Source organism: uncultured Algoriphagus sp., assembly GCF_963974835.1.
Taxonomy (GTDB): domain Bacteria; phylum Bacteroidota; class Bacteroidia; order Cytophagales; family Cyclobacteriaceae; genus Algoriphagus.
On record NZ_CAXBET010000010.1, the window covers coordinates 1 to 115343 of the forward strand.

Here is a 115343-nt window from a genome sequence, read left to right on the forward strand (position 1 = left end):
TGAAACCTAAGAAGGGAGATTGCTGTGTTTATTGCTCCTATGGAACAGTGCCTTGCCCTCCTATTCAAGAGAACAAGCCTTGTTGTTCTTAAACATTGAAAAAAATTAAATATTGACATCCTCTATTGATCTTCACAGAGTAATATCTGGCGTTACAAAATTTTTAATTCATTAGGGTTTGCAATTCTAAATCATTCTTAGCCATAAATTGCAAGTAGTCATATTTTCCTTTATCCAGTTTTTTTGTCACTGCACTGTGTTGTAAGAGCAGTTTTATGCAATCGACTTGGTGGAATTTATTTACTGTATCATTTGATTGCAATGAATGGATTGCCCAGCCAAGTGGGGTGCTATTATAAGTTTTGTCTTGTCCATCAATTTCGGCCCCAGACCTTATTAGTCGGTCGACTAATTTATCCCTACCACAAAATGATGCCCAGTGTAATGCAGTTTCACCATTGTCCTGATATGTATAATGAATGTCGGCACCACTTTCAATATAAAATATTCCGAGTTTTTCAGCGTGAAGACTAGCTGCAGCAAGAATGGGAGTTCCACCACCATTAATTTTGTCGCCATTTATTTTTGCTCCATTTTCCAAGAAAATCTTTGCAAATATAATTCCTTCATCATCCGAAATTTTTCTCGCAAAAATAGCATCGCAAATCCGATGAAGTGGATGTTTTTTTTGTCTACAAAAAAAATCGAAAGGAATTGTAATTCCTTTGTTGGCAAGATTCGGATTTTCTGAAAGTAATTTAGTCAGCACTTGAAAATCCTTTCTCTCAATCAATTTTTTGACCTTTTGAGTAAATATTTTCATTTAAAAACAGGTTTTGGCTTCATATCAAAGTCTTGAAAAATCGGTTCCATTTTCATTTTCAGCAAGAAGTCAATCATTTTCAATACTTCCAACTCCAACTTTTTTTGGGTTAATTTGAAATTACTACTTTTCTGAAGATGGACTATGCCCTATTAGAGCTTGTCTCGATTTTGATGAAGAAAGAATTTTTTTGGAGGAAAAGAACAAGAGGCTTCACAAATTAAATATGGCATATTTTGCCAGTACCAGTTACCCAGATTCAATAAATCATAAAAGTCTCAATAAACGACCGTTTTATGAGACAGATTTTGGTAAGGGTACTTCCGCTGAAAAGACCGAATTTTAGTCTTATAATCTCATCTCTTTAATCAAGGTCTCAAATATCCATTTGCTCACTTTTTATGAGACGGTACTAGCCAAAATTTAGATGGTCATAAATTGGTTTTCATCCCGTTGGATTCTCGTGCATTCGTAGGGTTGGAAAAGTAAAAACCACCCAAAGCTGTTTTGCTTATTTATTTTTTATGTATTACAGATGAGATACAAAATGTGCTTTTGTCTCATCTGACTTGCTTTATGAGACGCAAATGATTTTGTGCATATTTCATGATACACAAGTTTCCTATTGGTTTACAATATCAAGCAATGGTTCAAAAATGTAAAGAGATGCTCTTCTGCCAGATCCCTTCTCAATACATTTGATTATCTGATTTGCTTCCATTGCGTTAAGTAACCGAGAGGCAGATGCCCTAGGCACTCCAGACTCTTCATAAAATCTTCCACTATTGAAAACTGGAAGATTAAAAATAAAGTCCAGGCAATTTACAGCAAATTGAGAATGAGTTGCCGCTACTATGCGCTCTTTCATAGATTCGTAAAGTGCCACTATTTGGCGGGTTTGATCATTATTTTTCTTTGCCTGGCTAATAATCGCTCCCAGAAAAAATCTAATCCAATTTGTCCAGCTTCCTGTATCAGTGATGTCCTTTAGCGCGTCATAGTAATCCCGGCGATGATTCTCCAAATAGTCTGAAAGATAAAATACAGGTTCTCTGATAATATCTTTATCAAATAAAAACAGAGGAATCAGAATTCTTCCTATCCGACCATTTCCATCCAAGAATGGATGTAATATTTCAAACTGGGCATGGATAATTGCCAATTGTACAAGCGGGTCTTTTTCTTCAAAATGAATGTACTTCTCCCAATCATCCAATCCCTGAAGCATATCCTGAACTGTGGGAGGAACAAATCTGGCGGTATCCATAGTGCTTCCCGGAGCTCCTATCCAATTTTGGATTTTCCGAAATTCACCTGGAGCTTTATTCTCTCCACGAACATCTTGCATTAACACAGCATGCATTTCACGGATCAATCGAAGAGACAAGGGTAGTGAGTTAAGTCTTGATTTTGCAGCAAATAAGGCTTTCCTATAATTGATAATCTCTTTAATGTCCCCTTGTTTTTCTGAAGATTGGACTTTTTCAGCTTCATATTCTAACACTTCTTTTAGTGTAGCCTGTGTACCTTCTATTTTGGAAGACAGCACGGCTTCCTGAGTGCGAAGAGGTGATAGCAAGACTTCTGGATTGATGATTGACTGAAGTAGTCCGTCATATCGGGCGAGCTGGCGGTTGGCAGTACTCAGTAAATCAACAATGGCTGCCCAGTCTAAGTTGGTCGAAAGAAGTTCTTGTGGTTTGTAAGGTTTCATTTGTATCTCATCTATGCACCACAAGATAGTGTTGTGTCTCATTATTTCAAAAATATGAGATACAAATTGTTTTGTATCTCATCTATGAGACGCTACCCATAGCCTCTTCACTGGGATTGCTGGCTTCGTAATTGGCAATATTTTAAATGAGCGATTATCTGAAGTTTATCTAAGCCTCGTCTAAGTTTATCTAAATTTAATCTCATAAAAACCTTAAAGTCAGACAGATGTAATTTGATCTTGTCTAAAATTTATCTAAAACTCTTTTGAATGATTTGAACTAAACAGTAAATTAGATATACTTTTGATCCATCGCTAGTTTATGTTTTTCCACTTTCCATCACATAACTGTGATATAAAAAATGGCTGATAATCAAGGGATTGAAAATTTAAATCAATTTGTTATCACATGACCATCACATAAGAACTTTACCTTGACTCTTTTTAGCATTCAGCTTTATTCTCTGATTTTTATTTTCATTTGTTTTTTACAGCAAAAATAAAAAAGTGGCTTGGTTGAATTCTGAGGAGCTTTTTATAAAGTTTATTTTCACTTTATTTTTTTTTAGCCAATTCATCAATTGCTGTTTTTAATCTCAAGTGGTTCCCTGTTCGTCCCATTATCTTCAATGAGATTTTCCTAAATAGAGAGTTGCTTGAATTTCTGATTTCTTCGCGAAGGTCTAGAAAAGTTATTTTGGGATTTTCAGGCCACTCAAAAGGCCAATGAAAATTACGGAAATAACTTTTTGGGTTACCTTAATTTCAAATTTCTGTGGTAGTTTTTCCTGAGTTTATCCGCTGACGATTTTTAACTGCGTGAAAGAAGGTTTGGCCAGTGTCCACCTAATCTCAGTGAAAGGGGTTAAATATATATGCGTATATATCTATATATACAGATATACGGATATATCAAAAACAGCCTGATTAGCGCCCTAAGCCTATATTTTTGTCTTTCTTCTTCTTTTTCCTTTTGCTGTCGTCATCTACATTCCCAGTAGTCGAAGCAGCAGCAAGCAACTCACCAAGGCTAGCAATGGCACTATGAGCGTGAAAAATGCTATTCGTATCCCTGTGATCAGCTGTCTGTAGGTTTTCCGGTTGTCGGTCATACTCGAAAGCAGCTTCTCGATCCTGGGATTCTGTTTCGAGATCAGTGTTTGATGATTGGAATAGATTTGATCCTGAAGGATTTTTTGATTCTTCCTGATCTGCTGCTGATTGTTTCGAAGTTCCATCAGGCATTCGATCAGCTGTTGGTTTTCCAGTTTTATAGTCATTTCCTCCCTGCGGATATGCTGCTCTTGTTCGATTGTTTGCTTCGTCAATTGATTGAAAGTCTTTAGTTTGCTCATAGTGTAATGATTTGGATATCTGTCCCCATTTGAATTGATTTCCCAATGCCTGGCCTTTAGCTATAAATCCTCCATAGCAATAAGAAATCCCCGAAACTCTACCTGTACTGGCTTGATTGAAAAGCAGGTTGACCCCGTTATTTTCCAAGTTTTTGATAAATGAAGAAACACTGTTGGTTTCTTTCAAAGCATTGCCCACCAATTCCTGAAGCATCATTCTTTTAGAAGCTTTTCCTGTTCTCAACGACATTTCTATTTCGTCTTTGTTGGGTGCCTTTACCTGTGATTCTAAGCTGGACTTCACCTGTTCCAAACCATGTTTAATTTCCAACTCTCTGGCAACCTTGTCGCTTCGCTGGTAATTATTGCTGTCAGATACCACTGAGCCATCAAATCGATTCCGAAGTGCCAGTATATGGCAATGTGGATGGTCGGTGTCATGGTGGCGAAATATGAAATAGGCGTTGTTGTCAAAGCCCATTTTCTTCATGTAGTCTTCAGCAATGGTCAGCATCTTTTCATTGGAAATGGATTCATCTTTGCCAAAATTCAGACTGGTATGAAAGGTGTTCCGCTTCAGCCTTGGGTTTATGCTTTGAATCAAGCGTAATTCGTTTTTGATAGCCTGCTGTTTAAGGCTTGCAAAATTTGTCACAAGCAATTCAGCTTTTTGTGATTCATCCTTTGAGTAGAGCTTTTTCAAGTTGTAATTCAGTGCTCCCATGAATGATGTTCCAATGGATACCTTAGTGATCATTGACTAGAAGTTTGATTAGAAGATTTAGTTTTTCTTGTAAAGCCTGGAAAGCTGTGAGCTTGTCAGAGGATACGGGTTTGTTAGAATTGTAGTGTTTGGCGATTTGATTGATATTGGTTCCGATTTTTCTCAGCTCTATATAGGTTTGCTTTTCCAGAATCGGAATACGTGCTTTCGGCAGCCTATTTTTAAACACACAGGATCGGATTACTTCGGAAGCACTTAGGTCTGAGTATTCACAAAGTTTTGCCAATTGCTCAAATTCCCCTTCATCCATTTTGAAGGAGAACTTAATGCTCTTTTTTTCTTTTTTCGGTAGCTTAGGTCTGGCCATATCGGTAAATGAACGGAGTGAGTTTTTGATTTCTGAGTGAAGCGAAGCAAGCGTTTCGGTATGACCGAAACATAGCTTGCTTCGCAAAGCGACCCTTATCTGGAGTACCTATGAGAATTCTCATTCACGAGCATTTCATTCAAATCTTTGAATGGAGAATAAAGCGAAGTTTTGTCGGTGAAATTATGGTTGCTCATGAGTAGATCTGCGGTTAATGTCTTACCCGCTTCATCATGATCCAGAAACAGATTGACATTATCATATAGTTGATAGAAGTCCTTTAGCTCTTTGATATTTACTAGAGAATTGAGAACAACAAACCCACTTGATTTTAGATTGAATTGATCCATTTGAATGAAGCTCATTAAATCAAATATTCCCTCAAATACGGCTAGGTTTGAAAACTCCCTAGTGTTAAAATAGACACTGCTACCTTGTCCTGTGCATCCCTTCCAGTACTTGTTTCTTATTGACCAGCCATTCGAGTTTTCATTTCCTACCCCGAAGTATCTTTTGCCATCCACCGAGTAATAAACCTCTTTACAGTATTTCTCAGCGATTTCAGGTTGGATTTCTCTAGAGATTAAATAGTCTGTGATCGCCTGATTTGTCCCAATGGGTTTAGTGCTTAATACTTTAATTTTAGAGTTTTCATGATCTGAGATCTTATCTTTTTGCTGATGAAAAGAAAAAGAGTCAATTCCCAAATTTCCCACATGAGTTAACGCATCCTGTATTGAATAGGTGGGATTCAGCTTTATCACTAAATCAATCAAAGTCCCTCCTGAATTACATTCACCATAATCTACCCATAGATTTAAATTGTGATCAACCTTGAATGATGGTGTTTTTTCCATCCTTAATGGAGAGAGAAAGAATGAATAATCTGCCTTTGTGCTTTTTGGTGATATGCCTATTTGTGAAAGATATTCTATGATGCTGATTTGATTAGCTTGTTTACAGTTCATGATTTCTATGGTTTGTTTGTTAAAATTGCCTGAGGTGCTTACTACGTTACTACATCACTTTAAAGTGTTTGACAATCAATCAGATATGTGTAGTCACCTTCCTCTTTTTTCGGGTTTTTATGGTTACTACGCTTACTACAAAATCGATAATGTAGTAACCGTAGTAACCTTTATCAATTTAACCTTACTACATTTAAGTGATAGATTATCAGTATTATATACTCATTGTAGTAAGGTAGTAAGTGGATTTGCTATTTTTATGTAATAGCCCTTGACAGGGTAGGACTTGTCGCTATAGCCTCTTTTTACAAATCGCTCAAATCCAAGTCGCTTAAGAGCTTTGCCGATTTCTTCTCTGCTGATCTTGAGTTGTGATCCTTCTGCTTTATTCAGGTATTGGAAGATATCTGAGGGAGTCATGAATTTATCCTCCTTATTTCCTGGCTCAAAGTATTTTTGGACTAGCTCAAACTCCATTGTGATGGTGCTGAATTGGGCATTGGCCAACTCATTTTCCTGAATTTCTTCAGTTGTCATGTTGTATTCAAAATCACTTTTGTAGAGGCTGTAGGCCTGAGCCCAAACGCGATTGATATCTATTTCTTTTTTGTAAGACCAATTGATTCCGATTAGCGTAAAGCATAGCCAACGGACACTGCCGGTATCGTCTGTAAGGAATTCGGCCTTATTAGTAGAGCCAATGATAGATGCTCTTCGTGGCTCCATTGTTGGCTTTCTGTCATAAGGGTGTCTCACTTTTATATAGGATCGACTCATCAAGCTTTTTTGAGCATTGATTTCCTGTTTGTTCAGGGTTGACAATTCGTCCTGGATAATCAGAAAGTTTTGACAGAGCGCAATCAAACTGTCTTTATCTATAGAGATGTTCTCGGTCTGGTATTCTGTAAGATCCGATGGTGTCAAAAACCTCGTCAGCGTTGACTTTCCACTGTTTTGTTTGTCCTGAACTAGAATCAGTGCCTGCTTATTAAAGTATTGGTCATCTAGACTACATGCAACACATCGGACTAGCCATTTTTTGAATTGGACTTTAAATCTATCGGGATCCAGAACTTGGATGTAATTGGCAAATCGCTCTATATAATCTCCATGCTCTTCCTGATTCCAGTGTTGTTCCTGTTTTTCAAAATAGACCTCCAATGGATTAACCTTTGGGATGAAGTCACTGCTTAGAAAAGAATTGATGTCTGCAAGTGAAGTGTTATGTCCTGCTGATTTCGCCTCTATTAATAAGGTGTGGGGATTGACCCGTAGGTAGTTGTTTTTTTCTTTTTCACTGGCAAAGACTTCATAGACCACCACATTATTAATAAAGTCATATTTACTTATTAAATAGCGAATCATCTTTACCATGGGAGAATTGGAGTCATCATCCAATCGCTTGAAAGGATTTCTGTTTTTCATGATGCTGCATTAAGAGTTTGAAAATGAATGCAGAACCAGTATCTTTACGCTGTCAGACGGAGATTCTGTTTCCACAAGAAAAAAGGCGAATTCGAAAGGATTCGCTTTATTTTTTTCTCCGCTGCCTGCCAGCATTCATGACTTCTGATTTTTTGAAATAGACGCTACTATTTATAAGGTGCTCTTTTAGAAATCCCTCCTTTCTCCAATTATTTATGGTAGTGCGAGATTTTCCTAAGAGCTTCATCACTTCGGGGATGTTAATGAATTCTTCTTCTGGAGTAGAAGGTGTAGAAATGGTGGACAGCTTGAAGACGATAGCCTCTGCTATTTCATTGATGAGTTGCCCTTTGTCGATGGGACTTAGAATTAGATTGTTCATAATCGGCTTAAGTTTTGTTTCTGGCCGAATCTGCACATAAATGTTCTTGGATAGTTAGTGGGATACTATCCAAAAAGAATATACTAGTTTACTTACCTGCTCTATTTAGTATGAAATCATCAATTAAAGCTGCTTTTCTTTTTAGTCCAGCTGAAATAAATATGCCCCTAACTTTAAAAAGTTGGTCTTTCCTTTGTGAACTCAAAGTTTTTGAAAGAATTAATTCTTCGGAGATTTTTGAAAAATAAGCTCTGACACCTCTGTCAGTTCCACCCACGACGCTTGAAATAACTTTGTCAAATCCTCCGCTCGACAAATCATGATCATTTTGCAATGCTTTTTGTTTGACTTCATTAAAAGCACCCAAGTTTCCTATCAAGAAATCAATGGTAAGGAGTGAAATGGTTTTGTCAAATTCGACTACCTCGATTGACTCTTTGACATAATCTTTTCCCTTTCTCAAATTGGAATAGAATTCTTTAGCTTCTGAATGGTCATCGAGTTCTAAGTTTAAAAATGCTTGATGATTTTCAGGTTTGTCAATTGGGTCTATGTATTTAAAAAATCGTATTGTTTCACGTAAGTTTTTTCTTGCTTTGCCTATTATCACTATGAATGTCATAATTGATCCCGCCAATACGAAAATGCCGAAAGCATATTTTATGACAGATGGATGAGCGAGGAGAATGAAAAATACTGTCAGGAAAAGTATAGTGCCAATTAAATATCCGAGACTTTGAAGTATTAATCCTTTTCTCTTATGAAAGGAGGAGAAATCTTCAAAGAACATTTTGTTCAGATCAAAAATATTCCAACCTAGTCTGTAGGCTAAAATTCTTTCCTCCTCAGAGAGCTCATCAAAATACCAGAATGATTCTTTTGCTTTGTATTGACCGAGTGAAAGTTTGGAGTCAAATTTTCTCATTTTTAAAATTGGTTTAATCCCATGCTCTATTCATTTCATTTTTTTTCCGCTCTTCATCAACTGAAATGTAGCGCTTGAAGCTTTTGTAATCAGAATGACCAGTGACTTTCATCACGACCTCAGCGGGAATGCCCTTGTCGAGGGAGATGGTGACAAATGTTTTTCTGCCTGTATGTGCACTTACTAGGTCATGTTTTGGGTATATATTGGCTATTCTTACCGATCCCCGGTATCGAATAATCTCTACAGGATCATTGATTTCAGCTAGTTTGCAAAGCTCCTTCACATATTTATTAAACTTCTGATTTGATATCATAGGGAGTGGAGAAATTCTTTCTTCATACTTTTTTAGAATTTGTCGGGAAATGCGAGTGAGGGGTACTATTGAAGGCTCTTTAGTTTTAGTGATGGTCATTCGGATTTCATCATCCTTAATATGTTCTCGTTTTAGCTGACACAAATCTGAAAATCTATATCCCGTAACACAGCTGAATAGGAAAACATCTCTCACTTGATCCAACCTGGAGTTGGAAGTTAAATCAAGAGCGTAAAGACTATCGAATTCTTTTTTGTTTAGCGCGATTACTTCAAGCTTGTCTTTTTTGACCGTGAACTCTTTGTGGCCGTCAGCGACTTTAATTCCCTTTCTTCTGGCATACCCTAAAAAGGTTTTTAACGTGCTGAGTTGCTTTGCTATTGTAATATTATTAAGAGTGTTCACTGTTCCTGTGGTAGGATGAATCTCTTTATGATTAATCAGAAAGTTTTGAAAGGCTTGCATAAACGCATAGTCCATGTTCTCAAATTTCACATTTGCATTTCTAGTGTCTTGGAATTTTTTTAGGTATCTCTTAAGGGATTTATATACAATCATACTGCCTTTAACTCTGGTCAACTCATTTTCCTGGATGTACTGATCAATGAAATCGTAAACCAAGTGAGTTGGCTCACTTCTCTTAATCTTAGGCTTTTTGGAATCCTTTAGTTTTGAAATCAGCATATCCAAATCATATGGCAAGTTTTTAGCTCTAAATGATTCTTCTATGTGGCGGATGTTTTTCCGGATTTCCAGTAGGTCATCTTGATATTGGAGGAGATGGCTCTTTGGAGGTACTACAGACCCAAACTTCTTTTCAAGCTGAGTTTTTTGTTTTGCCGTCATGTCAACAATTTCTTGTTTTTCGGCGGACCATAATTCAGGAATTAGTCTTATTCCTGTAGAAATCAATTTCCTTTGTCCTGCCAAATGGACAACCAACATCAAAGGCTGCTCACCTTTCTTGTTCTCCAAATCATGCCTTAAAACAAACTTAAATGTCGCTTCCATTGTCCTATCGTCTATTTTCGAAAGATACTCAATGAAATTTTCAGTAGCGAATTCAGTAGCGAATTTGTCGCTCAAAAGTGGTTAAAGGTTGTCAGTTCTTGACATGGAGTTTACAAAAAAGCCCTTTAATGATAGTATAGGCCTACTTTTGATAAGTTGTGTAAGAAAGGTTCGAATCCCTTCCTCTCTACACATTAAAACCCTAACTGTCAGATATGTTGATGGTTAGGGTTTTTGTTTTTTTAAAAGATGCTGGATTATGTTTCCCAACATTATAAATCTCCTCACTATAACTTGTTACTGTTTGCATCATTAGCCTCTGATGGTAAGTAGCCGTATTGTTCTTTAAAAAGCTTTCGGAAGTGCTTGGGGCTAGAAAAACCAACTTCATAAGCAGCCTGGGCTACACCAAGGTTTTCTTCACGTATAAGATAAGCTGCTTTCTGCACTTTTACTGTTCGGATGTATTGGTTGATGTTTTGGCCGGTGAGTGCCTTTAATTTTCTGAACAAGGATGTTCTACTCATTCCCATCGCCTGAGAGATTGTGTCCACGTCAGTGGTTTGTTGAGAAATCCCAGCAAGTATATGGCTTTGCAGCTCCTTTAAAAATGACTTTTCTTTATCGATAGCACTTTTTTCCGTGGAGGTCAACTCGTTTGATTGGATATCTTTCCCAAGGTAGTAGGATCGCATTCGTATTTTCGAGTCCAGAAGATTTCTTATTCTTGATTTAAGAATTGGACTTTTGAATGGCTTAGTGATGTAGTCATCTGCTCCTTTACTAAATCCTGAGGTAATGCTTTCGATACTATCTTTGGCAGAAAGCAAGATCACAGGAATGTGAGTGGTTCCATGGTTTTGTTTTAACATCCCACATAAATCAATGCCATTCTTCTCCGGCATCATAACGTCAGAAATGATTAGATCAGGGATGTACTTCGTTGCTTTTAGAAATCCTTCCTGTCCATTCTTGGCAAATAGTAGATCGTAATCCTCGCTCAGCGAATTATCTAGATATTCTAGGATCTGTGCATTATCATCAATTATTAATAGCACCTCTCGGTTTTCTTTCAAATCCAAGTTTATGCTGCGTTCTAATTGTATAGGCTGATGGTCAGGAATCCATTCCTTGTTGATTTTTTCCGGTAAAAAGGAAGAAAAAACACTCGCTTTTTTGGGAATTAAAATTGAAAAAGTGCTGCCATTTCCAGGACTGCTAAGTACGTGAATGGTGCCCTTATGATCCTCGACCAGCCTTTTGGTCAATGCCAATCCAATACCGGCACCTTGAGCTTTAGCATTTTCTCCACTTTGATAGTACCAGTTGAATATATGACTTTGATCTTCATAGGGAATTCCCGGACCATTGTCACTCACGATCAGCTCAAATTCATCCTGCTTTTCTTCAAGGGAGACAGTGATTTGATCTTTGGCGCGACAATATTTTAATGCGTTTGATAGTAAGTTGTTGAAAATAATGTGAAACTTCTGTAGATCGATTTCTGCACTAAAATCGGATTTTGGTAAATCACTTTTCAGCTTTATTCCCCTGTGTTTTGCCAGAGGCTGATATTGCTCTACCCACTGCTTGATAGGCGATACGATGGTTCGTGATTCTAAATTCAGTTCATTAACATTCAATTCGGCGTTTCTAAACTCCAGAAGTTTGGATATCATCTCGTGCAGATATTTTGCATTTTTCTGCACCATTTTAATTCCTTTCAGATGTTTTGAATTGGTGATTTCCCGTAATAAGTCATCCAAAGGAGCCATGATGAGTGTCAAGGGAGTTTTGAGCTCATGGGAAAACCCGGTGAAAAACTGGACCCGCTCTTCATTAAGCTCATGCTCTAATACCCGTTGTTTTTTTTCAAACAAAAGCGAATTTTTCAACTTTAGCCTTTCCGCATAATAGCGCATACCAAGAACTGTTAAAGTAACAATCAGAACAAAGTAGAACAGGTACGCTGGCCACGTTTTCCAAAATGGTGGAGAGATAATTATGTCCAATTGATTTTCGGAGATGGCTTGGGCGCCGGAACTGGCTTTCACTTTCAAGGTGTAATTTCCCGGGGGAATATTACTTAGATTGGCCGTGCCAGTCTCATTAGTTTCGATCCACTGGCTGTGAAAAGGTTCTAACTTATAAGCATAGTGCACATCTTTTCCTCTGGGGAATTTTAGCGCTACAAAGTCTATAGAAATCAAACTCTGATCGTGATCCAGTTTAAGTTCCCTGAGGTAGGGGAGGCTGCTTTTTAAGTGGATGTCGTCAGAAGCTGCCACGGTAATCTTCCTATTCATTAGTCTCAAATCGGTGAAGATCAGCGGATAGGTGGTAGTAAGGTTTTCTAAAGTCTCAGGATTGAACACATTGATGCCTTTATTTCCGCCCAGATAAACTTCTCCCGCGTCTGTCACCAGTGAGGCTCCTATATTAAATTCACTTAGCTGAATATTGTTTATGGAATTGAGATTGCCTACCGTATTGGTATTGGAGTCGAAATAGCTGATTCCGCGGTAAGTTCCTAGCCAGATTTTTCCATTCTTTCCCTTTGCAAGACTGTTGATGGAATTATTGCTGAGCCCGTTTTCATTTGTAAATAGCGTAAACTTTTTATTTTCAGGATTTAGCCTGATTAAGCCTTCATATCTGCTTCCTGCCAAAATATCTCCGTTCTCCAGAATTTCTATTCCAAAGACTACTTCGACTGGAAAGCCGGGAATAGTACTTTCATTAAAAAGTTCTTGTTCTCCAGTGAGGTAATTGTATCTAATTATTCCATCCCCAAATGTAGCCAGCCACAGGTTTCCCAAATCATCTTCGGCTATGTCGCGGATGTCTATTTTCCCCAATAACTTCACATAGTCAAAATTGTCAATCGGTGGATGGTAACGATACAGTCCGCCTCGGTTTGTACCTACCCAAATCTGACCGTTTTTGCCTTCAAAGATTTTTCTTACGTCATTGCCCTTTTCCTGACTTTCCTGAAGGTAATGCCTGCTTTTGCCTGTGGAGGTATTTAACAAATTTAATCCTCCCTGATATGTTCCGACCCAGAGATTGTTTTTGCTGTCTTCCAAAATGGACAGAATGTAATTATTGGAAATACTACCTGGGTCTGCTGGATCGTGAGAGAAATGTCGAAACTCATCAGTCTTGGGGAAATAATGATCCAAGCCACCTCCGTCAGTTCCGATCCAGATGCTTCCATTTTTTCCCTTTGCCAAGGAACCAATCCTGTCATGGGAGATTGTCTGATTTTTTGACAGGTTTCTTGTAATCAATTTGACAGGGTCGCCTGAAGGATTTACAAAATTTAGCCCTGTACTTGTTCCAATCCACATGTAGCCGTCGCTAGAAAGTTTCAGAGAAGACACAGTCCTGTTGAATACACTTGATCCATCTTGTTGAGGCTTGAACCATTTTAATTGAATTTCCTGAATTTTGAGGAATTTTGAGGTATTCAAGATATTCAGCCCTCCATTTCTTGTCCCGATCCATAGATTGCCTAGTGGACCTTTTTCAAAGCAAAGGACATTTCCATCACTTAATCCCTTGTCAGGGAACTTAGCTTCTATAATTGCTAAAGTATCAGCGTTTGCAGTAATTACCCTGATTCCATCGTTAGAGCCAACCCACAGATTTCCTTTCTCATCAGTGTAAAGACTGTTTATATTTTCGGGGAAAGCAGAATTTGAGGTTGAAACCGGACTGATGGTATTCTTTTTCAGATCGATCTTATCCAACCCTTTATCAAAGTGTCCGACCCAAAGCACGGAGTCCCCTTGTATGGCAAGCGAGGAAATTCGTGAGGAAGAAAGAGTGTTTTTCTGCAAAGGAGAATGAGGATAAAACGAAATAATACTGTCAGCCTCCAAAATAGCCACTCCTCCTTCGTAGTTAGCGATAATCTGTTCTCCATTTGGCTGGCTGATTATGTAACTGATTGAGTTTTCAGAGGAACGATCATACGTGGTGAAAAGGTCTGTCTTTGGATTATATTTACTTAATCCTTTATTGGAGGCAAGTAAAAGATCTTGGTTTTGGGTGATCTCCAAATGTTCAATGTAATTTGACGATGGTCCGGATTGTGGATTAAGATTGCTTTTCCGGTAGATTTGAAAAGTATGCCCATCGTAGCGGTTTAATCCATCGATCGTAGCAATCCAGATAAACCCTAAGGAATCTTGGGTAATGTGATTGATATAATTATTGGATAAGCCATCTTCTACATCCAACAAGTAAAAGGTAAGGTGGTTTTGATCGGAAAATACAGACCTTGAATCAAGTTTTTGAGCATTTGCACTTGCACAAAAACATAATAGTAGGAAAGTTAATATAATGGGTCTCATTAACTCACAATCACGAAAAATGCCTTCAATAATCCCAATAAAAATCGAAAGAAGGATTTTTTTGCTCATTTTATGCCCCTTAATTTGCTGATTTATGCCCCGTGTTTTGCAGGCTTTTTCCAGAACATTGCTTAAGAAACCTTAAGATTTTTCTTCTAAAGTTTCGAAAGTTAATAGTTAACAAAAACCTAAAAAACATGCTAACACAATTACCAGCCAGGGCATGGCTGTATTGTATATCATTTATGCTAGTAATGATGTGCAGTGTGCCCAATGTATTTGGTCAAGAAAAGATCACAGGCCAGATACTAGACGAAACTGGAGCAGGACTCCCTGGAGCTTCCGTTTTATTGAAAGGCACTACCATTGGTGCTGTGACAGATATGGATGGCAATTTCACTTTGTCATTTGCTCCCACTGAAAATGCTACCTTAAGTATATCCTTTATCGGATATGTAACACAGGAGCATATAATCCAAAGTGGCGAAAGCACAATCAGTATTCAACTTGTACCTGATGAACAATCACTTAATGAAGTAGTGGTGGTAGGATATGGTGAGCAGAAGAAGGCAACCCTAACCGGTTCGATCTCACAAGTAGAAGGGAGAGATTTGAAAAATAGTCCGCAACCGAATATTTCGAACTCACTCTCCGGGAGATTTTCCGGAATCATTGCCAATAACAGAGGCGGCGAACCTGGATATGATGGCTCCAGTATCAGCATCCGTGGTCTTGCCACCACTGGAAATAATGATGTCCTCGTAGTAGTAGATGGAGTACCGGGCCAGATTGGTGGTCTTGAGCGTCTTAATCCGAATGACATTGAAAGCATCTCAGTTTTGAAGGATGCTTCGGCAGCGATATACGGTTCCAGAGCCGCAAATGGGGTTATCTTGGTGACTACTAAGCGTGGTAAATCTGGAAAACCGGTAATTTCCTACAGCTTCAATCAAGGATTTTCTTCCCCGACAAGACTTCCAGACATGGCTGATGCGGGTACTTATGGTCAGATCAGAAATGAAATTGCCTATTACAATAATTCACAAGGCGGATTAAATCAGATCTATTCAGAAGAGGAATTGGGAATGTTTAGAAACGGATCTGATCCATTGAACTATCCTAATACCGATTGGGCAGCTGCTGCATTGAACAATTCAGCGTTGCAAAGTCAGCATGATCTAAGTATTAGAGGAGGTTCGGATAATGTGACCTATTTTTTGTCATTAGGCAAAACAGGACAAGATGGCTTGTATAAAGACGGAGCGACTCGTTATGATCAATACAGCTTCCGCTCCAACGTAGATGCAGATATTACGGATAAACTTACCGTGGGATTATCTCTCTCCGGTAGAAAAGAAGATAGACAATATCCTACTTCCGGAGCAGGAGATATATTCCGCTCAATCTATAGGGCTTACCCGACTGTGGCAGCTGTATATCCTAATGGTCTTCCCTCTTCTGGAATCGAGAACTCCAATCCGGTAATCATGGCCACGGAACAAGGAGGATTAAACCAAAATCCACGCTATGTATTCAATGGTATTCTGAGAGGTAAATATGAGTTTGGTTTTCTAGATGGATTATCTGCTGAAGGATTCCTGTCTGTAGATGAAAGCTCAGATAGAACCAGAAATTTCAGTAAGCCTTACACTTTATATAATTACGATCGTACTGCTGACGCTTACAATCCAGTAGTAGTGGGCGGAGGACCAGATCAGCAAGCGACACTTTCGGAGACACATTACTCTCAGTCTATGATAGTATCCAATATCCGCCTCAACTTCAAGCACTATTTTGGGGATCACTTTATTGACGCATTCGCAGGCTATGAGCAAAGCGAAAATAGATCCCATACCTTAGGAGCATCCAGACTTCATTTTCCTACCGCCGAGACTCCTGAATTATCACAAGGCGGAGCAGCAGCTTCAGATTATGACAACTGGGGAAGTAGCTACAACTATACTAGAAAAAGTTACCTGAGCAGATTTGCCTACAACTATAATGAGAAGTATTTAGCAGAATTGCAGATGAGAGTTGATGGCTCGTCCAATTTCCCCGCAGATAGTAGATATGGTTTTTTCCCATCTCTTTCTGTAGGCTATCGAATTTCAGAAGAGAGCTGGTTTAGAGAAAAAGTTGGTTTCTTCGATGATCTGAAATTTAGAGCTTCGTATGGTAAACTGGGTAATGACAACGTAGGTCAGTTCCAGTATTTCGACAATTACTCTTTCAATAATCGCTACGTGTTGGGTGATGTAGTTCATACGGGGATAGATCTTACCCGACTTTCCAATCCAAATATTACCTGGGAAGTAGCGACAAAGACTGATATAGGCTTCAATGCGATCTGGTTGAAGAATTTCACAACAGAGTTCATTTATTTTCAACAGGACAGAAGCAAGATCCTGACAATAAGAAATTCTTCAATTCCCGGATCATCCGGTATTGTGAATCCATACGATGATGGAAGTGATACCTACCAATCATTAGTTCCTGCCGAAAATATCGGTGAAGTAAAAAGCCATGGTTTCGAATCTACTTTGGGCTATCGCCATGAAGGAGCGTTCAGCTTTGGGGTGTCAGGTAATTTTACTTACGCAAAAAATGAAATTGTCTACATCGATGAAGCAGCAGGGGTTTTGGATTATCAGCGTCAGACTGGTAACCCCATGAATACGTATTTGCTTTACAATGCGATCGGAATTTTCAGAAGCCAGGAGGAACTTGACAGTACCCCCCATGTACCTGGTGCTATTGTGGGTGACCTGATTTATGAGGACTTTAATGGTGATGGCGAGATCAATGCGGATGATATGACCAGAACTAAGTATGGAAATATCCCACAGATCACGTTTGGCGTAACGTTGAATGCTGCTTGGAAAAACTGGGATTTCTCAGCAGTAATTTCAGGACAGTCCCAAGTGAACCAATATGTATTGCCTGAATCAGGAACAGTAGGAAACTTTTACAGCAGCTGGGCAGATAACCGCTACTCGCCTAGCAATCCTGATGGAACTTATCCGAGAGTCAGTGAAAGAGCTTCTTCTGCTGTAAGTGGGGGTTTGTACCGCAATAACTTTTGGTTGAATGATGCAACTTTCGCACGATTGAAAAACGTACAGATTGGCTACAATATTCCTCAGCCTATTTTGGATAAGCTTTCTATCAGTAGCTTGAAGATTTATGCAAATGCATTCAACCTATTTACCCTAACTGGTGTGAAGGATTATGATCCGGAAGGATCCAACGAAAGCGGCCAGTTCTACCCGCAGCAGAAAATCATCAACCTTGGTGTAAATATTCAATTTTAAACCCGACCAAAATGACTACTAAAAATATACTAAAGCCCTTTTTGGGTATTGCTTTGAGCGGAATTTTGCTGGGAGGCTGTCAGGAAGATTTTCTGGATGTAGTGCCTACAGATCGAGTGTCTGATGCGTCAATACTTTCGGATTCCACGCTTTTTGAGGCATACGTTATCAATAGATACTTAGGAGTAAGACTAACCAATAAAGAGGGGGATTCTTATCAGCCTGGATTCGGCCGAGGATTTGAATATGCCATGTGGAGCTCATTGACGGATGAGTCCATTTATAATAATGATGACAACACTTGGTTTATCCAGCAAGGCCAGCTTTCACCGCAGAATACTGGGATCGCTGGGACTTTCTGGGGAAGATCTTACCGAAGTATCAGAGAGGTGAATTATGCTTTGGCAAACATTGGCGAACTAGAGATGAGCCAATCCGGTAAGGACTTACTGATTGCCGAACTAAAGTTTATCCGTGCTTTCCGCTATTTTGATCTGATCAAAAACTACGGTGACGTAGTTTTCATGGGCGATAATGTAGCTCAATTGGGAGATGACTTCACAGATCCATCTTTTTACGAGCGCATCGGGAAGGAGGATGCAATTGCATATGCCGCTCAGGAGCTGGATGCTGCTGCCTCAGTATTGCCCCAGACAAATAGTAGTTTGTGGCAGGAAGGTAGAGCTACTAAGGGAGCTGCACTTGCGTTGAAATCTCGGCTATTATTATATGCGGCGAGTCCTCTTTATAACGATGGGGGTAGTGATGCTCAGAAATGGCAGGAAGCAGCTCAGGCTGCAAGAGCTGTAATTGATCTTGGTCAATATAGTCTCTATCAAAATGGCTATGGGGAACTGTTTTTGACACCTCAGAGCAATTCTGAAATCATATTTGCAAGGTATTACAACATCAATGCAAGACATACCGCACTAGAGATTGCTAATGGGCCTAATGGTTATGATGGTTGGGGTGGAAATGTGCCCCTTCAAAACTTGGTCGATGACTATGAAATGATGGATGGGACAGCCTTTAGCTGGGACAATGAGGAGCAGGCCAGCAATCCTTATGAAAATAGAGATCCTAGATTTTACGAAAGCATTTTGTATAATGGAGCTCCTTACAGAGAGCGAGAAGTTGAAACATTCTTGCCAAATGGAAAAGACAGCCAAGGTGGACCTTCCAACTGGAATACGAGTAAGACAGGATATTACTTAAGGAAATTTATTGACGAAGATCTGCCGATCAGAAATCCTTGGGAAGTGGCTGGGACACAAAATTGGATTTATTTCCGATATGCCGAGATTTTGCTAAACTACGCAGAAGCGCAGAATGAAGCTGTAGGTCCAGATGCGAGCGTATATGAAGCAGTCAACTCAATTAGAAGTAGATCTGGAGTGGAAATGCCACTTTTGCCAGCAGGACTGAGCCAGGATGAAATGAGAGAGAGGATTCATCATGAGCGAAGAATAGAGCTTGCGTTTGAAGAGCATCGCTATTACGACGTGAGAAGATGGATGACTGCTGAAGAGGTGGAAAATACACCCGCTTACGGTATTGAAATTGTGAAGTCTGCAGATGGTAGCTTAAGCTATACCAGAAAGGTATCGCTGAACGGGAAAATGTTTCAGCAAAAAAATTATTGGTTACCGATTCCGAGATCTGAAATATTGGCTTCAAACAATCAGTTGGAGCAAAATCCAGGATATTAATAGTTCAAGGGGAAGCTTTAAGTTTCCCCTTTTTTAAAACTTTAAACTATGACAATTAGAAAAATGATTGGTAAAAGCATGTTTCCCAAGGCTTTTCTTTTTGGTGTTTGGGCTCTTCTTTTTGCTTGTCAGAGCTCAGGTCAGGAAAAACAAAGTCAGACAAACCCTGAAGACACCATTGAGATCAATATCATCCCAAGTGAGAAGTATCAGTTGATGGAGCATTTTGGAGCATCGGACGCATGGTCCGTCCAATACGTTGGACTTTGGCCAGATCAAAAGAGAAATGCCATTGCAGAACTACTTTTTAGTAATGAGAATGATTCAGATGGTAATCCAAAGGGAATAGGCTTGTCACTTTGGCGGTTTAATATTGGGGCAGGTAGTGCTGAGCAAGGGGAAGAAAGTGGAATCCGCGATGAGTGGAGGAGAGCGGAATCTTTTTTGGAAGCTGATGGATCTTACAATTGGAGCAGGCAAGCAGGCCAAGTTTGGTTCGCTAAAGCTGCCCAGGAATTTGGTGTGGACAAGTTGCTGGTGTTTCCAAACAGCCCTCCAGTATATCTAACTAAAACTGGAAAAGCCTTTGCAAATGGCGGACAGTCAAATTTGGCTAATGAAAACTTTAAAGCCTATGGTGAATATCTGGCCCAAGTTATCCAAGGTTTGGAACAGAAAGGATTGAAGGTAGATTATGTAAGTCCGGTAAATGAACCTCAATGGGATTGGTCAGACGGAGGGCAAGAGGGAACACCTTTTTGGAATAACGAAATAGCAGGAATAGCTAAAGCTGTGAATCAGGCTTTAAGCGAAAGGAACCTGTCGACCAAAATCGATGTCGCCGAAGCAGGCAAGATCAATTATCTCTATGAGCAGGCTGATAAGAATGGGCGAGGGGAGCAGATAGCCGATTTTTTTAAGACTGGATCGCCGAATTATATTGGAGATTTGGATCATGTAAGTCCGACTATTTCAGCCCATAGCTACTTCACCACTTCTCCTTTCGAATCAGCAGTACAGCAGCGTACAAATCTTTTCACTTCACTTCAAACCGTAGAAGGGTTGAGCTACTGGATGAGTGAATACTGCATTTTAGGAGATAATGGTGGTGAGATAAACGGCAATGGCAGAGACCTAGGAATAGACCCTGCACTGTATTTGGCAAGGGTAATTCACAATGATCTTACTGTATCCAACGCTAGTGCCTGGCATTGGTGGATTGCTATTTCCCCTTATAATTATAAGGATGGATTAATATATATTGATAAGGAGAAAGAAGATGGTGCTTACTATGAAAGCAAAATGCTCTGGGCATTGGGTAATTATAGCAAGTTTATCAGACCCGGTTATCAGCGGATCGCTGTGGAAATTGATAATCAAAAACAACAGTCTCCTGATCTTTTGGTTTCTGCCTATAAAGCCAAGGATGAAGATGAAGTAGTCTTAGTTATAGTCAATTCAGGAATCAAGGAAGTGAAAGTTAATTTTTCAGGAGATGGAAATAGCCCAACTATTAAAGCTGCTTACATAACATCAAAAGATCAGGATTTGAAGTCTGCAGAGGTTGCTCTAGAGGGAAAATATTTTAGTATTCCGGCGAGGTCCATTGTAACCATGTTGACTGAAAAGTAAAAAATATAACTTTTATACTGGAATAGTTACGATTCCTTGTCTCACTATTTTATAAAAAGGGAAGACATACGATGAGCTTTCAGGATATTCTGTTCTAAAAGACCTTCAGTTTATTAAAAAAGAAAAAAATAATTAATCTTTTATAAGGTTGATTTAGGATTTAAAACATAGAATTAAAACTCGTAAAAATTTAAAATTTGTTAATCTAGAAGTAAACTATGGTTACTTTCTTAGCTAAATTTTGCAACTTAACATAGTTAAAAGACAAACATTGTAAAATAGTTGTCCATTGTTACAATTTGTAAATTCCAATTAATCAGGATTTTCTGATAAAATAAAAAAAAGCTGTAGTCTCTGTGACAATTTTATTTTTCTTTCTGCGAAAAAATAAGAACCTTACCGATGAGTTTTGGAGGTACGTGTCCTATTCTAATGTATAAGGAATTATGTCCGTTCGTGTAAAAGCTTGCCTAATCCTCAAGATTAAGCCTGATTTTTCACAAAAATCTAAAAGAGTCGATTGTTTTTTGAATTTAAAAAATGATAACTTTAAAACTCGATTATAGAGTAGAAACCATTTAACCTTTATCAAAAGTCTATTTAAAATCCACATTATGAGAAAGTTAATCACTTTGTTCATGCTTGCAGGCATCCTTTTCGCACCTGTTATTGCTAACGCACAAGAAGCAGAAGATACCGCAGCACAAGAAGAAACAACACCAGTAGCAGTTGAGCCTGCTGCATCTCCTACAATTGTTGACGATGAAATCGTCGAAGAGGAGCAAAGTTTCCACCAAATTGTAAAGGACAAATTCATCGAAGGTGACCCTCTTTACATGACTCCAGTATTGATCTGTTTGATCTTGGGTCTAGCAGTTGCTTTGGAAAGAATCATCACCCTGAACCTTTCTACGACCAACACAAAGAAATTGTTGATCAAAGTGGAAGACGCTCTAGAAACAGGTGGAGTAGAGGCAGCTAAGGATGTTACTAAGAGCACCAAAGGCCCAGTAGCTTCTATCTTTACTCAAGGTCTGATGAGATACTCTGAAGGAATCGAAATGGTGGAGAAATCTATTATTGCTTACGGTTCTGTGGAAATGGGTAGATTGGAAAAAGGTCTAATTTGGATCTCTCTATTTATCTCCCTAGCTCCAATGTTGGGTTTCATGGGTACTGTAATCGGTATGATCGGAGCTTTCGACTCAATTGAAGCTGCCGGTGATATCTCTCCTTCTCTAGTAGCAGGTGGTATCAAAATCGCCCTTTTGACTACAGTTGCTGGTTTGATCGTAGCGATTATACTTCAGTTGTTCTACAACTACTGTGTGTCTAAAATTGATTCTTTGGTGAACGATATGGAAGATGCTTCTATATCATTGGTTGATATTTTGGTTAGGCACAAATTGACTGGCAAATAAGCAGTCAAGTTTGCATAACCTTTTAAATATACATTAACCTCAAAGAAATACTACATTATGGATACTTATGACATCTTATTATATGGAAGTTACATCCTGGTAGCAATTGGTATTGTGGCGGCAGTTTTAATGCCTCTAATCAAGTCCTTGGATAATCCAAAAAGCTTGATGAAAACTGCAATAGGAATTGTTGGTATAGTTGTTTTGTTCTTCATTGCTTATTCTATATCCAGCAATGAAGTTCTTCCAAAATTTGAAGCAGCTCCTTTCAACTTGACTCCATTCGGATCTCAAATTGTCGGCGGAATGCTCATCACCACTTATATTCTATCTATCGTAGCTCTTGGTAGCATCGTTTTGACTGAAGTAACAAAAGCAATAAAGTAATATGGCCAGAAAGAAAAATAGAATGAGTCAGGAGGTCAATGCAGGCTCTATGGCGGATATTGCCTTCCTGCTGCTGATCTTCTTTCTTGTCACTACCACAATTGCATCGGATAAGGGTATATTAAATATCCTGCCTCCAAAGCTTGATCCAAACAATCCTCCACCGGAGATTGATAAGAACGACAGGAATATATTTACAATTCTTCTTAATGCTAACGATCAGCTTTTGGTGGAAGGGGAATTTAGAGATAATCCTGAAGGACTTGACGAAGAAATAAAAGCATTCATCTTAAACTTCGGATCTCCTGATGAAGAAGGAACTGCTTTGTATAATACGCTTCCTGCATCTGTGAAAGCGTTGGCTGCAAGAGATCCAGAATCTTCTGATGATCCAGGGGAAGCTGTTGTGTCAATTAAGACTGACAGGGGAACTAGTTATGATAAATATTTGGAAGTATTCGACATGGCAAAAAAGGCATATTTTGATATCTATGCTGCACGTGTAAACTTAAGCACAGACGAATACAGAGCTTTGACCGGTAAAACAGACGCTGAAGTCAGTCTGCAGGACAAAGGTAAAGAAGGTATTCCTATGGCAATATCAATTGCAGAACCTAACAAGATTGGAGGGAATTAAATATGTCAAAGTTTAAGAAAAACCAAAAAGTCGAGCCAGCAATTTCTACTGCTTCACTTCCAGATATTGTTTTTATGTTGTTGTTTTTCTTCATGGTAACAACTGTGCTAAGAGAACAAGATTTGTTAGTAGAACAGAAGATTCCACAGGCTACACAGCTTCAGAAGCTTCAAAAGAAGACGCTTATATCTTATCTTTTTATCGGGAAGCCAAAGAATACGTCTCTTTATGGTACTGAGCCAAGAGTGCAGGCGAACGATGCTCTTATCAATACTCCTGAGATTGTTCAGTGGGTAAACCAAGAGCGCGATATGCTTGCAGAATCTGACCGCGGATTGATTACGATTTCGTTGAAAGCAGACAGAGATGTTAAAATGGGACCTATCTCAGACGTTCAATCTGAATTAAGAGAAGCCGATGCAAGAAGAATTCTTTATGCATCTATAGGTAAAGTTCCTCAGTAATAATATTTTATTAAAGTGTTAAAGCTATCCCTTATTTGGGGTAGCTTTTTTTGTTTATAACATGCTGGCATCTCTTACTAATACTAAAAAAGTCCAAAATGCTTGGGCAATGTATGATTGGGCTAATTCCGTATATAGTCTTGTTATTACTTCTACCATTTTCCCGGTTTACTTTAATAGTGTAACCAGAGGAATCAATCCCGATGATAAGGTTGACTTTTTTGGCTTTCAAATCGTCAATACGGTTTTGTATTCCTATTCGATTTCTTTCTCATTCTTAGTTATAGCATTGATATCGCCCATACTTTCAGGTATTGCGGATGCAAGTGGCAAGAAGCTCCAGTTTATGAAGTTTTTTGCTTATTTGGGCTCATTATCCTGCATTGCATTATACTTTTTTGATGGACATAATCTCGAGTGGGGTATTTGTTTCAGTGTCTTAGCTAGTGTTGGTTATGCTGGTAGTATAGTATTTTATAATGCTTATCTACCTGAAATCTCTACGCCGGATAGGTATGATCTTCTTAGTGCTAAAGGCTTTGCACTTGGTTATATTGGTAGTGTATTGCTATTAGTGTTGAACTTGCTTATGATTCAGTTTCCCTCCTGGTTCATGCTTTCAGATGATGGCATGGCTGCTCGCTTTTCATTTCTGATTACAGGAATATGGTGGGCCGGTTTTTCCCAGATTCCTTTCAGAGTACTTCCCCACAATCCATATGGAAAGGATATAAAGAAGGAAATTTTACTTAAAGGCTACCAAGAGATAAAAAAGGTATGGATGGAAGTAAAACAGACTAAAGTAATGTACAGATTCTTAGCTTCTTTTTTCTTTTATTCTATGGGTGTGCAGACTGTAATGTATCTGGCAGCCACATTTGGTGATAAGGAACTTGGCTTGCCTGGTGATCAACTAATCATGACTATTTTGATTATACAGATAGTTGCGATTGCGGGTAGCTATTTTTTTGCTTTTATTTCAAAAAAGTATGGTAACAAACTTAGCTTGGTGATAATGGTGCTGATTTGGGTTGGTATTTGTGCCGGAGCCTATTACGTCTATACTGTCTATGAATTCTTCGCCTTGGCATTTGTTGTCGGACTTGTTATGGGGGGAATTCAGTCTTTGTCCAGATCTACATTTTCAAAGCTGATTCCAAGAAATACAACAGATCATGCATCTTATTTTAGCTTCTATGATGTCACTGAAAAACTGGCAATCGTACTCGGAACTTTCTCATATGGATTTATCGAGCAAATCACAGGAAGCATGAGAAACTCTGCACTTTCACTGGGAATATTTTTTCTAGTTGGCCTAGGTTTTCTACTTTTAGTCACTATCCCCAAAAAGCGGTTTGGTACTGAAAGCTTATAAATATGCAAAAAATATTAGCTGGATCGCAAGTTAAAGAGCTTGATTCAAAACATTTAAGTTTGACCGGGCAAAGCAGTCATCAGTTGATGGAAGTCGCGGCACAATCTTTTGTTCGTTGGTTTTTAGAGCAAGGATTTTCTACGGAGAATAGTATTCAAATAGCTGTGGGAGCAGGAAATAATGGAGGAGATGGTTTGGCAATTGCCCGACTCTTGTCTACTCATTCTTACTCCATCTCAATCCTCAAGTGCTTTGACTCTATAGATAAATTAAGCCAGGATTCATTAACCAATTTCAAATTACTTCCAGATTCAATTTCAGTTGTTGATTTTGAGGATTGGGAATTTGCTCAAGGAGGAATTTTAATTGATGCTTATTTAGGGGTTGGATTGAAAGGTGAGTTGAGAGCAAATTCAATTAAGATTATCGAGTGCTTAAATGAATTTAAAGGGAAGGTTATCTCTGTGGATCTCCCTTCTGGACTCCCTTCTGATTCAGTTGTTAGTAGCTTAGCTGTTGAGGCTGATTTCACAGTTAGTTTCGCATTCCCTAAACTTTCACTGATCCTTCCTGAGAATGCAAGGTATGTGGGAGAGTTGGTCGTAGTAAAAATCGGTTTGCTTGATGAAGCTTATGACGACCTTGTTTCTTCTTTTTATTATTTAGAAGCGTCGGATGTACCCAATTTACATACCGTATTCAATAGATTCAGTTATAAGGGAGACATGGGCAAAATCCTTTTAATAGGTGGAAGTCCGGGTAAGATGGGAGCACTTATTCTATGTGCTAAAAGTGCACTCCGTACGGGGTCCGGCTTAGTGACTTGCCACATGGAGGACTCTGAGAGATTTATCATTCAAGCCGCTGTACCTGAGGCCATGGCTTCTTGGGGTTTGATTCCAAACCCTGAGTTTTACGATGCTGTGGGTATTGGACCGGGGTGGGGAACAGAAAACCGCATACGTTTATTCAGGCAGTTTTTGAATGATTTTAAAAAGCCCATTGTAATAGATGCTGATGGTCTTAATTTATTAGCTAGAAATCCAGATTTACTTCCTTTAGTACCAAAGAATTCCATATTAACTCCGCATATAGGGGAATTCACTAGACTGGCGGGGAAAGCCAGTAATCATTTGGAAAGACTTGAGCAAGCCAAAAAGTTTTCAGTTGATAACGCATTGATTTTATTATTAAAGGGAGCTAATACCGTCGTTAGCTTGCCGGACGGAAGGCAGATTGTAAATTCATCTGGGAATAAGTACATGGCTACTGGAGGTTCGGGAGATGTCCTCACTGGTATGATCACTTCTTATTTGGGAATGGGATATACTCCTGAGAATGCTGCCCTTTGTGGAGTATTCCATCATGGATTGGCGGGTGAGATAGCTTCTGAATCAAAGAGAAGGTCAATGATCGCAAGTGATATTATTTCCGCCATCCCTGCAACATATATTAAATTAGATATATCATAATTTTTTTTCGTAGGCAAACTTTATCAATTGCCTTAAGGTTCTCTTCATATCCTTTTTATTATGAACAAAGAGAAGCTTCTGCTTTGGACCTTAGCGGCCATTAATTTTATACATATCGTTGATTTCATGATTCTGATGCCTTTGGGTCCTCAACTCATGAGAATCTTTGAAATATCTCCCCGTGAATTTGGTCTGCTTGTATCATGCTATACTTTCAGTGCAGGCATTTCCAGCTTTTTTGGAGCCTTTGTATTAGACCGTTTTGACCGAAAGAAAATATTGATGTGGGTATATGTAGGATTTGCTATTTCTACCCTCGGTTGTGCTTTATCACCTAGCTATCCGGTTCTCTTGGCTGCGAGAGTAATTTCCGGTTTGTTTGGAGGGTTGACATCAGCTTTGATTTTGGCAATTATTGGCGACGTTATTCCTGATTCAAGACGGGGAAGAGCCATGGGCTTGGTGATGGCAGCATTTTCAGTGGCGTCAGTCCTAGGGGTCCCTCTAGGTTTGTTTTTAGCCAGCTTATCAGATTGGCACACGCCATTTTTTATACTTACTGGCCTTTCAGTTCTAAGTCTAGGTATGATCGTCAAGTATATTCCAAATATTACAGAGCATCTCAAGAATGATATTGTTAGACCAAATCCTCTGCTCGTGATTCGCCGGGTGACTAGTGATTCTAATCAAATGCGAGCCATCACATTATCGGTGATGATGATGTTTGGACAATTTATGATAATTCCTTTCTTAAGTCCTTATACTGTGGCAAATGTTGGCTTCACTGAGCTTCAGCTTACCTATATCTATATGGCAGGAGGAGCATTTACCATTTTCACCTCCCCATGGGTAGGCAAGCTTTCTGATAAGTTTGGAAAGCATAAGATCTTTATCATTTTTATGATTCTGAATTTGATTCCTATTGCCATCATTACGAATTTGGGCGTTACACCCATTCCTTTTGTACTGATGGTTTCTACAATGTTTTTTGTGACCTCCAATGGGAGATATGTACCTGCCGCTGCTATTATCACAGGAACAGCTAAACCTGAAAACAGGGGGAGTTTTTTAAGCTTTAATTCTGCCGTGCAGCAATTGGCTACAGGAAGTGCTTCCTTGTTGGCCGGGATAATCATCGGTGAAAATGCTGCCGGACAGCTGACCAATTATAATGTAGTAGGCTACATCGCTATTGCTTGTAGTATAATTTGTATTCCGCTGGCTAAAAGAATTAAGGTGGTAAGTTAATGAACTCAAAAGTTAGAAGAAAGGGAAACTAAACCTTGGCAAATTAGATACAAAAAAAATCCCCGACATTTCTGACGGGGATTTAAGATTTAGAACTCTGCGTTTCCTGGTGTTCGAGGGAATGCGATTACATCTCTGATATTTCCCATGCCTGTGACAAAGAGCACCATTCGTTCAAAGCCCAGTCCGAAACCCGCATGGGGTGTAGAACCAAATCTTCTCGTATCTAAGTACCACCACATTTCTTCCTGAGGAATATTCATTTCTTCCATTCTCGCAGTGAGCACATCCATACGCTCTTCACGCTGAGATCCTCCAACTATTTCACCGATTCCAGGGAAAAGGATATCCATCGCAGCAACAGTCTTACCATCATCATTTTGACGCATGTAGAAAGACTTGATGTCTTTTGGATAGTCAGTCAGAATAACGGGTTTCTTAAAATGTTTCTCCACTAAGAATCTCTCGTGCTCAGACTGCAAATCTGCTCCCCAACCTTCAATTAGGTAAGAGAATTTCTTTTTCTTGTTAGGATTGGAATTTCGAAGAATATCAATTGCCTCCGTATATGTTAGTCTTACAAAGTCATTGTCTACAACAAAATTCAGCTTATCCATCAAACTCATTTCGCTTCGCTGATCAACTGGCTTTACTTTCTCTTCTTCCTGCAGTCTAGAGTCAAGGAAAGCAAGATCTTCTGCGCAATTATTTAATGCATATCGGATCACATATTTCAAGAATTCCTCCGCTAGATCAGCATTATCTTCTGCATCGTAGAATGCCATCTCCGGTTCGATCATCCAGAACTCTGCCAAGTGGCGAGTAGTATTTGAATTCTCAGCCCGGAACGTGGGGCCAAAAGTATAAATGTCCGCAAGAGCCATAGCCGCTAATTCACCTTCCAACTGACCTGATACAGTCAGATTAGTTTCTCTTTCGAAGAAATCCTGCTTGTAGTCTATTCCTCCACCTTCATTTTTGGGAGGGTTTTGCAAGTCAAGTGTAGTTACTTTAAATGTCTCTCCAGCCCCTTCCGCATCAGAAGCAGTGATGATAGGTGTGTGGATATAGAAAAATCCTTTATCGTTAAAATATTTATGTACAGCAAAGGCAAGTGCATGTCTAACTCTAAAAACTGCGCTGAACGTATTAGTTCGCATTCTCAAGTGAGCATTTTCCCGTAGAAACTCCATGGAATGCTTTTTAGGCTGTAAAGGATATTTCTCAGGATCAGCTTCGCCTAAAACCTCGATCGAGGTAGCATTCAACTCAGAACTTTGCCCTGCCCCTTGTGATTCCACTACATTTCCGGTGACTTTAAGACATGCGCCGGTAGTACATTTTTTAAGAATTTCCTCTGAGATCAGATTTGGGTCTGCCACCACTTGGTAATTGGTAATGATGGATCCGTCATTCAGTGCAATAAATGAAACATTTTTGTTTCCTCTTTTTGTACGAACCCAGCCCATGAGCGTCACTTCTGACCCGATAGGACTTGAATCCAGGATGGTCTTGATTTTGACTCGTTTGTTAAATGCCATTTGGTGATTTGTTAATGCAGGATTTATTATCCGCTAATAATTTAAAGGAATGCAAAAAAACGATTAAATAAGCTTTTTATCAAAAAATTGCTCGTTTTTCATAACTTTGGCATAAGGGCTTTTTCAGGGGAAAAGGCCTTTTTTGAACCCAAACAGCAGGTTTTACCCAATACTGAATGCAAAAGCTAAATCTTAGCCAATCACTTTCCCAGAAGCTGTCGCCTCAGCAAATACAATTTATAAAATTGCTTCAGGTGCCAACGGCCGAATTAGATACCCGAATCGAAGAGGAACTCGAGATTAATCCTGCTTTAGAGGAAGGCAAAACGGAAGAAAAAGAAAGTGCAGATGACGACTTTGACGATAACTATGAAGAGGAATCTTCACAGGATGATCGTGATGTAAATATTGATGACTACCTAGACGATGAGTATGGTGGATACAAAATGCAAGGTGATGGCAACTATAATGCTGATGAAGAAGACCGGGAAATTCCCATTTCCAGCCAGTCATCCCTGCACGAGCAGCTAGTTTCTCAATTGAGTTTTTTAAGACTTGATGACAGAAAAAAAATTATTGGAGAGCAATTGATCGGAAGTATAGAGAATGACGGATATATCCGAAGAGATCTTGATGCAATAATTAACGATTTGGCGTTCAGCCAAAATATTGAAACAGATGTTGACGAATTGGAGGAGATCTTAAGAAAGATTCAAAGCTTTGATCCAGCCGGTATTGCATCTAGGAATCTTCAGGAATGTCTCACAATTCAATTAGAGCGTAAGGAGCATCCAGACGACCCGACCGTACAGAATGCATTGAAAATTATGCAGGACTGCTTTGATGAATTTACTAAGAAGCATTATTCCAAAATACAAAAGCGCTGTGATCTTACAGATGAAGAGACCAAAGAGGCAGTCAATTTAATAACCAAACTTAATCCAAAACCAGGAGGAGTGGCTGATGGACTGGTGCGGACACAGTACATTATTCCTGATTTTATGCTCACCAATATTGGCGGGAAATTTGAAATAAGCTTAAACTCAAAGAATGCTCCTGAACTGAGAATCTCAAGGTCGTACTCCGAGATGTTTGATGCTTATGATAAAAGTGACAAAAAAGATAAGAAGCTTAAGGAAACTGTCACTTTTGTGAAACAAAAACTGGATGCTGCCAAGTGGTTTATTGATGCAATTAAGCAAAGGCAAAACACGCTTTTAAGGACTATGGAGGCAATTCTTCAATATCAGAAGGAGTTTTTTATAGATGGTGATGAAACAAATCTTCGCCCTATGATTTTAAAGGATATTGCGGAGCGCATTGATATGGATATCTCTACAGTATCCCGAGTAGCAAACAGTAAAGCCATTCAAACCGAGTTTGGTGTTTATCCGCTCAAATATTTCTTCTCTGAGGGCATTGCTACTGATAGCGGAGAAGATGTAAGTAACCGTGAAGTGAAATCTGTACTACAAGGTATGGTGGATGCTGAGGATAAGAAGAAACCGCTTTCGGATGATAAGCTAGTAAAAATGCTCAATAAATTGGGGTATAATATCGCCAGGAGGACTGTCGCTAAATATCGGGAGCAACTCCAAATCCCAGTAGCAAGATTAAGAAAAGAACTGTAGTGCGAAGAATTTTTTCGATCATTGTTTCAGTCCTTTTACAGCCTTTGGTAGCTCCTAGTCTAGTATTTGGGTTGGTTTTGTTTTTGGTCCCAGAGGCTACAAGTATTCCTGAAGCATTCAAAAGCAACCTGTTTTATCTAATAGCTTTATCTACTTTGGTAATCCCAATGGTTACTATTTTTGGATTGCGCTTTATGGGCACGCTCAAAAGTATCCACATGGCAGAGCTAAAGGATAGGGCCATTCCATTTACTGTCACCAGTATTTATTACATTCTCACCGTCTATTTTTTATATCAAAAAAAGGAGTTGGATCCCATATTATGGCAAATATTAGGAGTTATTACTCTGGCAATAGTTGTCCTCACCATGGTGACGTTAATTTGGAAGATGTCTGCTCATATGACTGGAATGGGAGGGGTGATCGCAGCAGTATTGGTGATGGGATTGAAATTTCCTAATTTTCAACCATTATATCCCTTGCTAGGCTCGTTGGTGTTGACGGGTTTGGTAGCAACAGTAAGATTATATTTGAATGCTCACAAACCGATTGAAATCTATGTGGGACTTATTTTTGGTTTTTTGATTTGCTTTGTAGGCTTCAGTTGGATTTGGGGATAAAAAAAACCGGACGATTGCCCGGCTAGTTTTCTGAAAATGTGTGAGGAATATTAAAATACATTCACCGCAATACCAAAGTTGATTTGACTTGCCTCAGTTCCATTCGGCCCCAGACCTTTTTGGAAGACTTGATTCAAGCCTATGTAGCTCCATGCATAAAATCCAGGAGAACCTGCTTTTAAGGACAAGCCGTAGCGAAATTTCTCAAAGCCATAATTCTGAGAGTCTTTAATTTTCCTCTTAAGGTCGTTTGAATCTTCATATTTCACTTTTGTGTGAGATTCATAGAGGTATCCAAATTTACCTCCAACACTTACCTGAAAACCTTTTGTATAGTTTTTCTTATTGAAGTGGTAAGTAAAGTCAAGAGGGATGTCAAAGTAATTAGCAGCTACCACATTTTTATTGATAGTAATGTCGTCACCCAATACATCCGTAATATCTCTTAAGACACTTGACTCAGGACCGAGAGCAGGATTATTATATAGAGTTTGATCGTCTTTGAAGGCATACTTATCAGTTCCTACCCCAATGCCTAAATCCATGGTGAAACCAGAAGCCTCTCCAAAAATTGAAATAGGATATTGATAGTAGACATTGAAAGTACGTGAGGCAAAGAAATTGATACTCATATCTTCCGATCTGTTGTTGAGTTGGTTAAATCCAAATTCAAACTTTAGATCGCTTGGAATATTTGGTCTTCCTCCGATGGGAGTCTTTGGTTTTTTGGCGATTTGCAGGCTGTCCTGAGCAAAGGCTCCTTGAATCAAAACAAAAGCTAGCAGGAAGGTGTATATTTTTTTCATCAAATTTGTTTACTTAAAAGGCATTGAATGCGGGCAAAAATAGGAAATCCCGGAGGATTTACCCCTTTTTTGATCTTAATTATTCTTAAGGACAAACGAGGCGGAGTTTAGAAAATTATAAAATTCTTGCGTAGGAGTATTTGCATAAAATCGAAATTTAGATACCTTTGCATTCCAATTCGGCTTCGTAGCTCAACTGAATAGAGCACCTGATTACGGCTCAGGAGGTTTCAAGTTTGAATCTTGACGAGGTCACAAAGTAAAAGCTTCATAGATTTCTATGAAGCTTTTTTGATTTTAAACTATTCTCTGTTAGGATCTTCTTTTTTTTAGAAATTATTTTTAGCCATTTTAGCCTTACCATACTTTCCTGCAAAGATTTAAATGAAAAAAATTCTTTCTGTTGTATTCCTACTCTTATCCGGTTGTAGTCTCTTCGAAGAAACTAAGCTGGTGGATATAGTGGAAATCGAAGGCCCCTGTACTATAATTCTCACTTCGGGAGCTAGTATAGTGAGCTATGGGAATATGGAAATAAGTAGACGTACTCAGGCAATTACTTACCGGGATGAAAACGGTAAACTTTGGTCAGTCTTTAAAGATGATTATTCTAACTATTCCTGCGAATAATATCTTTCTCGATTAGTTAACATTGGAGATAAAAAAATGAGCCCTGATTTTTCGGGCTCATTTCTCTTTTATTTTTTTCGGGTGGTTTCGGATGCTTTCATTGCATCCTCCAGCTTCTGCTGGAATTTTGATTTTTTCTTGTTTACATTTTTAGCTTTACTTTCTTCCACTTTTGCGCGGATTTTATCATCATCCACAAATAGCTTGATCAATGCTTGCTGACCAAATGTCACCATGTTGGATACGAAATAGTAAAAGCTCAATCCAGCAGGATAAGAGTTCAGAATAAACATAAACATAACTGGCATGATGTAACCCAAATTCTTCATTGGTCCAGTTGCTGTAGTCAATTGATTATTAAAGTGTGTATAAATAATCTGAGACACTGTCATGAGCAAGGTGAACAAACTCACATGAGAACCATAGAATGGAATCGTAAACGGCAGATTAAAGAAGGTGTCGTAGGTAGATAAATCTGTTGCCCATAGAAATGATTCCTGCCTAAGTTCAATTGCATTAGGGAAGAAGAAGAACATAGCAAACAAGAATGGCATCTGAAGCACCATCGGCAAACAGCCTGAAATTGGGCTCACTCCCAACTTTGAAAACAGCTTCATTTGCTCTTGCTGCATTTTGGTGGCATCATCACCATACTTTTCTTTCAATTCGTCTATCTCTGGTTTGATCACGCGCATTTTCGCCATCCCTATATAAGACTTGTAGGTAAGTGGAAAAAGCGCCAGCTTAATAAGAAATACGATAATGACTATGATGACACCATAATTAGTGAAGAACTTCTCTAAGAAAGCAAACAGGTTTACAATGATGTATTTATTTACCCAGCTGACAAAGAAATAGCCCATGTCCACATTATCTTCAAATCCAGGAGTTACCTTCTTTAAGGTTTTGTATTCGTCCGGGCCGAAATAATATGTAAATCCGGCTTTACCATCTTGAAGAGGTATAGACAAATTAGTAGCCATGGTGCGAACTATGGTGCTATCCTCGGGAGTACTTTGTGTGACGGAGACGTTTTGAAAGTCAGTGTCCGCAATCATCCCAGCTGTAAAGAATCGCTGACTAAAACTCAACCATTTTACAGGTTCTGTGATAGTTTCTTGTTCTAAGTCATCACCAGCTCCAAGATTGTCAAAAGACCCTGAGGTAGTATAATAATTCAGTCTGGCCTGTCTTCTAGATTCAGACAAGTTCATTTCCTGAGCGATTACTTGGTCTTCCCAATTTAGGGATAAGAAATTGCCGGTTATGACGCCTTGGTATCTCTCTACTTCAAAAGACTTTTTTACTTCATAGCTTCCATCTGCCAATGTGAAAGATTGCAGGATCTGGCCACTTTCAGTTCCAGCTTTTAAGGTCAAGGTTTGAGTTTTTATTCCTTCCTCATTTTGTCCGCTTTCTGTAGTAGAAGAGAAATAAATATCATCCAAATTCAGAGGACCATTTTTACTTTCTATGATAAAATCCATCTTAGAACTCTTCTCATTGAAAAGCTCCAGTGGCTCCATCTTCCAACTTTTGTATTCCTTTAAAATAACTTTTTTAACCTGAGCACCCTTAGAGGAAATCTCTACTTGAATCAAGTCATTTTCGAGAGTTAGAGTTTCTTCTTCGCCTACAGTCATTGTCGCCAATGCGCCGTATTTTACACGTCTGGCAACATCCAGAGTACTGTCATTCTCAGAAAATGTATCAGAGATTGCTGGTTCACTTACTGCGTCAGATTGATTTGATTCAGTTTGCGCTGAAGTTGTCGTTTCTACTTCTGGTATCTCCGGAGAACTCGCAAAGAAAAACGAATACACAAGGATGACTGCCGCAAAAAGAATCAAACCAGTTGCTTGATTTCTGTCCATAAAGATTAATCGTAAACCCGATAGTAACGCATCGGGGAGTTTTATTTAATTTTTTTGTCCACAGCCGCTTGGATGAATTTCACAAATAGGGGCTGAGGGTTAAGAACTGTGCTTTTATATTCTGGGTGGAATTGGACTCCGACGAACCAAGGATGGTTTTTGATTTCTATGATCTCGACCAATCCAGTCTCTGGGTTTTTCCCGGAAGCAATCATTCCGTTCTCTTCGATTGCCTGTAGATATTTGTTGTTGAACTCATATCTGTGTCGGTGTCTTTCCTGAATTTTAGTTTTACCATAGGCCTGATATGATTTACTACCTTTCTTAAGGTCGCAAGCGTAAGATCCCAATCGCATGGTTCCTCCCATTTGTTCGATGTCTTTTTGCTCCTCCATCAGTCCAATTACAGGATTGCTAGTATAAGGATTCATTTCCGTACTGTTTGCATCCTTCAGGTTTAGTACATTTCTAGCGTATTCGATCACTGCTACCTGCATGCCTAGGCATATCCCCAGAAATGGAATATTATTCTCTCGGGCATATTTTACAGTGTCAATCTTTCCTTCAAATCCCCTCTCTCCGAAACCTGGAGCAACTACAATTCCATCCAAATCAGTTAGTTTTTGGATAATATTGTCCGGATTTAATTCTTCAGATGAAATCAACCGTAGGTTTACATCACACTCGATGGAAGCGCCCGCGTGTGTGAAAGATTCGATGATGGATTTATAGGCATCCGGTAAAGAGACGTATTTACCGACTAAGCCAATGGTTACTTCCTGAGTTGGATTTTTCAGCTTTCCCAGGAAATCTTTCCAGTTTTCAAGATCCGTATTTTCTTTTGATGTTAACTTGAGCTTCGTCATTACACGCTCATCCAGTTTTTCCTTTTTCATTAATAAAGGAACATCATAGATAGAATCGGCATCCATTGCTTCGATTACATTATTTAGCTGCACGTTGCAGAAAAGAGCAAGTTTCTTTTTGACATCTGGAGGTAAGTGATATTCTGTGCGGCAAACAAGAATGTCAGGCTGAATACCTGCTTCCAGCAGTTGTTTGACTGAATGCTGTGTTGGCTTGGTTTTTAATTCTTTGGCTGCCTTTAGGAAAGGAATCAAAGTAAGATGAATAACCAAGAAATTATTCGGTCCTAAGTCCCATTTTGCTTGTCTTACAGCTTCTATGAAAGGAAGTGATTCGATGTCACCTACGCAACCTCCGATTTCGGTAATGACTACATCAAATTGTCCATCTTCGCCTAATTTGTAAAAATTAGCCTTGATTTCATCTGTGATATGAGGGATAACCTGTACAGTCTTTCCGAGAAATTCTCCCTTACGCTCCTTAGTTATCACATTATTGTAGATTCTCCCGGTGGTAATATTATTGTCTTGGGAGGTAGGGATATTTAAAAAGCGCTCATAATGCCCTAAATCTAAATCAGTCTCAGCTCCATCGTCGGTAACATAGCATTCACCATGCTCATATGGATTTAATGTGCCTGGATCAATATTTAAATAAGGATCGAATTTTTGAATCGTTACTTTGAAGCCTCTGGCTTGAAGCAACTTTCCTAGGGAAGCTGCTATGATGCCTTTGCCAAGAGAGGAAGTAACTCCTCCGGTAATAAAGATGTATTTGGTGCTTGAAGCCATAAGAATGGGGGAGGTTGGAAATTTGTTTGGATTCTTATGGGGCTCAAAATTATGGAAAAAATCATGATTAATGGCTTTTTGATTGTGAAATAGATCACTTTTCTCAAATTACTTTCTCTTCTATCACAAAAAACATAACGACAATAAATGTCAATTCTGTCTGATCACCTTTGATGTTACGTAGATTTATTTGAAATTAGATTCCATTTTCTCTTCTTTATACTTTATATAAGTATTCATTAGTTATGTTATAAATAAGGTACAAGGAAGTGTTGAGCGGTTCGCAAAAGTGGAAATTTTTGTAAAATGAATTTATGTATCGAATATAACTAGATGATTGCGAGTATTTTGTAGTAATATTTTTGTCGACACATAATGCTTAAGATGGAATTTGAGAGTTAATTTAATTGAGCTTAAAAAAATATGTTTAATGGGAATACTTCTCATATTCAAGAAGGTAACATAGTTGCTCTTGTCCTGACAATTCTTACTCCGAATTTTAAACTAAGTTCTGTTGGTCAATTAAGGTATTGAATTGATAAGTATTGTTTACAAATGAGAATAAATAGCTTTCAACAGACTAAAATCTGTTCGCTTAAATCAAATTGATCAAAATAAGTTTTTTTATAGAATTAAATTATAAGGAGATAATTGCATTAAAAAGCGCCAACGAAAAACTAGTGAATTTTAGTATTGAGTTACATGGATTGAAACAAAAATCTTACTTTAAGTATATGATTCTGATATTTTATTTAAAAATTAGAATCTGATATCCTTTTTCGTAGCCGTTCGCTATAATAATGCATGCTCATTTAATAAAATTTAAGTGGAAACTTAAAGGAGAGAATTCAAGGAATTTTATTCTTTGAATTCTAATTTGTGCTATTAAATTTATTTATATTATCTAGTTTTACCGAATATTAATTTGATAATTGGAAGTATTTTGTAATTATGTCACTTTTGAGAAGTGAAGTATTCTTCAGGTTACATAATTTATTTTCATAAAATATATTTTTTGCCGATATAAAGTTATTTCAGGTTTAATAATTATATATATATTGCGCGCAGTTTGTAATAAATTTAATTGTCAACGTATAAAAATATGAGAGATTTAATCAAGGAGGCTATTGCTGACCTTAAAAAAGGAGATGGCTTTATCTATGTAACTTCAGAAGGAAATAAAATTGATTTACATGAGGCAGCTACCAAAGGAATAGCAGTTACTCCAGTTAACCCAAAAGATCAAGTAATTAAGAAATTGGAAGCTGCTGGCCTTCATTTGAACGACGGAAGATTCCTTAATGAATTGAACGAATTGATCTCACTTGTTACAGGAAGCAGTTCAACTAGCGCTGCTAAAGCCACCAAAAGAAGATCGTTTACAGATGCTGAAAAAAGTAAAATTGTGGAAGAGTGGCAAAAAGTAGAAGCTACAGGTAAAAAAACAAAAGCAGCATTTGCTAGAGAAATTGGAGTAGGATACCAAACATTTATTAATTGGTTAAGAGGTTAACGTTTTTTAACTAAACTAAAAAAGGCAGTTGTTTTAACTGCCTTTTTTGATTTTTAGCTATAATTAATTGGAGCTTACTTTTCTTAGCGAAGTAAATACAACTAAAAACGCTAATAACGTAAATGTTGACAAAGCTTGAATTACAATAGATGATATGTCTATTATAGGTAATGGAATTCGTGTAAGGGAAATAGTTGGAATTGCTAAACTTGGTAATCGGTCAAATAAGGAAATGCCATTGCCTCCAGGAACAAAAGTCAAAACTAAAATGAATATAGCGGCTATGGAAACTCCAATTATCTTCCAACCTAAGGATGAAATTACTGGCTTATAAACGGATACAGATTTAGTATTGTTTAGTTTGTTTAATATAGCCTTATGAAAATTTTGAGACGTTTCTTCAGTGCCTAACTCCGTAATAAACTGTCTGATATATTGGTCTTCTTTATTTTGATTTTTCATAGTAGATGAATTAATTCACTTTTAGTGATTTTTTGCAATGAATCCAACAAGCTTTTTCTTCCTCTGTGCAAAAGGATTTTGACATGTGAACTTGTCAAACCCATTATCACTTCAATTTCTTTTATACTTTGCTCATCCAGATAAAAAAGCGTAAGCGCAGCTGATTCGGCCGGCTTCATAAGATCTAAACCACGTTGGATTATTTTTTTTCTCTCCTCAAGTTGCATCGAGCTTAAGCCGTCTAGGTAGTCGTTCGAATTAACTGGTATATCTTCGACTTCTTCTAGTTGGATTGTATAAGTCTTAGTTTTCCGAAGTCTTCCCACGGCCTCATTGTATACAATTTTATATAGCCAAGTAGTAAACTTCGATTTACCTTCAAAGGTTTTTAGAGAATGATAGGCTTTTATAAATGCATCTTGCGCCGCTTCTTCAGCGTCTTCTCTGTTTTTAAGAATTCTCATCGCTAAGGTATAAGCATACTTTTCATGCTTTTGGATCAACTGTCCATAAGCATTTATATTACCCTGTAGCGTTTTCTCTATATAATGGTGGTCTTCCTGGAATCGCATTTTCACATAGGATGAAAGTACCTGAAAAAAAGTTACAGTTTTTTTATGTGAGTTGTAACCTTTTTACTGACTAGCTACATCCAATAAGAAAAAACATACAAATCATGGCAGAAACAATCTTAGTAGTACTCATTATTTTTTCCTGTATTTTCGGAGTCATCTTTACTTTCCTGACCACCCGAAATAAGGAAAGACTTGCCCTCATCGAAAATGGAGCTGATGCAAAACTCTTTAACTCGGGTAAGAAATACAGTTTCGGGCAATTCATTTTGAATTTAGCCTTGTTGGCAATTGGTGTAGGCGTCGGGGTATTGGTAGGTGCATTATTTAGAAATAATGGTATGGAGGACGGCGTAGCCTTTTCAGCTTGCATCTTCATTTTTGGAGGAATAGGCTTAATGTCAAGCTTTTTCTTAAACAGAAAGCTTGATAAAGAAGATAATTGATACGTTCTCAACAACTATTCAAAAACCTTCCTTTCGCGGGGAAGGTTTTTTTGGTTTTGCCCCAAAAGGGTTTGCTCTCAGAATTCTGATTATTTTTGTGAAAAAATAAACCGTTTTGGATCACACACAATTATTATCAGCTTTTAGGGATAAGGGTATTTTACACCTAAAGGAGGGAAATGGAAAAGTAATCACTCTCATAAAGCCAGAGCTCTGGAAGGCTGAAATGGGTGAAGATTGGACATTTTTACTTTTTGATTTATTCCAAATCCGCACCATTTGTGAACCTTTTTCAGAGGTTTCATTAGATATAGTTGAGTATGCAAACAAGCCTACCATCTATCATAGCCCTGTTAACCGAATCATAAAGAACGGGCCTATTGTAAATGGAGTGCTAAAGTTTAGCCTCATTCTTGAACCGAACTGGAACAAATTGCTTTTTCAGATTTCTCAGCCTGTAATTGTTAAAATAGATACGAAAGAAGATACTTTGCATCAGACTCCAATATTATTTCCTCTGCTAAGCCCAAGTACAAAAGAGATGTTTTTGGGACCAGAGGGAGAAGTAAAAATTATTAAAGGATGAATTTCAAATCGCATCTTGACGAATACGAAGTCTTTGCTAAAGTCGCAAAAGCTGCTGCCAATTTAGGTTTAGAAACCTATGTGGTGGGAGGTTATGTGCGAGACGTGATACTGAAAAGAGAGAAGAGTGGGCAAAAAGACATTGATTTTACCTGTGTAGGAAGTGGGATAGAGCTTGCCAAGGAAGTAGCGAAACAATATGATGGACACGTGCCTCTTTCTGTTTTTAAGAATTTTGGTACAGCCATGTTGAAGCTGGATGATTGGGAGCTGGAATTTGTAGGTGCCAGAAAAGAGTCCTATAGATCGGATTCAAGAAATCCTATTGTAGAAACAGGTACACTTCAGGAAGATTTGGAACGCCGGGACTTCACTATCAACGCCATGGCTATTTCTTTGAATAGGAAGGATTATGGCGAATTACTGGATCCATTTGATGGATTGGGGGATATCAAAAGAAAACTGATTCGAACACCTCTTGAGCCCAATATTACCTTTTCAGATGATCCGCTTCGCATGCTTAGAGCAGTTCGGTTTGCGGCGCAACTTGATTTCGATATCGATGGTGATACGTTTTATGCTTTGAGCGAAAATACACATCGCCTTAACATTATATCTGCAGAGCGAATAATTGTAGAGCTAAATAAAATCATTGAAGTCAAAAAACCTTCTTATGGTTTTAAGCTACTCTTTGCTGGCAAACTTCTGCATGAGTTTTTCCCTGAAATGGTCGATCTGCAAGGAGTGGATTCGGTGGATGATAAATCTCATAAGGATAATTTTTACCATACTCTTCAGGTGCTGGATAACGTTTGCCAGACGAGTGATGATCTTTGGCTTCGATGGGCAGCTATTCTACATGATATTGCCAAGCCTGCCACCAAACGTTTCAACAAAAAGGTAGGGTGGACATTTCATGGTCATGAAGATAAAGGCGCCAGGATGACTCCTGGGATTTTCCGAAGGTTGAAACTCCCTATGGACGATCGCATGAAATATGTTCAGAAACTTGTCAAGCTACATCTTCGTCCTATTTCTTTGGTGAAAGACGAGGTGACAGATTCGGCACTGAGGAGGCTACTCTTCGAGGCTGGAGATGATATAGATGATCTAATGAAGCTTTGCCGTGCAGATGTCACGTCCAAGAATAACAAAAAAGTAAAACGTTACCTGGAAAATTTCGATAAAGTAGCTCAAAAGCTCATCGAAGTAGAAGAAAAGGATCAAGTCAGAAACTTTCAACCACCGATTTCCGGAGAGGAAATTATGGAAATTTTCGGTTTAAAGCCTTCAAAAATTGTCGGAGACATTAAAGAAGAAATTAAAGAAGCTATATTGGAAGGCAAAATTCACAACAATTCAGAACAGGCTCGTGAATTGATGCTAGAAATAGCCAAGGCGAAAGGCTTGAATCTGGTTGGCAATCCCCCTAATTCATAAACAATTAAACATCATAACAAATGAAGCGCGTTTTATTTATGCTGCTTATGGCGTTTTGCGCCAGCACAACAATTGCTCAAACGGCCGATTCTCTAGCCAGACTCGACCCTAAACTTAAGAAAACAATGAATGCAGCTGATCAGGCTGCCTATCAGTTGGCCATGAGATACAATGACATGGCATCTGCTAAAACTTCCTTGTATAATTTGATTGTCAGAAATCCGGAAGACGTTCGCTATGTAGAGATGCTGGGAACGGTTTATTATGAATCTGGGCAAGCTATGTCTGCAGCGCTCGTTGCTATGGACGTGCTTAAAGTCAATGATAAGAGCATTACTTCTTTGGAAATAGCAGCTTATTCATTAGAGCAAGTAGGAGCATTGGAGAAATCACTACCTTATTTCGAAAGTCTATACTTACTAGGTGGAGATAATTTTAGCCTATATAAGTCAGGTTTTATCCAGTACAGCCTAAAGAAATATCCGGAGGCAATGAATTCTGTAAACATGCTGGTAAAGAATGCCAAGCCAGAGGATAAAGTTGGGTTTCCTAAATCTCAGACTGAAACACAGGAGATAAGCATGAAGGCTGCAGCCTTAAACCTTAAAGGTATGATTTACCTAGATCAAGGTTCAAAAGTGGAAGCAAAAGCAGCTTTCCAAGAAGCTGTTTCGTTAGATCCAGCATTTGACCTTGCTAAAGAAAATCTAGCAAAAACGAATTGATAAGAAAGTCAATGAGTAGAAAACCGGCTGATAGGCCGGTTTTTTTTAGTTTAAATTTTTTTGAAACTTCCATGGAATAATATCATCCTGGAAATGTTAACTCAATAGAAACCATTTCTTAACAGCTATCATACCTCAATCAGTGATCTTTGTTGGTTATGAAAGGTCTCAAACGATTTTGCTTTTTAGCTGTAATTTTTCCTTCTTTTTTCTCGGCTATTTCTTTTGCGCAAACCCCTAAATCAATTGCAGCACAACTGGATTCAGCTTTACATATTTCTAAAAGCACACCGGAATCAGCATTTGCCATAGCTACTGAGTTACTGGAAAAAAACAGGAATACTGAATCGGATACGTTAGCTGGTAAGATTCAACTATTGCGCGGGAAAATCCTTTTTCAGTTTGGGATGTTCCAAGAAAGTGCAGAAGCACTTTATGAGGCGGAGCTTATTTTTGAAAAGGGCGGACAAAGGAAGCTTTTAGCTCAAGTAAATAATGTGCTCGGGGAAGTGTATTATAAGATAAAGAACTCGGAAAGTGCACTGCGGCGGCATGAGCAAGCCTTAAATATCTATCTGGACATTAATGATGATGCTGGAGAAGCAGTGACCAAAAGCTTTATTGGTGGAATGTTTGAGAAAATAGGTTCCTACCCAAAAGCACTGGAATACCAAACAGAGTCACTTCAAATGTTCGAATCTTTGGGCATGAAGTCTGAGATAGCTTTTGTGCGGGAAAATATAGGAAGCATATACGAAGACCTTGAAAAGTACGATTCTGCCTATTTAAATTTTCAAAAAGCATTTTTATTGAATTCTGAACTGGGAGATAGTCTTCGGATAATTAGTAACCTTAATAACCTGGGAGATGTGCTTCGCAAAACGAGAGAAGCGAAAAAAGGCTTAGAATTTTCAAAAAAGGCGGCTGAAATGAGCCAGAGACTGGGATTGCTTTACCAGCAAAAATCTGCTGTTGTGGATATCTCTAAAGCCTATGCCGAAATGGAAGATTACGAAAGTGCCTTCAAATACTTGGAGCAAAGCCGACAATTGAGCGATATGGTTTTTTCAGAAGAGTCCACACGTCAGTTGGCAATTCAGGAAGCTCAGTATAATCTGTTCACCAAAAACCAGCAGATTAAGGAGCTGGAGCAAACAAAGAGTTTTGATGCAAAAGTAAAATGGTTACTCCTGTTTTTAGTAAGTCTATCGTGTGTCTTAGGTTGGGTGATTTTTAATCGACAAAAGCTAAAAATTAGGAGCAATATAGAATTGTTGCAGCGGCAAGAAGAGATTTTGCAAGTAAAGGAGCAATTGATCAGCACAGAGAAAGAAAATCTGAAGTTGCTTGAGTTAAAAATGGAGGCCGAAGATAGAGCGCATTCGAAATCCCTGACGGCCCAGACCTTGCACGTCATAGACAAAAATCAAATGCTCGAAGATATCCAGGCTAAGCTGAAAAGCATATTGGAAGAAGACCCGAAAGAGCAAAAGAAAAGGATCCGAAATTTGATCAAACAGATTGATTTTAACTTTTCGCACGACACAGACTGGGATGATTTCAAGCAGACCTTTGAGCGGGTGCATCAGGAATTTTTCAAAAACATTCAGGCTAGGTCTGGTGGTTTGACTCCAGCCGAAATGAAACTTGCCAGTTTGATGCGCCTGAATCTAAACTCCAAAGAGATCGCTTCCTCGCTTGGAATTTCTATGGATAGTCTTCGCATTTCCCGCTATCGACTTCGTAAGAAATTGAACTTACAAAAGGACGATAGTTTACAGCAATTTCTACTTTGTATATGATTTACAATTTGTTAATCTGTTTTTAACATGTCGTAATAATCTATTTTTCAATTTGTTACGATTGATTTTTGAGATTTTGTAAAGGTTTTGTTAACGGTCGCTTTTCCCTTTGTTGCCCATTTGATAACAGTCATTACTAGTCTACATCTGCTACCAGAGCTAACATTGTAGCATCAAAACCATTCAAAATCTTATGTCAAAAAGTAGACTAATTTATGGACTGTCAGCACTGGGGATTCTCGTGAGTTCCTGTAGCAAGCCAGTTCAGCAACAAGAGGAAATAGTGGCAGTAGAGCAAACTTTGGTGAAGCCTCTATATGTGACTGATTCTGTAATTCACGACACGGATGATCCAGCAATTTGGGTAAATCCTACCGATCCTAGTAAAAGCCTGATCATAGGAACTGATAAGGATGAAGACGGAGCTCTTTATGTATTCGACCTGCAGGGTAATGCAATTGATTCTTTGATAGTGCGTGGCATTCAGCGTCCAAATAATGTAGACGTAGGATACGGGTTGGATCTAGGTGATCGTAAAGTTGACTTTGCTGTCACCGGAGAGCGAATGACTTCCAAGTTGAGATTTTTCAGTCTTCCTGATATGAAGGAAATTAATGTTGGAGGAATTGAAGTTTATGAAGGGGAATCCGGTCCTGATTTCAGAGATCTGATGGGAGTAGCTCTTTTCCAAGATAAAACCACCGGCAAGAATTATGTAATCGCTGGAAGAAAAAATGGACCTACAGATGGGACTTATTTATGGCAATATGAGATCCTCGGGAAAGATGGTCAAATCAGCCTTAGCCTAGTTCGAAAGTTTGGCTCATACTCTGGTAAAAAAGAAATTGAAGCCATAGCTGTAGATGCTGAATTGGGGTATATCTACTATTCCGACGAAGGAGTTGGGGTGAAAAAGTACTATGCTGACCCTGAGAAAGGGAATGAAGAACTGGCATTTTTTGCCAAAGAGGGATTCTCTGACGATCACGAGGGGATCTCTATTTACAAACTGGATGATACAACCGGATACATTTTAGTATCGGATCAGGGTTCAAATCTTTTCCATGTTTTTCCAAGAGAAGGGTCTGCTTCCAATCCACATGAGCATAATTTAATCACAAAAATCCCTACAAGTACCATTTCCAGTGACGGATCTGAATCCATCAGTTTGGCTTTGGGACCTGATTTTCCTCATGGACTTTTTGTAGCCATGTCTGATGATAAAACCTTCCAGATCTATCGCTGGGAAGACATGGCTGGTGACATTCTAAAATCAAAAAATTAATCATTCAACCTCATAGTTATGAAAAATCAATTACTAAAAGCAATTACCCTGATCGCGGCTTTTTGCCTGAGTCATCAGGTGCTGGCGCAGGGTGTTTTAAGAGGTAGGGTTATCGATGCACAGAACCTATCTATGCCAGGTGCAAATGTTATTTTGAAGGGCACCACTATTGGTACAATAACCAATCAAACAGGAGATTTTTCCATTGTTGATCTTCCTGCAGGTTCTTATGAAGTAGAAGTTTCTTATCTGGGTTATGGTTCTTTGATCCATAATACTGAAGTAGAAAATGGACAGACTACCATTTTGAATTTCAAATTGAATGAAACAATGATAGAAAGTCTGGAATTTGTGGTGATGGGGGATCGATTAAAAGGGCAAGCCAAAGCACTTAATCAGCAGAAGAACAATGCGAATATTACAAACGTGGTTTCCTCTGATCAGATTGGTCGTTTTCCAGATGCCAATATTGGAGACGCGCTGAAAAGAATTCCCGGAATTACCATGCAAAACGATCAGGGTGAGGCTAGAAATATTATTATCCGAGGTCTTGCTCCTCAGCTTAATTCTGTGACCTTGAATGGGGAAAGATTGCCATCAGCAGAAGGGGACAACAGGAATGTACAGATGGATTTGATACCATCCGATATGATCCAGACTATCGAAGTGAATAAAGCTGTCCTTCCAAGTATGGACGCGGATGCAATTGGAGGATCCGTTAACCTAGTTACTCGTCAAGCGCCAAATTCACTTCGTATATCAGGGACTGCAGCATCTGGAGTCAATTTACTGTCTAATAAACCAATCTGGACAGGTGGCTTGATAATAGGCAACAGATTCTTTAATGATAAATTGGGAGCTATTTTTTCTGGTTCTTACAATAATCATCGATTTGGCTCAGACAATATTGAGGCTGTTTGGAAAGAATACGATAATGGAGTTGCATTGGAGGAGTTTGATATCAGAGAATATAAAGTGCAGCGTGTGCGTAGATCTGCTTCAGTTGCTTTCGATTATGAAATCAACGATAATCATACACTTTTCCTTTCTGGAATGTACAACCATCGGGATGACTGGGAAAATAGATTTAGAATGAGAGTTAGCCAGTTGGATGATTCATTTGATGAGGGAGATTTCACGGAAGTGAGTCCAGGAAACTACCTGACGAAAGGCCGTGTAGAATACGAGACCAAAGGCGGATTGGATGGTGATAGAAATAAAGCGGCTAGACTGGAGGATCAGCGTGTGTATAATACTACCCTTGGAGGTAGCCATTTATTCAACAAGTTGAAAATGGATTGGTCGGCAACATATGCAAAGGCTTCTGAAGAAAGACCATTTGAGCGCTATACCTCTTACAGATCATCCGGGCAAAATGTCACTGTAGATGTTTCAAATCCTGAGAAGCCATACGCATATCTAACTGATCCAGCTGATAATCTTGCTATTGGATTTAATAGCCTTTCAGAACAATATAGTTACACTTCTGACCGCGACCTAAATTCGAAATTGGATTTTAAACTCCCATATAGCCCTAAAGGTATTCTTCAGTTTGGTTTGAGGTACAGAGGAAAAAATAAGGAGCGGGAGAACAATTTTTATGAATATGAGCCTTTGGATGAAGAAGCGTTCGGGGAAACATTGGCTGATGTACCGAATAGCAATTATTCTGATCCCAATTTCTTGGCAGGTTCGCAATACCAAGTCGGCACATTCATGACTCCTGAGTATTTGGGTGGCTTGGATTTTAAGAACTCCGGTTTGTTTGAAGAGAGCGATATTCCTGAAGAATATGCGCCGGGAAATTACACAGCAAAAGAAACTATTGCAGGTGGGTACGTGATGACTGATCATCAGTTTACTGATAAGTTCTCGGCAATCGCAGGACTTAGATTGGAGCACACTTCCATAGACTACATGGGGAATATTTTTGATATAGACAATGAAGAGATTTCCTCTGCTGAAGGCGAGCAAAGTTATACCAACTTCATGCCTGGGGTACATTTGAAATACAATATGAATCCAAACTCTGTATTGAGGTTTGCATGGACTAATACAATTGCCAGACCAAATTATTTTGATTTGGTCCCTTACGCTGAGTTCAGTCCAGAAGACGAAGAACTTTCTCGCGGTAACCCTAATTTGAAGCCAGCCACTGCAATGAATTTCGATTTGATGGGAGAGCAGTATTTTGACAATGTTGGTTTGATCTCCTTGGGTGGTTTTTATAAGGATATTGATGATTTCGTATATACCATCACTTCTCAAGGTTACAGCGATCCTCAGTTTGGATCTGATCTTGAGTATTCCAGACCTGAAAATGGAGGAACGGCAAAAATCTATGGTCTTGAAGCTTCCATTCAGCGTCAGTTATGGAAAGGATTCGGAATTTACCTAAACTACACTTACACCAAGTCATCTACAACTGGTATTGAAGGCAGAGACAATGAAGATATAGAATTGCCAGGGACAGCTGACAATATGTTTAATGCTTCACTTTCCTATGAGTCAAAGCGAATAGTGATGCGCGTATCATTGAATTATGCTTCGGATTATTTGGATGAATTGGGTGGAGAAGGTTTTAAAGACCGCTACTATGATAAGCAGACTTTTTTGGATGTAAATGCATCCTATGCAATAACTCCAAAGTGGAGAGTATTCTTCGAAGGAAACAACCTGACCAACCAACCTTTGAGATACTATCAAGGCGTTAAATCAAGAACGATGCAGGCGGAATACTATAATGCGAGACTAAACTTTGGGTTGAAGTTTGATTTGTTCGAATAACATACTGAAAACAAAAAAGAGAAGGGCTGCCAAAATCATTTGGCAGCCCTTCTCTTTTATGTATTGCTCAAATTTTTATTAGCTAAGGAATAAGTAGTAAGCCAGGATAGTTGTCAATAACGAGATCGCAAAGCTTAAAGAAAGGATTTTCGGATAGTTTGTGATCCAATGTCTTTTTTTAGTGTGATTCTCTATTATTAACTGCCGATGTGGCCTAACGACCTCTTGAACCAAAGCCAGGCATCCCATAAAGTAAATTGAGAGTATTAAAATGAAACTTGCTGCGATTTCCATGGTATTCCAAATTGAAATTCAAATTTAGCAGCTATTCCTGCCTGATCTTTCTGGAAAGGGAAACTTAACAATTTGATAATGAGCAAAAAAAAAGCGACTTAGAAAGTCGCTTTTTTAGTTATGATTAAGAATTATCGATGAGCAATTGGATCGGCATTGCCATCAGGATCGCTAATAGCCGTGCCATTGCTTACTATATTTCCCCAGATCAATAATCCGCAAACATGTGGTGATGCCATGGATGTTCCGTTATAACTTGCATACCCTCCAGCGACAGTAGAGATTATTCCCACTCCAGGGGCAGCATAATCAACTGGCGGATTACCAAAATTGGAAAAGGATGCAAATTTGTCAGAGCTGTCTATGGCAGAAACTGTATAGATGTTTGCGCCGTTAGCTCTGGCTGGTGAATGGTTAGCGGCATTGTCAGACTCATTTCCAGCTGCTAAGGCTACTTTTATCCCTTTGTTACCAAGAGCCACAACAGCATCATCCAAAGCCCGTGAAACCGGACCTCCCAGACTCATGTTGGCAACATCTCCGGCGGCACCGTTTCCAGCGACAAAGTTTACACCAGCAATAACTCCAGAGTATGATCCCGAACCTCTTGAATCCAATACTTTTACAGGAATAACTTTGACACCTGCAGCGACTCCTACCACTCCGATTTCATTATCAATTGCCCCAATTGTTCCTGAGACGTGTGTGCCGTGACCATTTCCATCAGAAGAGAGATCAGCATCTTTTCCTTTATTGAATGCGTTGAATCCCAAATTCACATCCACATTTAAGTCTGGGTGTGAGGAATCTATTCCAGAGTCAATGATATATGCTTTTTTGCTCTGAGTATAAGTTTGACCTCCACCTACTCTCAAAATGCCATACGGTATTTGTTGGGTAGGTGTGCCGCCTCCATCGTTTCCTGGTCCTTTGCCTGGAGGAGGCCCAAGAGCGATCACCCTGTCTGGTTCTATGTTTTTAATGGAAGGATCTTTAGATAGACTTTCAAATTCCGTTTCAGTTAAGTCAACTGCAAACCCTTCAATAGAGCTACCATAAACGTAAGTCAGCTTATCAGGCTCAATTCTATATTTAGCCAATAGCTCAGAACCTGTTTTTCTCATAGCTGCCTGAGTGGCAGAATAATTCATGTCTTTTCTAAAATTAATCGCGGAGGGTAGTAAAGTAACAATGTACTTACCGGGAATGATGTCGCCAGTTTTATACTGCACGAATTCTAAAGCTCCTTCTGTAATAGGGGAACCAGTGTCTTGCTGACATGAGAAAGCAAATGTCCCACTAAAATACCTGCAAATAATACAGGCTTTTTCCATAGTTGTTTTTGATTCATAAAGCTAAGGGTGTGTTGATTGGATAAAACTTTAAATGTTAATGGTTAATAAATAGAATTTATAATGTCTGGAAAAAAAATTAGCAATCCAATATAACATTATACCATTAAGCAAAAAAAAGCCCCGATGTCTCGGGGCTTATTCCTATTTTTCAATAGGACTTTCTATCATTTTTCCGGTCCGGATTTTCTTTTCTAACGTATTCGCTAGCTCTATCCTGTCTACTTTGATTACTCTAGCTGAAGAAGGGATTCCTGTAATGTTCTCTATGGCGGTTCTTAGCATGATTTCATTTATATCACCTAATTCCACCAATACTTCAGTGTTTTCATTTACTTCAATATTCGGAGCGAATCCATTGCTGTATTCCGATTGATCGAGACTATTGAAACTTTGGGTGACAATAGGAAGCAAGCCATAATTGTTGTCTGGATTGTCTTCATCTTCTATGGCAATCGAACCCACATTTTTCCCATAAGTGGTGTCACCAATCAGGAAAACGTCCATGTAAGGTTTTAGTCCATTAATTATAAGTTCTGAAGCAGAAGCTGTTCCGGAAGAGGTAAGGACATATAGCCTGTTATCAGTTAAAATATTACCTAGATTTTCAGCCTTATTTAGAAATGCGGTAGTTACATTACTTAGTGCAGGTATCTCTGATGCCAGTAAATTATTGTATTTGGTTTTAGAGAAAATATCAGAACTAGTTACGCTCGGACCAATTAAACTAGCAAGGTTTACGGCAGAGGTTACATATCCACCTCCGTTGTATCTCAAGTCCAAAACTAAGCTACTGATGTTTTCAGCTTTCAGTTTGGCAAATACAGCGTCCATTTCTTTATCGTACTTTGTTGCGTCTGCTGTAGTACCTGGTGCGAAGAAGTTGTAGACTACGTATCCAATCTTCTGGTTATTTATCGTGTAAACTGTATCGAGAAAGTTCGGGTCTTCGGAGAATTGTACAGGAGTGATAGAGATATCATCCATCTGCGCGTACGAGTTGCTCTCTGGATTATATCTTAAAGGAGTAATTGTGTGAGTCTGCTCCGCTTGTTCAAGTAAATCTCTATAATTATCTACTGTAATTTTTGTACCGTTGATTGCGACTATAGCATCTCCACGCTTTAAATCTTTTGAAGAAGCAGGACCATTTTTCTTGATGTAGAGAACTTCAGCAAAAACAATGTCGGTATTACCATCTCTATATAGTTTAAACTCATAACCGGGATCCAAAGAAATTCCGCTCAACGAGTTAATCAATTCTTGATAGTCAGGATATATTACTGAGAAACGGTCAACGGGGACATATAATAACGATTTGAAATAATCACTTGGATCGGAAGTGGCTGCTATAGGAGTACCTAGATTAAGTCTCCAGTAATAAACTTCGTCCATGACATCATAGATCCAATTGTTGATGTCTTCTTCCAAAGTTGCATCAGGATCAAGTATTGGATCCTTGTCATCATCTTTATTACAGCTCCAAAGTAATCCGCTAAGGATCAAAAGGAGCAAGGCTCTTGAGAATAGGGTAGATTTCATATTTGGAAAGTTAGGATAATTACAAACGTTCATTTGCGGTTGATTAAGACGTTGAATATAAGCCTTGAGAGAAGCTAGAAATACCATTATCCTCAAGTCCAAAATTCCTCCTTCTTCAGGTAAAGGCTAGGATAGAGACATACCAGTATGAGTGTGAGTCTTTCGTAAATCAGATTGATTTCTTGATCCACACCAATTCTAAATACTAATAATGCCAATATGGCTATTTTGGGCAATTCTTAAAATGTAGAACCGTAAGACACGTCATGTGTCTGACTGTCTTGCAATTCTCCATTTTCACATTTTAACACACGGTATGGATACTTACGAAGTAAATCATAATTATGGGTTGCCATTAATATAGCAGTTCCTTTTTTATTTATTTCTTGAAACAGCTTAAAAATTCCATCAGCTACATCCGGATCCAAATTTCCGGTTGGTTCATCAGCCAAAAGGATAGAGGGCTCATTCAATAATGCACGTGCGATAACTACCCGCTGCTGCTCTCCGCCGGATAATTGATGTGGCATTTTGCTGGAGGCATTGTTCAGCCCTACTAAAAGTAGAACTTCGGCCATCCGTGAGTTTATTTTTGATTTATCAGTCCAGCCAGTAGCTCGCATGACGAATGCTAGATTTTCAGCTACTGAGCGATCGTTAAACAGTTGGAAATCCTGAAAAATAATCCCGATTTTTCTTCTAAGGAATGGGATTTCTTTGGTTTTGATTTTTTCCAGATTAAATCCTGCCACCTCAGCACTTCCACTTCTCAATTCTAAATCAGCGTAAAGTGTTTTCAATAAAGAACTTTTGCCGCTGCCTGTTCTTCCGATTAGGAACACAAATTCATGCTGCTCCACAGAAAAGTTTACATTGGTCAAAATCGGGTCAATCCCCTGAAAGATCGTCGCTTGGTTTACCTGAAGTACAGGCTGAGTACTGAAATCCATTCTTATAATTCTAATTTTTGCAATTTCCCAAAGGGAAGATCTTTGATTAACGATTCAAGTTCATCTTCCTTTCCTTCCAGACCGAATTTCTCTATTTTTTTCAGCGGACGGTCCGCCCTAAAATAAGCAACTAGTACAAAGTTTTCATCTCTGATCTGAATGTAATCAGGGATTTTTGCCTTTCCTTTTACTTTGATAATATACATATGGGAAATTAAAAAAGACCGACAATTGCCGGTCTTTGATTAGTTATTTTCCAGCTGCTTTGGCATGGTCTGCCAAAAATGTTGCCAAACCGGAATCTGTAAGTGGATGGTTTAACAAGCCGGTAATTACTTTCAATGGGCATGTTACTACATCTGCACCTACTTCAGCACACTTTAATAAGTGCATGGTGTGTCTTACCGATGCAGCAAGAACTTCTGTTTCGAAGCCATAGTTGCCATAGATATGCACGATTTGAGCGATAAGATCCATTCCGTCGAATGCGATATCATCCAATCTTCCGATAAATGGAGACACATAACTTGCTCCAGCCTTAGCAGCAAGAAGCGCTTGACCAGCTGAGAAAATTAAGGTACAGTTCGTACGGATTCCTTCGCTTTGAAAATATTTGAGTGCTTTCAAGCCATCCTTAACCATAGGAATCTTCACCACGATTTTGTCATCGATCTTAGCAAGCTCTTTTCCTTCTTTCACCATGCCATCGAAATCTGTGGAGATTACCTCAGCACTTACTTTATCATCTACAATATCACATATCGCTTTGTAGTGAGCTCTTACTTTTTCATCTCCGCTGATACCTTCTTTGGCCATCAAGGATGGGTTGGTAGTCACGCCGTCTAAAACTCCCAGGTCATAAGCTTCGCGAATGTCACCTAGATTTGCTGTGTCAATAAAGAATTTCATGTTTGAATTGTTTAATAGGTTTGAAAACAGCTTATATCAGGCTTTGTTGTCTTTATTTAAAATTAAAAACTATAGTAAAGCCATTTAATAGGATGATTTCAAATGGATTTGATTGTAGGAAACAAAGTTAGAAGATTAATCAAGATTTGGAACCTGATTGGAGTAGCCTATTTAAAAACATTAAGGAAATATATCTTCATTTCCAGACTGTAAATACCTAGGATTGTAGATAGTTAATTAAACTGGATAGCTGGCGACCAAGTATACTTCTTGCTCTTAGTTTTTTAAAAAATATTAAAAGTTAAAAAAAGAAGCGGCATCGCACCGCTCAACCACCTACCCTTGCTTCCTTCCGGACCTGGGGGATTCAGCAGGAGCTGGTCGTGCCGCCGGCGCAAAGGTAATGAGAAATTCATTTATTGCAATTTCCTTAAACAGGATTGCCTAATCAGCCGCTTTTAGCGCTGACTGTGAGGGGGATTAATTTCAAATTACAAATTTGAGATTTGAAATTACCGCGTTTTTGCGAGATGCATCTGGAATTCAAGGACGTTACAGTGGATAAATTCATCTTCCGCCAAGTCATCAAAAATCTCTTCATCAAACTCCATTTCAGTTTTTTCGATTTTCCCATCCGGATGTACAATCAACTCAATCCCTGTGAACGTCTCCGGTTCTACCTGTACCAAAACCTGGTAATCGTCAAAAACTCGCTTGAAATACTGTGGAAATGCTTTTGCCATAATTTTTTTCACAAAAGTAGCCAATCATTTTAAGCCTTAATTGCCGGAATAATAAGAGGTGGTGTAAACTTGATAGTATTCATCAGATGGACTTTGGGTTTCCTTCACTCTATCAAATACATAGAATGCTTGTAAGAGGAAGTCCTTGTCTCCAAAGGTCTTTGCGGAGCCAATCCCTTGATTCTGTACATTGAAAAGTACGCCATATGGGCCGATTATTTCATAGCCGTTGGCATTACGTTTTCTTTTTAATTTAATTGTCTCGCCGTCACTAAATTCAAATCGAGCAGTGCCAAAAAAGTAACTTCCTTTCCCCCTAGCCATTTCTTCATTAGATTGCTTGTCAACGATTCTTGCGTTATGGAGGCTTTGCTTGTCCTTATTATAAAAAAACCGAATGTCGGAAGATTCACTTTCTAGGTCTGCAAACCTAAATCCTTGATCAATATTTAGCCTTGTTTGTGAGCCCGAATCATCACCGTACTTTATTTGAAGAGCTGGTGTATTCCAGGCGGAATTACTTTGGGAATAGGCACTTGAGGTAACCAGAAGTGCTGCAATTGCGAATAAAAATCTCATAGCGTTATTTTTTTAGCCTAACTGTTTTCACGATTGTGACATAAGTAAGTTTTAAAAGATTGGGTATAAGAACTTGATTTTTTTGAAAAAAAACAAAAAGATGCTTTGTACTTAACAATCCCTTTATAAATTTGCTCTCATTCTTATGAAAACAAACGCAATTAAATTCTGGTGGTGGCATTCTTACTCTTTCCAAAAGGAAGTTTAGAAGCCCCTGCATTTTATTTTGCGTTACGATATAGTATCAAAGGCTTACTGGATTTCCGGTAAGCCTTTTTTCATTAATAAATTAGCTACGAATGACTCAAGTTAAATTCCCCATATTATCCACCTATCGAAAAAGACTGGCTGATACTATTACTCCTGTGAGTATTTATTTGCAAATCAGAGACAGATTTGCAAACCCAATTCTATTGGAGAGTTCAGACTACCATGGGCAGGAAAACAGCTATTCCTATATTTGTTTTAATCCGCTGGCAACGTTCACTTTCAATGCTGGGAAGGTGGAGGAATCCCTTCCTTCGGGCAAAAAAGAGGTCTATGAAGTGAGTTCCGACCAAAAGCTGATGAAGCGTTTACGTGCTTTCGGAAATAAATTTGATGTAGCACCCGACAATTTTAAATTTAGCTCAAATGGACTTTTTGGCTATATCCAATACGATACGGTAGCTTATTTTGAGGATATCAACCTGAATAATACTACACCAAATGATGTTCCGATGATGCAGTATTCAGTTTATCAGAATGTCATTGTGGTAGATCATTATAAAAACGAACTGCACATTCTGGAGCATCGGGTAGCGGGTGCGGATAATTCTGAAATGATGGATGAGATTGAACGCATCCTGGACAATAAAAATATCCCATCCTATTCATTTAAGCGGGTAGGAGAGGAGGAATCTAATTACACTGATGAAGAATTTCTGAGAATTCTGAATCAGGGACGCGAGCATTGCTTCAAAGGGGATGTATTTCAGATTGTCCTTTCCCGTCGGTTCAGTACTGCTTTCAAAGGAGATGAGTTTAATGTGTACCGAGCACTGCGCTCTGTCAACCCTTCCCCATATTTGTTTTATTTCGACTATGGTTCTTTCAAGGTTTTTGGAAGTTCACCAGAAGCTCAGATAGTAGTTAAAGATAAAAAAGCAACAATTTATCCTATAGCGGGTACATTCAGGAGAACAGGAAATGATCAAGAGGATGCTGCTCTGGCGCGAAAGCTATACGATGATCCCAAGGAGAATTCAGAGCATGTGATGTTGGTAGATTTGGCTAGGAATGATCTCAGCCGATCTTCCGAGAAAGTAACAGTCGATGTTTTCAAAGAGATTCAATATTATTCCCATGTCATTCACCTTGTTTCTAAGGTCACGGGGGAATTACCTGAAAACACCAATCCACTCCAATTAGTGGCAGACACTTTTCCAGCAGGGACCCTTTCAGGCGCACCGAAATATCGTGCTATGGAGCTTATCGATGACTTGGAAAATGTATCCAGACAGTTTTATGGTGGAGCGATAGGCTACTTGGGATTCAACGGAGACTTTAATCATGCTATCTTGATCCGGTCTTTTGTTTCAGAAAATAACCAGCTCAGATTTCAAGCCGGGGCAGGTGTTGTAGCCAAATCAACCATTCCATCCGAACTACAGGAAGTCGCGAATAAATTGGAAGCGCTAAGAGTTGCACTTCGTACAGCTGAAAGGATTTAAATCTTCAAATTTTTCAACATTCACATATTCTGAGCAATTAAAATGAAAATTCTTGTACTCGATAATTACGATTCATTCACTTACAACCTTGTCTATATTGTCCGTCAACTTGGTTATGGATCAGGTATGGATGTTTTCAGAAATGATAAAATCAGTTTGGAAGATGTAGAGAAGTATGATAAAATCATTCTTTCTCCTGGTCCAGGTGTCCCAGAAGATGCCGGCATCATGCCTGAGTTGTTAAAAAGATATGGATCGAGAAAATCCATCTTGGGAGTTTGTCTTGGGCATCAAGCAATAGGAGAAGCCTTCGGCGGTGATTTAATCAATCTTTCAGAAGTCCTTCACGGTGTGGCTTCAAACGTAAAAGTAGAAGACGATTTGCTTTTCAAAAACGTTCCCGATACTTTTAGTATTGGTAGGTACCACTCCTGGGTTATCAACGAGAACACCCTTTCCCCGGATTTAGAGGTCATCGCCCGAACGCCTGATAATCAGATCATGGCAGTTCGGCATAAGAAATTTGATATCCGAGGAGTACAGTTTCATCCAGAAAGTATTCTCACCGAAAACGGTGTGCAGATAATCAAAAATTGGATGGAAAGTTAAGAAGCTAAATCACCACACAACATTCATAAACTATGAAAGAAATATTAAATCATCTCATAGAGCATCGGACACTCACCCGGGCGGATGCTAAGGAGGTTCTGAAAAATATTACTGCGGGAAACTACAATACAAGTCAGATTGCGGCATTTATGACGGTATATCTGATGAGAAGTATTACTGTGGATGAACTTTCCGGTTTCAGGGAGGCAATGCTGGAGAGATGCATTCCAGTAGAGATATCTGAATACGACGCTATGGATCTCTGTGGTACAGGTGGGGACGGTAAAGATACCTTCAATATATCGACTTTGTCATCTTTCGTAGTTGCTGCAGCAGGTCAGAATGTTGCCAAGCACGGAAACAATGGAGTTTCCTCTATTTGCGGATCGTCTAATCTGTTGGCTTATTTTGGCTATCAGTTTACTAGCGATATGGATCAAATCAAAAGAAGTTTGGATGAGGTGGGTATTTGTTTCCTCCACGCACCACTTTTTCACCCGGCTATGAAACATGTAGGACCAATCAGGAAGGATCTCGGCGTAAAGACTTTCTTCAATATGCTTGGCCCTATGGTAAATCCAAGTTTTCCAAACAAGCAATTGGTTGGAGTGTTTAATCTTGAGTTGGCTAGACTTTATGGGTACTTGTACCAGGATATGGAAGGGCGATTCTCAATTCTTCACGCCTTGGATGGATATGATGAGATATCTCTTACAGGAGATTTTAAAATGATATCAAATGAAGGGGAAAAAGTCTATAGCCCAGCGGCAATAGGATTACCAAAATTGAAAGCGGAATCAATTAAAGGAGGTGAATCCATTCAGGAATCTGCTAAAATATTTGAAAATATCCTGAAGGGAAAAGGGACAGAAAGCCAGAATTCAGTCGTGATTGCGAATTCTGCTGCGGCACTTGTCACGGCACGTGAAGGACTATCCTTTTCAGAAGCAGTGAACATTGCAGAAGAAGCTCTTTTGAGTCAAAAAGCTCTTCATGTATTTAACGGACTGGTAAATCCAAAAACAACAGTCTCATTAGCTTAATATCATATGAATATATTAGATAAAATCATCGCACAAAAGCATCTGGAAGTGGCAGAGAAAAGCAGCTTAGTTCCAGTTAAACTTTTAGAGCAAAGCATTTACTTTGATAGTAATGTGGTGTCGATGAAGAAGTACCTCACAAATCCTGACAAGTCTGGAATCATCTCTGAATTCAAAAGAAAATCTCCTTCGAAAGGGTTGATTAATGGTTCTGCTTCAGTGGAAAGTGTAAGCATTGGCTATATGCAGGCTGGTGCCTCGGCTCTGTCCATATTGACTGACAAAGATTTCTTTGGAGGCTCCAATGACGATTTAATAGCTGCCCGCAAATTCAATTATTGCCCAATATTACGGAAGGATTTTGTGGTAGATGAATATCAGATCCTAGAAGCAAAGTCAATTGGTGCTGATTGCATTTTGCTAATCGCAGCTGCTTTAGATTCAGCAAGATTGACGGAATTGGCTGCTTTTGCTAAAAGTCTTGGACTGGAAGTTCTTATGGAAGTACATAATGGCGAAGAATTGGAGCGCAGTCTTTGTGATGATTTGGATTTGGTGGGTGTTAATAACCGTAATCTGAAGACCTTTGATGTATCGCTTGATATTTCTCTGGAGCTGGTAGATCGTATTCCATCATCTTTCTTGAAAATATCTGAATCAGGGATCTCCAAACCAGAGACTTTGGTGAGCTTGAAAAAAGCCGGATTTGATGGGTTTTTGATAGGTGAAAATTTTATGAAGTCCAGCCGTCCCGAGCAGGCAGCTTACAATTTTATCAAGGAATACAAGAAACTATCGGCTAAAGAACCAGCCGTAAGCATCTGATGAAATCTAGTTTGGCTCAAAGAATCTCAAACTGCGATAAGTATTTCACATGCGGGATTTTATAAGGATAATTAATCAAAATATAATCTTATGAAAATCAAGGTCTGTGGGATGCGGAATATAGATAATATCCAAAATCTAATTCAGGAAGTTAACCCTGATTGGATGGGATTGATATTTTATTCCAAATCATCAAGGTATGTTTTGGAAGATTCTGCAGAATCAATTCAAAAGGCAAATGTCCCCAAAGTAGGAGTGTTTGTAAATGAATCGATTGAGTTGGTCCTTAAAAAGGTTGAGGAATTCAATCTTTCGGCTATTCAATTACATGGAGAGGAAAGTGCAGAATATGTGCGTGAACTTAAATGGATAAGCGACAAGAAAATTTGGAAAGTCATTTCAGTGCGAGAAACCGTTGATTGGGATACATTGAAAGATTACTTAGGGTTGATAGAATACTTTCTATTTGATACTGCAACAGCCCAGCACGGTGGTTCGGGAAAGAGGTTCAATTGGCGGGTTTTGGAAGAATATCCTTTTGAAGAAGGGTTTATTTTAAGTGGAGGACTTGATGAAGGTAGTGCTTCGGAGATATTAGAACTGGCGGAAAAAATGCCGCAATTAATAGGAGTGGACCTTAATTCCAAATTTGAAGATGCTCCAGGCGTAAAGAATATAGAGAAGCTGAAAAGTTTTAAAAGAAAATTAGACCATAGTAATTAGCCCACGGGCTAGTAGTTACTATCAACTATAGAAATATGATCAAAGTAGATGAAAAGGGTTTTTACGGCAAGTTTGGCGGAGCTTATATTCCCGAAATGCTTCACCCAAATGTCGAAGAACTGAAAGAGAACTATGAGGCTATTATGGCTTCCCAGGAATTTCAGGATGAATTCAGAGGATTATTGAAGGACTATGTAGGCCGACCAACTCCTTTATATTTCGCTTCCAGACTTTCAGAAAAATATGGTGCGAAGATTTATCTCAAGCGGGAAGACCTTTGCCATACTGGAGCGCATAAAGTCAACAACACTATAGGTCAGATCATCTTAGCAAAGAAGCTTGGGAAAAAGCGAATCATCGCTGAGACTGGAGCTGGTCAGCATGGTGTAGCTACTGCGACAGTTTGCGCATTGATGGGCATGGAATGTACTGTATATATGGGTGAAGTTGATATTGCCCGTCAGCATCCTAATGTAGAACGGATGAAGATTTTGGGAGCGACAGTAGTTCCTGCAACTTCTGGCTCGAAGACCCTCAAAGATGCAACCAATGAAGCCATGCGTGCTTGGATCAATAATCCTGTGGATACGCATTACATCATCGGTTCGGTCGTGGGTCCACATCCTTACCCTGAGATGGTAGCGAGATTTCAGTCTGTGATTTCAGAGGAGATAAAATGGCAACTTAAGGAGAAGGAAGGCAGAGAAAATCCGGACATCGTGATCGCCTGTGTGGGTGGAGGATCCAATGCCGCAGGTGCTTTTTATCACTATTATAACACTCCTGAAGTTCGCTTAGTGGCTGCTGAGGCTGCTGGCTTGGGAATTTCTTCAGGAAAATCTGCCGCTACCACTGCCTTGGGAACTCCCGGCGTTTTGCATGGATCGAAAACTATCTTAATGCAGACAGAAGACGGACAAGTTGTGGAACCTCATTCTATTTCTGCGGGATTGGATTATCCGGGAATAGGACCTGTTCACGCCCATCTGTTCGACGTGGGCAGGGGAGAGTTTGTAGCTGTGGAAGACAAGGATGCTATGGCAGCTGGAATTGAATTGAGCAAGTTGGAAGGTATAATCCCAGCGATAGAATCAGCTCATGCGCTACATGCCTTGAATATGATAGAATATTCTTCAAGCGATGTGATTGTAGTCAACCTTTCTGGAAGAGGTGATAAGGATTTGGATACATATATTAAATGGGGTCAGTATTGATTTAGCATATATGATATCGGATTTACGAGGGCATTTTGAACTTCAATTGTCATCGTAGAATTCATACTTTTCCTAAAAAATAATGGTGAATGAAGAATGTTGAAGGCTGAATAATGAAGTGACCGAAACTTGAGACTAAACGTTCACTATTAACCTTAAAAGGGGTTAACCACAATTAGTCATGGGTGCAACCCATGAGAAAGAAATTTTATAATTGAATACCAACCCTGAAAGGGTTGAACTAAAATAGTTGATGCTGGAATGGGGAAAAGTCTCAATTTTTAAAGAGGCGCTCGTAAATCCAATATCCTAAATCGTAAATGCAAATGAACCGAATACATAAACTCTTTGAAACCAAAAAGGAGCGCGTCCTCTCGATCTATTTCACGGCGGGTTTTCCGGCATTGGAAGATACGATGCCGATCATGGAGGCTGCTCAGGCTGGAGGAGCTAATATTATCGAGATTGGTATACCTTATTCTGATCCTGTAGCTGATGGGCCAACAATTCAGGATAGCAATATGATTGCTTTGGAAAACGGCATTTCTCTTAAAAAGATCTTTGATCAGTTGAAAGGCTTTCGTGACAAAATCCATATTCCAGTGGTAATGATGGGCTATCTCAACCCAATTATGCAGTGCGGAATGGAGGCTTTTTGCCAAAAGTGCAAAGAAGTCGGAGTGGATGGTTTGATTTTGCCTGACCTTCCTATGCAGCAATATTTGGATGATTATAAGGAGCTGTTTGAGCAGTATGGCTTGGTCAATACCTTCCTTATTTCACCTCAAACCAGCGAAAAGCGGATTAAAGAGATAGACGAAAATACCTCTGGCTTTATCTACATGGTTTCCTCACATAGCATCACAGGTGCGAAGGCTGGAATCACCGAGGAGCAGATTGCATATTTCGAGCGGGTAAAAGCTATGAATCTTAAGAATCCTAGATTAATTGGATTTGGGATTTCAGATTCGGAAACATTTAGCACCGCTTCCAATTATAGTAATGGAGCTATTATAGGTTCAGCTTTCATCAAGACAATAAAAGATTCGAAAAATCTGAGTGAAGACATTCAAAGTTACCTTTCAAAAGTTATAGGTAAATAAGTCAACGGTCAACCGACCACAGACGACTGCTTGTTCTAAGATCGTTGAAATTTCCTTTCATGGCAGTGGACTATGGACTGTCAACGGTGGACATTTTGATTCATCGAAAATTCTTAATTAATAACAAATAATGATCATTCAGCTACAACCCGATATTTCCGATAGCCAAAAAGATAAATTGATCAATGAGGTCAATGGAATTGGCTATAAGACCACTGAGGTCAAAACACAATTAGGAGACTACCTAATCGGTATTGGTAAAAAGGAATTCGATATCCGTAAAATCGGCCAGATGGACGGAATCATCGACATTCATATCGTCTCGGACGAGTATAAGTTGGTGTCCAAAAAGTGGAAAGCTAAGCCAACTTCTGTTGATTTGGGTGATGGTGTATTCATCAAAGAAGGGGAAATGGCGGTGATCACTGGGCCTTGCTCTATCGAAACGGAAGAGCAAATCCGAGCCGTAGTGGCTCACTGTGTGGAAAATGACATTAAGATGATGCGTGGCGGGGTCTTCAAACCTAGAAGTAGCCCTTATGCTTTCCGTGGTTTGGGATTGGAAGGATTGAAGTTATGGCATCAAATCGCAAGTGAAGCAGGGATAAAGATTGTCACCGAAGTGATGCAGACTTCCCAGATCGAAGAAATGTACCCCTATGTAGATGTATATCAGGTTGGCGCTAGAAATTCCCAGAATTTCAACCTTCTCGATGAACTTGGGAAAGTAGATAAAGCAGTGATGATCAAGCGTGGTATTTCAGGTACGATAGAAGAGCTTTTACAATCTGCCGAGTATGTTTTTTCCGGTGGAAATGAGAAATTGATTCTATGTGAAAGAGGGATCAGAACCTATGAAAGAGCTTCAAGAAATACACTTGATTTGAATGCGATTCCGATTTTAAAGGCTAAATCACACTTACCTGTAATTGTGGACCCTTCACATGGAATAGGGATTCGTGCCTATGTGCCTCAGATGGCATTGGCGGGAGTAATGTCTGGAGCAGACGGAATAATTTATGAATCTCATGAAGTTCCTGAGAAAGCTTACTCAGATGGACAGCAGACCTTGGATTTTGCTCAAAGCGCGAGACTTGCAAGCTGGATCAGGGAAAGTTTCGCAATGCGAAAAGGATTTGATTTATTGTAAAGAACTTGAAAAGCCAGTGGAGACACTGGCTTTCTTATTAAGTGCTTGTAAGTACTTTTAAATCTCAAATTATTTCTTTGGAATTCCTCATTTATCAATAATTCCATACCTTTGCAGTCCGTTCGAGTGGATGGAGTGTGTTTTGCTTGCTTAACGCATTGATTTACAACTAAAAACGATAGTTCGCTGACCCGAGGACTATTGCTATTCAGGGTTTTTACATTATGTCTAAACAAGAAGATTTTAACTGGGACAACTTCGAAACCAAAGGTTTTGGTGAAGGTTATTCTAAAGAACAGCGTGAGCAAATGGCTGCAATGTACGAAGGTACATTAGGCGAGATCACTGAGAAAGAAGTAATCAAAGGCACTGTAGTAGGTGTTAATGATAAGGATGTAATCATCAACATCGGTTTCAAATCTGATGGATTGGTTCCTCTTTCTGAATTCCGTGATCTTGATGGCATCAAGCCAGGTGATACTGTAGAGGTATTCATCGAAGAGCAGGAAAATGCGCTTGGTCAGTTGATCCTTTCCCGTAAGAAGGCTAAGATCGTACGTGCATGGCAAGACATCGAAGATGCGCTTGAGCATGACAACGTGATCGAAGGTTTGGTGAAAAGAAGAACTAAAGGTGGTTTGATCGTAGATATCTACGGTGTAGAAGCATTCTTGCCAGGTTCTCAGATCGACGTGAAGCCTATCAGAGATTTCGATATCTATGTAGGTAAGAAAATGGAAGTAAAAGTGGTGAAAATCAACCACGCAAACGATAACGTAGTAGTATCTCACAAAGTGTTGATCGAGAAAGATCTTGAGAAGCAAAAAGCTGAGATCCTAAACAACCTTGAGAAAGGTCAAGTATTGGAAGGTGTGATCAAAAACATGACCAACTTCGGTGTATTCATCGATCTAGGTGGTGTAGATGGTCTTCTTCACATTACAGATATCTCTTGGGGACGTATCAATCATCCAGAAGAAGTATTGCAACTTGATCAGAAAGTTCAGATTGTGGTTCTTGACTTTGATGATGATAAGAAGAGAATTTCTTTGGGTATGAAGCAGCTTACTGCTCATCCTTGGGATTCTTTGGCGTCTAGCCTTGAAATCGGATCTAGAGTTAAGGGTAAGATCGTAAACGTAGCTGACTACGGTGCGTTCCTTGAGCTTGCTCCAGGTGTTGAAGGTTTGATCCACGTGTCTGAAATGAGCTGGTCTCAGCATTTGAGAAATCCTGCTGACTTTGTGAAAGTTGGTGACGAAATCGAAGCTGTAGTATTGACTCTTGATAAAGACGACAGAAAAATGTCTCTTGGTATCAAGCAATTGACTGAAGATCCATGGACTAAGAATGACATGGGTACTAAGTACGCTGTAGGTTCTAAGCATACAGGTGTTGTAAGAAACTTGACTAACTTCGGCCTATTCCTTGAGTTGGAAGAAGGTATCGACGGTTTGGTTCACGTATCTGACCTTTCTTGGACTAAGAAAATCAAGCATCCATCTGAGTTTGTGAAAGTAGGAGACGAGCTAGCAGTAGCTGTTCTTGAGCTTGACGTAGACAACAGAAGACTTGCTCTTGGTCACAAGCAATTGGAAGAAAATCCATGGGATACTTTCGAATCTGTATTCCCTATCGGATCTGAGCATAAGTGTACTGTAGTTTCTAAGAATGACAAAGGTGCAGTTCTTGAATTGCCTTACGGTCTTGAAGGATTCGCTACAGTGAAGAACTTGGAAAAAGAAGACGGATCTCAAGTAGAGGTTGGTGAGTCTTTGGATTTCAAAGTAACTGAATTCTCTAAAGATGATAAGAGAATCGTTCTTTCTCACACAGCAATGTTCAGAGAAGAAGCTAAGCCAGCTAAGAAAGAAGCTAAGAAGAAATCTGATTCAGGTTCTGCTTCTACTTCAACTTCAGCTCCAGCTGAGAAGTCAACTCTTGGTGACTTGGATGCTTTGACTCAATTGAAAGAGCAAATGGAAGGCAAAAAATAATTTCAGATTTAAAATTTGAAATTTCATATTGGAAACGCCGGCTGAAAAGTCGGCGTTTTTTTTATGCCTTTGGAAATAAATTGATTTGATAGGTAGCGTTTTAGAAATCTCGCACGTCATCTAACCAAATAAACAAATGATAATGAGACACTTTTGGATTGGGATTATTTGCCTTATCGCTTTTTCATCCTGCGAAAAAGACGAGTTTCTTCCTTTTGAGCTAACTGCTGAAGGAATTGTAGGTGAGTGGGAACTCTATCAATTTCAGGGAAATACAGGTGCTGATGATTATAGAACTCCTTATGAACCTTCAGGGATAACCATCACTTTTCTTGCCAATGGGAAGCTTAAGTCAGAAAAGTTTTTTGGCTGTACAGATGGAGAATACCAAGTTGCTGATCGAAACCTCACTGTATTTTTAGATTGTGAAGGTGAAGTTTCGGAGAAAAGCTATTTTTTAAAAAGGGAAAATGCAGATTTAGTAATGCATCCAAAAGCTCCTTATATGTGCATAGAAGGTTGTTCTTTAATTTTTAAGAAGATTAATTGATAAATAGAACCAATAATTCATTTTAATAACCATGAAAAAGTATACTTTCCTTTCCTTGTTCTTGCTGATTAGTACTGCGGTTTTTGCCCAGTCAGGTTTTGAAGTAAAAGCGTATTTTGGTGTTTCCGGGGCTTTGGCAAATAGGAAGGTTGATTTGGAGGGAGCTAGTTCTGTGGAAATCCAAAACTTTAAAGAGGTAGGGATTTTACTTTCTAGAAATCTTGGTGAGAAGTTTTCGTTGACTGGTGGCTTGAATTATTCTTTTGCAAGCGTCGAATTTAGAATTCCTCAATGCCCTGATTGCTATCCCGAACAAACATTATATGCCCATAATCCAGATTTCCAGATGCTTTCTATTCCTATCTATGCGGAGTATGCATTGGGGAAATATTTTTATGCCGCTGCTGGACCACTAGTTGATTTTCAACTATCTGAAGGGAATAATTTCTCAGACCAAAGCGGGTTTGGGTATTTGGTTGGACTTGGAGCAAAGTTAAATACGGACAAACTTTCCTTTTCTGTTTTTCCAAATTACAAAAGGCATAGCGCCATTCCTTTCGATAATTCTCCTAAGTACAAACATGTGTTGCAGGAGATGGGAATTCAGCTGGGGGTTGGATATTCCTTTTAAGTTTATCAACTCTAGAAGGAATGGTAAAGCAAAAAGCATCCGCCTTGGCGGATGCTTTTTTGTTGAGGTCGAGAGCGGATTCGAACCGCTGTAGAAGGTTTTGCAGACCTCTGCCTAGCCACTCGGCCACTCGACCAATCAGAATTGGAATGCAAATGTAGTTATTATCTTTTTCCCTACAATAAACCGCCTGATTATTTTAAATCTTTGATGTCAAATCGACCCATTCATTGATCTGAATTCAATAATTCTATGACTTGCATCAGAAGAATTCAAAGCAAGTTTAAAAAGGTTGCAAAATACACTCTATTTATAAAGATTCTAAATTGATTTTTGGATCAATAAATACCTTTAATTAACTGTAAAACAAGCTTATATGATGATAAACCAAGTGCTAATCTATCTGTTACCATCTATCAATACAAGTTTGAAAAATTGGCTTCGGGTAGTACCTTTGCAAGGGTTATAAAAAACCGCATAAACTATTTAATTAGCTATAATATGTTATCTAAACGCTCGTTAGTAGGGGTTCGACTGAATTTCCACACACTGGCAGTGCTGTTTTTCATGCTGATCGGGATTCAGGCTTTTGCTGCAGACCCGGCAGTTGATAGTAGCGATGAAGCAGTAGCAGCAGGAAAGGCTGTATTCAATGCAAATTGTAAAACATGCCATAAATTAGATCAGAAGTTTACCGGGCCGGCTTTGAGAGGAGCTACAGATAGGCAACCTGCTGATGTGGTAAAAAGCTTTATTAAAAATTCTACAGCTGTCATCGGGTCTGGGAATTCTTATTATGGTAATCTCTTCAAAGAGTACGGCAATCTTCAAATGCCTGCCCATGGCTTTTTGAGTGATGATGATCTGAATCACCTACTTTCATACATTGAGCACGGTGATACTGAGCAAGCTGCAGCTGTTGCTGGGGGAGCTGATGCTGTTGAGGGCGGAGCTGTCGCAGCAGAAGGTGGAATTCCGAATGAGTATTTAACAGTTATTCTTGGCGTTTTGGTGGTTGTCCTGTTGTTGATTCTAATTGTATTAGGATTGATAATCTCGGTATTGACCAAGTATTTGACCAAGCAAGAGCTGGATGAGGATGACAAAGAATTTGTCAATCAAAAGACTAACCTAGGTAAGGTTTTCAAAAGTGACATGTTTGTATTAATAGTGACTGCATTAGTAGTTGCTTTAGTGGCAAAAACAGCTCTTGATGGACTTTACTCTGTGGGTGTTCAGCAAGGTTACGCTCCTACACAGCCTATAGCATATTCTCACGCACTTCATGCAGGTACTTTAGAGATCGAATGCCAGTATTGTCACACTGGTGTTGAGATCGGAAGATCTGCAAATATCCCTTCTCCAAACATTTGTATGAACTGTCACACCCACGTTCAAAATGTAGGAGGTAAAGAAGGTGTTTCTCCTGAAATTCAGAAAATCTACGATGCAGTTGATAACAATCAGCCTATCGAATGGGTAAGGGTTCACAACCTTCCAGATTTGGCGTATTTCAATCACTCTCAGCACGTTGTTGTTGGTGAAATAGAATGTCAGACTTGTCATGGACCTATCCAGGAAATGGAAGTTGTAGGTCAACACAGCGCATTGACTATGGGTTGGTGTATCGACTGTCACAGACAGACAGAAATCACTACTGAGGGCAATGCCTATTATGATAAGTTGGTTCAGATCCATTCTAATTCTAAAGATGCTTTGAAAGTGAAAGACATCGGAGGTTTGGAGTGTGCTAAGTGCCACTATTAATTCATTATTCTTTTCGCAAATTCATTCTTATATCATAAAATGAAGGAAAATAAAAAAACGTACTGGAAAGGGCTTGAGCAGCTCAATAACGATCCAGAGTTTGTAAAGAACGCTGACAGGGAATTCCCTGAGCTTCCTTCTACACTCAACGAAGAGGGTAGTGCTTCCAGAAGAGATTTTCTGAAAGTAATGGGATTCAGCTTAGCAGCAGCTTCATTAGCGGCATGTGAAGCTCCTGTTAGAAAGATGATCCCTTATGTGAATAAGCCGGTTGACATCAACCCATCTATTCCTAATTATTACGCTTCTACTTATGCTACCGGAGGTGATTATGCTTCCATAGTAGTAAAAACTAGAGAAGGTCGTCCGATCAAAATTGACGGAAACGAACTTTCTCCTATCAATAAAGGAAAAGTAAATGCTATCGTAGAAGGGTCTTTGCTTTCTCTATATGATAAAGAGAGACTAGCAGTTCCTTATAGCGGTGGTCAGCCATCAGATTGGAAAACTGTGGATGCGCAGGCAAAATCTGCTCTAGCTTCTGCAGGTTCTGTTAAGATAGTTGCGAATACTATCATTTCTCCTTCCACCATGCGGGCTATTCAGCAGTTTGCTGATGCCAATGGAAATGTAGAAGTGATCATGTATGATCCACTTTCAAATTATGGTATTACTAAAGCTGCTGAGACTTATTACGGTACTGCAGTTCTACCTTCATATTCATTTGACAAAGCAAAAACAATCGTATCCTTCGGAGCTGACTTCTTAGGGTCTTGGATTTCTCCAATTGAATTTGCCCGTCAATATGCTCAGACAAGAAAAATAAGCAAAGAGAAGCCTGAAATGTCAAGACATTATCAGTTTGAATCTACGTTGTCACTTGCTGGAGCAAATGCTGATTACAGAACGCCTATCAGAGCTTCTCAAAGCGGATTGGCAGTACTTGCGCTATATAACGCAATTGCTAAAAAAGCCGGAGCTGCTACAGTTTCTGCACCAGCAGTTGAGATTGCACATTTAGAAAAAGCTGCTGCTGACCTATGGGCAAGCAAAGGAGCTTCTCTAGTTATCTCCGGATCAAATGATCCTAACGTGCAAGTTGTAATCAACGCAATCAATGAATTGCTTGGAAGCAATGGTACTACAGTAGACTTCGCTAATCCTGCTTACTACAGAAAAGGCGATGATGCAAAAATGAATCAGTTTGTCACTGATTTGAATGCAGGAAAAGTTGGTGGAGTTATTTTCTACAACTGTAATCCGGTATATGATTTTGCAAGAGGAGCCGAGATCGCTGCGGGTATTGCAAAAGCAAAAGTGAGTATCTCTACTAATGGTACTTTGAATGAGACATCCTCTTTGGTACAAATTGTAGCACCAGATCATCACTTCCTTGAGTCTTGGAATGACTTTGAGCCTAAGAAAGGTCACTTCTCTTTAGCTCAGCCAACCATTTCTCCACTTTTTGACACAAGACAAGCACAAGAATCTTTCTTGGTTTGGGCAGGTGATACTACTTCTTACTATGATTTCCTTCAGAACAACTGGCAAGGTGAAGTATTCACTCAAGTTGAAACTGGTGGAACGTTCCAGGAATTCTGGGATCAAACATTATATAATGGCGTATTAGCTATCAACTCTCCTTCTGAGGCTTTGGCTCCAGTTGGAGATGTAAGTGCTGCAGCTTCTGCTGTATCAAAAGCTTATTCTGCTGACAATACTTCTCCTGAATTAGTAATTTACACTAAAGTAGGTATCGGTAACGGTACTTATGCAAACGTTCCTTGGCTTCAAGAATTGTCAGATCCTATCTCTAAGGCAACTTGGGATAACTATTTGACAGTTTCTCAGAAGTGGGCAAATGATAATGGAGTCACTCAATCTGAAGGTGATACCAGTAAAGCTTCCATAACTGTAAATGGTAAATCTTTGATCGTTCCTATTTTGATTCAGCCTGGTCAGGCGGAAGGAACTTTCGGTTTGGCACTTGGATATGGTAGAACTAAGGCAGGTCGCGTAGCTAATGGTGTAGGTGTAAATGCTTACGAATTGCTGGATGCTACTAAAGGCTTTGTCAATTTCGATATTACTTCTGGAGTAGAGGTTTCTGCTACCGGAGATTCTTACAGAATTGCCCGCACTCAAACTCACCAGACATTCATGGGACGTGAAAACGTTATCCAGGAATCTGTATTGAGTGAGTATAAAAAAGATCCTTCTGCAGGTAGATCTCATCCTCACATTTATAAGGATGGAGAATTTGTAAAACCATCCAAAATTTCTCTTTGGTCAGGTCACCAATATTCTCAGCATCACTGGGGACTGGCTATCGATATGAACTCCTGTATCGGTTGCTCCGCATGTTCTGTTGCTTGTCAGGTTGAAAACAACGTGGCAGTAGTAGGTAAGCAGGAAGTATTGAACAGAAGAGAAATGGCATGGATCAGAATTGATCGTTACTATTCTTCTGATGCTCCAGCGGATGACTTGAGCGCTATGGAAGTAGCCGCTAGCAACCCTGAGGTTACCTTCCAACCGATGATGTGTCAGCAGTGTAACAATGCTCCTTGTGAGACTGTTTGCCCTGTTGCTGCAACAACCCACTCTTCTGAGGGACTTAACCAAATGACTTACAACAGATGTATTGGTACAAGATATTGTGCAAACAACTGTCCGTATAAAGTACGTCGATTCAACTGGTTCAAATACCACGATAACAAAGACTTCGCAGGAGTCAATGTAGCTCAAAACGATGATTTGGGTAAAATGGTGTTGAATCCAGATGTAACTGTTCGAGCACGTGGTGTGATGGAAAAATGCTCTATGTGTGTGCAGAGAATCCAAGCTGGTAAGCTAGAGGCTAAGCGCGAGAAGCGCAAAGTGAAAGATGGAGACATCAATGTAGCTTGTGCTGTAGCTTGTCCTACTGATGCGTTGGTATTTGGAGATATGAATGATTCAAATTCTAAAGTTTCTCAGCTTCTTAAGATTAAGGAGAACACTACTTCAGCATTGAAGGAAGTGAATGAGGAGAGAGCATATCATGTTTTGGAAGAGATCAACGTAAGTCCAAACGTTTGGTACTTCACCAAAATCAGAAATAAAGACTTAAACGAAGCGTAATCAAAATTTTATAAACTATGCAGGTTACTTCATCCGTACGCGAGCCGTTAGTTACCGGGGGTAAAACCTACCATGATGTGACACACGATGTGTCACGCCATGTAGAAGCAAAACCAAATATCAGATGGTTTCTGGCTTTCCTTACCTCTGTAGGTGTTTTAGCGATTGGATCTATTGCCGTGGTTGCCACCGTTTGGGAAGGCATTGGCATGTGGGGTCTTAATAAAACCGTAGGCTGGGCTTGGGATATCACCAACTTCGTTTGGTGGGTAGGTATTGGTCACGCTGGTACTCTTATTTCAGCAGTACTATTACTTTTCAGACAGAAGTGGAGAACTTCAATTAACAGAGCTGCAGAAGCGATGACCATTTTTGCGGTTATTTGTGCGGCAATGTTCCCGGTACTTCACATGGGTCGTCCATGGTTAGGAGCTTATTGGGCACTTCCACTTCCAAACGTGTTTGGATCACTTTGGGTAAACTTTAACTCTCCTCTTCTTTGGGATGTGTTTGCGATTTCGACTTACTTCTCTGTATCACTAGTATTCTGGTACATTGGTTTGATTCCTGATTTCGCAACTATTAGAGATAGAGCTACTGGATTAAGAAAGATTATTTACGGAGCACTTTCATTTGGATGGGATGGCGCTGCAAAATCTTGGAGCAGATACGAATCAGTTTCCTTGATCCTTGCAGGTTTGGCTACTCCACTTGTACTTTCTGTACACACGATTGTATCCTTTGACTTTGCAACTTCTGTAATACCAGGATGGCACACAACTATCTTCCCTCCATACTTTGTGGCTGGGGCGATTTTCTCAGGCTTCGCAATGGTATTGACGCTGATGATTGTTACTCGTAAGGTGTACAAACTGGAAGATTATATTACAATGGGCCACATCGAATTGATGAACATTGTAATTATCATCACAGGATCTATCGTAGGTATTGCATACATCACCGAGTTTTTCATCGCTTGGTATTCAGGTGTAGAAGCAGAGCAATATGCGTTCATTAACCGTGCTACAGGACCTTACTGGTGGGCATATTGGTCAATGATGACTTGTAACGTGATTTCTCCTCAGCTTTTCTGGTTTAAGAAAATCCGTACTTCCATCGTAGCAACGTTCGCATTGTCTATCGTGGTTAACATCGGTATGTGGTTTGAAAGATTTGTAATCATTGTGACATCTCTTCACAGAGATTACCTCCCTTCTTCTTGGGCAATGTTCTATCCAACTATTACCGATGTGGGAGTCTACTTATTTACATTTGGATTGTTTTTCACCCTGTTCTTCTTGTTTGCCAAATTCTTCCCGGTAATCAACATGGCAGAAGTGAAATCTGTATTGAAGTCTTCATCTGATAAAGTGAATAAATAATCATGGAAAGAGATACACATTTTGTTACTGGAGTTTATGAAGATGAGGATGTATTGCTAAAAGCAATCAGCCAAGTAAGATCTTCAGGTATAAAAATCCATGAGGTTTACTCTCCTTATCCTGTTCACGGGATAGATGATTACCTAGGATATAAAAGAAGTAAGTTGCCAATCGCAGCTTTCTTATTCGGATTGTTAGGAACTAGTTTGGCCTTGACCATGCAGTTCTACATGATGAAGTTTGATTGGCCAATGATCATTGGTGGTAAAGACTACGGTGCTTTTCCTGATTTCATACCGGTTACATTTGAATTGACTGTATTATTAGCATCATTTGGAATGGTAGGTGTATTTATGGTAAGCACAAACTTGAAGCCTTGGGCACAGCCTAGGATCTTCGATTTGAGAATCACAGATGATAAGCACGTCATGGCAATCGACATAGCAAATAATTCAGCTATGGAATTGGCTAAGATTGAAGAGATATTGAAATCTTCTGGAGCATCAGAGGTTAATAAAAAAAGTTTTGAATAGTAAATCTGGAAAAATGAAGATTGCTAAAACACTTAGTATTTTAGGGATAGCTGTAGCTGGAATTACCCTTGCAGGCTGTGGAGCCGGAGGAGATAATCAAGGTTTGGAATATGCCCCTCAGATGTACCACTCTGTAGCGTATGAGCCATTGACTCAAATCGTAGACTCAGAGACTAAAGGGAATATTATCTCGACCCGTGAAGATGGGAAAGGAGAATATTTTAACAGTAATATAAACAACCCTAATCACATGAATATGCGTGAGCCGGTTGCCAATACTGTTCCTCGAAATAAGCAAGGTTATCTACCATATAGATACAAAGCCTTTGAAATAGAAGAGGCTAGCGCTACTGTAAAAAACCCTATTGAATTGAACGATGAGGTTTTAACTGAAGGTAAAAGACTATTTGGTCTTTACTGTACTCCGTGCCATGGTGCAGGAGGACAAGGCGACGGAAAAGTAGGAAGTATTATTGGTGGTGTGGCAAATTTGACTGGGGGAGCTTACGTAAGTCTTTCGGAAGGTCATATTTTCCACGTGATCACTAAAGGAAAAGGAAGAATGGGAGCTCACGGCTCTCAGATCACTCCTGAAAACAGATGGAAAATTGTTCACTACGTGAAGCAAGAACTCCAAGGTGGTCAGAACGCTGATAATGCGGTTGCAGAAGTAGCTGACCAAGATGTTACACAAGTAGAAACTCCAGCTAATTAATTATGGCTCATCACGTACAACACTATAATCTGGATCAAAAATTTGATTTCACCGCAGCGACAAAGAAAGCCGTTTTTACGGTTTTAGGAATTGGTGCTGCATTGCTGATACTTGGTATCGTAATGGCAATGTTCGGTGGTGGTCATCATGAAGCAGCAGAAGCAGAAGGTCATGCATTTCATTGGTATGAGCGTCTTTACGCTAACCTTTGGATCAATAATGTTTACTTCACTGGTATTGCAATAATTGGTGTATTCTTCTTTGCGATTCAGTATGCTGCTCAGGCAGGTTGGTCTACTGCGATCATTCGAGTTATGCTTTCCTTGGGTAATTGGTTGCCAATCGCCGGGGTATTGATGATTGTTACCTTTTTCGTAGCTAATCATGATCTATTCCACTGGACCCATGCTTACTTATTTGATAAATCTTCGCCAGAATACGATAGTATCATAGATGGTAAAGGTGCATTTTTCTATTGGCCAATGGCAAAAGGAACGTTCCCTGCATTCTATATTCTTCGGATGGTTTTGTTCTTTGGGTTTTGGGTATTCTTTTTCAAGAAATTCCAACAATTCACTTACAATGAAGATATCATCGGTGGTACTTCTTCTTGGTACAAAATCAGAAGTTGGTCTGCGTTCTTCTTAATTTTCTTTGCAGTATCCTCTTCGATCTCTGCTTGGGATTGGGTGATGTCAATTGACACACACTGGTTTTCCACACTATTTGGATGGTATGTATTTGCATCCTGGTTTGTAGCTGGTCTTTCTACTATCACTTTGATCACTATCTTTTTGAAGAGTCAAGGTTTGCTGGAAATGATCAATGAAAATCATGTTCATGATTTAGGTAAGTTCATTTTTGGATTCACCATATTCTGGACATACCTATGGTTCTCTCAGTTTTTATTGATTTATTATGCTAACATTCCTGAAGAGACGGTATACTTTGTCGAAAGATTATCCAGCGATATATATGGCCCATTCATTTTTGTGAATTTAGCCATGAACTTTGTGCTTCCTTTCCTGTTACTAATGACAAGAGATGCGAAGAGACATGGAGTGTTCTTAAAACTGGTTTGTGCGTTGATCATTGCAGGCCACTGGGTAGACTTCTTCCTAATGGTTCAGCCAGGAACACTTGGACATAATGGTGGCGTTGGATTTATGGAAGTAGGTATGTTCTTAGTATATGGAGCAAGCTTTACCTTCGTAGTTCTTTCTGGACTGGCTAAAGGAAATTTGGTTCCTAAACACCATCCAATGCTTGAAGAAAGCTATAATCATCACATTTAATAACAGCCGAAATAATTAAGGTATGTACGGATTTCTGATTGGAGTAGGGGTTCTTTTGATATTTTCCATCATCTGGATGGTATATCGAATCCAAACGTTAGTCTCTGTGGTAAAAGGATCTGATAAGAAGATCGCTTCAGGGAGTAATAAAGTAAATGCTATTTTGTTTATAGTGTTCTTGATAGGAGGAGGCATTTTGATGTTCTGGTATTCTATCAAGGAATTTGATAACTATACGTTGCCAGTAGCTTCTGAGCATGGTGTGGTAACAGATTCCCTGTTTTGGTGGTCTATGGCTATCACTGGGATTGTATTCTTGATTACTCACATTTTGCTTTTCATCTTCCCTTATAAATATCAGTACAGCGAGAAGCGTAAGGCATCATTTTACCCCGATAACAATAAGCTTGAGATTATATGGACTATTGTTCCAGCAATTGTTCTTGCAGGTTTGGTTATTTCTGGCTGGGTAGCTTGGTCAGATATCACAGCACCGGCTCCAGAGAATGCACACACAGTAGAGATTATGGGCTCTCAATTTAACTGGGATATTAGATATCCTGGTAAAGATCAAATATTGGGAGATTATGACTATAGATTGACCACAGCAACAAATGCTCAGGGAATTGATTTTAGTGATAAGAACTCAATTGATGATTTTACCTCTCCAGTGGTTGTAATTCCTAAGGGAGAGCCTGTTTTATTTAAGATAAGAGCACGGGACGTACTTCATTCTGTTTTCGCTCCTCATATGAGATTGAAAATGGATGCAGTTCCTGGCATGCCGACACGTTTCTGGTTTGTGCCTACTAAAACAACCGCAGAAATGAGAGAGGAAACGGGTAATCCTGATTTCAACTACGAGATTGCCTGCACTGAAATTTGTGGTCGAGGTCACTTCTCTATGAGAAGGGTTATAGAAGTAGTTGAGCCTGAGGCCTATCAAAAGTGGTTTGCAGAGCAGAAGACTTTTATCCAGAATGATCCCACATTGGCAGCAGATCTTCCTTCTGAGGTAAAAGAGCTTGCAGAGATTCAATTAAGCGAAAAGTAACAAACAAAATTATAGATTATGTCAACAGCATCTGTCGCAAATCATGACGCAGCGCACGATCATCACGATCACGAGCATCATGATAATTTTGTAACCAAATACATATTCTCCCAGGATCACAAAATGATCGCAAAGCAATACTTGGTTACTGGTATGTTTTGGGCTCTTATTGGAGGATTTCTTTCAATCTTATTTAGATTACAATTAGGCTTCCCAGAAATGGATATGTCCTTCCTTCGACCAATTTTAGGTGGATGGATAGATGAGACTGGAAAGCTTGACCCAACATTCTACTTAGCGCTTGTGACAATGCACGGTACCATAATGGTATTCTTTGTATTGACAGCTGGCTTGAGTGGAACGTTCTCCAATTTCTTGATTCCATTGCAAATTGGAGCTAGAGATATGGCTTCAGGATTTATGAACATGTTATCCTACTGGTTATTTTTCTTATCAGGTGTGATCATGTTTATTTCCTTATTTCTAAAGACAGGTCCTGCAGCTGGTGGTTGGGTAGTATATCCTCCTTTATCTGCTTTGGAACAAGCAATTCCAGGCTCTGGTTTGGGTATGACACTCTGGTTGGTGGCGATGACCTTCTTCATTGCATCATCACTAATGGGAGGTATTAACTATATCACCACGGTAATTAACTTGAGAACAAAAGGAATGTCTTTTTCAAAGCTTCCTTTGACTATTTGGGCGTTCTTCTTGACTGCCGTTATTGGTCTACTGTCATTCCCTGTATTATTTGCGGCTGCATTGTTACTTGTATTTGATAGAAGCTTTGGTACATCATTTTACCTTTCTGATATCTATATTGGTGGCGAAGCTCTTCCAAACACGGGAGGTAGCCCAGTTTTGTACCAGCATTTGTTCTGGTTCCTAGGTCACCCTGAAGTTTACATTGTATTGCTCCCTGCTTTAGGTATTACTTCTGAAGTAATTGCTACAAACTCTAGAAAGCCGATCTTTGGATACAAAGCAATGATTATTTCATTGCTAGGCATTACCGTTCTTTCCTTCGTAGTGTGGGCTCACCATATGTTCGTGTCAGGAATGAATCCATTCCTTGGATCTATCTTCATGTTCTTGACTTTGATTATCGCAGTACCTTCCGCGGTTAAAGTATTTAACTACCTGACTACGCTTTGGAGAGGTAACTTGATCTTCACTCCTGCGATGTTGTTCTCTATAGGTCTTGTGTCTTTCTTTATCTCTGGTGGTTTGACGGGAATTTTTCTGGGAAACTCAGCTATTGATATCCAATTGCACGATACCTATTTCGTTGTAGCCCATTTCCACCTTGTAATGGGATCAGCTTCATTCTTTGGAATGATCGCGGGTGTTTACCACTGGTTCCCTAAGATGTTTGGAAGAATGATGGATGCCAAATTAGGTTACATTCATTTCTGGATCACATTCGTAGGTGTTTACATGGTGTTCTTCCCAATGCACTATATTGGTATCGCAGGATTCCCTAGAAGATATTACACTTGGACAAACTTCGAGTTTGCTAACATGTATACTGATTTGAACATGTTTGTTTCAACAGCTGCTATTGTTACTTTCTCTGCTCAATTTATCTTCTTGTTTAACTTTTTCTACTCTATGTATAAAGGTAGAAAAGCTACGCAAAACCCATGGAGATCAAATACGCTTGAGTGGACAACTCCAATCGAACCAGGACACGGTAACTGGCCAGGTGAGATTCCTTCAGTATATAGATGGCCATATGATTATTCCAAACCAGGTGCTGAAGAGGATTTCATCCCTCAGACCGTTCCTCTTTCTGCAACTCCAGAATCAAACCTTCCTCATGAGCAGGAATTGGTAAAAGTAGAGTTGGAGATAATGAAAGAAGAAGAGGAAGTTTTGGTTTCAAATGAAACAATTCACTAATAAGTCTTTAAATAGCTTTCGCCGTGTAAGTTTAATCACGGTGATAGCTGTTTATTTACTGATACTTATCGGCGGGATAGTTAGAAGTTCCGGTTCCGGAATGGGCTGTCCTGATTGGCCGAAATGCTTTGGTAATGTGATACCACCGACTAACGTGGATCAGTTGCCAGAAAATTATCAGGAGATTTATCTCAATAAAAGATTAGCCAAGAACGAAAGGTTCGTGGCAACACTTGAAAAATTAGGGTTTAAAGAGAAAGCAAAGGAAATAGCCAACGATAAGTCAATACTTATTGAAGAAGAATTTAATCCAGTCAAAACTTGGATTGAGTACCTAAATCGATTAGCTGGCGTGGTGATCGGATTGTTAATTATTTTGACTTTGTGGAAATCGTATCCACTTAGAAAATATGATCGTGTGATTCCAATCCTTTCCGTTTTCAATCTGGTTCTGGTAGTTTTCATTGGATGGATTGGTTCTATTGTAGTATCTACAAATTTACTGCACTGGATGATCACCTTTCATATGATGCTTGCTTTGCTACTTGTCTCATTGTTGCTCTACGTGTATCATAGATCAGGAAAATTGATACAAGCAAAGGGAGTGAAGATGGACGTACCCAGAAGAATAGAGTTGGTTTTAATGATAGGAACTATATTAATGCTGATTCAAATTGTCTTGGGCACTCAGGTTCGGGAACAGATTGATATCATCTCCGCTTCACTCGGAGATATGCTTAGAAATGAATGGGTAGGGAGAATTGGATTAGAATTTCTTATTCACAGATCGTTTTCTATAGTTCTGCTCGGAATCCATATTTTATACTTCTTTTGGGCATTTAAATATACCCTTAGAAGATCTCAAGTAAATCTTTGGTCTCAGGCTTTGATGATTCTTATTATACTGGAAATAGCTACAGGAATCGGAATGGCTCACTTTGGCATTCCGGCATTTCTACAGCCTATTCATCTCTTATTAGGTTCACTTATCATCGGTGTACAAGTAATCTTGTTATTGGAAATCAGAGAAAACATTCAGTTTCGATTAAATACAAATTGAGCATGAGGACAGTTGAAGTAACTGACCATATTAGTAGTTTAAAAGTAAGCAAAATCAAAGCTTACGCTGAGTTGATTAAATTAAGGCTTTCTGCTTTGGTTACCTTCTCTGCGGTATTTGGCTACATTATAGGGGATCGTGGGGTAAGCTTTGGCTGGTCTGGGTTTGTTGGATTAGCTCTTGGTGGATTTCTTATCAGTGGCGCATCCTGCGCTGCAAATGAAATATTGGAGCGTGACTTGGATAAGCTTATGAAGCGTACCCAGAATCGTCCGCTTCCTATGAAACTTATTTCTCTTCAAGAGGCACTTTGGGTAACCTCCTTAGTTGCTATTCTAGGAGTTGCATTGCTATGGATCTTTACCAATCCTTTGACCACTTGGTTGGGTGTTTTGAGTATGGTTCTATATGTATTCGTTTATACACCATTAAAAAGAGTAGGTCCTATTGCAGTATTCGTTGGAGCTATACCTGGCGCACTTCCTCCGCTTTTGGGTTGGACAGCTGCTACTGGTTCTATCACGCATGAAGCACTAATAATTTTCGGAATTCAGTTCATTTGGCAATTCCCTCATTTCTGGGCAATTGCTTGGGTAGGAGATGAAGATTATAAAGCTGCTGGATTCAAGCTGTTACCTAGTGGTGGTGGTAAAGATCTGAATACCGCTATTCAGATTATGATATATACTTTATTCCTGTTGCCCCTAGGTTTGTTACCAAGTTATTTTGGACTTACTGGAATGACATCAGGAATTGTAGCAACTGTATGTGGGGTTTTATTCCTGGCACAGACTTTCTCATTGATGAAAGACTGCTCTCGCAAATCTGCACTTCGAATCATGTTTGGCTCCTTTTTATATTTGCCGATAGTACAAATTGCTTATTTATTAGATAAACTGCCGTAATGATGGAAAAGGAACTTAGATACGTCGATATGGTAGATCAGCCGATCGCAATGCATCCTAAGAAGTTTGCATTATGGCTGTTTTTGGTAACAGTAGTGATGATCTTTGCCGCTCTTACGAGTGCTTATATTGTCAGACAATCAGAAGGCAACTGGCTTGAATATGACTTGCCAACTATCTTTTGGTACACGTCAGGAATTGTAATTGTTAGTAGTATTTGTTTACAGTATGCGTACTGGGCAGCAAAAAGGGATAATCTTGCTGGTCTTAGAGCTGGCCTAGGTCTAGCTGTTTTATTTGGAATAGCTTTCCTTGTAGGACAGTGGTATAGCTGGGTAGCTTTGGTGGATGAAAATGTGTTTTTCGTAGGCAATCCTTCAGGCTCATTTCTATATGTATTCACAGGATTGCATGCCGTTCACTTAATCAGCGGTGTGATATTTCTGATTATTGTATTAATTTCGACTTATAGATATAAAGTACATTCCAAGTCCATGGACCAACTTGAGATGGCAACTACATTCTGGCATTTTCTTGCAGCTCTGTGGTTATATCTATTTATGTTTTTGCTTTTGAATCATTAAAATAAACCAAGTACAAATCAATATCTTATGTCTGCGCATTCTACTGCTATAGGAGTAAGCTCGAAAAGAGGCGTCTGGGGAGGCGGTAACGAACCTCTCAAAGCCAGTTATGGAAAACTCATGATGTGGTTTTTCCTTCTTTCGGATATCTTTACTTTCGCCGCTTTTTTGATTACCTACCTTGCGATTCGTGTCAGTTATCCAGCTTATGCGGGACCAGATGCGGAATTCGTTGGTTCCAATGAATACTGGCCAATCCCAGAATTGGTATTCGATGCCATACCATTTGTACACGGTGTTCATGCACCACTTGTATTCGTAGGTTTAATGACATTTATTTTGATTGCTAGTTCGGTGACAATGGTATTGGCTGTAGAAGCTGGTCATAGAAACGATAGAAATGATGTTGTAAAATGGATGCTTTGGACTCTTGTTGGAGGTATTACATTTTTGAGTTGCCAAGCTTGGGAGTGGAATCACTTCATCCACGGTTCAGAAGGCGGAGCAGTTCTGAATTATATTAACGGATTAAGCCAAAACGTGTCCGAGACTGTATTTGGTGCGAATCTTTTGGTAAATGAATATGGACCTGCATCATTTGCAAACCTGTTCTTCTTCATCACTGGTTTCCATGGTTTCCATGTTACTATTGGTGTGATACTTCTTTTCATGGTTTTCTATCAGGCTGCTGTTGGAGTTTACGATAGAAGAGGTCATTATGAAATGGTTGAAAAAGTCGGTTTGTACTGGCACTTTGTTGACCTTGTTTGGGTCTTTGTATTTACTTTATTCTACCTGATCTAAGCTATAACTATTAGAATTATGGATATTCAAGAAAATAAATCCACGCTTACCGTTGTTCCTAGAAACAATGATAAGATCAAGAAAATCTGGAAGACAGCTCTAATCTTAGCAGTTATCACCGGAGCAGAGTTTATTATGGCCTTCACTATGCCTAGAGGAATACTTCTATATGTATTGTTCATGATTTTGACAATCGTGAAAGCTAAATACATTATGATGGAATTCATGCACCTTGGTGACGAAGTAAAGCCATTGATCTATTCCATTCTGATTCCTATTGCGTTTTTGTTCTGGCTCATCATTGTACTCATCAAAGAAGGTTCAGACATATTCTCTCTTCGCTGGTTTTAATCAGAAAACTTAAAAAATATCCAAAAAAGAAGGTTGAAGTGAGTCACTTTAACCTTCTTTTTTGTTAAGCCTTTATTATGAAAAGTTTGAGGATATTACAGGGAATGGTCTTGGTATGTATACTTTTGGTGCCGATCATGATATTCCTGTTTCTGAAGGGTTTTGGAAGTAACACCTACGACATACCTATTTTCTATGAAAAGGGAGTTGACAATCCTTATTTGGAGTGTCCTGTTGCAGACACTACTCAACATCATATTCCTGAATTTTCCTTTACCAATCAGGAGGGCAAGCAGGTTGGGCGATCGGATATGGAAGGAAAGGTTACAATTGTTGACTTCTTCTTTACCTCATGTCCAAGCATCTGTCCTAAAATGTCTGCAGAAATGGAGAGAGTTAATGATATGTTCAGAGAATATGATAATGTCCAGATCATGTCTATTAGTATAGATCCAAAATATGATACTCCTGAGATTTTAAAGGAATACGCAGATAAGCATCATGCAGAAGCTGGAAAGTGGGATTTTCTCACGGGTGGAGTGCAGGAAACGTATGATTTGGCTAAATGTGGATTTATCATTCCTACAGTAGATGGGTTAGGTGTTCCAGATGATTTTGTCCACAGTGACAAATTTATGTTAGTCGATGAGCTTGGCCGAATTAGAGGTTATTATAGTGGAACATCCCGCGAAGATGTGGACTTATTAATGTTGGAGACTAAAGTATTATTGCATGCAAGCGAAGCAGAATAGTTTGTTAGAAAATGAGAAAAAGGTAAAAGGATGGATTATTGCCATTTCTGTGATTATTCCTGTGGCTGTGGCAGTTCTTATATTCATGCCTTCTAAAATCGATTTGGGTGCCGAATGGGTTTACTTCCTTCCTCATCTAAATGCTGTAATGAACTCGGCTGCAACTTTGGCATTAATCGCAGGGCTTATATTTATCAAGAGAGGAAACATACCTTACCATAGAGCATCCATGACAGTTGCTTTTGTTTTAGGGGCTATATTTTTGGTGTCCTATGTAGTTTACCATGCAGCAGCTGAAAGTACTTCATTCGGTGGAGTAGGTGCCATTCGTAGTATTTATTACTTCTTATTGCTGACTCATATTGTATTAGCAGCGGTTGCGTTATTTCCTATTCTATTTGCCTACTTCTACGGATATACCGATCAGCGTGCCAAGCACAGAAAAGTTGTTAAATTTGCCTATCCGATCTGGTTATATGTGACTGTTACGGGTGTAATAGTTTACTTGATGATCAGTCCTTATTATGTACATTAATAACCTGCGTTCATTTTAGCCCGTAGGAAATAGTATGGAAAAAGCTCTCAAAATAGTATTTCTTTCTCTCGTTGCATTCTTATTTCACACAGCAAGCTTTGCCCAGTGTGCCATGTGCAGAGCATCTGTAGAGAATAATGTCAGCAATGGGGACACAAGTGTCGCGGCAGGATTGAATCTTGGGATCATGTACCTTTTTGTAATGCCGTACCTAATAGCAATGGTATTAGGCTTTTTCTGGTATAGAAATGCTAAAAAGCGAAAGGCTAAAATAGCCTTGCACTAATGAATAGAGGAGCAAAGTTTGATCAAGGACTTTGCTTTTTTTATTTTACATCTAAATGAAGCATGATTCCCGTCGCCTGGTCATTCTGATCAGTATTTTCTCTCTTCTTGCTGTCTTGATTCTGAATTTCTTTTTTTTTCAAAAGAGCGATCAGGAGAGCTATTTTCAGGCGTTACAGGATCGGATTCAGGCAGTAGACCAAGAGTTTGATGAGGATTTTATACGGATTCTCATGGACGTTAGGCCGGATGATACGCTTAGTTTTGGACAGATTAGCACGCCTGACCATAAACATCCATTTTTTATTTTAAATGCAAATAAGGATCTTATATTCTGGTCGGACTTTACACTGACCATGAATTTTTCTCAAGTGGATCTTTCAAAAGAATATCAACTTTTGGATGATCCTTATGGTACACTCCTGCTTAAAGTTCGTAACATCAAACGCAATGGGGCTGATTATGTGATGCTGCATGTGCTTCGCCTGAAATGGCCAGGCAATATTGAGAACAACTACCTGATCACTGGCGCAAACCCAACCATATTCGGTAATGGAAGATTCGAGTTATTTGCTAATCCTGATGAAGCACCGTTAGTAATTTCAAACCCGGTTGGAATTCCACTTTTCGGAATCAATTTCTTATTCGGATATAGTCCTGCTGGGCGGGTGGTGAATCCAGCCATTCTGATTTTCTTCACTTCTGTCTTCTTGCTCTATTTTCTGTTGAGTTCTGATTTTGTGTTGAGCAAATGGAAATGTGGAAGAAGATGGCAATCCATAGGGTATGCAATCATTGTACTTGGAGCTTTTAGAATAATGATGCTGCTGCTTGATTTTCCAAGCAGTTATCTGAATTTGTCTTTGTTTGATTCTGCGAATTATGCGTCATCGTGGTTCAATCCCAGTTTAGGGGATTTGCTAATAAATACACTCTGTGGAGTTTTGATTTTGGGAATGGTCATTTATCAGCTAGCCTCAAAAGCTATGCATGAGAAGATAAAGGTGCTAAAATCCAGAAATGAGTTTTTGATATTCTTTTTTTTCTCCCTTATCGTAAGTTCCATAGGAATGTATTTGGTATGGTCACTTCCTAGGGATTTAATGACCAATTCGCAGTGGGCTTTGGACATCAGTTCTGTTCCATCTTTCGATTTGTTTAAAGGGATTAGTTTCTTTATGCTCTTTCTCTGGGGTGCGATTTACGTGCTGTTGACTTTGACGATGTTTAGCCTGCTATTGGAGATCAATCCACGAAAGCAAATCTATTATAAATGGATAGCTATCATTGGACTTCCCATTGCAGGAACTTTGTTCTTTTTTTCCGTATGGAGTGGAATAGTCTGGCTTATTCATTTAATGTTTCTTTCGGTAATCATTCGATTGGAGCTTTTTAAGAATGCTTTCAAACTTGGATTGGATACCTTTCTTACTTTCTTTTTTGCTTGCTTGGTGACAGCCATCATCGGTGGTATCAGTACTTTTCAAACAGAGAAAAGCGAATTAATTCAATCTAAAATTCGATTTGCAAATCAGAACCTGATTGAAAATGATGTGATGACCGAGTTTTTTCTGGGGGAAATATTTTCAAGAATTAAAACCGATTTGTTTATTCAAAATAGAATAGCTGATCCGCTTTTTTCCAAAGACCCAATTGAAACCAAAATTAGAAGAATTTATTTGGACAATTACTTTGATCAGTTTGAGGTGCAAGTAAGAATTTTCTCTGCATCCGGACAGCAGATATTGGGTTCTTCAGATTCTGAGAATCTTAAGGATATTCAGCTGGAATACATCAAAAGTGATTACGCCACGAGCGTGAAAGATCTCTATTTTATCCGAGGCAATGAGTCAAATACAGGGAATCGATTTATTGCTTTTGTGCCGATGAGTAAGGAGGGAACCTCGCTGGGTACGGTCTTTCTCGAGCTACGACAACTTCGCGTTCAGCCTACAAGCGTGTATCCTAAGTTATTATTGGACAAGAAATACAATGATAAGTTGGATCCTGTTCTTTATGATTACGCGATTTTTAAGGATAATGAATTCATCCGTAATTCAGGTACTTATAATTACTTGAGTAAAGGGTTCGAACGCGTATTGACTCGTAAATCATTGCTGACAGAAGGTGTTCACCAAAGTGGATATCACCACTATGGAATTAAGAATGGGGATGAACTGATCATTGTGTCTTCAAGGAATATATCCTTAGCTCACTTTTTTGGCAACATTTCCCTTTTCTTCGTTCTATTTGTAGTCATGACATTCTTGACTATCCTAATCAATACATTGATTACAGGAGTAAAGAATTTTGAATTTAATTATTCTACCAAGCTGCAGCTTTATTTGAATTTTGCCTTTTTCTTTCCGATCATCATTATTAGTATTATCACGATTGGTCTGTTGGCAAACAGCTACCGGGATGACCTTGATAGACAGTACATCCAAAAGGCGGCACTGATCAGAGGTAATCTGGGGAGCTTTCTCAATAACCAAAAACCCGGGAATGTAGATAATGATCAATTGAATGAGGAAGTGAGTGAGCTCGCAAATACTACTGCCAGCGATATTCATGTATACAGCTCAGATGGAATACTGGAATCTACTAACCGTCCCAATATCTTCGATAAGAAAATCTTGGCTCCGATGATCAATCCTAAGGCGATTGCAGAGATACAAGAAATGGGTCAAAGTCAATATCTCGCTGATGAGCAAATTGGTAGACTTAGGTACAAAGCTGTCTATTTATCTATTCCAGCTACTTCGGGCCAGGATAACCTAGGCATCTTGGCTGTGCCGTTTTTTGAGTCGGAAACGGAATTGAATACGTTGATAGCAGATGTCCTGAGTAATATTTTCAATGCCTTCGTAGTGATTTTCATCTTGTTTTTATTCGTGTCCTACTTTGTCTCCACCAACCTTACTTTCCCTTTCAAACTGCTTACCCAAAAGCTAAAGGCTACCAATTTGGAAGATAATGAACCTATGTACTGGGGTTCCAAAGATGAAATTGGCTTGCTCGTGAATGAATATAACAACATGCTTTTTAAGCTTGAAAACTCGAAGAAAGTACTTGCTTCCACTGAGAAGGAATCTGCTTGGCGGGAGATGGCAAAGCAAGTTGCTCATGAGATCAAGAATCCACTTACACCGATGAAGCTTACACTTCAGCATTTGATACGGCTGCAAGATGCAGGAAGATTAGACGATGCTGGAAAGCTAAAGCGGTCTTTGGAGACTTTGATCCATCAAGTGGATGCGCTAAGCGGTATAGCTTCCTCCTTTTCCACTTTTGCAAAAATGCCACTACCGAACAATGAATTAATGAACTTCAAAGTGGTGATTAATAAAGTCCTAGAGCTCTTCAGCGGTGATCAGCAAGTCGAATTAATTTTTCAAGATGATTCTTTTACCCAGAATATTCCGATTATGGGTGATGATAAGTTGTTCGGGAGAGTAATCTCCAACCTTATAATTAACGGTATTCAAGCTGTTGAACCGGGAATCAAACCCATAATAAGAGTTTGGCTTTGGATGACTGATCAGGCCGTTTTTCTGGAAATCTCCGACAATGGAAAAGGAATTACAGACGAATTGAAGGATAAAATATTCATTCCAAATTTCTCTACCAAGTCCACCGGTTCAGGTTTGGGATTGGCTATCGCAAAAAGTGGAGTGGAGACAGCGGGAGGTAAAATCTGGTTTGAAACTGAAGTTGGGAAGGGCACTACATTCTATCTCACCTTTCCATTGATGGGATAATTCATCTTTTTAGTACCTTCCAATCAAAAGGAATTTCGGAGTGAGCATGCGTAATTGGCTACTTTTCTGGGTTTTAGTGTGTGGCTTTTCCAATTCGGTAATAGCTCAGGAAAAATGCCGATGGGTACAGTCTGAGATTTTTGCAATTCCTACAGTTCCAGACTCACTTTCCCTGTTGGAAGAAACTATCAGAATTACAGATAAGGAAGGGACTTCCTATAATTTCAAATATGATCTAAATGCAAACAAGCTTCAGGTCCTTTTTGAAAGTGAAGTAAAACCTGATTCTCTTTTGCTTTGCTACAGGACTTTTTCCATACGCTTTGATCAGCCTGTTGCCCGAAGGACCTTATTGACCGATTATGATTCCACAGCTCAATTCAAAGACAATCGAATGGCTGAGTTGCCTGCTTTTGACTTTCGTGAGGAGCTTTTTCCCACCACCAATCTTTATAAATCCGGAAGCCTCACTCGTGGCATTTCCTTCGGAAATACACAAAACGTATTTGTCAACTCGGCGCTTAACCTTCAGCTGGAAGGAGATATTTCAGAGAATCTAAAAATCCGAGCAAGTATCACAGATCAAAATGTGCCTTTCCAGCCTGAGGGAAATACTCAGCAGATTCAGGACTTTGATAATGTGTTGATCGAGTTGTATAATGATGATTTCAGCTTGGCAGCTGGGGATGTGGTTTTGCAGCAAAGGCAATCTGAGTTTCTTCGGTATTACAAAAATGTGCAGGGATTACAGTTTACCTCAAATTACAAGATGAGTGACAAGTGGACTGCGAGTTCACAGGCTTTTGCTTCCATTGCAAAAGGTAAATTCGCGTCGATCCAGTTGCCGATTTTGGAAGGTGTGCTCGGGCCGTATCGCGTAAGTGGGCCAAATAATGAGCGGTTTGTAATCATCATGGCAAATTCAGAGCGGGTATTTTTGGATGGGAAGCAACTCAAGCGAGGATTCAATGAAGACTATGTGATTGATTACAATCAGGCAGAAATTACCTTTACGCCAAAAGTTCTAATCACTCAATATTCTCGAGTCCGGGTAGACATTGAATACGCAGAGCGGAATTATTCCCGATCTATCATCGGGGCGAATCACAGCCAAACAAACGGGAAAGTGGATGTGTATTTGAATTATTACCAGGAAAAAGACAATAGAAACCGTCCACTTTTTACAGATTTTTCCCAGAGTGAATTAGGGCTGATGGCTTCAGTTGGCGATAGTGCAGCGCTCGCAAGAACACCTAGGATTGATAGCGTGGCTTTTGATCAGAATCGAATTTTATACAAAAAAGTCACCGAGTTTGATGTTCTGGGGAATCCGTCGGTTTATTATGAATATTCCAATGATCCTGAGCTAGCTCATTATGAATTGGGCTTTTCACAAGTCGGTTCCGGGCTTGGAGATTATCGTCGTTCCAGTCAATTGTCTAATGGAACAGTCTACGAATATGTTCCGCGACTAAATGGTCGGCCTCAGGGTGATTATTCTATTTTGTCCCAATTGCCACTTCCCGATAGCAAACGAATGGTGACTGCTGGCTCAAGGATTCGGCTGAATGAACATGAGAAAGTTTATACAGAATTGGCGCTTTCTTCAGTTGACAAGAATCTATTTTCTGAATTAGATGACGATGACAATCAAGGGCTGGGGATGAAAGTGGGTCTGCAAAGTGAAGGTAGAGAGTCTTCACTTTTCAAAGGTTATATCATGAAAGGGCAGACGGAGTACGAATACAATTCCACCAACTTCAATTTTATAGATCGGTTTAGATATATCGAGTTTGATCGAGATTGGGGACTTAGCCAGCAAGCTTTGCAAAGTGCAGCCGCCGAGCAGTTTTTTCGCGCTGGGATTGGTTTGGAAAAAGACGCACTCAATCTATTCGACTATCTTTTTTACCTGAGAAATAGAGAAAATGTACTGAATGGGACTCAGCATTCAGCTAACTGGAAATTACAGTTGGGGTCAAAAATCAGACTTCGGCAGGAGTTTTTCCGATTGAATTCTACACAGGATTCATTGAAATCAGACTGGACTCGGTACTTGGGTGATGTGAGTTATAATTCCAAAATCATCGTTCCAGGCTATCAGTTTTCATTGGATCAAAATGCCTTGCGGAGTGCCGAGACCGATTCGGTTGTGAGTACAGCAATGAACTTTAAGCAGCATTTGCTCTATTTGCGAAGCAATGACTCACTTAGTTATTCCTTTTTGGCTGATGCAGCTTGGCGCGAAGATAAGGCTCCGATAGCTGGAGAATTACTGAATGATACCAGAGCTTTTACTTCCAACTTTACTTTCAGAAAGCAATGGACTCAGCATAGCCTGAGCAGTACGTTTACTTACAGGGAACTTGAGTATTTGCAGCGCGACCTACAATCCGAACTTACCGTGATGGGTAAATTGGATTATCAGGGAAGTTTGGGTAAAAATCTCATCCGAAATGAAATCAGCTATGCAATTGGAAATGGACGAGAATTGCAACGGGAATTCGTCTTTTTGCCAGCTCCAAATGGTGATGGGACGCATACCTGGCGAGATGATAATGGAGATGGCGTACAGCAGCTGAATGAATTTTACCTGGCAATCAACCCTGAAGAAAAGCAGTACATCAAGATTTTTGTGCCAACGGATACCTACATACAAGCCTACACAAGTATTTTGAATTATAGATTGCAGGCAAAATTCCCGGAAACTTGGAAAGAGGCTGGAGGCTTGCGGACATTTTTGCATAAGTTTTCAAATACCACCAGTCTGAGTGTGGAGAAGAAAGTCACTTCGGATGACTTTGTGGATCGGATGAATCCTTTTATTGGAGGAGTGAATCGGGAAGACGTTTTATCACTCAGACAGGTGATACGCTCAAGTTTTTTCTTCAATAGGGCTTCTGCCAGTTATGGATTTGATTTGTCATATTTCGATTCTCAGTTTAAGCAATTGCTTTCCGGAGGATTTGAAGATTTGATTCAGAAGGATTGGAAGTTGAATACTCGGTATAATTTCAATGGACAGACTACTTTGAGGATTATAGCAGGAACCGGCAACCGTCTTTCGGCATCTGATTTCTTAGAAAACAGGAATTACAACATTTCCCAAAATCAAATTGGACCTGAGTTTTCCTGGCAGCCTACACCATATTTCAGGACAACAGCTACTTATTCTTTCACAGGAAAAGTCAATACTGAGAATATTGAATTCGAGGAAAAAGCTCAATTGCATCAAGTAGGACTAGATCTTCGATTTGCGCGAGCAGTAAAAACTACGCTAACGGGCAATCTCAAGTTGATTCAAATCGATTACAATCGTGTAGCAAATTCTCCAGTTGGCTATGAAATGCTTCAGGCATTGACGCCAGGAACTAATGTGACTTGGAATTTGAATTGGCTACAAAAAATAGGAGAGGGTCTTCAGCTCAATCTAGTTTATGAAGGTCGGAATTCTCAAGGGCTGGATCGGATTGTTCATGTAGGGAGAATGCAAGTTTCGGCTCTGTTTTGATAAAAAAATGTAACTTTGCTGATGTTAAATAGTTGTCATACTAACTATTAAATCACTAATCAAATGAGTAAAAGCATCCTCGTCACCGGAGGTACCAAAGGAATAGGAAGAGCAATAATTGAGCGATTTGCCGCTGAGGGTTTTGATATTTTCACCTGTGCGCGAAATGAGGCTGATTTGGTTAATCTGAAGACTTTTTTAGAAGAGAAATACCCTGAAATCAAGGTGCTCGCCATTCCTGCCGACCTTTCCAAAAAGGAAGATGCGCTCAATTTTATTTCAGAAATTAAGGCTATGAGCATTCCAGATGTATTAGTAAATAATACTGGTGTTTTTTTGCCTGGAGCAATTCATGAAGAGCCGGAAGGAAACTTCGAACTGATGATGGAGACGAATTTGTATTCTGCTTATTACTTGACTAGGGGTTTTGCTCAGGAGATGATTGCCCGCAAATCAGGTCATATTTTCAGCATGGGGTCGGTAGCGGGATTGACAGCCTATCCAAATGGAGGTAGCTACGCTGTTTCCAAATGGGCGATGTTGGGTATGACCAAATGCCTTCGGGAAGAGTTAAAGCCGCACCAAATTAAAGTAACTTCCATCCTAGCCGGCGCGACTTACACTGCGAGTTGGGAAGGAATAGATTTGCCGATCGAAAGATTTATGAAAGCTGAGGATGTAGCCGAGTCTGTTTGGGCTGCTTATAACCTTTCGCCTCAGTCAGTTGTTGAAGAAATAGTAATCCGACCTCAATTAGGAGATATATAACCCATATGGAGCCAATTATCAAATCATTAGATCAGCTGTATTGCGATAGCTTGACGAGTTATTCAAGGAGAAAAACCATTCCGGTGAAAATCGGTGATGTCGTCATTGGTGGAGATAATCCAATTGTAGTCCAATCCATGACTACGGTGGATACCATGGATACAGAAGGCTCCATCGAGCAAAGTATTCGCATGATCGAAGCGGGTTGTGAACTGGTGAGAATCACAGCTCCAAGCATTAAGGAAGCAGAGAATTTAAGACATATCAAGGATGGGCTTCGCAAAAGAGGCTACAATACACCTTTAGTTGCTGATATACACTTTACTCCAAATGCAGCCGAAGTAGCTGCTAGGATCGTGGAAAAAGTACGCGTGAATCCTGGGAATTATGCGGACAAAAAGAAATTTGAAGTAATAGAATATACTGATGCTACGTATCAGGAAGAATTGGATCGTATTCGTGAGCGGTTTTTGCCTTTGGTGAAAATCTGCAAGGAGCACGGAACGGCGATGCGAATTGGGACAAATCACGGTTCTCTTTCTGATCGGATCATGAGTAGATATGGCGATACTCCGCTGGGAATGGTGGAGTCAGCCTTGGAATTTTTGAGAATCTGTGAGGATGAGAATTACTACGATATCGTAATCTCGATGAAGTCTTCGAATACGCAAGTGATGGTTCAAGCTTACCGTTTGCTTGTAGAGAAGTTGGAAGAAGGCGGCTTCAAACCTTATCCTTTACACCTAGGAGTTACAGAAGCTGGCGAAGCGGAAGATGGCAGAATCAAATCGGCTGTTGGGATTGGGACATTGCTGGAAGATGGGTTGGGAGATACAGTTCGTGTTTCCTTGACCGAAGATCCAGAGTTTGAAGCACCAGTTGCCAAAGCCCTGATTGATCGCTATGCACATCGTGCAGGACATGCGGACATAAAGTCTATTGAAAATTATCCAGTCAATCCATACGAGCATTTCAAGCGCCACTCTGCAGAGATTTACAATTTTGGTGGACATAATGTCCCAAGAGTAATTACAGATATTTCCAAGATCGAGAAGATCACAGAAAAGGAAATGAAGTCGGTTGGTCATTTCTATTTGCCAGAACTTGACAAATGGAAGATGAATGATCAAGGATGTGATTTTGTCTATTCAGGTGCGAATCCAATTCCTTTTATGCTGCCGAATGGAATGAAGGAAATTCAGGATGCAGCGATTTGGACTACAGGTTCTGACCAGCAAAATAAATTCCCGCTTTTCGATATCATTAGTTTTTCTACCACTGAGAAGTTTCATGCTGAATTAAATTTCCTGGAAATCTTTGACACTCAAATTGCTGAAGCTATAGCGCTCGTTTCAGGTAGAAAGGACACTGTTCTGATCTTGAAAACCGAAAATAAGCATGCAATGCCTGCGCTTCGAAGAGCATTTGTAAGTCTGCTGGAAGCTAAGTCTGAAATACCTGTAGTAGTAAAAGTGAGCTATCCAGATCAGTCTCAAGATGAAACGATGCTTTACGCGGCTACGGATGTAGGAGGTTTATTGATCGATGGTTTGGGAGATGGAATTTTTATTTCTTTAGAAAAGGAACAGGATCATTCTCGGGAAGATATGCTCGGGCAAATCAAGTTGCATAATTCAGTAGGTTTTGGAGTCCTACAAGCAGCACGAACCCGGATGTCCAAGACAGAATACATTTCCTGTCCTTCTTGTGGAAGAACACTGTTCGACCTTCAGGAAACCACTGCTATGATCCGGAAAAGAACTGATCACCTCAAAGGTGTTAAGATTGGGATTATGGGTTGCATCGTGAATGGACCTGGAGAAATGGCAGATGCAGATTATGGCTATGTCGGTTCTGGTAAAGGGAAAATCACGCTTTACAAAGGTAAGGAAGTCATGAAGCGTTCTGTTCCTTCTGAGAAAGCCGTGGATAAATTGATAGAAATTATCAAGGAAGATGGAATGTGGAACGAGCCGGAATCACTTTAATCTTTGGGGGTTTTGCAACCCTGAAGATTTAGAATAGTAAATAAACCTTTAAGGTCAAAAAAAGACCTCAAACGTTACAGTAAACCATTCTCCATTCCCATCTGTTTACCCAATAAACTAAGCCATGTCTGAAAATAATAAAGTAAAAGATTTCTTCAAGTTCGGTGATTTTGGGAACTACTTCGTTCGTGTTTTCCAAAAACCAGACCCCAATCAAAAGTCCAATTACAACCTTCGTATGATGCATGGAATCAATAAGATTTCCATTGTCGTGTTTCTATTGGCGATTATTTTTTGGGTAGTGAAAAGGTTTATTTGATTAGCCAGCACAAACTTTATTAAGGAGATTCTCTTCTAGAGAATTTCGATTTGAATAAAAAAGAGTCCCAGATATTATCTGGGACTCTTTTCCTTTTTATATGCAAGGCTTTTACCTTCTATCCAAAACGCCGCCTCCACTTTGCTGAGGACCTAGGAATTGCTCCATTCTAAGCTTGAGCTCCTGAGCTTTTTCCTGATAACCTCTCTCTTCCAGTAATGGAATAAAATATTTGATCATCTCAATTGAGATCATCATCTCCCGGTCGTAATCACGGTTTTCATTAGTGTAAAACTCGATCATGTCCAGGGATTTTTTTGAGACTTTGTCTATGATGTCCAGCGCTTTTTCGTCTTCACCTACTTCGAAGAAAAGAGGGACAGATTGGCCACTGGATAGATCGTAAGGAATTGCCTCATTTGGCATTACTTCCAGTCCATAGTTTAGTAGAGTTGCGGCTTTCTCCATATCACCCTCATCCAATAAAGCAATTACAATACTGTTTAGTGAACTTCTGTGATTGGAAGCAAATCTTCTGTATTCTTCATCCAAGTATGCATCAGGATTGTCCATACCGCGAAAAGCAAACTTGGTCATAAAGTTTTCATAAGCCAAATCAGCGTTAACGAGGTCTTCTCGAATGTAGTCTGGTTTTCTTACTGGAAGCAATCTGTAGGTCAAACCTTCCATAACTACATGATCCTGAACATTGATTCCTATGGTTGCAAGAGACGTGTTGTTGAAGTAAATCGGTCTATCCCAATTGTTGGAAGCAATTAAGTCAATTAGCATCAAGGTACCTTTTGTTACATAATTTCCAGTAACCTGTAGGTTCATTTGAGGAGAGAACATTGGAGCGAATTCTTCAGGAATGATGTTTTTATTCGCTACAGCAGAACTGTCAACTTCCAAAATTAAGTTACGGGAAGGAACCATGTTAGCAACAGACTTTCCACCAGTTTCCATTTTGAGAAGATCCGATCCTGAGTTAAGTAACTTCAGATATTCTTTCACAGAGATAGCATTCATGCCTTCTCTCTCCATCACGTAAAGCACATCATTTGTGCCTTTTTGGTAGCGATTAGGATCCAAACTGAAAGGCAAGGCTTCAGATTCGTTGACAGGTCGGGTCATTTGCTCGACATACCAATCTGTATCAAAGTAACTCAAGACAATTACCCTTACATCGGTACGGAAGTTCTCTACTTCCTGTACGTACCACAGTGGGAACGTATCATTGTCCCCTCCAGTGAATAGGATTGCATTAGGAGCACAGGATGCCAAGAAATTTCTTGCAGAATCTACTGAGAAATATCTTCCTTTTCTATTGTGATCATTCCAGTTTTGAGCTCCCATCAATCCCGCTACAGGGAGAGTTAGCAGGGTAGCAATAATTCCTGCAGTAGCTAAGTTTTTGGTAGCTCTGCCAATCATATCAGCAATTGCCATGACACCTATACCAATCCAAATTGCAAATGCATAAAAACTACCTACATAAATGTAATCACGCTCACGCGGCTCCACAGGAGGAGAATTCAGATATAGAACCAATACCACCCCCATCATAAGGAATAGCATCAAATTTACATAGAATGATTTCGGGTCGACTTTAGCCTGAAAGAATAACCCTATGATTCCCAATAAAAGAGGGAGCATCAGGTAATTATTATGCCCCTTGTTTTCAGTGATATAATCTGGATAATCTTTGAATGCATCTGTAATTCCTATCCACGGAGCATCGCTGAAGTCGGATTCTCGGCCGGAGAAATTCCACATGAAATATCTCCAGTACATTTTTCCCAGCTGATGCGAAAACATAAAATAGATATTGTCACCAAAAGTAGGATCCTGACCTTCTCTCAGGCCTAGTTTCTGACGGTAAAGTCTCTTGTGGCTTTCTTGTGTCGAATAGATTCTTGGAAGAATAGTAGTCTTCGTTGGATCATAGGTATTTACCAAAGAATAGTCGACAATTTCATACTTATCCTTGCCCTTCATGTATACCGGTGCTCCTTCTTCCTGAGCAACTAACTGCGCAGTGAAATACTGACCATGGAGTAGCGGTCTGTATCCATATTGCTCACGCTTCAGGTAAGAAACATAACTGATGATGTCCTTCGGAGCATTTTCGTTAATTATCGGATCTTGGTTGGCACGAACAACGATCAGCGCATAACTAGCATAGCCAATCAAAATGAAAATGAAGGACAATAATGCCGTATTCAGAATGGCCAGTTCTTTCTTGCGTGAATATCGGTAGGCGAAAAATACTGCTGAAAAAAACAAAAGCATAAAAACAACGATCCCCGATCCAAACGGCAAGCCTATGCTATTCACGAAAAATATCTCCATGGATCCTGCCAAGCTCGGAAGGCCTGGGATAATCAGGTTGTTAATAATTATAAGCGCAACGCCACCCAAAAACATAGCAAGAAATCCACCTTTGAGTGTTGGCTTTTCGTACTTTTTGAAATAGTATATAAGTGCCAAAGCTGGCAAAGTCACTAAATTCAGCAAGTGAACGCCAATGGAAAGCCCCACTAAATAGGCAATGAAAATCATCCATTTATTCTCTTCACGAGGATCTTTGATCACATCCCATTTTAAAAATGCCCAGATTACTATCGCAGTGAAGAAGGATGACATGGCGTAAACTTCAGCTTCCACTGCCGAAAACCAGAAACTATCAGAAAAGGTGTAAACTAAAGCACCAACTATTCCAGCCCCCATTAGAGTGATCGTTTGACTTTTACTTTCCTGGCCTTCCGTTACTTTAAACAGCTTTTTCCCGAATAAAGTGATAGACCAAAAAAGGAATAAAATCGAGAAACTCGAGAATAGCGCACTACCGATATTCATCCAATAAGCCACTTGCAAAGGATCTCCGAAAGCGAAGAAACTGAACATCCGATATACCAAAAGGAAGAATGGAGCTCCTGGAGGGTGAGGTACTTGTAATTTGTAGGCTACGGCTATAAATTCTCCTGGATCCCAGAAACTAGCAGTTTGTTCGACAGTAAGAACGTAAACCAAAGTAGCTACCGCAAAAACGACCCAACCGGTCAGATTATTGATTTGCTTGTAATTGAGCATTTAATAAGTGGAATTTGACTGGCGAAAATAAAAAAAATAAATACCAAATAGGGCGATTTTAGGTATTTTAAAACTTGCGGCTATTCAGCTAGCCTAGTTGTGTGACAATGATTACCAACCTGAACTGAATTTACATCTACTTTTGTTATCTCAAAAAAATCAGAAATCATGCCTACAAAAGCCAAAACATTTCAGGAACTGATAGATGGAGACCAAGCGGTATTAGTAGATTTCTTCGCCACTTGGTGCGGTCCATGCAAGATGATGCAACCTATTCTGGAGGATACTGCCAAACAACTTGGGGAAAAGGTAAAAATTCTTAAAGTAGACGTCGACAAAAATCAATTGGCAGCTAGCAAATTTCAGGTTCGAGGAGTTCCTACTTTAATACTTTTCCAAAAAGGGAAAATCCTGTGGAGGGAGTCTGGGGTTGTGCCAGCTCATCAGTTGGTTAAAACGCTTCAGGCGAATATTGCAGAGAAAGCCTGAGTCTTGTGTGACAAAAGTCATTCAGGACTTAAATTCAAATTCCTACTTTTGACTGGAAATTAATACAATCAAATATGAAAATCGAACAGATATACACAGGATGCCTGGCTCAAGGAGCATACTACATAGAGTCAGATGGAGAAGCGGCTGTAATCGATCCACTTAGAGAAGTTCAACCATACATAGAGAAGGCTGAACGAAGAAATGCCAAAATCAAGTACGTGTTTGAGACTCACTTTCATGCTGATTTTGTATCTGGCCATATCGATTTAGCAGATAAGACCGGGGCAGAAATTGTGTACGGTCCTACAGAGATGAAGCTTGGCTTTAAAGCGCATATTGCTAAAGATGGCGAAGAGTTTCAGATTGGTAAAGCGAAAATTAAGCTTATCCACACTCCTGGTCATACGATGGAGAGTTCTTGCTATTTGCTTTATAATGAAAATGGAAAAGCGGAAGCGATCTTCACAGGTGACACCTTATTTATAGGTGACGTCGGTAGACCTGATTTGGCTCAGAAAGTCGTGAAAGATCTTACTCAAGAAATCCTTGCAGGTTATCTATATGATTCACTTCGTGATAAAATCATGCCTCTATCAGATGATTTGATCGTCTATCCCGCTCATGGGGCAGGATCAGCCTGTGGTAAAAATATGAGTAAGGAAACTTCCGACTCGTTGGGCAACCAGAAAAAAACTAACTATGCTCTTCAGGAGATGACGAAGGAGGAGTTTACCAAGAAATTAATTACTGGTCTGACTCCACCACCTTCGTATTTCCCGCAAAATGTGATGATGAATATTGAGGGATATGATAGTATCGACGAAGTGTTGGAAAGAGGTGTAAAACCATTAAGTCCGGCAGAATTTGAAGCCGTGGCTAATGAGACGGGAGCCTTGATTTTGGACACCCGATCTTCTGAGTCTTTTTCAAAAGGTTTTGTGCCCAACTCCGTGAATATAGGAATTGACGGGAGTTTTGCAGTGTGGGTAGGGGCGATGATTCCTGATTTGAAGCAGCAAATCTTGGTTGTTGCAGAGGAAGGAAGAGAGGAAGAAGTTATCACTAGATTAGCCCGGGTGGGATATGATTATGCGATTGGATATTTGGATGGAGGGATTGCTGCATGGGAAAAAGCGGGAAATGAAGTCGATCAGATAGAATCTATCTCTGTAAAGGAGTTAGAAAAAATAAATTCTCAGAATCCTGAAATAAATATTCTTGATGTAAGGAAAGAAAGCGAATACCTATCTGAACACGTAGAGAATGCAGAAAATACACCTTTAGATTACATAAATGAAAGCATGATTAAAATAGATAAGGATAAAACTTATTTCGTGCATTGCGCGGGTGGCTACAGGTCTATGGTTTTCAATTCTATTCTGAGGGCAAGAGGGTATGACAACTTAATTGACGTCAAAGGAGGATTTAAGGATATCAAAGAATCTGGGAAATTTAAGGTAACGGATTACGTCTGCCCGACTACGCTACTTTAGGAGTCTGGAAAAATTGTTTTCTCTAAATGGCAGATCGTTTGATTTGCCATTTTTACTTTAAAGAAGATTAATGTGATGAAAGTCACCAAGGGATGATTTTCAAAGTATGAGATTTGCACTGTTGAAAAAGTGCAAGTTTCCATCCCTCGCAATTTGCTAAATCAAGAAAAACATAAAAAATGGATCAATTAATTGAATGGGTTTCACAGCCATGGCCTTGGTATGTGGCTGGGCCACTGATTGGGCTTACGGTTCCGGCTCTTCTAATTCTGGGAAATAAGAGTTTTGGGATTTCATCATCTCTCCGACATATGTGCGCGATGTGTATTCCTGCTAAAATTCCTTTTTTCCAATATAACTGGAGGAAGGAAATGTGGAATTTGATGTTCGTCTTGGGAATTATGATTGGAGGTTTTATAGCTACCACTTTTATTTCAAATCCTGAAGAGATAGTTATAGCTTCTCAAACGCAAGCTGATTTAGCTGCCCTTGGGATTACGGATTTCTCAGGACTAATGCCAACTGATATTTTCTCTTGGGAGAATCTATTCACTGCAAAAGGTTTTATTTTCTTTATCATCGGTGGGTTTTTGGTTGGTTTTGGTACGCGTTACGCCGGAGGATGTACCTCTGGTCATGCAATCATGGGAATCAGCTCCCTACAGTGGCCATCATTGGTTGCCACTATTTTCTTTATGGCAGGAGGTTTTTTGATGACTCATGTGTTTTTGGCTCCTTTAATGAATTGGGCAGGGTTTTAAAAAATAGATAATGAAAGTAAAAGATATAAAAATACAGGAAACGGTGTGTGATGCTCCAAACTCTCAGGAGACTGGAGAAAGAGGCTTAGCACTGGTTAAGTATTTGATTCTCGGAATTATTTTCGGAATTGCATTTGTGAAAGCTGAAATTATCTCATGGTTTAGAATCCAGGAGATGTTTCGATTGGATTCCTTTCACATGTACGGAGTAATCGGTTCAGCCATTATAACTGGTATCATTTCAATCCAAATGATCAGGCGATTGAAAATCAAATCAATGACAGGAGAGGGAATTAAAATTCCTAAGAAAGAATTTCGCAAAGGGCAGATCATAGGCGGATTTATCTTCGGCCTAGGCTGGGCGATCACTGGAGCGTGTCCCGGTCCGCTATTTGCGCAGATTGGGTCTGGGTTTACTGTTGTAATTATTACCCTACTTTCTGCAATTGCAGGAACTTGGGTATATGGGAAGTTTTCTGATAAGCTCCCCAATTAAAACCTGAAAACTCTTAAAAAATGAATTAAAAGACCGCTTTCGATAAAAGAAGTGGTCTTTTTTAATCAAAAACTTTTTTGATAATAAAGCGCACGATAAATATTGCGGTAACGATTACGGCTCCTGCTATGACCAATTCCATGGATTTTTCGATAAGGTAAGTGAGACTAAGGTAACTTGTTAATCAAGGCAATGTTCTGAAAGAGGCATGTTTTTGGCCTACTATTGCCTACTTTTGTGAGCCTCTTAAACCTAGTTATTTAGATGAACACACTTTCCAAAAGACGAGTTGCCCTAGGGGCTTTTTTCTTTTTCGTAGGACTTTGCTTCGCGTCGTGGGCTGCACGAATCCCAGATATCCAAGCCAAGTTCGATCTTTCAGAAGGTCAATTGGGAACATTGCTGTTGTTTTTGCCTTTAGGTTCGGTCATTGGTTTGCCTATTGCAGGTTGGGCAGTTCACCAATTTGGAAGTCGGGCAGTGGTTATGGTCGGTAGTTTTGCCTATGCCACGACCTTGCCTTTGATCGGATTGGCGCCCACTACTTGGTTTTTGATTCCCGTACTAATTCTGTATGGTATGCTTGGGAATGTGATGAATATATCTCTAAATACGCAGGCATTAGGTTTGGAAGATGAGATGGGAAAAAGCATTTTAGCTTCATTCCATGGATTGTGGAGTTTGGCTGGTTTTACGGGGGCTGGATTGGGTGCATTGATGATTTTTATTGGATTTTCTCCTGCCCAGCATTACGCAGTCGTGATGGCAATTTCCATTACTATTATTCTTTCTGCTCAACGCTACATTATCAAAGAAAAGAAAGCTTCTGAAGGGGGCGGTGGATTGGTGATGAAAAAACCCGATGCATTATTGCTTAGAATAAGTTTGATAGCATTTCTTGGTATGATGGCAGAGGGATGTATGTTTGATTGGTCTGGTGTATATTTCAAAAAAGTGGTGCAGTCCGACCCTTCTTTGGTTGCTTTAGGATATGTGGCTTTTATGGGTACGATGGCTGCAGGTAGGTTTATAACTGATAAGGTAGCTGCTAAATATACCAAGGTGGAAGTGATCCAAGTTAGTGGCGTTTTGATCTTCATAGGATTAGGTTTAGCTGTGATTTTCCCAACTGTCGTTATGGCTACTGCTGGTTTTTTACTGGTTGGGCTTGGAGTAGCATCCATTATTCCTCTTTCATATAGTATAGCTGGCCGGTCAAAACTGTACTCACCCAGTGTTGCACTAGCTTTAGTTTCTACCATTTCATTCTTTGGGTTTTTACTTGGGCCTCCATTGATTGGTTTTATTGCGGAATTATTTAATTTAAAATTCTCATTTGCATTAATCGCTGTGGCGGGATTGGGAATTACCGTATTGTCAAGTGTAAGAAAAGCTGTATTTCTTATTCCAATCAAAGCTTCACCTAAACGAGTTAAATGATTTCCGAACCATCCTTTCAATTTCATAAAGATTTTGAGGTAAGATCTTACCAGGTCGATCCGGATGGGAAGTTGAGTTTGACAGCTTTATCTAATTTGTTTCAGGAAATAGCATGGAGACATGCCGACTCTGCAGATTTTGGAAGGAATTTACAAGAGCAGGGTTTGTCTTGGATTTTATCCCGGATAGATATTACCTGTGAGACTTTACCTTCATGGGGAAATTCGATTAAAGTTTATACTGCGGCGAGGGGAGTTGATAAGCTTTTTGCTTTTCGGGAGTTTCTTATTACAAATCCAAGTGGTGGTGTATTAGCTCGAGCAATGAGTTCATGGATTCTCATGAATGTGGCTACTAAACGTATATTTAGGCCTGAGAACGCACTTCCCCCTGAGCTTTTCGATCCTGAAGAAAAGCCGGAATGGCAGCCTGAAAAGATCAGGCTGAGAGGTGACTTGGTAGAATCTGAGAAACTGAAAGTGAGGTACTCCGATCTTGATTTGAACAATCATGTGAATAATACCAGCTATGTACGTTGGGTAGAAAATGTCCTTCGAGAAAACGGATGCAATACACTTCCATTTTCGATCAATTACTTAGCGGAATGCGTGATGGGAGACGAATTGGATATTCACCTTTTCAAGCATGAATATGGTTTTGTCGTGCAGGGAAAAGTAAAAGGAAAACAGGTTTTTTTGGCTGAATCCAAGTGAAAAGGGGATTTCTTGCTTTTTGTTTTTCATTTGCCACTAACATATATTCAAAACATCCCTTGAAGAGAATAGGATCAATTTTGTAGCTTGTAAGTTAATTATGGCTCATGATCCTAAGACTTTATTTAAGCTGTTTTTACTCGTTCTCGGACTATTAAGTTCGGTTGTCCTGCTTGTGTGTTTCGTAAGTGGGATTTTCTATTTTGATTCTGTAGGAATTGAAGTTTCACAAGAAAGTCATGACAACGCAAAAGAGAATAAGAAAGTCACTGAATTAATCACTTTAATGGATACTGTCGATATGTGGCAGGCGCCTGATTGGAGCTTAGTGGAAGAAGAGCCAAATGCAGATGAGATCAGATACGGACGAGAACTTATTGCTAACACATCCGAATATCTAGGTCCAAATGGGAAAGTCAGAAAGATATCAAATGGATTAAATTGCCAAAATTGTCACTTGCAGGCTGGGACAGTTCCGCTGGGTAATAATTATTCTGCAGCCAAAAGCACCTATCCTAAAGTGCGCGGGAGATCTGGGAAATCAGAAGATATTATATTGAGGATCAATGGATGTTTTCAGCGAAGCTTGAATGGAGAAGTCTTGGAGAATGATAGTAAGGAGATGAAGGCAATGGTTGCCTACATGAATTGGCTGGGGAAAGATGTAGAAACAGGTGAGAAACCAAAAGGTGTAGGACTATATGAAGTTCCTTTGCTCGAACGAGCTGCTGATCCTGTAAAAGGAAAAACTATTTACGAAAATCAATGCGTATCATGTCACATGGCGGATGGACAGGGGCTAATAAAAGATGACGGATCTGGGTACACTTATCCACCTCTATGGGGGCAGCATAGTTACAATCAGGGTGCAGGACTATTCCGCATTTCCAGGTTTGCAGGTTATGTCCGTGCAAATATGCCTTTCGGGGCAACTTATGAAAAACCAATTCTTACAGATGAGGAGGCGTGGGATGTGGCAGCTTATGTGAATAGTCTGGACAGACCAAAGGGAAATTTTCCAAATGATTGGCCTGATATTTCAAAGAAGCCTATGGATCATCCATTTGGCCCTTATTCGGATGAGTTCTCTGAGAAGCAGCACAAATTTGGACCATTTAAACCTATACTCGCAGCCTATGGAGAATTGTGAAGTTCTTTAATAGGAATGTAAATAGAAGCTGTAAATTAAATAATTGAGTTAGCTACAAATTGATTTCAAAAAATTAAAAAGGGATTGCAAGTGCTTTAAAATGAGTTTATCACGCTTTTTGCTAATGTTCGCAAAAGGTATTGTTTCAAATACTGCTATTAAAATAAGTCGGATCTGCAAGCAATTAGGATATCCCGAATCTTCTCCTCACCTTTGTAAGCATAAAGGCGCTGTCGAAAAGATATCCCTTTTTACTTGAAATAAAGTATGCGTTGATTATCAACCTGCTTAAGTAGCAAATTCAAGAGTTTCCCTCGCAAGGTTTTAATTCTTCATCTTTCTACTTTTTTAATTCACAAGATTCGGTCAAATCCTTTCTTGGAATTAAAACCTGCAGAGAAAATTATTACGGGAAACATTAGTATTTATAATTTAATCACAGTGCCATTAAGACAGTAAGGTTCTCCGAATCAGAATTATCTGAATTCTCCCAAACATTAAGAAAGAGAGTTTATGGACATTTCAAGTCCGCAAACAAATCTAAGTATGGAAATACAGAAATGGTCATCAAATCGATCGTTCTGATTTCGCTCTATGTAGTGCCACTTTCTCTTGTTATTACTGGGGTTGCCACAACTACATTTCAAATGTTCGCTTGTTATTTTATTTCAGCTATAGGAATGGCTGGAGTAGGGATGGGTGTGATGCATGATGCAGTTCATGGGTCTTATTCTAAGCACAAAAGCGTCAATACGTGGGTGGGCTATACATTGGATATGGTAGGTGCGAGCTCTATGGTTTGGCATCTTCAGCACAATGTGCTTCATCATAGCTATACCAACATCGATGAACATGATGATGATATAAATGCTCCCTTCTTCTTGAGATTCTCTCCTAATGGGCAGCAAAACAACCTGCATAAATACCAACATTTATACGCATGGTTTTTCTATTCTCTTTCTACTCTTTCCTGGGTTACTGCCAAAGACTTTATACGATTCACTAGATACTATAATAAAGGTTTAGTCAAAGGCGGAGAGAAAGCTTATAAGAGAGGAATTGTAAAATTGATTTTCTTAAAGCTGTCTTACTTTGCTGTGGTACTTGGTCTGCCGATAATCTTCTCTCCATTCTCCGTAGGGATGATTATTCTAGGTTTTATTATGATGCACTTCGTGACAGGATTAGTCATTACGATGGTATTCCAGATTGCACATATAGTGGAGGATGTTAATTTCCCGAAGGCTGATTGTGAAGGGGTAGTAGAGGGAGAAAGAATACTACACCAATTAGCTACTACTTGCAATTTTGCTCCAAAGTCAAAGATGTTGTTTTGGTTTGTTGGAGGGTTGAATTTTCAAGTAGAACATCATTTGTTCCCTGATATATGCCACGTGCATTATCGAGAAATAGCACCGATCGTAAAGGCGACCGCAGAAGAATTTAACGTGCCTTATTACTCAAAACCACATTTTTTTATGGCTGTATTGGACCATTTTAAAATGCTCTATTTATTGGGGAATGCTCCCAAATTGGAGTCCATAAAAGCCTAATTGAATCATGAATACTAATAGAAACAGTAATACAAGGCCAGCTGCTAACCAAAGACGAAACTCTCGTCCTGCAGGCAGACCAGGTCAAAATAAAAAGAAGGAATCGAAGCTAGATCCTAATTTGTTGGTCAAAAAGGCACAGCCTAGTGGCCAGGAAGGATTTCGCTCTGAGACACCTTTCTCCAGCTTAAACTTGAATGCATCCTTACTCAGAAATATAGCTGCTAAGGGGTATGAAAGTCTGACCAATATACAGGAGCAAGCCATTCCATCCCTGATGGATAGAAGAGATTTGCTTGGGATTTCAAATACAGGTTCAGGTAAGACAGGAGCTTTTTTGATACCTATTATTGAGCATGCGAAGCTAGATCCACAGAATTTCACTGCATTGATTGTAACTCCCACTCGTGAGTTAGCACTACAGATCGAAGAGGAATTCAAAAGTCTCAGCAAAGGAATGAATTTGTACTCCAACACGTTCATAGGTGGTACCAATATCAATTCTGACTTTAAAGCATTGAACAGAAAGCTGCATGTGATCGTAGGTACACCAGGTCGATTATTGGATCTGGCTAACCGTAAATTACTGCATCTCAACAAAGTAAATACGCTTGTGTTAGATGAGTTTGACAGGATGCTGGATATGGGTTTTGTGCATGATGTGAAAAAACTCGTAAATTCAATGACTAGGAGAAGCCAGACTATGCTTTTCTCGGCTACATTGGAACCAGGCCAAAAGGCTCTAATCGATGGATTGCTAAACAATCCTGTTGAGATAAAAGTAAACACCGGTGGTACGACTTCTGAGAATGTAGATCAAGAAATCATTCGTGTGCCGGAAGGCGGGAATAAGTTTGATATACTTGCAGATTTGTTCAAAGGCAATGAGTTGGAGAAAGTGATCATCTTCACTGAAACCAAAAGGCTTGCAGATAAACTAAGTAAACAATTAAATCAGTCCGGAATAAAGTCAGGTTTGATTCATGGAAATAAGTCACAGAACTTCCGGAACAGAACTATAGATGAGTTCAAATCCGGGATGACTCGAGTGCTGGTAGCTACCGATGTAGCAGCCAGAGGTATAGACGTAGCTGATGTGTCCCATGTGATCAATTATCAGCTTCCCATGTCTATGGATAGTTATATCCACAGAATAGGCCGGACAGGTCGTGCCGGAAAAACCGGCAGGGCCATAACATTTGTCAATTAAAATCGCCGAAATGTCAAAAAACCAGAACACATTCATCAAAAAGCAAAAAGCAGAACTTAAAAAGAGAAAAAAGAGAGAAAAGCAAGAAAAGATGGCTGCTCGTAAGGATCAGCCCAAAAGTGGAGATCTGGACGATATGATTGCGTACGTGGATGAGTTTGGTAATATCTCAGACACGCCGCCAGAACCAGAACCACCTAAAAAAGAAAACCCGCAAAGGAAAGAGAATGCTCCTCGTAGAGAATATCCGAACAATGCACAACAACAAAATAATAGAAACACCAAATTTAAAAACGAGTAATCATGAATGAAGGAACAGTAAAATTCTTTAACACAACCAAAGGTTTTGGTTTTATTACACCAGCAGACAACAGTGAAGATGTATTTGTACACCACTCAGGTCTAGTACACGAAATCCGTGAAAACGATCACGTTACTTATGACGTAGTTCAAGGTAAAAAAGGCGTTAACGCTGTGAACGTGAAAGTAGCTAAGTAATTCCAATAGGGCTCTGCCCAAAAAAGAAATACAAAGTTTGATGCCTGCAGATCTATGATTTGCAGGCATTTTTTGTCTTATTCAGGTCTGTATTTCACTTCATTACTCAGCTCTTTACCTTTTTCCAATTCATCCAGATTTAGAATAGTAGTTTCTGAAATATGCATCAAAGCTTCATTAGTCAGAAATGCCTGATGACCTGTAATCAGAACGTTTGGAAATGTCATTAGCCTGGCTATCTGTTCATCCTGAAGAATCTCTTCAGATCTATTTTGGAAAAAAAGATCTTCTTCCTGCTCATAGACATCAATTCCCAGATTCCCAACTTTTCGGCTTTTTAAGGCATTTATCACTTCTTGGGAATCTATTAAAGCTCCTCTACTTGTATTTATCAGAACCACCCCATCTTTCATCTGTCTCAGTGTTTTTTCGCTTATGAGGTGAAAAGTATCCGGAGTCAAGGGGCAGTGCAGGGAGATGATATCACTTTGTGATAATAGGTCATGTAAAGATAGATAGGTAATTCCCAGCCTTTTGAGATCTTCACTTTCGTTGATGTCGTAAGCAAGGACCCTGCACCCCATGCCAAGCATGATTTTACAGAATGCTCTTCCAATAGCCCCTGTACCTATAACACCCGCCGTTTTTCCATGAATATTGAATCCAGTAAGGCCTTCTATGGAGTAGTTGTTTTCTCGCACTCTATTGTAGGCCTTGTGTGTTTTACGGCTTAGGGTCATTAAGAGAGCCAACGCATGTTCTGCAACTGCCTCAGGACTATAGGCCGGCACTCGACAGATTCTGAGTTCCAGCTCTGCTGCTTTTTTGAGATCAACCTGATTATAGCCTGCGCATCTTAGTACAATGTTCTTAATTCCCATATTGCTGAGTTTGAGCAGGACCTTTTCGTCTAGGTAGTCATTTACAAAAGTGCAGATCACATCAAAATCTTGAGCTAGCGCTACAGTGTTGGAATCAAGTTTAGGTTCGAAATAAGTTATTTCGTGGGAGTGGATATTTGAGAGGAGATCGAAGCTTTGTCTGTCATAAGATTTGGTACTGAAAAAGGCAACTTTCATAATTACTTAGTTTGAAGTTGGTAGATGGAAAAGCGGGTGAACTCCTCCTCAATGTCCGAATTTTCAGGTTCTTGAACCAATAGTTTGTTGTTTGGAAGTGTAAATTTTAGACTACCTTTTATTCCTTTGAGTTCTTTAGAATGTTGTTTTTCCTCTTTGAAAATCACTACTCTTTGCTCATTTTCATCAAATTGACCGACGTAAGGGTCTTCCTCTGAATTTCTGCTATCAAACTCTGCCTGCGATATTCCTGTGAAATATTGGAGTAAATATATGTTGTCCCCCATGTTAAAAAGTTTTTGATTCCTGGCGGACAGTCTGTTTAGTGCGATTGCTTTTTCATCTGAGAAGGGAGTGCCGATCGGAAGAGGGGCATAGGTGGTGAATTCAGAATGTGTAATTGGGATTGAACGGTTGAAAGACAATTCAGGTAAATCGTAGATTAAAATTTCTGTATCTAAATTTTGAACCACTGCCAATTCATTTTTTTCATGGTCAATGAAGAATGATTTTCCCATTAGTTCAGGGAAAATATGCTCAGTGGAATTGTAAATTGAATTTTTGGAATATGGGATCACTGAATTTACCGCACTGGTCTGCATGTTGAGTTTATAAAAATTTTGCAATGTATCCTTACCTTCCTTATTGTGTATCAAATAGGTAGCTGTAAAGTAGTTGCTTGGCCCAACTAACAGAAAGGTAGTATCCTTATCCTGGTAATATGGTGGTTTGCCAAACGGAGTATTTGCTCTAACTGGAAGTGGAGACATTATTCTGAACTCCTGTATTACATCGTAATTCTTATCGTAGCTAAACACATTGAAAGGTAATTCCACAATTCGTTGTCCATTAGGGCCGAAACCTAGTCCAATAGGATTCCAGCTGCCATAAAGGTTTGGCCCTTCTCCTTTTCTATTAACTCTTTTTAGTATTTCACCCTTCTCTGAGATTTCCAGTATATCATCCTCAACTGTAGCGTATCCCAAGAAGATTTTTTCTTCTGGACTATAATCTAAAATATTTATTCTGGTAAGATTAGCTACCTGAAAGGAATCAACCTTTATCAGTTCATAATCTACCTCTTCAGATTTTTTGTTATCGTCATTCTTTTTGGAGCAACTGATAGATACTGTTAGAAAAATGGCGAAAAGTAGCAAGGTAGAATGGGAAGAAGCTTTCATTTATTTATTTTTCGTAAATCTACTAATATTTCGTAAATATAGTTTTAATACGACATAATCCCTATTTTCTGTAAATAATTCAGCGATGTGATGACCTATTGCATCGAGATTTAGAATTTTTTGTTGAATCTCCCTAGATTGTCAAAAAAATCCATCAACTATGAAAAAACTCATTTACTTCCTTCCTTTAATTTTGGCGCTTTCGTGCGCTCCAAAAGAAGAAAAAACTACCGAAATAGAAACAACAGAAGAAATCCTTGAACAACCTATGACTGCAAAACCTGATTCAGTGCTAAGACACAATGTTTTTTTTAGCTTCAAAGAGACATCCTCCCAAGAAGATATACAATCTGTAATAGATGCTTTTCGCAATCTTCAGAACGAAATTGACGGAATAGAGGATTTTGAATATGGAATAAATTCAAGTCCAGAGGGATTAAATCAAGGCTTGACCCATGCATTTACATTGACTTTCTACTCTGATGAAGCAAGAGATGCTTATCTTCCTCACCCAGCTCATGCTGCTTTCGGTGAGATTTTAGGTCCGCATTTAGATAAAGTGACAGTGGTTGATTATTGGACCCGTCCTTAGTTATTGATCAAAGGGCAAAGCTGATCCGTCGGTTTTGCCCGAATTATTTACTGTGAGAACTTCAGTTACCACGAAGTTGCTGGTTCCCCTCCAAGGTAACATCCCGTTATATTCTTTGTAGCGAAGCTCGACGAATTTCCCTGAAGCCCTCTCTAATTCCTCAGCAATTTCATTATCAACTACACTAAACCGGAACTCGTTGCTCTGCAATCCACCGGCGGTAGGGCTTTGAAATCCTTCCTGAACAACACGGCCTTCATAGGTTTTAAACATTACTCCTTTTTTAACAAAGTAGTTTAGGCTACCAGCTTTTACACCTTCGCCAAATACGAAGTAGAACTTGTACCAAAATATCCCAGCCAAAACTCCGATTAAAACAATACCGGCAATCCATGCAAATTTTTTCATAACACGAGTTAGTTTACTTAAAGATAGAAATCGGCTTCATTTTTATTTTAAAAAGCTATCAAAAATATCTTTTCTGAAAGGCGAAAAAAAAGGCTACTCTAAAGTAGCCTCTTCACTTAAAATTAATTTACTAACCAAAGATAATCACCATACCCTTCATTTTCCATCTGTTCCTTAGGAATGAATTTCATCGCTGCAGAATTCATACAATACCGCAAGCTGGTCGGTTCCGGTCCGTCATAGAAAACATGCCCAATGTGGCTCTTTCCGAACTTACTTCTTACTTCTATCCGAAGCATTCCTAAGTCATTATCAGTAGGCTTTTCAAGAGCTCTTGCATCGATTGGTTTAGTGAAGCTTGGCCAACCTGAGCCGGATTCATACTTATCCTTGGAGCTGAAAAGTGGTGCGCCGGATACAATATCCACATAAATGCCTTCTTCATGATTGCCGTTGTATTCATTTTGGAATGACATCTCTGTGGCATCTTCTTGAGTGACTTCGTATTGTAGGTCTGTCAATGTCTTCTTAAGCTCTGATTTTGCTGGAGCTTGATATTTTTTTTCAGACAGCTCAGGCCAGTGAGCTTTGATGAATTTGTCACGTCCAGATCCGTTTCTATAAGAATAATAATCCTGTGGGTTTTTCTTATAATAGTCCTGATGATAATCTTCCGCAGGATAGAAATTCGTGTATTTAATCAGCGGAGTAGCTACTGGCTTTTCGAATTTACCTGATTTGTCTAGAAGTTTCTTTGACTCTTCAGCTACTTTCTTTTGCTCAGCATCATGATAGAAAATAGCGGATTCATATTGGGATCCTCTGTCATAGAATGATCCACCCACATCAGTTGGGTCAAAGGTTTGCCAGAAAATATCTACCAATTCTGAATAACTAATCACTTCTGGGTCGAAGGCAATCTGTACCGATTCGCGGTGGGATGTAGATCCGCTGGACACTTCGCCATAAGTAGGATTTTTTTCCTTGCCTCCGGCATAACCTGAAATCACGGTGATGACCCCGTCTATACCTTCAAATGGTGCTTCTACACACCAGAAACATCCACCAGCAAAAGTGGCTAATTCTGTTTTTCCTTTATATGCTGCAAGTTTGTCTGCATCAGCGGATTCTTCCTGTGTTTTCACCGATGTATTTCCACAAGCAAACATTAGTGCTACAATGAGAGATAACATGGGAGTTAAGAATTTATTTGAGTTAAACATGTTTGATTTTTTTTGTGATATGGAAATCTCATAGCATAAACCTCTAAATAAGTAATTCTGTTCAGAGATAAAGTGAGCTATGAATTCCAATACGTTGAAATACGAGATGAACCAGTTGACGGTTTGTCTTTTGGGTTACATATCAGATGAATTTTACTATTTCCTATACTGAAAAAAGTCAGCTTTAGTCAATCATAAAAGGAGTGAAAATCTCTTTCCACAGCTCGTATCCTTTAGCATTCATATGAAGATTATCTTCTATGAAAATATCTGATTTCGGCTTTCCGGATTCATCAAGCATGATATCCCACACGTTCACAATATTGACCTTATCATGTGCGGTGGCATATTGTCTGATCAGGTCATTTAATGCGAGATAAGAGACTTTCTTATCCCAGCGAGACGGGCTTGGCTTGGCCGCAATCAGATTTACAATTGTGTTTGGATAGCTTTCATGGATTTTGGTGACGATTTTGTCGAGGTTTTCCATTACATCAGATACTTCCTGACCAGCATTGATATCATTATCACCTTCGTAAATAAATACTTTTGAAGGTTCATATCGAAGCACTGTTTGGTCTAGGTGCAATAGTAACTGATCTGCCTGAGAGCCTCCGAAAGCAGAATTGATAATAGCTACTTCCGGAAACTGTTCCTGTAAGTTTTTCCACATCCTCACACTGGAACTTCCCGTAAAAACAGCACTTCCTTTTTCCCAGCCGGCTTCATCTATTTCTTTGGCTCGCCTATCTACTTCGTCCTGGAATGGGATATCTTGGGCTAGCACGAATTGAAAGGTCAGTAAACTGAGGAATAGCAGGAGGATGGATTTATTTGTCTTCATAGTTTAAATATAAGAACGAGTGATTCGGAATGCCAGATTACTTAAAAGATAAGACAATACGGAATTTCCGACTTGTGGTGAGCATAAACGATCAGTTAAAGTTCATATACGTACAGATCGGACGATTTACTGATTTTGTTCGCTAATTTAAGATATATAATTCCGTCCCAAATTTTCATCTTAATAGACGTTTGAGCGTTGTTTTTGTCAAATTTCGTCACAACGAATAGGATGAAGAGTGGTGCACATCTTTTTTGGAGAAGTTTTAGCGTTATCAATTTACTCAGATCAACCTAATTTCACCAAATGAAACAACTTTCCCGTTTTTTCTGGTTTTGCAGTGGTGCCAATTTCTTACTGCTCAAGCGATCACCCACAGAATCAAATAAATATATAGGCATCGGAGCCACCATATTCTTCACTGGGGTTCTGGCTGCATTGGCCGCTGGCTATGCTTTATTTACAATTTTCCAGTCTATTTGGCCAGCTATATTCTTTGGCCTGCTGTGGGGCTTGATGATTTTCAATCTGGATAGATTTATTGTGTCCAGTATGAGAAAGAAAGCAAATGCTTGGGGAGAATGGAAGTTGGCAATTCCCAGATTGGTGTTGGCGGTTCTATTGGCTTTGGTGATTTCCAAGCCACTGGAGTTGAAAATGTTTGAGCGGGAAATTGATCGTAAGATTGACGAGAAAAGGACAGAATTTATCACTGAATCTAAATTGAATCTAGCAAAAGGATTTCCTGAGATTCAGGAGTTGGAATCCAAAATTGATACCTTAAAAGCAGAAGTTGGGAATTTTGAAGCTTATAGAAATCAGCTACAAAAAGAATATGATGCAGAGCGCTTCGGTGAAAAAACCACAGGTACAAGTGGGATAGTGGGTCTAGGTACCAATGCCAAAAAAAAGGAGCAACAGCTGGATGCTGCTCAGGTAACTTTAGATGAACTGAGGCTGAGAAATCAGGTGAGGATTGACACTTTGGAAAAACAAATCAGGGAATTTGTCGCTTTGCGTCAGGCCGAATTTGAAAAGCAGCAACCAGGAATTGAGGGATTTGACGGATTGGCAGCACGAATGGAGGCATTGGATTCATTGACCAAAGAAAGCTCAGCTATGGCAATGGCAAATATCTTTATCATGTTACTTTTCATTGCAATTGAGACAGCTCCCATATTTGTGAAACTCATCTCTCCGCGTGGGCCATATGACGAGTATTTGGAACTGCATGAAGATAAGGTGAGGCTTTTTAAAGGTGAAAAATGGACATTTGCCAAAGGAGAGTCAGAAGCGAGAGTAGGCTACTTTCAAGACACTCATTTTTATGCGACTGATCTGAAAAAAGAAAAGACGAACAAGAAAAACAAGATGCAAACAGATGCTGAAATTTCCGAGTTCGAAAATAAATGGAAGGGTGGTGTCTGAAAATCAAATGATCTAAATCGTTTGTGCTTTTTGGACTACCACATCCAGCTGATCCATGGTCCTACTGACGGATTTCCATTCTGCTAACCCGACAAGCTTCACTATAAATAATAAGAATTTTCCGGGATTTATCAACTTGTTGGCTAGTTTAGAAATGTTTGCATCTCGCTCCAAAACAGAAGCCGAACGATCTTCACAACCATAATATTCGCCTGCATACTTCCATGCGCCATCTCTTGCAAGCTGGATAGAGAAATTGAGGAGCATTTCATCCCTGCCTTTCGCCAGAGGAATTAGCCAACCAAAAATAGGAGAGACTGCAGAGATATTTGATTTGACTCCGTCAACTAATTCTGCTAATACAGCATTAATTTTGTTAAAATCTTTTTGAATTCCAGCGATTGGTTCTTTGCCCATGGTTTCGGCTGCTGAAATCCCCAAATCCAAATTGATATGCGCATTGATTCCTAGGAATAAGTGCTGAAGGACGAGATGTTTGGTCTCCTTGCTTGCCTCAAATGCTAAAAACCAGCTTTCGGTAGGTCTGTGACCTTTCTGCCAAGCCTCATATGCTGCAATAAATCTACCTGCAAAAAGGATATCCAATTTTTCCATTCTTTCATTGTCTTCAAATTCTCTCGCTAGAATCCCGTCTCTAATTCTTCGAGTGACTTGTCTATAGAGAATGCTGAAATAGCCAATTCTTGACTGCTTAATTTTACATTCTTCCACAATTTGATCCATTCTTACAAGTACTTCATCTATGGTTTTCATGAGCTTATAAATAATTTTTTCTGGTTATCCTGATAACAGGGTATAATTTGGAAAATTAAAATTCATTAAGATTCACTTTTTCTCATAATTTCTACTTTTAAACTGTGGTCTCATTTTTAGCGGTTTTTCCCTACCTTTGCACCCTTAATTTGATGTCTCCCATGAGTTTGAAAGAAGAAATCCAAAAGCGAAGAACCTTTGCAATTATTGCTCACCCTGATGCAGGAAAGACCACTTTAACTGAAAAGTTGTTGCTTTTTGGTGGTGCTATTCAGACAGCGGGTGCGGTGAAATCCAATAAAATCGACACAGGAACTAAGTCGGATTGGATGGCGATAGAGAAGCAGAGAGGTATCTCCGTGGCAACTTCTGTTATGGGATTTGAATACAAAGACATCAAAATCAACTTGCTTGATACGCCTGGTCACCAGGATTTCGCTGAAGATACTTACCGCACATTGACGGCGGTCGATTCAGTAATCATGGTGATTGACTGCGTAAAAGGCGTGGAGATTCAGACGGAGAAACTTATGGAAGTATGCCGGATGAGAAATACTCCTGTGATCTGCTTTATCAATAAACTCGATAGGGAAGGTCGTGATCCATACGAACTGATAGAAGAAGTAGAGCAAAAACTTAACATTCAGTGTCGACCACTTTCTTGGCCGATTGGTATGGGGAAAACATTCAAAGGTGTTTATAATCTGTTTGATCACAAGCTCAATCTTTTTACCCCTTCTCAGCGAAAACTCAGTGATGTCCGTAAGACATTTGAAGATGTGAATGATCCCGAACTGGAAGGATTAATAGGGAAAAGCTACGCAGATCAACTTCGAGATGATGTGGAATTGATCGAGGGAGTGTACCCTGATTTTGATCCAGCTGAATATTTGGAAGGAAAAGTTGCGCCTGTGTTCTTTGGCTCTGCAGTGAATAACTTCGGGATTAATGAGATGCTGGATACATTTATCAAAATTGCTCCAACTCCGAAAAGCCGCAGAACGGAGGATCGTGAAGTAAAACCTGATGAGAAAAAATTCTCAGGTTTTATATTTAAGATTCACGCCAACATGGATCCGAATCACCGAAATAGAATTGCATTCTTGAGAATATGCTCAGGGACTTTTGAGCGGAATAAGCCTTACAACCATGTGCGAGGGCCAAAGCCATTGCGATTTTCTAATGTGACTCAGT

At 39.4% G+C, this 115343-nt stretch carries 98 protein-coding genes, 2 tRNA genes and 1 other RNA gene (1 of these 101 running past the window's edge); 69 read left to right on the plus strand and 32 right to left on the minus strand.

Features of this window, described 5'->3' with window-relative positions; translation table 11 throughout:
- Positions 1 to 92, plus strand: a 92-nt coding sequence (locus AACZ73_RS17085) for a GDCCVxC domain-containing (seleno)protein (protein WP_339879956.1), incomplete at its 5' end; no start/stop codon positions are given.
- 71 nt (positions 93 to 163) lie between these two features.
- On the opposite strand, the gene AACZ73_RS17090 is transcribed toward AACZ73_RS17085, so the two are convergent.
- The 10 genes from AACZ73_RS17090 to AACZ73_RS17135 all read right to left on the minus strand — a co-directional run bounded on the left by AACZ73_RS17090 (position 164) and on the right by AACZ73_RS17135 (position 14437).
- Positions 164 to 823 carry an ankyrin repeat domain-containing protein gene (locus AACZ73_RS17090; protein ID WP_339879728.1) on the minus strand — a complete coding sequence of 220 codons (660 nt, stop codon included), beginning with the start codon at positions 821 to 823 and terminating at the stop codon, positions 164 to 166.
- Positions 824 to 1445: 622 nt separating this feature from the next.
- Positions 1446 to 2537, minus strand: coding sequence for a Fic/DOC family N-terminal domain-containing protein (locus tag AACZ73_RS17095; protein WP_339879730.1), 1092 nt, complete (start codon positions 2535 to 2537; stop codon positions 1446 to 1448).
- A 927-nt stretch (positions 2538 to 3464) separates the two neighbouring features.
- Positions 3465 to 4649, minus strand: a complete 1185-nt coding sequence (locus tag AACZ73_RS17100; protein ID WP_339879732.1) for a relaxase/mobilization nuclease domain-containing protein — start codon at positions 4647 to 4649, stop codon at positions 3465 to 3467.
- On the minus strand, positions 4639 to 5070 hold the full coding sequence (gene mobC, locus AACZ73_RS17105) for a plasmid mobilization relaxosome protein MobC (RefSeq protein ID WP_339879733.1): 432 nt from the start codon (positions 5068 to 5070) through the stop codon (positions 4639 to 4641). The genes AACZ73_RS17100 and mobC overlap by 11 nt, the downstream gene beginning before the upstream one ends.
- A gap of 8 nt (positions 5071 to 5078) precedes the next feature.
- Positions 5079 to 5951 (minus strand): toprim domain-containing protein, encoded by an 873-nt coding sequence (locus AACZ73_RS17110; protein WP_339879735.1) that lies wholly within the window; start codon positions 5949 to 5951, stop codon positions 5079 to 5081.
- A 222-nt stretch (positions 5952 to 6173) separates the two neighbouring features.
- Positions 6174 to 7376, minus strand: a complete 1203-nt coding sequence (locus tag AACZ73_RS17115; RefSeq protein WP_339879737.1) for a VapE domain-containing protein — start codon at positions 7374 to 7376, stop codon at positions 6174 to 6176.
- A 106-nt stretch (positions 7377 to 7482) separates the two neighbouring features.
- Positions 7483 to 7758 carry a helix-turn-helix domain-containing protein gene (locus AACZ73_RS17120; protein ID WP_339879739.1) on the minus strand — a complete coding sequence of 92 codons (276 nt, stop codon included), beginning with the start codon at positions 7756 to 7758 and terminating at the stop codon, positions 7483 to 7485.
- An 88-nt stretch (positions 7759 to 7846) separates the two neighbouring features.
- Positions 7847 to 8683 carry a hypothetical protein gene (locus AACZ73_RS17125; protein ID WP_339879741.1) on the minus strand — a complete coding sequence of 279 codons (837 nt, stop codon included), beginning with the start codon at positions 8681 to 8683 and terminating at the stop codon, positions 7847 to 7849.
- A gap of 13 nt (positions 8684 to 8696) precedes the next feature.
- Entirely contained in the window at positions 8697 to 10085 is a 1389-nt protein-coding gene (locus tag AACZ73_RS17130) for a site-specific integrase (RefSeq protein ID WP_339879742.1), read from the minus strand.
- Positions 10086 to 10297: 212 nt separating this feature from the next.
- Positions 10298 to 14437, minus strand: a complete 4140-nt coding sequence (locus AACZ73_RS17135) for a two-component regulator propeller domain-containing protein (protein WP_339879743.1) — start codon at positions 14435 to 14437, stop codon at positions 10298 to 10300.
- Between the two features lie 128 nt (positions 14438 to 14565).
- Between AACZ73_RS17135 and AACZ73_RS17140 the strand changes: the two genes are divergently transcribed.
- The 10 genes from AACZ73_RS17140 (at position 14566) to AACZ73_RS17185 (ending at position 28024) form a co-directional block, all read left to right on the plus strand.
- Complete coding sequence (locus AACZ73_RS17140) at positions 14566 to 17679, plus strand: TonB-dependent receptor (RefSeq protein ID WP_339879745.1); 3114 nt, start codon at positions 14566 to 14568, stop codon at positions 17677 to 17679.
- A gap of 11 nt (positions 17680 to 17690) precedes the next feature.
- Positions 17691 to 19388, plus strand: coding sequence for a RagB/SusD family nutrient uptake outer membrane protein (locus tag AACZ73_RS17145; RefSeq protein ID WP_339879746.1), 1698 nt, complete (start codon positions 17691 to 17693; stop codon positions 19386 to 19388).
- A gap of 48 nt (positions 19389 to 19436) precedes the next feature.
- Complete coding sequence (locus AACZ73_RS17150) at positions 19437 to 21020, plus strand: glycoside hydrolase (protein WP_339879747.1); 1584 nt, start codon at positions 19437 to 19439, stop codon at positions 21018 to 21020.
- A gap of 614 nt (positions 21021 to 21634) precedes the next feature.
- A complete protein-coding gene (locus AACZ73_RS17155) occupies positions 21635 to 22441 on the plus strand; it encodes a MotA/TolQ/ExbB proton channel family protein (RefSeq protein ID WP_339879749.1) in 807 nt (268 codons plus the stop codon).
- A gap of 57 nt (positions 22442 to 22498) precedes the next feature.
- The gene (locus AACZ73_RS17160; protein ID WP_339879751.1) at positions 22499 to 22828 is read left to right on the plus strand and encodes a hypothetical protein; all 330 of its coding nucleotides are present in this window, start codon (positions 22499 to 22501) and stop codon (positions 22826 to 22828) included.
- 1 nt (position 22829) lies between these two features.
- Complete coding sequence (locus AACZ73_RS17165) at positions 22830 to 23465, plus strand: biopolymer transporter ExbD (protein WP_339879752.1); 636 nt, start codon at positions 22830 to 22832, stop codon at positions 23463 to 23465.
- A 2-nt stretch (positions 23466 to 23467) separates the two neighbouring features.
- Positions 23468 to 23929: a biopolymer transporter ExbD gene (locus AACZ73_RS17170; protein ID WP_339879754.1), complete on the plus strand. Its 462-nt coding sequence runs from the start codon at positions 23468 to 23470 to the stop codon at positions 23927 to 23929.
- Between the two features lie 61 nt (positions 23930 to 23990).
- Positions 23991 to 25304, plus strand: coding sequence for an MFS transporter (locus tag AACZ73_RS17175; protein WP_339879756.1), 1314 nt, complete (start codon positions 23991 to 23993; stop codon positions 25302 to 25304).
- A gap of 2 nt (positions 25305 to 25306) precedes the next feature.
- Complete coding sequence (locus AACZ73_RS17180) at positions 25307 to 26776, plus strand: NAD(P)H-hydrate dehydratase (protein ID WP_339879758.1); 1470 nt, start codon at positions 25307 to 25309, stop codon at positions 26774 to 26776.
- 60 nt (positions 26777 to 26836) lie between these two features.
- The gene (locus AACZ73_RS17185) at positions 26837 to 28024 is read left to right on the plus strand and encodes an MFS transporter (RefSeq protein ID WP_339879760.1); all 1188 of its coding nucleotides are present in this window, start codon (positions 26837 to 26839) and stop codon (positions 28022 to 28024) included.
- A gap of 89 nt (positions 28025 to 28113) precedes the next feature.
- Here the strand turns inward: AACZ73_RS17185 and asnS are convergent, their stop codons facing one another.
- A complete protein-coding gene (gene asnS, locus AACZ73_RS17190) occupies positions 28114 to 29565 on the minus strand; it encodes an asparagine--tRNA ligase (RefSeq protein ID WP_339879762.1) in 1452 nt (483 codons plus the stop codon).
- A 176-nt stretch (positions 29566 to 29741) separates the two neighbouring features.
- Between asnS and rpoN the strand changes: the two genes are divergently transcribed.
- Entirely contained in the window at positions 29742 to 31196 is a 1455-nt protein-coding gene (rpoN, locus tag AACZ73_RS17195) for an RNA polymerase factor sigma-54 (protein ID WP_339879763.1), read from the plus strand.
- A complete protein-coding gene (locus AACZ73_RS17200; protein WP_339879765.1) occupies positions 31196 to 31816 on the plus strand; it encodes a PA-phosphatase in 621 nt (206 codons plus the stop codon). Before rpoN ends, AACZ73_RS17200 begins: the two co-directional genes overlap by 1 nt.
- A 50-nt stretch (positions 31817 to 31866) precedes the next feature.
- On the opposite strand, the gene AACZ73_RS17205 is transcribed toward AACZ73_RS17200, so the two are convergent.
- Positions 31867 to 32622: a porin family protein gene (locus AACZ73_RS17205; protein WP_339879767.1), complete on the minus strand. Its 756-nt coding sequence runs from the start codon at positions 32620 to 32622 to the stop codon at positions 31867 to 31869.
- A 181-nt stretch (positions 32623 to 32803) separates the two neighbouring features.
- Between AACZ73_RS17205 and AACZ73_RS17210 the strand changes: the two genes are divergently transcribed.
- Both AACZ73_RS17210 and AACZ73_RS17215 read left to right on the plus strand, forming a co-directional pair.
- Positions 32804 to 32877 (plus strand) — tRNA-Arg (locus AACZ73_RS17210).
- Positions 32878 to 33006: 129 nt separating this feature from the next.
- Entirely contained in the window at positions 33007 to 33252 is a 246-nt protein-coding gene (locus tag AACZ73_RS17215; RefSeq protein ID WP_339879768.1) for a hypothetical protein, read from the plus strand.
- Between the two features lie 68 nt (positions 33253 to 33320).
- Here AACZ73_RS17215 and yidC read toward each other — a convergent pair whose 3' ends face one another.
- Positions 33321 to 35126 carry a membrane protein insertase YidC gene (yidC, locus tag AACZ73_RS17220; protein WP_339879769.1) on the minus strand — a complete coding sequence of 602 codons (1806 nt, stop codon included), beginning with the start codon at positions 35124 to 35126 and terminating at the stop codon, positions 33321 to 33323.
- Positions 35127 to 35167: 41 nt separating this feature from the next.
- A complete protein-coding gene (locus AACZ73_RS17225) occupies positions 35168 to 36784 on the minus strand; it encodes a CTP synthase (RefSeq protein WP_339879771.1) in 1617 nt (538 codons plus the stop codon).
- 1102 nt (positions 36785 to 37886) lie between these two features.
- On the opposite strand from AACZ73_RS17225, the gene AACZ73_RS17230 reads away from it, so the two are divergent.
- Positions 37887 to 38297, plus strand: a complete 411-nt coding sequence (locus AACZ73_RS17230; RefSeq protein ID WP_339879773.1) for a hypothetical protein — start codon at positions 37887 to 37889, stop codon at positions 38295 to 38297.
- Between the two features lie 63 nt (positions 38298 to 38360).
- On the opposite strand, the gene AACZ73_RS17235 is transcribed toward AACZ73_RS17230, so the two are convergent.
- Positions 38361 to 38759: a hypothetical protein gene (locus AACZ73_RS17235; RefSeq protein WP_339879774.1), complete on the minus strand. Its 399-nt coding sequence runs from the start codon at positions 38757 to 38759 to the stop codon at positions 38361 to 38363.
- Positions 38756 to 39331, minus strand: coding sequence for an RNA polymerase sigma factor (locus tag AACZ73_RS17240; protein ID WP_339879776.1), 576 nt, complete (start codon positions 39329 to 39331; stop codon positions 38756 to 38758). The genes AACZ73_RS17235 and AACZ73_RS17240 overlap by 4 nt, the downstream gene beginning before the upstream one ends.
- Before the next feature lie 104 nt (positions 39332 to 39435).
- Here AACZ73_RS17240 and AACZ73_RS17245 point away from each other — a divergent pair, with 104 nt between their 5' ends.
- The 7 genes from AACZ73_RS17245 to AACZ73_RS17275 all read left to right on the plus strand — a co-directional run bounded on the left by AACZ73_RS17245 (position 39436) and on the right by AACZ73_RS17275 (position 48401).
- Positions 39436 to 39777, plus strand: a complete 342-nt coding sequence (locus AACZ73_RS17245) for a DUF6249 domain-containing protein (RefSeq protein WP_339879777.1) — start codon at positions 39436 to 39438, stop codon at positions 39775 to 39777.
- A 115-nt stretch (positions 39778 to 39892) separates the two neighbouring features.
- A complete protein-coding gene (locus tag AACZ73_RS17250) occupies positions 39893 to 40363 on the plus strand; it encodes a hypothetical protein (RefSeq protein WP_339879779.1) in 471 nt (156 codons plus the stop codon).
- Positions 40360 to 41802, plus strand: a complete 1443-nt coding sequence (locus AACZ73_RS17255) for an HD domain-containing protein (protein WP_339879781.1) — start codon at positions 40360 to 40362, stop codon at positions 41800 to 41802. Before AACZ73_RS17250 ends, AACZ73_RS17255 begins: the two co-directional genes overlap by 4 nt.
- Positions 41803 to 41822: 20 nt before the next feature.
- Positions 41823 to 42527: a tetratricopeptide repeat protein gene (locus AACZ73_RS17260; RefSeq protein ID WP_339879782.1), complete on the plus strand. Its 705-nt coding sequence runs from the start codon at positions 41823 to 41825 to the stop codon at positions 42525 to 42527.
- A 158-nt stretch (positions 42528 to 42685) separates the two neighbouring features.
- A complete protein-coding gene (locus AACZ73_RS17265) occupies positions 42686 to 44329 on the plus strand; it encodes a tetratricopeptide repeat protein (RefSeq protein ID WP_339879784.1) in 1644 nt (547 codons plus the stop codon).
- A gap of 193 nt (positions 44330 to 44522) precedes the next feature.
- Positions 44523 to 45614 carry a phytase gene (locus tag AACZ73_RS17270; protein ID WP_339879786.1) on the plus strand — a complete coding sequence of 364 codons (1092 nt, stop codon included), beginning with the start codon at positions 44523 to 44525 and terminating at the stop codon, positions 45612 to 45614.
- Positions 45615 to 45632: 18 nt separating this feature from the next.
- Positions 45633 to 48401, plus strand: coding sequence for a TonB-dependent receptor (locus AACZ73_RS17275; RefSeq protein ID WP_339879787.1), 2769 nt, complete (start codon positions 45633 to 45635; stop codon positions 48399 to 48401).
- Positions 48402 to 48826: 425 nt separating this feature from the next.
- Here the strand turns inward: AACZ73_RS17275 and AACZ73_RS17280 are convergent, their stop codons facing one another.
- From AACZ73_RS17280 to AACZ73_RS17315, 8 genes are all read right to left on the minus strand, one after another.
- Entirely contained in the window at positions 48827 to 50029 is a 1203-nt protein-coding gene (locus tag AACZ73_RS17280) for a S8 family serine peptidase (protein WP_339879789.1), read from the minus strand.
- Positions 50030 to 50191: 162 nt separating this feature from the next.
- The gene (locus tag AACZ73_RS17285) at positions 50192 to 51589 is read right to left on the minus strand and encodes a S41 family peptidase (RefSeq protein WP_339879790.1); all 1398 of its coding nucleotides are present in this window, start codon (positions 51587 to 51589) and stop codon (positions 50192 to 50194) included.
- A gap of 239 nt (positions 51590 to 51828) precedes the next feature.
- Positions 51829 to 52539 (minus strand): ATP-binding cassette domain-containing protein, encoded by a 711-nt coding sequence (locus AACZ73_RS17290; protein WP_339879792.1) that lies wholly within the window; start codon positions 52537 to 52539, stop codon positions 51829 to 51831.
- 2 nt (positions 52540 to 52541) lie between these two features.
- Complete coding sequence (locus AACZ73_RS17295) at positions 52542 to 52745, minus strand: fructose-6-phosphate aldolase (RefSeq protein ID WP_339879793.1); 204 nt, start codon at positions 52743 to 52745, stop codon at positions 52542 to 52544.
- A 43-nt stretch (positions 52746 to 52788) separates the two neighbouring features.
- Positions 52789 to 53448: a fructose-6-phosphate aldolase gene (gene fsa / locus AACZ73_RS17300; protein ID WP_339879794.1), complete on the minus strand. Its 660-nt coding sequence runs from the start codon at positions 53446 to 53448 to the stop codon at positions 52789 to 52791.
- Between the two features lie 304 nt (positions 53449 to 53752).
- An RNA gene (ffs, locus tag AACZ73_RS17305) (signal recognition particle sRNA small type) lies at positions 53753 to 53843 on the minus strand.
- 117 nt (positions 53844 to 53960) lie between these two features.
- Entirely contained in the window at positions 53961 to 54191 is a 231-nt protein-coding gene (locus AACZ73_RS17310) for a hypothetical protein (RefSeq protein ID WP_339879796.1), read from the minus strand.
- 36 nt (positions 54192 to 54227) lie between these two features.
- Entirely contained in the window at positions 54228 to 54770 is a 543-nt protein-coding gene (locus tag AACZ73_RS17315; RefSeq protein ID WP_339879798.1) for a hypothetical protein, read from the minus strand.
- A gap of 299 nt (positions 54771 to 55069) precedes the next feature.
- Here AACZ73_RS17315 and AACZ73_RS17320 point away from each other — a divergent pair, with 299 nt between their 5' ends.
- The 11 genes from AACZ73_RS17320 to AACZ73_RS17370 all read left to right on the plus strand — a co-directional run bounded on the left by AACZ73_RS17320 (position 55070) and on the right by AACZ73_RS17370 (position 66327).
- The gene (locus AACZ73_RS17320; RefSeq protein ID WP_339879799.1) at positions 55070 to 56482 is read left to right on the plus strand and encodes an anthranilate synthase component I family protein; all 1413 of its coding nucleotides are present in this window, start codon (positions 55070 to 55072) and stop codon (positions 56480 to 56482) included.
- Between the two features lie 42 nt (positions 56483 to 56524).
- Positions 56525 to 57091 carry an aminodeoxychorismate/anthranilate synthase component II gene (locus AACZ73_RS17325; protein WP_339879800.1) on the plus strand — a complete coding sequence of 189 codons (567 nt, stop codon included), beginning with the start codon at positions 56525 to 56527 and terminating at the stop codon, positions 57089 to 57091.
- A gap of 32 nt (positions 57092 to 57123) precedes the next feature.
- Positions 57124 to 58134 (plus strand): anthranilate phosphoribosyltransferase, encoded by a 1011-nt coding sequence (gene trpD, locus AACZ73_RS17330; protein ID WP_339879801.1) that lies wholly within the window; start codon positions 57124 to 57126, stop codon positions 58132 to 58134.
- A 6-nt stretch (positions 58135 to 58140) separates the two neighbouring features.
- A complete protein-coding gene (gene trpC / locus AACZ73_RS17335; protein WP_339879802.1) occupies positions 58141 to 58959 on the plus strand; it encodes an indole-3-glycerol phosphate synthase TrpC in 819 nt (272 codons plus the stop codon).
- Between the two features lie 90 nt (positions 58960 to 59049).
- Positions 59050 to 59682, plus strand: a complete 633-nt coding sequence (locus AACZ73_RS17340) for a phosphoribosylanthranilate isomerase (protein WP_339879804.1) — start codon at positions 59050 to 59052, stop codon at positions 59680 to 59682.
- Between the two features lie 35 nt (positions 59683 to 59717).
- Positions 59718 to 60896 (plus strand): tryptophan synthase subunit beta, encoded by a 1179-nt coding sequence (gene trpB / locus AACZ73_RS17345; RefSeq protein ID WP_339879805.1) that lies wholly within the window; start codon positions 59718 to 59720, stop codon positions 60894 to 60896.
- Positions 60897 to 61222: 326 nt separating this feature from the next.
- Positions 61223 to 61999 carry a tryptophan synthase subunit alpha gene (trpA, locus tag AACZ73_RS17350; RefSeq protein ID WP_339879807.1) on the plus strand — a complete coding sequence of 259 codons (777 nt, stop codon included), beginning with the start codon at positions 61223 to 61225 and terminating at the stop codon, positions 61997 to 61999.
- A gap of 130 nt (positions 62000 to 62129) precedes the next feature.
- Positions 62130 to 63149, plus strand: coding sequence for a bifunctional 3-deoxy-7-phosphoheptulonate synthase/chorismate mutase (locus AACZ73_RS17355; RefSeq protein ID WP_339879809.1), 1020 nt, complete (start codon positions 62130 to 62132; stop codon positions 63147 to 63149).
- 224 nt (positions 63150 to 63373) lie between these two features.
- Complete coding sequence (gene rpsA / locus AACZ73_RS17360) at positions 63374 to 65146, plus strand: 30S ribosomal protein S1 (protein WP_339879811.1); 1773 nt, start codon at positions 63374 to 63376, stop codon at positions 65144 to 65146.
- 142 nt (positions 65147 to 65288) lie between these two features.
- On the plus strand, positions 65289 to 65696 hold the full coding sequence (locus tag AACZ73_RS17365; RefSeq protein WP_339879813.1) for a hypothetical protein: 408 nt from the start codon (positions 65289 to 65291) through the stop codon (positions 65694 to 65696).
- A gap of 31 nt (positions 65697 to 65727) precedes the next feature.
- Positions 65728 to 66327, plus strand: coding sequence for an outer membrane beta-barrel protein (locus tag AACZ73_RS17370; RefSeq protein WP_339879814.1), 600 nt, complete (start codon positions 65728 to 65730; stop codon positions 66325 to 66327).
- A gap of 65 nt (positions 66328 to 66392) precedes the next feature.
- Here AACZ73_RS17370 and AACZ73_RS17375 read toward each other — a convergent pair.
- Positions 66393 to 66463 (minus strand) — tRNA-Cys (locus tag AACZ73_RS17375).
- Between the two features lie 365 nt (positions 66464 to 66828).
- Between AACZ73_RS17375 and AACZ73_RS17380 the strand changes: the two genes are divergently transcribed.
- The 21 genes from AACZ73_RS17380 to AACZ73_RS17480 all read left to right on the plus strand — a co-directional run bounded on the left by AACZ73_RS17380 (position 66829) and on the right by AACZ73_RS17480 (position 93721).
- The gene (locus tag AACZ73_RS17380; RefSeq protein ID WP_339879815.1) at positions 66829 to 68094 is read left to right on the plus strand and encodes a c-type cytochrome; all 1266 of its coding nucleotides are present in this window, start codon (positions 66829 to 66831) and stop codon (positions 68092 to 68094) included.
- Positions 68095 to 68133: 39 nt separating this feature from the next.
- Positions 68134 to 71217 (plus strand): TAT-variant-translocated molybdopterin oxidoreductase, encoded by a 3084-nt coding sequence (locus tag AACZ73_RS17385; protein WP_339879817.1) that lies wholly within the window; start codon positions 68134 to 68136, stop codon positions 71215 to 71217.
- A gap of 17 nt (positions 71218 to 71234) precedes the next feature.
- Positions 71235 to 72599, plus strand: a complete 1365-nt coding sequence (gene nrfD / locus AACZ73_RS17390) for an NrfD/PsrC family molybdoenzyme membrane anchor subunit (protein ID WP_339879818.1) — start codon at positions 71235 to 71237, stop codon at positions 72597 to 72599.
- A gap of 2 nt (positions 72600 to 72601) precedes the next feature.
- On the plus strand, positions 72602 to 73132 hold the full coding sequence (locus AACZ73_RS17395; protein ID WP_339879819.1) for a DUF3341 domain-containing protein: 531 nt from the start codon (positions 72602 to 72604) through the stop codon (positions 73130 to 73132).
- 13 nt (positions 73133 to 73145) lie between these two features.
- The gene (locus tag AACZ73_RS17400; protein ID WP_339879821.1) at positions 73146 to 73847 is read left to right on the plus strand and encodes a c-type cytochrome; all 702 of its coding nucleotides are present in this window, start codon (positions 73146 to 73148) and stop codon (positions 73845 to 73847) included.
- 2 nt (positions 73848 to 73849) lie between these two features.
- On the plus strand, positions 73850 to 75142 hold the full coding sequence (locus tag AACZ73_RS17405; RefSeq protein WP_339879823.1) for a quinol:cytochrome C oxidoreductase: 1293 nt from the start codon (positions 73850 to 73852) through the stop codon (positions 75140 to 75142).
- Positions 75143 to 75164: 22 nt separating this feature from the next.
- On the plus strand, positions 75165 to 76196 hold the full coding sequence (locus tag AACZ73_RS17410; protein WP_339879825.1) for a cytochrome c oxidase subunit II: 1032 nt from the start codon (positions 75165 to 75167) through the stop codon (positions 76194 to 76196).
- An 18-nt stretch (positions 76197 to 76214) separates the two neighbouring features.
- The gene (locus AACZ73_RS17415; protein ID WP_339879827.1) at positions 76215 to 78098 is read left to right on the plus strand and encodes a cbb3-type cytochrome c oxidase subunit I; all 1884 of its coding nucleotides are present in this window, start codon (positions 76215 to 76217) and stop codon (positions 78096 to 78098) included.
- On the plus strand, positions 78082 to 79158 hold the full coding sequence (locus tag AACZ73_RS17420; RefSeq protein WP_339879829.1) for a COX15/CtaA family protein: 1077 nt from the start codon (positions 78082 to 78084) through the stop codon (positions 79156 to 79158). Before AACZ73_RS17415 ends, AACZ73_RS17420 begins: the two co-directional genes overlap by 17 nt.
- 2 nt (positions 79159 to 79160) lie before the next feature.
- Positions 79161 to 80063 (plus strand): heme o synthase, encoded by a 903-nt coding sequence (gene cyoE, locus AACZ73_RS17425; protein WP_339879831.1) that lies wholly within the window; start codon positions 79161 to 79163, stop codon positions 80061 to 80063.
- A gap of 2 nt (positions 80064 to 80065) precedes the next feature.
- A complete protein-coding gene (locus AACZ73_RS17430) occupies positions 80066 to 80647 on the plus strand; it encodes a cytochrome c oxidase subunit 3 (protein ID WP_339879833.1) in 582 nt (193 codons plus the stop codon).
- Between the two features lie 27 nt (positions 80648 to 80674).
- Entirely contained in the window at positions 80675 to 81451 is a 777-nt protein-coding gene (locus AACZ73_RS17435) for a cytochrome c oxidase subunit 3 (protein ID WP_339879835.1), read from the plus strand.
- A gap of 18 nt (positions 81452 to 81469) precedes the next feature.
- Entirely contained in the window at positions 81470 to 81802 is a 333-nt protein-coding gene (locus tag AACZ73_RS17440) for a cytochrome C oxidase subunit IV family protein (RefSeq protein WP_339879837.1), read from the plus strand.
- Positions 81803 to 81879: 77 nt separating this feature from the next.
- Positions 81880 to 82554 carry an SCO family protein gene (locus AACZ73_RS17445; RefSeq protein WP_339879839.1) on the plus strand — a complete coding sequence of 225 codons (675 nt, stop codon included), beginning with the start codon at positions 81880 to 81882 and terminating at the stop codon, positions 82552 to 82554.
- Positions 82535 to 83089, plus strand: coding sequence for a DUF420 domain-containing protein (locus AACZ73_RS17450; RefSeq protein ID WP_339879841.1), 555 nt, complete (start codon positions 82535 to 82537; stop codon positions 83087 to 83089). The genes AACZ73_RS17445 and AACZ73_RS17450 overlap by 20 nt, the downstream gene beginning before the upstream one ends.
- A gap of 34 nt (positions 83090 to 83123) precedes the next feature.
- Complete coding sequence (locus AACZ73_RS17455) at positions 83124 to 83375, plus strand: hypothetical protein (RefSeq protein ID WP_339879843.1); 252 nt, start codon at positions 83124 to 83126, stop codon at positions 83373 to 83375.
- 55 nt (positions 83376 to 83430) lie between these two features.
- Complete coding sequence (locus AACZ73_RS17460; protein WP_339879845.1) at positions 83431 to 87135, plus strand: HAMP domain-containing sensor histidine kinase; 3705 nt, start codon at positions 83431 to 83433, stop codon at positions 87133 to 87135.
- A gap of 46 nt (positions 87136 to 87181) precedes the next feature.
- On the plus strand, positions 87182 to 90646 hold the full coding sequence (locus AACZ73_RS17465) for a hypothetical protein (RefSeq protein WP_339879846.1): 3465 nt from the start codon (positions 87182 to 87184) through the stop codon (positions 90644 to 90646).
- 63 nt (positions 90647 to 90709) lie between these two features.
- Positions 90710 to 91414: an SDR family oxidoreductase gene (locus AACZ73_RS17470; protein ID WP_339879848.1), complete on the plus strand. Its 705-nt coding sequence runs from the start codon at positions 90710 to 90712 to the stop codon at positions 91412 to 91414.
- Positions 91415 to 91419: 5 nt separating this feature from the next.
- Positions 91420 to 93402 (plus strand): (E)-4-hydroxy-3-methylbut-2-enyl-diphosphate synthase, encoded by a 1983-nt coding sequence (gene ispG, locus AACZ73_RS17475; protein WP_339879849.1) that lies wholly within the window; start codon positions 91420 to 91422, stop codon positions 93400 to 93402.
- Between the two features lie 124 nt (positions 93403 to 93526).
- Positions 93527 to 93721, plus strand: a complete 195-nt coding sequence (locus AACZ73_RS17480; RefSeq protein ID WP_339879850.1) for a DUF6728 family protein — start codon at positions 93527 to 93529, stop codon at positions 93719 to 93721.
- Positions 93722 to 93832: 111 nt separating this feature from the next.
- On the opposite strand, the gene AACZ73_RS17485 is transcribed toward AACZ73_RS17480, so the two are convergent.
- Positions 93833 to 96814 (minus strand): DUF2723 domain-containing protein, encoded by a 2982-nt coding sequence (locus AACZ73_RS17485; RefSeq protein WP_339879852.1) that lies wholly within the window; start codon positions 96812 to 96814, stop codon positions 93833 to 93835.
- A gap of 168 nt (positions 96815 to 96982) precedes the next feature.
- Here AACZ73_RS17485 and trxA point away from each other — a divergent pair, with 168 nt between their 5' ends.
- The 11 genes from trxA (at position 96983) to AACZ73_RS17540 (ending at position 106620) form a co-directional block, all read left to right on the plus strand.
- Entirely contained in the window at positions 96983 to 97303 is a 321-nt protein-coding gene (gene trxA / locus AACZ73_RS17490) for a thioredoxin (protein WP_339879854.1), read from the plus strand.
- Positions 97304 to 97377: 74 nt separating this feature from the next.
- Positions 97378 to 98799, plus strand: a complete 1422-nt coding sequence (locus AACZ73_RS17495) for an MBL fold metallo-hydrolase (RefSeq protein ID WP_339879856.1) — start codon at positions 97378 to 97380, stop codon at positions 98797 to 98799.
- Positions 98800 to 98978: 179 nt separating this feature from the next.
- Positions 98979 to 99560 carry a YeeE/YedE thiosulfate transporter family protein gene (locus AACZ73_RS17500; RefSeq protein WP_339879857.1) on the plus strand — a complete coding sequence of 194 codons (582 nt, stop codon included), beginning with the start codon at positions 98979 to 98981 and terminating at the stop codon, positions 99558 to 99560.
- Positions 99561 to 99570: 10 nt separating this feature from the next.
- The gene (locus tag AACZ73_RS17505) at positions 99571 to 100056 is read left to right on the plus strand and encodes a DUF6691 family protein (protein ID WP_339879859.1); all 486 of its coding nucleotides are present in this window, start codon (positions 99571 to 99573) and stop codon (positions 100054 to 100056) included.
- Between the two features lie 264 nt (positions 100057 to 100320).
- Complete coding sequence (locus AACZ73_RS17510; RefSeq protein ID WP_339879860.1) at positions 100321 to 101496, plus strand: MFS transporter; 1176 nt, start codon at positions 100321 to 100323, stop codon at positions 101494 to 101496.
- On the plus strand, positions 101493 to 102209 hold the full coding sequence (locus AACZ73_RS17515) for an acyl-ACP thioesterase domain-containing protein (protein ID WP_339879862.1): 717 nt from the start codon (positions 101493 to 101495) through the stop codon (positions 102207 to 102209). The genes AACZ73_RS17510 and AACZ73_RS17515 overlap by 4 nt, the downstream gene beginning before the upstream one ends.
- Positions 102210 to 102309: 100 nt before the next feature.
- Positions 102310 to 103359 carry a c-type cytochrome gene (locus tag AACZ73_RS17520; protein WP_339879863.1) on the plus strand — a complete coding sequence of 350 codons (1050 nt, stop codon included), beginning with the start codon at positions 102310 to 102312 and terminating at the stop codon, positions 103357 to 103359.
- Positions 103360 to 104006: 647 nt separating this feature from the next.
- On the plus strand, positions 104007 to 104912 hold the full coding sequence (locus AACZ73_RS17525; RefSeq protein WP_339879864.1) for an acyl-CoA desaturase: 906 nt from the start codon (positions 104007 to 104009) through the stop codon (positions 104910 to 104912).
- Between the two features lie 7 nt (positions 104913 to 104919).
- On the plus strand, positions 104920 to 106122 hold the full coding sequence (locus AACZ73_RS17530) for a DEAD/DEAH box helicase (protein ID WP_339879866.1): 1203 nt from the start codon (positions 104920 to 104922) through the stop codon (positions 106120 to 106122).
- A 10-nt stretch (positions 106123 to 106132) separates the two neighbouring features.
- On the plus strand, positions 106133 to 106423 hold the full coding sequence (locus AACZ73_RS17535; RefSeq protein ID WP_091691996.1) for a cold-shock protein: 291 nt from the start codon (positions 106133 to 106135) through the stop codon (positions 106421 to 106423).
- A 2-nt stretch (positions 106424 to 106425) separates the two neighbouring features.
- Entirely contained in the window at positions 106426 to 106620 is a 195-nt protein-coding gene (locus AACZ73_RS17540) for a cold-shock protein (protein ID WP_086501652.1), read from the plus strand.
- A gap of 77 nt (positions 106621 to 106697) precedes the next feature.
- Here AACZ73_RS17540 and AACZ73_RS17545 read toward each other — a convergent pair whose 3' ends face one another.
- Together AACZ73_RS17545 and AACZ73_RS17550 are read right to left on the minus strand one after the other, a co-directional pair.
- Positions 106698 to 107699 carry a 2-hydroxyacid dehydrogenase gene (locus AACZ73_RS17545; protein WP_339879867.1) on the minus strand — a complete coding sequence of 334 codons (1002 nt, stop codon included), beginning with the start codon at positions 107697 to 107699 and terminating at the stop codon, positions 106698 to 106700.
- A 2-nt stretch (positions 107700 to 107701) separates the two neighbouring features.
- Positions 107702 to 108880 carry a hypothetical protein gene (locus AACZ73_RS17550; RefSeq protein WP_339879868.1) on the minus strand — a complete coding sequence of 393 codons (1179 nt, stop codon included), beginning with the start codon at positions 108878 to 108880 and terminating at the stop codon, positions 107702 to 107704.
- A gap of 160 nt (positions 108881 to 109040) precedes the next feature.
- On the opposite strand from AACZ73_RS17550, the gene AACZ73_RS17555 reads away from it, so the two are divergent.
- Positions 109041 to 109472: a Dabb family protein gene (locus AACZ73_RS17555; protein WP_339879869.1), complete on the plus strand. Its 432-nt coding sequence runs from the start codon at positions 109041 to 109043 to the stop codon at positions 109470 to 109472.
- On the opposite strand, the gene AACZ73_RS17560 is transcribed toward AACZ73_RS17555, so the two are convergent.
- The 3 genes from AACZ73_RS17560 to AACZ73_RS17570 form a co-directional block, all read right to left on the minus strand.
- A complete protein-coding gene (locus AACZ73_RS17560; RefSeq protein WP_339879870.1) occupies positions 109473 to 109880 on the minus strand; it encodes a hypothetical protein in 408 nt (135 codons plus the stop codon).
- A gap of 122 nt (positions 109881 to 110002) precedes the next feature.
- Positions 110003 to 111073, minus strand: a complete 1071-nt coding sequence (gene msrA, locus AACZ73_RS17565; protein ID WP_339879871.1) for a peptide-methionine (S)-S-oxide reductase MsrA — start codon at positions 111071 to 111073, stop codon at positions 110003 to 110005.
- A 214-nt stretch (positions 111074 to 111287) separates the two neighbouring features.
- Positions 111288 to 111947 (minus strand): GDSL-type esterase/lipase family protein, encoded by a 660-nt coding sequence (locus tag AACZ73_RS17570; RefSeq protein WP_339879872.1) that lies wholly within the window; start codon positions 111945 to 111947, stop codon positions 111288 to 111290.
- 306 nt (positions 111948 to 112253) lie between these two features.
- On the opposite strand from AACZ73_RS17570, the gene AACZ73_RS17575 reads away from it, so the two are divergent.
- Complete coding sequence (locus tag AACZ73_RS17575; protein ID WP_339879873.1) at positions 112254 to 113375, plus strand: DUF4407 domain-containing protein; 1122 nt, start codon at positions 112254 to 112256, stop codon at positions 113373 to 113375.
- A 12-nt stretch (positions 113376 to 113387) separates the two neighbouring features.
- Here AACZ73_RS17575 and AACZ73_RS17580 read toward each other — a convergent pair whose 3' ends face one another.
- A complete protein-coding gene (locus AACZ73_RS17580; RefSeq protein WP_339879874.1) occupies positions 113388 to 114149 on the minus strand; it encodes a DUF5995 family protein in 762 nt (253 codons plus the stop codon).
- Between the two features lie 161 nt (positions 114150 to 114310).
- Here AACZ73_RS17580 and AACZ73_RS17585 point away from each other — a divergent pair, with 161 nt between their 5' ends.
- A protein-coding gene (locus tag AACZ73_RS17585) for a peptide chain release factor 3 (protein ID WP_339879876.1) crosses the window boundary here: on the plus strand, positions 114311 to 115343 show its 5' portion. 548 nt of this gene lie beyond the right edge of the window; 1033 of the gene's 1581 nt are visible here — the first part of the coding sequence; it begins with the start codon at positions 114311 to 114313; its stop codon lies beyond the right edge, outside the window.

What these genes read in the sequence shown, in the direction of transcription:
- AACZ73_RS17090 (WP_339879728.1), bottom strand. Translation starts at nt 823, where the DNA reads ATGAAAATATTTACTCAAAAGGTCAAAAAATTGATTGAGAGAAAGGAT.
- AACZ73_RS17145 (WP_339879746.1), top strand. Translation starts at nt 17,691, where the DNA reads ATGACTACTAAAAATATACTAAAGCCCTTTTTGGGTATTGCTTTGAGC.
- AACZ73_RS17165 (WP_339879752.1), top strand. Translation starts at nt 22,830, where the DNA reads ATGGCCAGAAAGAAAAATAGAATGAGTCAGGAGGTCAATGCAGGCTCT.
- AACZ73_RS17380 (WP_339879815.1), top strand. Translation starts at nt 66,829, where the DNA reads ATGTTATCTAAACGCTCGTTAGTAGGGGTTCGACTGAATTTCCACACA.
- AACZ73_RS17115 (WP_339879737.1), bottom strand. Translation starts at nt 7,376, where the DNA reads ATGAAAAACAGAAATCCTTTCAAGCGATTGGATGATGACTCCAATTCT.
- nrfD (WP_339879818.1), top strand. Translation starts at nt 71,235, where the DNA reads ATGCAGGTTACTTCATCCGTACGCGAGCCGTTAGTTACCGGGGGTAAA.
- AACZ73_RS17095 (WP_339879730.1), bottom strand. Translation starts at nt 2,537, where the DNA reads ATGAAACCTTACAAACCACAAGAACTTCTTTCGACCAACTTAGACTGG.
- AACZ73_RS17570 (WP_339879872.1), bottom strand. Translation starts at nt 111,947, where the DNA reads ATGAAGACAAATAAATCCATCCTCCTGCTATTCCTCAGTTTACTGACC.
- AACZ73_RS17480 (WP_339879850.1), top strand. Translation starts at nt 93,527, where the DNA reads ATGTCTGAAAATAATAAAGTAAAAGATTTCTTCAAGTTCGGTGATTTT.
- AACZ73_RS17370 (WP_339879814.1), top strand. Translation starts at nt 65,728, where the DNA reads ATGAAAAAGTATACTTTCCTTTCCTTGTTCTTGCTGATTAGTACTGCG.
- AACZ73_RS17320 (WP_339879799.1), top strand. Translation starts at nt 55,070, where the DNA reads ATGACTCAAGTTAAATTCCCCATATTATCCACCTATCGAAAAAGACTG.
- AACZ73_RS17275 (WP_339879787.1), top strand. Translation starts at nt 45,633, where the DNA reads ATGAAAAATCAATTACTAAAAGCAATTACCCTGATCGCGGCTTTTTGC.
- AACZ73_RS17410 (WP_339879825.1), top strand. Translation starts at nt 75,165, where the DNA reads ATGTACGGATTTCTGATTGGAGTAGGGGTTCTTTTGATATTTTCCATC.
- AACZ73_RS17365 (WP_339879813.1), top strand. Translation starts at nt 65,289, where the DNA reads ATGAGACACTTTTGGATTGGGATTATTTGCCTTATCGCTTTTTCATCC.
- AACZ73_RS17215 (WP_339879768.1), top strand. Translation starts at nt 33,007, where the DNA reads ATGAAAAAAATTCTTTCTGTTGTATTCCTACTCTTATCCGGTTGTAGT.
- AACZ73_RS17160 (WP_339879751.1), top strand. Translation starts at nt 22,499, where the DNA reads ATGGATACTTATGACATCTTATTATATGGAAGTTACATCCTGGTAGCA.
- AACZ73_RS17455 (WP_339879843.1), top strand. Translation starts at nt 83,124, where the DNA reads ATGGAAAAAGCTCTCAAAATAGTATTTCTTTCTCTCGTTGCATTCTTA.
- trpC (WP_339879802.1), top strand. Translation starts at nt 58,141, where the DNA reads ATGAATATATTAGATAAAATCATCGCACAAAAGCATCTGGAAGTGGCA.
- AACZ73_RS17525 (WP_339879864.1), top strand. Translation starts at nt 104,007, where the DNA reads ATGTTCGCTTGTTATTTTATTTCAGCTATAGGAATGGCTGGAGTAGGG.
- AACZ73_RS17180 (WP_339879758.1), top strand. Translation starts at nt 25,307, where the DNA reads ATGCAAAAAATATTAGCTGGATCGCAAGTTAAAGAGCTTGATTCAAAA.
- AACZ73_RS17545 (WP_339879867.1), bottom strand. Translation starts at nt 107,699, where the DNA reads ATGAAAGTTGCCTTTTTCAGTACCAAATCTTATGACAGACAAAGCTTC.
- AACZ73_RS17520 (WP_339879863.1), top strand. Translation starts at nt 102,310, where the DNA reads ATGGCTCATGATCCTAAGACTTTATTTAAGCTGTTTTTACTCGTTCTC.
- AACZ73_RS17580 (WP_339879874.1), bottom strand. Translation starts at nt 114,149, where the DNA reads ATGAAAACCATAGATGAAGTACTTGTAAGAATGGATCAAATTGTGGAA.
- trpD (WP_339879801.1), top strand. Translation starts at nt 57,124, where the DNA reads ATGAAAGAAATATTAAATCATCTCATAGAGCATCGGACACTCACCCGG.
- AACZ73_RS17310 (WP_339879796.1), bottom strand. Translation starts at nt 54,191, where the DNA reads ATGGCAAAAGCATTTCCACAGTATTTCAAGCGAGTTTTTGACGATTAC.
- AACZ73_RS17100 (WP_339879732.1), bottom strand. Translation starts at nt 4,649, where the DNA reads ATGATCACTAAGGTATCCATTGGAACATCATTCATGGGAGCACTGAAT.
- AACZ73_RS17530 (WP_339879866.1), top strand. Translation starts at nt 104,920, where the DNA reads ATGAATACTAATAGAAACAGTAATACAAGGCCAGCTGCTAACCAAAGA.
- AACZ73_RS17400 (WP_339879821.1), top strand. Translation starts at nt 73,146, where the DNA reads ATGAAGATTGCTAAAACACTTAGTATTTTAGGGATAGCTGTAGCTGGA.
- AACZ73_RS17485 (WP_339879852.1), bottom strand. Translation starts at nt 96,814, where the DNA reads ATGCTCAATTACAAGCAAATCAATAATCTGACCGGTTGGGTCGTTTTT.
- AACZ73_RS17170 (WP_339879754.1), top strand. Translation starts at nt 23,468, where the DNA reads ATGTCAAAGTTTAAGAAAAACCAAAAAGTCGAGCCAGCAATTTCTACT.
- AACZ73_RS17555 (WP_339879869.1), top strand. Translation starts at nt 109,041, where the DNA reads ATGAAAAAACTCATTTACTTCCTTCCTTTAATTTTGGCGCTTTCGTGC.
- AACZ73_RS17240 (WP_339879776.1), bottom strand. Translation starts at nt 39,331, where the DNA reads ATGCGATTCCAGGAAGACCACCATTATATAGAGAAAACGCTACAGGGT.
- AACZ73_RS17205 (WP_339879767.1), bottom strand. Translation starts at nt 32,622, where the DNA reads ATGAAAAAAATATACACCTTCCTGCTAGCTTTTGTTTTGATTCAAGGA.
- ispG (WP_339879849.1), top strand. Translation starts at nt 91,420, where the DNA reads ATGGAGCCAATTATCAAATCATTAGATCAGCTGTATTGCGATAGCTTG.
- trpB (WP_339879805.1), top strand. Translation starts at nt 59,718, where the DNA reads ATGATCAAAGTAGATGAAAAGGGTTTTTACGGCAAGTTTGGCGGAGCT.
- AACZ73_RS17120 (WP_339879739.1), bottom strand. Translation starts at nt 7,758, where the DNA reads ATGAACAATCTAATTCTAAGTCCCATCGACAAAGGGCAACTCATCAAT.
- AACZ73_RS17155 (WP_339879749.1), top strand. Translation starts at nt 21,635, where the DNA reads ATGAGAAAGTTAATCACTTTGTTCATGCTTGCAGGCATCCTTTTCGCA.
- AACZ73_RS17340 (WP_339879804.1), top strand. Translation starts at nt 59,050, where the DNA reads ATGAAAATCAAGGTCTGTGGGATGCGGAATATAGATAATATCCAAAAT.
- AACZ73_RS17505 (WP_339879859.1), top strand. Translation starts at nt 99,571, where the DNA reads ATGAAAGTAAAAGATATAAAAATACAGGAAACGGTGTGTGATGCTCCA.
- AACZ73_RS17540 (WP_086501652.1), top strand. Translation starts at nt 106,426, where the DNA reads ATGAATGAAGGAACAGTAAAATTCTTTAACACAACCAAAGGTTTTGGT.
- AACZ73_RS17265 (WP_339879784.1), top strand. Translation starts at nt 42,686, where the DNA reads ATGAAAGGTCTCAAACGATTTTGCTTTTTAGCTGTAATTTTTCCTTCT.
- AACZ73_RS17515 (WP_339879862.1), top strand. Translation starts at nt 101,493, where the DNA reads ATGATTTCCGAACCATCCTTTCAATTTCATAAAGATTTTGAGGTAAGA.
- AACZ73_RS17125 (WP_339879741.1), bottom strand. Translation starts at nt 8,683, where the DNA reads ATGAGAAAATTTGACTCCAAACTTTCACTCGGTCAATACAAAGCAAAA.
- AACZ73_RS17110 (WP_339879735.1), bottom strand. Translation starts at nt 5,951, where the DNA reads ATGAACTGTAAACAAGCTAATCAAATCAGCATCATAGAATATCTTTCA.
- AACZ73_RS17255 (WP_339879781.1), top strand. Translation starts at nt 40,360, where the DNA reads ATGAATTTCAAATCGCATCTTGACGAATACGAAGTCTTTGCTAAAGTC.
- AACZ73_RS17510 (WP_339879860.1), top strand. Translation starts at nt 100,321, where the DNA reads ATGAACACACTTTCCAAAAGACGAGTTGCCCTAGGGGCTTTTTTCTTT.
- AACZ73_RS17420 (WP_339879829.1), top strand. Translation starts at nt 78,082, where the DNA reads ATGAAACAATTCACTAATAAGTCTTTAAATAGCTTTCGCCGTGTAAGT.
- trpA (WP_339879807.1), top strand. Translation starts at nt 61,223, where the DNA reads ATGAACCGAATACATAAACTCTTTGAAACCAAAAAGGAGCGCGTCCTC.
- fsa (WP_339879794.1), bottom strand. Translation starts at nt 53,448, where the DNA reads ATGAAATTCTTTATTGACACAGCAAATCTAGGTGACATTCGCGAAGCT.
- AACZ73_RS17175 (WP_339879756.1), top strand. Translation starts at nt 23,991, where the DNA reads ATGCTGGCATCTCTTACTAATACTAAAAAAGTCCAAAATGCTTGGGCA.
- rpsA (WP_339879811.1), top strand. Translation starts at nt 63,374, where the DNA reads ATGTCTAAACAAGAAGATTTTAACTGGGACAACTTCGAAACCAAAGGT.
- AACZ73_RS17435 (WP_339879835.1), top strand. Translation starts at nt 80,675, where the DNA reads ATGTCTGCGCATTCTACTGCTATAGGAGTAAGCTCGAAAAGAGGCGTC.
- AACZ73_RS17245 (WP_339879777.1), top strand. Translation starts at nt 39,436, where the DNA reads ATGGCAGAAACAATCTTAGTAGTACTCATTATTTTTTCCTGTATTTTC.
- AACZ73_RS17470 (WP_339879848.1), top strand. Translation starts at nt 90,710, where the DNA reads ATGAGTAAAAGCATCCTCGTCACCGGAGGTACCAAAGGAATAGGAAGA.
- AACZ73_RS17235 (WP_339879774.1), bottom strand. Translation starts at nt 38,759, where the DNA reads ATGAAAAATCAAAATAAAGAAGACCAATATATCAGACAGTTTATTACG.
- AACZ73_RS17550 (WP_339879868.1), bottom strand. Translation starts at nt 108,880, where the DNA reads ATGAAAGCTTCTTCCCATTCTACCTTGCTACTTTTCGCCATTTTTCTA.
- AACZ73_RS17450 (WP_339879841.1), top strand. Translation starts at nt 82,535, where the DNA reads ATGCAAGCGAAGCAGAATAGTTTGTTAGAAAATGAGAAAAAGGTAAAA.
- AACZ73_RS17225 (WP_339879771.1), bottom strand. Translation starts at nt 36,784, where the DNA reads ATGGCTTCAAGCACCAAATACATCTTTATTACCGGAGGAGTTACTTCC.
- AACZ73_RS17260 (WP_339879782.1), top strand. Translation starts at nt 41,823, where the DNA reads ATGAAGCGCGTTTTATTTATGCTGCTTATGGCGTTTTGCGCCAGCACA.
- AACZ73_RS17355 (WP_339879809.1), top strand. Translation starts at nt 62,130, where the DNA reads ATGATCATTCAGCTACAACCCGATATTTCCGATAGCCAAAAAGATAAA.
- AACZ73_RS17535 (WP_091691996.1), top strand. Translation starts at nt 106,133, where the DNA reads ATGTCAAAAAACCAGAACACATTCATCAAAAAGCAAAAAGCAGAACTT.
- AACZ73_RS17460 (WP_339879845.1), top strand. Translation starts at nt 83,431, where the DNA reads ATGAAGCATGATTCCCGTCGCCTGGTCATTCTGATCAGTATTTTCTCT.
- AACZ73_RS17395 (WP_339879819.1), top strand. Translation starts at nt 72,602, where the DNA reads ATGGAAAGAGATACACATTTTGTTACTGGAGTTTATGAAGATGAGGAT.
- AACZ73_RS17405 (WP_339879823.1), top strand. Translation starts at nt 73,850, where the DNA reads ATGGCTCATCACGTACAACACTATAATCTGGATCAAAAATTTGATTTC.
- AACZ73_RS17230 (WP_339879773.1), top strand. Translation starts at nt 37,887, where the DNA reads ATGAGAGATTTAATCAAGGAGGCTATTGCTGACCTTAAAAAAGGAGAT.
- trxA (WP_339879854.1), top strand. Translation starts at nt 96,983, where the DNA reads ATGCCTACAAAAGCCAAAACATTTCAGGAACTGATAGATGGAGACCAA.
- AACZ73_RS17575 (WP_339879873.1), top strand. Translation starts at nt 112,254, where the DNA reads ATGAAACAACTTTCCCGTTTTTTCTGGTTTTGCAGTGGTGCCAATTTC.
- AACZ73_RS17500 (WP_339879857.1), top strand. Translation starts at nt 98,979, where the DNA reads ATGGATCAATTAATTGAATGGGTTTCACAGCCATGGCCTTGGTATGTG.
- cyoE (WP_339879831.1), top strand. Translation starts at nt 79,161, where the DNA reads ATGAGGACAGTTGAAGTAACTGACCATATTAGTAGTTTAAAAGTAAGC.
- AACZ73_RS17315 (WP_339879798.1), bottom strand. Translation starts at nt 54,770, where the DNA reads ATGAGATTTTTATTCGCAATTGCAGCACTTCTGGTTACCTCAAGTGCC.
- AACZ73_RS17295 (WP_339879793.1), bottom strand. Translation starts at nt 52,745, where the DNA reads ATGTATATTATCAAAGTAAAAGGAAAGGCAAAAATCCCTGATTACATT.
- AACZ73_RS17150 (WP_339879747.1), top strand. Translation starts at nt 19,437, where the DNA reads ATGACAATTAGAAAAATGATTGGTAAAAGCATGTTTCCCAAGGCTTTT.
- AACZ73_RS17290 (WP_339879792.1), bottom strand. Translation starts at nt 52,539, where the DNA reads ATGGATTTCAGTACTCAGCCTGTACTTCAGGTAAACCAAGCGACGATC.
- AACZ73_RS17280 (WP_339879789.1), bottom strand. Translation starts at nt 50,029, where the DNA reads ATGGAAAAAGCCTGTATTATTTGCAGGTATTTTAGTGGGACATTTGCT.
- asnS (WP_339879762.1), bottom strand. Translation starts at nt 29,565, where the DNA reads ATGGCATTTAACAAACGAGTCAAAATCAAGACCATCCTGGATTCAAGT.
- AACZ73_RS17440 (WP_339879837.1), top strand. Translation starts at nt 81,470, where the DNA reads ATGGATATTCAAGAAAATAAATCCACGCTTACCGTTGTTCCTAGAAAC.
- AACZ73_RS17385 (WP_339879817.1), top strand. Translation starts at nt 68,134, where the DNA reads ATGAAGGAAAATAAAAAAACGTACTGGAAAGGGCTTGAGCAGCTCAAT.
- AACZ73_RS17465 (WP_339879846.1), top strand. Translation starts at nt 87,182, where the DNA reads ATGCGTAATTGGCTACTTTTCTGGGTTTTAGTGTGTGGCTTTTCCAAT.
- AACZ73_RS17445 (WP_339879839.1), top strand. Translation starts at nt 81,880, where the DNA reads ATGAAAAGTTTGAGGATATTACAGGGAATGGTCTTGGTATGTATACTT.
- AACZ73_RS17285 (WP_339879790.1), bottom strand. Translation starts at nt 51,589, where the DNA reads ATGAAATCTACCCTATTCTCAAGAGCCTTGCTCCTTTTGATCCTTAGC.
- AACZ73_RS17185 (WP_339879760.1), top strand. Translation starts at nt 26,837, where the DNA reads ATGAACAAAGAGAAGCTTCTGCTTTGGACCTTAGCGGCCATTAATTTT.
- AACZ73_RS17415 (WP_339879827.1), top strand. Translation starts at nt 76,215, where the DNA reads ATGTCAACAGCATCTGTCGCAAATCATGACGCAGCGCACGATCATCAC.
- AACZ73_RS17140 (WP_339879745.1), top strand. Translation starts at nt 14,566, where the DNA reads ATGCTAACACAATTACCAGCCAGGGCATGGCTGTATTGTATATCATTT.
- AACZ73_RS17560 (WP_339879870.1), bottom strand. Translation starts at nt 109,880, where the DNA reads ATGAAAAAATTTGCATGGATTGCCGGTATTGTTTTAATCGGAGTTTTG.
- AACZ73_RS17325 (WP_339879800.1), top strand. Translation starts at nt 56,525, where the DNA reads ATGAAAATTCTTGTACTCGATAATTACGATTCATTCACTTACAACCTT.
- msrA (WP_339879871.1), bottom strand. Translation starts at nt 111,073, where the DNA reads ATGTTATCTCTCATTGTAGCACTAATGTTTGCTTGTGGAAATACATCG.
- AACZ73_RS17495 (WP_339879856.1), top strand. Translation starts at nt 97,378, where the DNA reads ATGAAAATCGAACAGATATACACAGGATGCCTGGCTCAAGGAGCATAC.
- rpoN (WP_339879763.1), top strand. Translation starts at nt 29,742, where the DNA reads ATGCAAAAGCTAAATCTTAGCCAATCACTTTCCCAGAAGCTGTCGCCT.
- yidC (WP_339879769.1), bottom strand. Translation starts at nt 35,126, where the DNA reads ATGGACAGAAATCAAGCAACTGGTTTGATTCTTTTTGCGGCAGTCATC.
- AACZ73_RS17135 (WP_339879743.1), bottom strand. Translation starts at nt 14,437, where the DNA reads ATGAGCAAAAAAATCCTTCTTTCGATTTTTATTGGGATTATTGAAGGC.
- AACZ73_RS17430 (WP_339879833.1), top strand. Translation starts at nt 80,066, where the DNA reads ATGGAAAAGGAACTTAGATACGTCGATATGGTAGATCAGCCGATCGCA.
- AACZ73_RS17270 (WP_339879786.1), top strand. Translation starts at nt 44,523, where the DNA reads ATGTCAAAAAGTAGACTAATTTATGGACTGTCAGCACTGGGGATTCTC.